The organism is Thioalkalivibrio sulfidiphilus HL-EbGr7, from assembly GCF_000021985.1.
In the GTDB taxonomy this organism is placed as follows: Bacteria; Pseudomonadota; Gammaproteobacteria; order Ectothiorhodospirales; family Ectothiorhodospiraceae; genus Thioalkalivibrio_A; species Thioalkalivibrio_A sulfidiphilus.
In genome coordinates this window covers 1,645,383-1,755,919 of the sequence record NC_011901.1, presented here as the reverse complement: position 1 = coordinate 1,755,919, position 110,537 = coordinate 1,645,383, and the positions used below count along the sequence as shown (strand labels likewise).

The following is a 110,537-nucleotide window of genomic DNA, read 5'->3' as shown; positions in this document are numbered from 1 at the left end:
GTACATGGCCAGCGTGACCCACGCCCTGGCCGACATCGGCCGCATGAGCCTGGGCCAGAAGAAGTGGGCCCGCGAGGTGCGCCGCGAGGTGGCCCAGGAGGCCGCCGACAAGGCGGCCGAGGTGGCCAAGCGCGGCGGACTCTCCGCCGAGGTAGTCAACGACCTGCGCCGCGAGCTGCTGGGGATCGCCAAATGAACGTGCCCGCCCGCGTGCCCGCCACCCACGAAGCCGCCGCGCCGCCGCCGGTGCTGCTGGACTATCAGCAGGCGTGGATCGCCGACGACAGCCAGCTCAAGGTCAGCGAGAAAAGCCGGCGTACCGGCCTGACCTGGGCCGAGGCCGCCGACGACGTGCTGATCGCCGCCGCCGCCAAGCGCGCGGGCGGCATGAACGTCTACTACATCGGCTACAACCAGGACATGGCCATCGAGTACGTGGAGGCCTGCGCGATGTGGGCGCGGGCCTTCAACCACGCCGCCAGCGCCGTCGAGGAGGGGATCTGGGACGACGCCAGCGACGACAAGCACATCAAGACGTTCACCATCCGCTTTCCCGACAGTGGCCACCGTATCGTGGCGCTCTCCAGTCGCCCGGCCAACCTGCGCGGCAAGCAGGGGGTGGTGGTGATCGACGAGGCGGCGTTCCACGACAGGCTCGGCGAGCTGCTCAAGGCGGCCCTGGCGCTGTTGATCTGGGGCGGCAAGGTGCGCGTGATCAGCACCCACAACGGCGACAAGAACCCGTTCAACCAGCTGATCGACGACATCCGCAGCGGCCGTCGGCGCGGCAGCGTGCAGCGCATCACCTTCCGTGAGGCGGTGGCCCAGGGGCTCTATCGGCGGGTGTGCCTGCGCCTGGGCGAGACCTGGAGCGCCGAGGCCGAGGCCGAGTGGGTGGCCGGCGTGTACGCCTTCTACGGCGAGGCGGCGCGCGAGGAGCTGGACGTGGTGCCGTCCGAGGGCGAGGGCAACTACCTGCCCAGGGCGCTGATCGAGTCGCGCATGGTGCCGGCCCCGGTGCTGCGCCTGCGCAAGGACGACGAGTTCAAGCACTGGCACAAGGCGGCGCGCGAGGCGGAGATCCGCGACTGGTGCGAGGAGCAGCTAAAGCCGCTGCTGCTGGCCCTGCCCGACGATCTGTGGATCGCCTTCGGCCAGGACTTCGGCCGCACCGCGGATCTCTCGGTGATCATCCCGCTGGTGATCGGCCAGGACCTGGTGCGCCGGGCGCCCTTCGTGGTGGAGCTGGCCAACATGCCGTTCGAGCAGCAGCGCCAGGTGCTGTTCTACCTGTGCGATCGCTTCCCGCGGTTCCAGGCCGGCGCCCTGGATGCCACCGGCAACGGCGCCTACCTGGCCGAGGTGACGGCCCAGGCCTACGGCGCCCACCGGGTAGAGGAGATCAAGCTGTCGCAGGGCTGGTACCGGGAGAACATGCCGGTGCTCAAGGCGGCCTTCGAGGATGGCGACATCGAGCTGCCCCGCGACAGCCACCTGGTGGATGACCTGCGGGCGATCCGCAAGGTGGATGGCGTGGCCATGGTGCCGCGCAATAGCCGCCAGGAGGGGCGTCACGGCGACGCCGCCATTGCCCTGGCGCTGGCCTACTACGCCAGCCGCCGCGACCCGGCGCCGATCGAGTTCCAGGCGGCGCCGGCCCGGCGCGATCGCTGGGACGAGGTGGCCGGCGACGGCTTCGACATGCTGGACGACATCAACGCTGCAGGAGGGGATGGCGCATGGTAGCGCTGGTGGATCAACACGGCCGGCCAATCCGCCGGCAGGAGCTGGCCGGCGAGGTGCAGACCGCCACGGTGGCGTATCTGCGCCGCGAGTTCGCCGACCACCCGAGCCGCGGGCTGACCCCGGCCAAGCTGGCGCGCATCCTGGAGGATGCCGAGCAGGGCGACCTGGTGGCTCAGGCGCGCCTGGGCGAGGACATGGAGGAGAAGGACGCCCATCTCTACGCCGAACTGTCCAAGCGCCGCCGGGCGCTGCTGGGGCTGGACTGGGACCTGCGCCCGCCGGAGGGCGCCACCGAGCGCGAGCGCCGCGAGACCTCGCGCATCGAGGCGCTGATTCGCGAGCTGGACTGGGAGGCGATCGTCTACGACGCGGCGGCGGCGATCCTGTACGGCTACAGCTGCCAGGAGATCGACTGGGAGCGCAGCGCCGGCGAGTGGCGGCCGCGGGCGATCGACTACCGTCAGCCCGACTGGTTCATGGTGCAGCCCGAGGCGCGCGACACCCTGCGCCTGCGCAGCGCCGGCGGCCAGGGCGAGGCGCTGCGGCCGTGGGGCTGGGTAGTGCACGTGCACAAGGCCAAGAGCGGCTACCTGGCGCGCGGCGCGCTGACCCGGGTGCTGGCCTGGCCCTTCCTGTTCCGCAACTTCAGCGCGCGGGACATGGCCGAGTTCCTGGAGATCTACGGGCTGCCGCTGCGCCTGGGGCGCTACCCCAACGGCGCCAATGAGCAGGAGAAGGCCACGCTGATGAAGGCGGTGGTGAACATCGGCCATGCCGCCGCGGGGATCGTGCCCGATGGCATGCAGGTGGAGTTCAAGGAGGCCGCCAAGGGGCAGAGCGACCCCTTCATGGCGATGATCGGCTGGGCCGAGCGCTCGGTGAGCAAGGCGATCCTGGGCGCCACCCTGACCAGCCAGACCGGCGAGAGCGGCGGCGGCTCCTACGCCCTGGGCGAGGTGCACAACGAGGTGCGCCACGACATCCTGCGCAGCGACGCGCGCCAGATCGCCCGCACCCTGACCCAGGCGCTGGTGGTGCCCCTAGTGCGTCTCAACACTCGCCTGACGCGCATGCCGCAGTGGGTGTTCGACACCGAGCAGCCGGAGGACCTGAAGGCCTACGCCGACGCCCTGCCGAAACTGGCCAAGGTGATGCGCATCCCGGCGCGCTGGGCCTACGACAAGCTGCGCATTCCCCAGCCGGAGGGCGACGAGCCGGTGCTGGAGGTGGCCGCCCCGGCGCTGCCCGGGCGCGCGGCGCTGCGCGATCGGCGCGCCGCCCCGCCGGCGCGGGCGGCGGCGCGCACCGCTGGCGACGACACCCTGGTGAGCGAGTGGGCCGATCGGCTGGAGCGCGACCACGCGGCGGCCTTCGACAACCTGCTGGCCCCGCTGCGCGGCCTGCTGGGCGAGGTCGACTCCCTGGCCGAGCTGCGCGAGCGCCTGGCCGACGTGTACGACGACATGCCCGAGGAGCAGCTGGCGCAGCTGCTGCATCGCGCCCTGGCCGCCGCCGAGCTGGCCGGGCGCGACGAGGTGGCCGAGCAGGACGGGGGCGAGGCATGAGTCAGGCGGAATACGGCGGCATGGCGTTCGACGAGGCGATTCGGTTCCTGCGCGGCAAGCTCTCGGTGCCCAGCGAGCGCTGGGCCGACGTGTGGAAGGCGCAGCACAACGTGGCCTTCATGGTGGCCGGTGCCGCCAAGGGCGACCTGCTGGCCGACCTGCGCGAGGCGGTGGACGAGGCGCTGGCCGAGGGCCGCACCCTGGCCTGGTTCCGCGAGCAGTTCGACGAGATCGTGGCGACCCGGGGCTGGGAGTACAACGGGCCGCGCAACTGGCGCACCCGGGTGATCTACGAGACCAACCTGCGCACCAGTTGGGCGGCCGGGCGGCACGCCCAGCTGACCGATCCCGGCGTGCGCCGGCGGCGCCCCTACTGGCAGTACCGCCACGGCGGCAGCGCCGACCCGCGCCCGGAGCACCTGGTGTGGGACGGCATGGTGCTGCCGGCGGACGATCCGTGGTGGGACGCCCACTATCCCCCCAACGGCTGGGGTTGCTCGTGCAGCGTGGTGGCACTCTCCGAGGATGACCTGGAGGCGCTGGACCTGGACGTGGACGACGCCCCGCCGAGCGGCAGCTACGAATGGATGGACCCGGTGACCGGCGAGCTGCACCAGGTGCCGCAGGGCGTCGATCCGGGCTGGGACTACGCGCCAGGCGCGAGCGTGGACGCGCGGACCCGCGAGGCGGTGCTGCGCAAGGCCGAGAAGCTGCCCGACGACCTGGGCGAGCGGGTCCGCGAAAGCGTGGCCCGTGCCGCCGAGCGCGACCCCGGGCCGAGCCCCGGCGAGGAGGAGTGATGGCCGGCGTGGAGGTGAGGGTCGATGATGCCGCGGTGCGCGCCGCCCTGGAGCGCCTGGCGCGGTTCGCCGGCGCCCCCCGCGAGGCGCTGGCGGACATCGGCGAGTACATGCAGCGGGTGGTGGACGATCGCTTCGCCGCCGGGCGCAACCCCGAGGGGCGGGCCTGGGAGCGCAATAGCGCGGCGACCCTGCTGCGCAAGCGCAACCCGCGCATCCTGCACGAGTCGCCGCTACTGCGCGGCTCGATCCACTACCGGGCGACGGATGACGCGCTGGCACAAGGCACGCGCCTGGAGTACGCTGCGGTTCAGCAGTTCGGCGCCCGCCAGGGCGCCTTCGGCCGCACCCGGCGCAACGTCCCGATCCCCTGGGGCGACATCCCGGCCCGCCCCTTCCTGGGCTTCAATGCCGCCGACCGCGCCGAGGTGATGCGGCTGCTCGAGGCGCACATCCGCGAGCGCTTCGAGGATGCCGAGGGCTGAGCGCCCAGAACGGCCCTGTGAGCGCCGCAAGGCCCGACCCCCGGCCCTGGCACTCGGAGAAAAACTTGATCGCCTGGGGGCGTTATTGAAGGGGGTTTGAAGGCACCTTGCCCGACGCCCCCGCCCTCTCGCCCGCCAAATCCCGCCGCAACCTTTAACCCGCGCTAAATCCCCGCCCTGGCGTCGGGGCGCCATGCTGCGCCCATGACGACGACAACCCGCTTTCATATCGCCGCCTGCGCGGCCCGCCTGCGCAGCCCGAGCCGCGAGATCCAGCTGATGCCCGCCGGGAGCTTCCGTGCCCGTGACGGCCGCCCCGAGGGGCTGCCCCACTGGACGCTGAACGCGGCGGCCGCGGCGCAGGTGATCGCCCGGGCCGCCGCGCGCCAGACGCCCTTCGTGATCGACTACGAGCACCAGACGCTGGGGGCCGACACCAGCGGCCAGCCGGCCCCGGCGGCGGCGTGGTTCAGCGCCCTGGAGTGGCGCGACGGCGACGGCCTGTACGCCATCGACGTGGAGTGGACGCCGCGCGCGGCCGGCTACATCGAGGCCGACGAGTACCGCTACCTGTCCCCCGTTTTCACCTACGACCGCGAGACCGGCGAGGTACGCGAGCTGCTGATGGCGGCGGTGACCAACAACCCCGCCATCGACGGTATCGCCGACCTGGCGGCGGCACGCTTCTCTCTGAGCGGCGCCGATGACGACACCCACGAGGAGGATGCACCCGTGAACGAGGCACTACGCAAGCTGCTGGGCCTGGAGGAAGGCGCCAGCGAGGAGCAGATCGAGCAGGCGGTGGCGGCGCTGACCGCGCGACTGGCCAGGCTCGACGAGCAGGAGACGGAGCTGGCCGCGCTGCGCAGCCAGTCGGGCAAGCCCGACCCGGCCAAGTACGTGCCGGTAGAGGCGGTGAGCCAGCTGCGCGACCAGGTGGCGGCGCTGTCGAGCAAGATCCAGGAGGGCGAGGGCCGCGAGCTGGACCGGCTGATCGACCAGGCCGACGCCGACGGCGTGCTGAGCACCCCGGCGCTGAAGGACTGGGCCCGGGAGCTGGGCAAGAAGGATATTGCCGCGCTGCGCAGCTACCTGGAGACGGCGGCGCCGATCGCCGCGCTGTCGGGCCAGCAGAGCGGCGGCAAGGCGCCCGAGGGCGGCGGCGACGGCAAGCGGCTGTCGGACGAGGAGCTGGCGGTATGCCGGCAGCTGGGTATCCCGCATGACGAGTACGTGAGCCTGAAGGAGGCCAACTGATGATCATCACCCCTTCCACGCTGCGCGCCCTGATGACCGGCTTTCGCCGGGAGTACCAGCAGGGCCTGAACATGGCCGAGCCGGCCTGGGATCGCGTGGCCACGCGCATCCCCAGCTCGAGCCGCAGCAACACCTACGGCTGGCTAGGCCAGTTCCCGCAGTTCCGCGAGTGGGTCGGTTCGCGGGTGATAAAGGACATGGCGGCCCACGGCTACCAGATCGAGAACAAGCTGTGGGAGTCCACGGTGGGCGTGGCCCGGGTGGACATCGAGGACGACAACCTGGGGATCTACTCGCCGCTGTTCCAGGAGATGGGGCGCGCCGCCGCGATCCAGCCCGACGAACTGGTGTTCGGCTTGCTCAAGGATGCCCACAACCAGCCCTGCTACGACGGCCAGAACTTCTTCGACGACGAGCACCCGGTGTTCGCCGAGGTGGACGGCACCGGCGACCCGACGCTGGTGAGCAACCAGGACATTCCCGCCGAGAACCCGGGCCCGGCCTGGTACCTGCTGGACATCAGCCGGGCGATCAAGCCGCTGATCTTCCAGGAGCGGGTGCCGCATGACCTGCAGGCGATGCTCGACGAGAAGGACGAGCAGGTGTTCATGCAGGACGAGTACCGCTACGGCGTGCGGGCGCGCAGCAACGTGGGCTTCGGCTTCTGGCAGATGGCCTACAAGAGCCAGCAGCCGCTGAGCCAGGAGAACTACGCCAAGGCGCGCACCGCGATGATGGAGATGAAGGCCGACGGCGGCCGCCCGCTGGCGATCCGCCCGACCCTGCTGGTGGTGCCGCCGACCCTGGAGCAGCAGGGGCTGGAAGTGCTGAAGGCCGAGCGCCTGGCCAACGGCTCCACCAACATCTACCGCGACAGCGCGGAGCTGCTGGCCACCCCCTGGGTCGCCTGAGGAGGTAGCGCATGACCACGAAGACCAGGGCCACCAAAGGCGCCGCCAAGGCGCCCGAGGCCGACGCCAAGGATACCCAGCCTGGCCAGGGCGCCACGGAGACCGACGTGAAGGAGCCGGCCACGGACGCGGCCGCCAAGGATGGCGCCACCGCCAAGCCCGAGGAGGGCAAGCCCGATCCGTCGGCGCCGGCCAAGGCGGCTTCAGCCGGCGGTGAAACGCCGGCCAAGGGGCAGGTAACGGTGGTGGTCTCGACGCGGTTGGAGCGGCGCATTCGCGGCGGCGTGGTGGTGACCCGCCGCGCCACTGAGCAGGTGGTGAGCGAGACGGTGCTGGCCCAGCTGGAGCGTGACCCGCTGATCGAGGTGAAGCGGTCATGAGCTACGCCGAGGTGTCGCACCTGGTGGAGCGCTTCGGCGAGGTGGAGATCCGCCAGCTCACCGATCGCGCCCACCAGGGCGAGATCGACGCGGCCATCGCCGAGCGCGCCCTGGTGGATGCCACGGCGGAGATCGACGGCTACCTGGCGGCACGCTACGTGTTGCCGCTGGCCCACGTGCCGACCGTGCTGGTGCGGCTGTGCGCCGACATGGCGCGCTACTACCTGTACGACGATCACGCCCCCGAGCAGGTGGTGATGCGCTTCAAGGCGGCGCTGGACACCCTGCTGCGCATCAGCCGCGGCGACATCGACCTGGGCGTTAGCGCCGAGGGCGAGGCGCCGGCCAGCGCCGACGGCGCCGAGATGGTGTCGGGTGGCCGGGTGTGGGATCGCAACGACAGCAAGGGGTTCCTGTGATGGATCTGGCGGCGGTGCAGGACGCGATTCTGGTCCAGGCCGGCGAGGCGCTGCCGGGCCTGGCCCAGGTGGAGCCCTACGCCGGCCAGTTCGGGCCGGAGGGGCCGACCCAGGGGCGGGTGGTGGCGCCGGCCTTCTTCGTGGCGGCGCTGGAGGCGCCGCTGGCCGACGAGCAGCCCGGCGAGGGGCGCATTGCCCTGGATGTGCGCTGGGCGGCGTACTGCCTGGCGCGCAACGCGCGGGGGGCCGCCAAGCGGGGCCGTGATGCGATGAGCCTGGCGGTGAGCTGGGCGCAGCAGGTGCAGCACGCGCAGTGGGGCCTGGCCCCGGACGTGATGCATGCCCGCCTGGCGGGGCTGGAGAACCTCTACAGCGCCGCCCTGGACGCCAAGGGCTTCGCCCTGTGGGCGGTGGTGTGGCGCCAGGTGGTGCTGGTGGGCGAGACGGCCTGGGACGGCAGCGGCGAGACGCCCAGCGAGGTGTGGGCGGGCTGGCAGCCGGAGCAGTTCCCCGACGACTACGAGCGGATCGACGGCGAGGAGGTGTCGTGATGGAGAGCCTGGAGAGGCGCGTGGAGAAGCTGGAGCAGTTCCCCGACGACTACGAGCGGATCGACGGCGAGGAGGTGTCGTGATGGAGAGCCTGGAGAGGCGCGTGGAGAAGCTGGAGCGGCGGGTGTTCCGCCTGCTGCAGCCGGGCCGCATCGAGCAGGCCGAGTACACCACTACTCCGCCCCGGGTGCGGGTGCGGCTGGCCGATCGGCTGTCGGACTGGGTGCCCTTCGTGGCGGGCCGGGCCGGCAACGACAAGAGCTGGTGGCCGCCGGAGGTGGGTGAGGAGGTGATGGTGCTCTCGCCCAACGGCGAGGCGCTGGCGGCGGTGGCGCTGGCGGCGCTGTACCACGACCAGCGCCCGGCGCCGGGCGACCGCCCGGACCTGGCGCGCTTCACCTTCGCCGACGGCGCGGTGTTCGAGTACGACCGCGCGGCCAGCGTGCTGTCGGTGAGCCTGCCCGGCGAGGCCCGTCTGCAGGTGGTGGGCGACGTGACCGCCCAGGTGGGCGGCAACCTGGCGGCCACGGTGGACGGCACCGCCGAGGTGGACGCGGCGAGCATCCACCTCAACCAGGGCAACGCCGTGGTGACCACCGGGCACATCTGTCATTTCACCGGCAATCCGCACGGTGACGGCAGCTCCACCGTGACGGCGGGAGAGTGACATGGCGCTTTCCAAGGGCGATCTGAAGGGGCGGATCATCAGCGAGATGGTGGCCCAGGGTGCCACCGCGACGGGCGAGCACAGCTGGGTGGAGCGCCTGGCCGAGGCGATCGCCAATGCGGTGGTGGATGAGGTGACCAGCAATGCCGAGGTGGTGGTGTCCGGCGGCTCCAGTGCCGGCACCTACCCGGTGCAATGAGCGGTTCCTGCGAGGTGAGAGATGAGTAAGCAACAGACCTACACCGTGAAGACCGCCCTGCCCCATCGGGGCCGGGTGTATCAGCCGGGGGAGCCGATCACGCTGCACCCGCGGCAAGCCAAGTACCTGCTGGGCACGCACCTGGAGCGACCCGGCGTCACCACGCCCCCGGCCAAGCCGCGCAAGGCCAAGGCCGAGGGGCAGGACAAGGGAGGGGTGAGCGATGCCTGATTTTCTGCATGGGGTGGAGATCGTCGTGATCGACGACGGCATTCGCCCGATCCGCACGGCGTCCAGCTCGGTGATCGGCGTGGTGGGTACCGCGCCGGAGGCCGACAGCGAGGCGTTTCCGCTGAACGAGCCGGTGCTGGTGCTGGGCTCGCGCAGCCAGGCGGCGGCGCTGGGCATTGAGGGCACCCTGCCCGACGCCCTGGCCGACATCCTGAGCGTGACCGGTGCCATGGTGGTGGTGGTGCGTGTCGACGAGGGCGAGGACGACGCCGCGACCATGAGCAACGTGATCGGCGGCGTGGACAGCGCCACCGGCAAGTACCTGGGCGTGGAAGCGCTGCTGGCGGCGGGCTCGACGGTGGGCGCCAAGCCGCGCCTGCTGATCGCGCCGGGCTTTACCCACCAGCGCATGGAAGACCCGGAGACCCCTGGGGAGTTTCTGGCCAACCCAGTGGCGGCGGCGCTGGCCAGCGTGGCCGACAAGCTGCGCGCGATCGTGATCGTGGACGGCCCCAATACCAACGACAACGACGCCCTGGCGGCGCGCGACGACTTCGGCACCAAGCGCGTGTACTTCCACGAGCCGTGGTACCAGGTGTGGGACACCGAGGCCGACGGCCCGGTGACGCGCCCGGGCTCGGCGCGGGTGGCGGGGGTGATCGCCTGGAACGACAACAGCCGCGGCTGGCACACCTCGCCGTCCAACCAGATCGTGCCGGGGATCATGGGGCTGTCGCGGGAGATCGACTTCACCCTGGGCGACCCGACCTGCCGGGCCAACTTCCTCAACAGCCACGACATCGCGGTGACCATCCAGGAGAGCGGCTACCGCCTGTGGGGCAACCGCACCACCTCGGAGGACGCCAGGTGGGCCTTCCTGGCGCACGTGCGCATCGCCGACATCATCAACGACTCGCTGCTGGCGGCGCACCTGTGGGCGGTGGATCGCAACATCACCCGGACCTACATCGAGGACGTGACCGGCGGGGTGCAGGCGTTCATCGACCGGTTGACCGCCGAGGGGCGGATTGCCGGCGGCAGCGTGTGGGCCGACCCGGAGCTGAACACGCCGACCGACATGATGGACGGCCGGGTGGTGTTCGACTTCGACTTCTCGCCCTACGGGGTGGCCGAGCGGGTGACCTTCCGTAGCCGGATGGTCAACGACTACCTGGAGGAGATCCTCTGATGCTCAAAGACGTGATGCGGGACGTGGTGGCCTTCGTGGATGGCCGCCACTATGCCGGCCAGTGCAACCAAGTGACGCTGCCGCAGCTGACCATCACCACCGAGGCGATGCGCGCGGGCGGCATGGATGCGCCGATCGAGATGGACATGGGCATGGAGGCGCTGCGCGCCAGCCTGCAGTTCGCCACGGTGCCGGCGGAAGTGCTGAAGCTGTTCGGCAAGGGCGATGTGGCGCTGACCCTGCGCGGGGCGCTGATCAGTCACGACGGCGAGACCAAGGGCGCCACCGCCGAGCTGTACGGGCGCTTCGTGGTGCAGAACCCGGGCGACTGGGTGGGCGGTACGGCGGCCAACCTGACGGTGGAGTTCGCCGCCCACCGCTACCGCTTGGCGATCGGCGGCGAGGAGATCCACAACATCGACGTGGAGCGCATGGTGCGCATCGTCAATGGCGAGGATCAACTGGCCGGCCTGCGCGACCACCTGGGCATTTAAGCGCCCGTTAACCGACCGACGAGAGGGGTTTGAACGATGGATATCAAGGATGGCGTGGCGGTGATCGGCAAGCGCGACGACGTGGACGTGGATGTGCTGCGCGAGGCGCTGGTGGACGTGGTGGAGTTGGAGCTGATCTCGCCGCGGGAGTTCGGCGGCGAGCGCCGCGAGTCGCTGACCTTCCGCGAGCCTTCCGGCTACCACGTGGAGCTGGTGAGCAAGGCGGCCAGCGCCAAGGCCCAGGTGGAGGCGAGCTTCCGCATCCTGGGCGAGTGCGTGGGCCTGGGCCCCGAGGAGGTGAAGGGGTTGGGCTCGCGGGACCTGGCCCGCATGGGGCAGGTGCTGGGCTATTTTTTGCCCGATGTCCGCGGTGGGGGGATCTGAAGGCGGCGATGGCCGACGTGGCCTTCGTCTTCCACTGGTCGCCCGATTGGCTGATGGGCCGGGCGGCCAGCGAGATCCTGGAGTGGCGCGATAAGGCCCTGGCGCGCTGGAACCACGCCTATGGAGCGAAAGAGTGAGTTCATCCGGCTCGAACATGGCCCTTTCCGTCCTGCTGCGCATGCAGGACCAGATGACGGCACCGGTGAAGCGCGCCCAGGAGAGCCTGGGCGCGTTCAAGCGTAATGCCGAATCGATCGGCCGCCAGGTGGGCTTCGAGCGGGTGACGGAGAATTTCAGCCGGGCCGGCGAGGCGGGCCGCGAGCTGTACGACACCGCGGGGCGCGTGGGTCGCCGCCTGGCGGCGGTCAGCGCCGCCGGCGCGGCGGCGCTGACCGGCATCACGGTGGCGGTGGCCAACAGCGCCGACGAGCTGGCCAAGTTCGCCGACCAGATGGACATCCCGGTGGAGAGCCTGCAGGAGTGGCAGTACGCCGCCGAGCGCATGGGGGTGAGTCAGTCGACCTTCAACAGCTCGCTTGCGGCCTTCTCGCGGCGCCTGGCCGATGCCCGTGACGGCACCGGGGCGCTGCATTCGCGACTGAAGGAGACCAACCCCGAGCTGCTCGAGCAGCTGACCCATGCGCGCGACACCAATGAGGCGCTGAGCCTCTACATGCGCGCCATGGAGGGCGCGGCAGACCAGACCGAGCGTAACGGCATGGCGGCGGCGGCGTTCAGCCGGGCCGGCATGGACATGTCGCGGATGGTGCGCGACGGCGCCGACGAGATCGACCGGCTGCGCGAGCGGGCGCGGGATCTGGGCTTCATCCTTTCCGACGAGACGGCGCGCCAGGGCGAGCAGTTCGCCGACCAGATGCTGGACATGCGCAAGTCGATGCTGGGGCTGCGCAATATCATCGGCGGTGCGCTGATGCCGGCGTTCGGCGACCTGATGGACCAGATCACCGCCGGGGTGCTGTACGTGCAGCCGCTGGTGCGCGAGTGGGCCGAGGGCTTCGCTGCCGACCTGCCGGGGCGGATTGCCTGGCTGCGCGGCGAGTTCGACGCGCTGATGGTGACGATCAACCCGGCGCTGGAGCTGGGCGCGGCGCTGGTGGAGCGCTTCGGGGCGCTGCACGTGGCGGCCGGGGCGCTGGCACTGATGATCGGCGCGCCCTTGATCGTGCCGCTGGTGAAGTTCACCGCGGCGATGGTGTCGCTGGGCTGGGCGCTGGGCCGGGTGGGCTTCGCCCTGGTGGGGCTGGCGGTGAAGGCCCTGCCGGCGGTGCTGGCCGGGCTGAAGACGCTGGCGCTGGCGGCCATGGCGCACCCGGTGCTGGCGACGGTGGCGCTGCTGGCCGGCGGTGCGGCGCTGCTGATCGCCAACTGGGACCGGGTGGGCCCGTTCTTCCGCGACACCTGGGCGACGGTGAGCGACGCCACGCGGCGCGGCTGGGAGGCGGTGACCGAGTGGCTGGGCTTCGATCCGCTGGCGATGCTCGAGCCGCTGTGGCGGCCGATCGGCGACTGGCTGGGCCGCCAGCTGGACGCCTGGAAGCGGCTGCTTTCCGGCGAGTGGGGCGCGGTGAAGGAGATCTTCCGCTGGAGCCCGCTGGGGCTGCTGGTGAGCGGCTTCGGCCGGGCGCGGGAGTGGCTGGCCGGGCTGACCTGGCGCGATGCCGCCGAGGGCGGCTGGAGCGCGCTGAAGGCGCTGTACCGCTGGTCTCCCCTGGGCGTGATGCAGCGAGGCTTTGGCCGGGCGCTGGAGTACCTGGGTGGCGTGGACTGGCAGGCGGCGGCCGAGGCTGGCTGGAGCGCGCTGAAGGCGCTGTACCGCTGGTCTCCCCTGGGCGTGATGCAGCGCGGCTTTGGCCAGGCGCTGGACTACCTGGGCGGGGTGGACTGGCAGGCGGCGGCCGAGGGTGGCTGGAGCGCGCTGAAGGCGCTGTACCGCTGGTCTCCCCTGGGCGTGATGCAGCGGGGCTTTGGCGAGGCGCTGGCCTGGCTGCGCGGCGTGGACTGGCAGGCGGCGGCCGAGGCTGGCTGGAGCGCGCTGAAGGCGCTGTACCGCTGGTCTCCCCTGGGCGTGATGCAGCGAGGCTTTGGCCGGGCGCTGGAGTACCTGGGCGGGGTGGACTGGCCGGCGGCGGCCGAGGCTGGCTGGAGCGCGCTGAAGGCGCTGTACCGCTGGAGCCCGCTGGGGCTGTTGCAGCGGGGCTTTGGCGGGGCGCTGGCCTGGCTGCGCGACCACTGGGACGCGTTGACCGCCGAGGCGGGCTGGGCCTGGGACGTGCTCAAGGGGATTCTGGCCTGGTCGCCGCTGGCGACGATCGAGGCGGCCTGGGGCGGCGTGGCCGATTGGTTCGGCGGCATGTGGGACGGCATCACCGAGCGCGCCGAGCGGGCGATCGGCTGGATCGCCGACCGCCTGGAGTGGGTGGGCAACGCCTTTTCGCGGGCGGCCGGGGCGCTGGGCATCAGCCGTAACGACGAGCCGGTGGTGGCGGTGGCCGGCCCGGGGGCGCCGACGCGGATGCCGCGCCGCGACGCCGAGCCGGGCGGCGACACGCCCCCCGCCGAGCCCCACCCCCTGGCGCGCTCGCGCGAGCTGCTGGGTAGCGAGCCTGCCCCGGCGGCGCAGGATGAGGCGCCGGCCTGGGTGCGGGAGTGGCAGCGCCAGCGCGACGCCGAGGCCGCGCAAGCCCCCGAGGCCGCCGAACCGCTGACCATGGCGCGGCGCGGAGCGCCGGAGCACGAACGCCGCCAGGGCGGCGGCACCACGGTGCAGCGGGTGGACTTCCGCCCGCAGATCACGATCGAGGCCGGGGCCAACGCCAACGCCGAGGACCTGGCCAACCTGTTGGACGAGCGGCTGTCCCGCTATCGCGACGAGACGATGTGGGAGCAGGCGCACGGCGTGGAGGCCGACTGATGGTGGACATTATTTCCGGCCTGCGCTCGGTGAGCCGGGTGCGCCAGGGACTATCGGCGGTGCGCGGCCAGGCCGAGAGTCGTGAGCGGGTGATGATGCTGCTGGGCCCGTTCATGTTCAGCGTGGGCACGGCGGCGCCGGACAGCGTGCGGCATAACGCCCGCTACGGCTGGCCGAGTCAGGCGCGGGTGGGGGTGCGCCCGCTGCTGCAGTGGACCGGCCCCGAGGAGGAATCGGTGAGCCTGGACGGCACCCTGTACCCGCACTACAAGGGGGGGCTTGGCCAGATCGCCGCGCTGCGCGAGCTGGCCGGCCTGGGGCGGCCCTGGCTGCTGGTGGATGGGCTGGGCGTAGTGTACGGCGAGTTCGCCATCACCCGCGTGGAGGAGGCGCGGCGGGTCTACGACCGGGTGGGCGCGCCCAAGCGCATCGACTTCCACCTGCAGCTCGAGCACGCCGGGGAGGAGGCATGATGGCCACCTACCGGGCGAAGGAGGGCGAGATGGTCGACGAGATCTGCCAGCTCTACTACGGGCGCACCCAGGGCGTGGTGGAGCGGGTGTATGCGGCAAACCGGGGGCTGGCGGCGCTGGGCCCCCGCCTGCCGGCGGGGACGCTGGTGGAGCTGCCTGAGGTGGAGGGTGAGGTGGTGGAGTCTCGGAGGGTAAAGGTGCCGTGGAGTCAGGAGCAATGAATAGTGACCGTTTCGCCGGTGCTTGTACGGGTTACGTCAACCCGAGCGACGCGCTCAGGGTTCCAGGCGGTGGCGGTCCGGCGGCAAGCCTGTTCGCCAATGGTCTGGGCTCGCATGCCGTGATCATAGGCCGACGTCTCGGGCTCTCGATCGCCATCAAAGTGAAGCGTTGCCTGCCATTTCGCGCTAGTCCCTGCCGGGGTGCAGTCATTGGTCCAGGCAACGCACTTTTGGTCGCTAGCAATGGCTGCGCTGGTGAGCGCCATTGCGGCGATCAGCGCAAGGGCTGCTTTTTTCATGATGAGGTCCCCCTGTGTCAATGATCGCGCCGTTCTATCGCGTTAGCTCGAACAATCAGGATATCACTCCGCTGATTAAAGACCACCTTATGGAGCTGCGTCTGGAAGATCGGTCGGGCGACTACTCCGACGCCCTGGAGCTGGAGCTGGCCGATGACGGCCGGCTTTCCTTCCCCTCTGAGGGTTCAGAGATGAGTGTGATTCTGGGCTATGTCGGCGGCTTTGAGCGAGTCTCTACCAATTTCGCCATCGACCAGATCGCCCATGAAGGCCCGCCGGGGGTGCTGAAGCTCTCGGCGACCAGCGCCAACTTCACCAGCCAGGCGCGGGCGCCGCGGGAGCGCAGCTTCGACGCGGTGCTCGCGGACGGTACGCCGCGCACCTTCAAGCGGCTGATGGACGAGATCGCCAGCGAGCACGGCTTCACGACCTTCTTCCGCCCTGCCGCCCTGGGCGAGATCGAGCTGCCGCACACCGACCAGGCGGGGGTGAGCGACCTGGGTCTGGCGGCGGAGATGGCCGACCTCTACGGGGCGATGTTCAAGCCGGTGGACGGCCACTGGGTGTTTCTGAGCTACGCGGCGCTGGCCGAGCAGGAGCCGGCCACGACGATCACGCCGGCGCAGGTGAGCCGCTGGCGGGCGCACTTCCTGGCGCGCCGGCGCTACCAGAGCGTGGTGGCCTTCTGGCATGACTTCGAGCATGCCGAGCGCACCAAGGCGGTGGCCGGCGAGGGGCTGCCGCAGAAGGTGCTGAACCGCACCTTCGTGAATGCCGACACGGCCCAGGCGGCGGCGGACAGCGCGCTGGCCAAGGGGCAGCGCCAGGCGCGGCGCCTTTCGCTGGAGCTGCCGGGGCGGCCGGAGCTGGCCAGCCAGCAGTTGATCCGCCTGGCGGGCTTTCGCGAGCGGGTGGACGACGTGTGGCTGGTGCGCCGGGTGACCCATGTGCTGAACAAGCGCGGCTATCGCTGCCGTGTCGAGTGCGAGGGGGTGTAGATGGCGGGCATGAGCGCGGAGACGGGCAAGGCGCTGGAGGGGCTGGCGCACCTGCGTCAGAGCGTGCGCGACATCCTGTCGACGCCGATCGGTAGCCGGGTGATGAACCGCGAGTACGGCTCGCAGCTGTTCGAGCTGGTGGACGATCCGGTGGATCAGCGCTTCCAGGTGGAGGTGTATGCGGCGGTGGCTGAGGCGCTGCGCCGCTGGGAGCCGCGCCTGCGCCTGGAGCGGGTGCGCCTGGTGGAGGTGCGCGACGAGGGGCCGGTGTTCACGATCGAGGGGGTGTACCTGCCTGAGGGGCGCCCGGTGGTGCTGGAGGACGTATGAGCGTGATCGATCTTAGCAAGTTGCCGCCGCCGCGGGTGCTCGAGGAGCTGAGCTTCGAGGAGATCCTGGCGGAGATGCTCGAGGACCTGGAAAGCCGCCTGGGCGTGACGGTGTTGGTGAGCGACCCGGCCTACAAGGTGCTGGAGGTGGCGGCGTACCGCGAGATGGTGCGGCGCCAGGAGCAGAACGAGCGTATCCGCATGCTGCTGGCGGCCTATGCGCAGGGCGAGGAGCTGGACCATATCGGGGTGACCTACTACGCCACGCCGCGACTGCTGCTGGATGAGGGCGACGAGGAGGTGGACCCGCCGGTGCCGCCGACCTGGGAGAGCGACGAGGACTATCTGCGCCGCTTCCTGCTGGCCCCGGACGGCTGGAGCACGGCGGGGCCGCGAGACGGCTACGTGTATCACGCGCTGTCGGCGGACCCGGATGTGAAGGATGCCACGGCGATCACGCCGGCGCCGACCGAGGTGATGCTGACGGTGCTTTCGCGCCAGGCCGATGGCGAGGCGAGTGCGGCGCTGCTGGAGACGGTGCTGGCGGCGGCGAGCGCGGAGACGGTGCGCCCGCAGACCGACCTGGTGCATGCGCAGAGTGCGAAGATCCTGCCCTACGAGATCGTGGCCACCCTGGAGGTGGACCCGGGCCCGGACCCCGAGGTGGTGCGCGAGGAGGCCGAGGAGCGCATCGAGGCGTTCACCGAGGCGCATCATCGGCTGGGCTTGGGGGTGGTGCGGGATGCGGCGCTGGCGACGCTGTACGTGGAGGGGGTGCGCCGGGTGAATCTGGAACTGGCCGATGACGTGGTGTGCGACGACACCCAGGCGGCCTTCTGCACGCGGATCGAGGTGACGCTGGCATGAGCGATCCCAAGAGCCTGCTGCCGCCCAACCGGTCGCGCGTGGAGCGCGAGCTGGAGGCGGTGACGGTGCGTTCAACGCAGGTTGAGGCGCCTTTCAATGACCTTTGGGACCCTTGGGCGTGCCCGGCTTCGGTGTTGCCGTGGCTGGCGTGGGCGCTGGGCGTGCAGGAGTGGTCGGCGAGCTGGCCGGAGAGCCGCCGGCGCGGGGTGGTGGCGGCGGCCATGGGTATTCGTCGCCGGGCGGGTACGGCGGCGGCGGTGCGCGAGGCGGTTGAGTCGCTGGAGATCGAGGGAATCGAGTACGCCGAGTGGCATGAGTACGACGGCGAGCCGGGCACCTATCGGATCACGGCCACGCTCGAGGAGCGCGGCATGGATCAGGCGCAGTACGCCGAGCTGGTGCGCGTGATCGAGCGTGCGGGCAGGCTCTCGGCGTGGCTGGACCCGGTGGGGTTCACGCTGGTGGGGCGCGGGCGGTTTCGGGCGGCGTGCGCGACGACGCATGGCCAGGTGACGACGGTGCGGCCGCGGCTGGTGACGCAGGTGGTGCAGGCTCACCCGGGGGTGAGCGGTACCGGCATGCAGACGCGGCTGGCGGTGGATGTGCGCCCGGCGCTGGTGGTCGAGGTGGCGCAGCAGCATGTGGGTCGCTCGGGCTGGGGGCTGCACGCCGCCGCTTGGACGACGGTTTTTCCTGGATAGGAGGGTGTGATGGCTGGCGATTTCTATACGGTCCTGACGGCGATCGGGATGCAAAAGCAGGCGGCCTATCAGGCCGGTGGGCCGCGCGTGGAGCTGGCGACGGTGCATGCCGGCACCGGGGGCGGCGACAGTTACTACGAGCAGTACGACCGCGAGGCGCTGGAGGGCCTCGAGGCGCTGGTGGATGAGGTGTGGTCGGCGCCGATCAATCATCTGGCGGTGGATGACGCGAACCCTAACTGGGTGGTGATCGAGGGGGTGATTCCGACCGATGCGGGTGGCTGGATGATCCGCGAGGTGGGCGTGAAGGATGCCGAGGGCGACCTGATCGCCGTGGGGCGCTTCCCGCCGACCTACAAGCCTAGCCTGGACGATGGGGCGGCGCAGGATCTGCTGATCCGCTCCATCACCGAGTGGGGTAACGCCGAGGCGGTAACCCTTGAGGTAGACCCGGCGGTGGCACTGGCCTCGCGCGGCTACGCCGAGACGGTGGCCGCCGAGGCGCTGGAGGCCGCGCAGGACTATACCGACGAGCGCATCGATCCAGTGGACCGGCAAACCGGCACGCCCTATCGGGTCGTGGTGGTGGACGGCGTGCTGTGTATCGAAGACATGACCGAGGAGTGATGACATGAGAGGGATTCCGCGCAACCAGCTCAAGACGCGGGCTGATTTCATGCTGCTGCAGGAGGCGGCGCTGGCCGGCGAGCTGCGCCCCTACGAAGTGGCCGACCTGCGCCGGCATTGGCAGGCGCTATTGGACGGCCGTTTCGCCTACGAGGTGGATCGCGTGCTAGATGAAGGCGAGGCGCCGGATGGCGAGGAGCCCGAGTATCGCGTGATGACCGACGAGGACGAGGCCAGCGGTGAGGCGACCCGGACCCAATACCGGCTGGTCGAGACCGAATGCTCCCGGCTGGTCCGCCTGGGGTTCGAGGTCGAGGATGTTGAGGCGGCACTGGCGCAACTGGAGGGCAAGTAATCATGGCGGACAGCATTCTGGCGGTACCGGGCCAGGCGGCCGGCGAATTCAAGCTGATGGGCAAGATCCGGACGGCTGACGAGGTGCGCCTGGCCGTGCCCGAGGGCATCCTGAACATCGGCGGCAACGGCAAGGGGTTTATCCTGCAGCCGCGCATCGACTGGGACCCGACCGCCCCGGCCAACCAGGACGGCAGCCTGGACAACCTGGCGCTGGGCGATGACGTCTATCTGTATGCCGTGCAACAGGCCAATGGCCGCGCGCACCTGGTGGCGAGCAAGAACATCACGGTACCGGATGGGTACGGGCCGGACGAGTCGCGACGCATTGGTGGCTTCCACTACGGGCGCTGGCGGCCGCTGTCCGAGCGCTACAATGCTGCCTACGATCCCTCGGTGATCGTCATGCCGACCAGCGTCTGGGACCTGAAGCATCGGCCGAAGTGTGACCCATCGGGAATGGTGGAGTTCATGCCGGGCTGGTGGGTAGATATCTACCTGGCGTCCGAAGATGGCGCCCCCTGGCCCGAGACCGTGCCGCTGTCGCGCTACAACGCCACGCCACTGACCGGTACCGAGGGCTATTCGCGCTATCTCGACTATCCAACCCTGCTCGCCAATGCCGGCAAGCGAGTGCCGACGCTGGACCAGTTCTATGTCTACGCCGACGGCGCTCCGCAGGGCAACGACGGCAACAACGACACAGCGTGGAGCGCCACCACCAACAGCGGCCGCACAGCCACCGGTACCGTCGCCAAGGCAGTGAGCTGTGCCGGTGTCGTCGATGCCGCTGGCAACGTCTGGGAGATGCTGCAGGACCACTACGACGTGGGCTCCACGTCCAGTGCCGATTACAACTATGGCCGCACCATCGTCGAGAACGGCAAGGATGCTGGGCACAACCGTGGCGAGATCTACCATCGCCACTGGCGTATGTGGCTCGCCGGCGGTCAATGGGGCAACGGCGTCCGGTGTGGGTCGCGTTGTGCGCACGCGATCCACAGTCCCTGGTATGTGAATTGCAATACGGGGCTGCGCGGTGTCTGTGACTCCCTATGACCATGAGCCCTGAAGGTGCCCCGCGGCAGCGGGGCCTTGTCCTACTCAATAAGGCCGAGAAACTGATCATTGACCTGGCGCCGACCATCGACAAGGTGCCCAAGCATCAGCGGTACCGCTATGCGGCGCGGCTCGAAGATGCGCTGTGGGACCTGGTGGCCCGGATCATTGAGGCGGTTGCCAGCGGCCAGAAAAGCAAGATCTACCGCATCGAGGAGCAGCTGCGATTCATTCACTCCCTGTTGCGGCATGGGGCCGAGCGCAAGCTGGTCCGGCCCGCCAGGGTCGGCGAGGCGGCGCAGCAGCTCCGGGAGATTGGCGCCATGATCGGCGCCTGGCGTAAACGGCTGCAGTAGCGGCTTTGAAGGGTGGTGTGGGCTTCGCCACTGGCGTATGTGGATCGCCGGCGGTCAATGGGACAACGGCGTCCGGTGTGGGTCGCGTTGTGCGAACGCGAACAACAATCCCTGGAATGTGAATAGCAATACGGGGCTGCGCGGTGTCTGTGACCACCAGTTAACAGAGAGGGCGGCGATGACCTCGCCGTCACCTGGATTCCCTGATAGGGGGTCAGCCATACCATCCTGGTCCCGCCATGCGGGCCGAATACGACAGACCGGGCGGCGTGAGTAGCGAAAGCGAAAGCCCCGCCCGGTCGCATTTCAAACACCCGAATGGAGGCAGTGTGGGGAAGCGGCATAAGCGCCTGATCGAGGCGATAGTGGACTGGGATAACTTGCAGGAAGCGCACCGCCTGGCGAGGCGCGGCAAGCGGGATCGGCATGAGGTGGCCACCTTCGAGGCCAATCTGTGGGAGGAGTTGGGTGCGTTGCAAATGGAGATGCTGTGGGGCAGCTACCAGCCCGGCCGGTACCGCAGCTTTCTGGTCTATGAGCCGAAACGGAGGGAGATCCTGGCGGCACCCTATCGCGACCGAGTTGCCCAGCACGCCATATGCACCCTGTGCGGCCCGATCTGGGACGCCGCCATGATCGACGACTCCTACGCCTGCCGGCCGGGCAAGGGGACGCATGTCGGCGCCACGCGCGTGGAGCAGTGGCTGCGTGGCATGACCGCTGCTGGCGGCGCCGTGTGGGTGGTCAAGATGGACGTCAGCAAGTATTTCGCCAGCATCCGCCACGACCTGGCCAAGGCGGTGGTGCGCGACAAGATCAGCTGCCCGGCAACGCTGCAGTTGATCGACGCCATCATCGACAGCACCGCCGATCCGGCCGATCCTGACCCGGTGGGCATTCCGGTCGGCAACCTGCTGAGCCAGTGGATCGCCAACCTTGTCGGCAACCGCATCGACCAGTGGGCCAAGCGGGAGTTGCGGCTGAAGCGCTACGCCAGGTACATGGACGATATGGTGGTGCTCGTGCGCACCAAGCAGGAGGCGCTGACGATCCGCGACCAGTTCGACGACAAGCTCGCCTCGATGGGCATGAGGTTCAGCAAGGCCTCGGTGCTGCCGGCGTCGCGTGGCGTCAACTTCCTCGGCTACCGCATCTGGGCTCACAAGCGGCTGCTGAGGCGCGATTCGGTGCGTCGCATCAAGCGCAACCTCAAGGCGATGCGCTGGCAGTACGCGAGGGGTGGCATAGGGCTGGAGGAGGTGCGTCAGAGGGTCGCTTCGTGGGTGGCTCATGCTGACCATGCCGATACCGAAACCCTCAAGCGCCGGGTGCTGTCGCAGGCGGTCTTTAAGCGGCGTTCGCGGAGCGATTAAATGCCCGTTACGCTGTGTCTCGCACTATGTGGGCCAGCGTCGCAAAGTGCGCGACGCGCTACACCGAAGGTGACCATCATGCCCAGGGGGCGCAGGCAGTCCAGGGAGCCCATGAAGGTCTCCTTGCCCACGGAGTCGTAGACCGCGTCCACGCCCTTGCCGCCGGTGATCTCCCGCACCCGGGCAACGAAGTCCTCGCGGGTGTAGACGATGGGGTGGTCGCAGCCGTGGGCACGGGCGATCTCCGCCTTGGCATCGGTGCCCACGGTGCCGATCACCGTGGCCCCCAGGCGCCGGGCCCACTGGCAGGCGATCAGGCCGACGCCACCGGCGGCCGCGTGGATCAGCACCGTGTCACCGGGTTCCACCCGGTGGATGCGCCGCAGCAGGTAGTGGGCCGTCATGCCGCGCAGCATCATCGCGGCGGCGGTGCGCTCCTCGATGTTGTCCGGCAGCTTCACCAGGCGCGCGGCCGGCATGATGCGGGCCTCGGCATAGGCCCCGGGCGGCGGCGTGGCATAGGCCACCCGGTCGCCTTCCTTGAGGGTCGTCACCCCTTCCCCCACGTCCTCCACCACGCCCGCGGCCTCCATGCCCAGGCCGCCCGGCAGGGACGGCAGCGGGTAGAGTCCGGTGCGGAAGTAGACGTCGATGAAGTTCAGGCCCACGGCGGTCTGGCGCAGGCGCACCTCGCCGGGTCCGGGTTCACCCACCTCGATGGATTCCCAGCGCATGACCTCGGGGCCGCCGGTCTCGTGGATTCGGATTGCATGGGTCATGGGGTGCTCCTTGGACAGGGAGGAAAACGACATAAGGTACAAGATACAAAGGATTGAAGCCCATTTCCCGTCCTGGCGCGGGGTTTCATCCTCACTCCTGACCCCTCACGCCTCACAACAAGGGCGGTTCATCCATCGCGGCGATCTGCTCGCGCAGTTCCAGGATGCGGTCTTCCCAGTAGCGGGGGCTGTCGAAGAAGGGAAATGCAGGGGGAAAGGCCGGGTCGTCCCAGCGCTGGGCGATCCAGGCAGAGTAATGAATCAGGCGCAGGGTGCGCAGGGCCTCGATCAGGTGCAGCTCCCGGGGGTCGAAGTCCCGGAAGGTCTCGTAGCCCTCCCGGATGCGTTCCCACTGTGCGGCCATGCTCCCGGCATCACCGGAGAGCAGCATCCACAGATCCTGGATCGCGGGGCCCATGCGGCTGTCGTCAAAATCCACGAAATGGGGGCCGCCGTCGGTCCACAGCACGTTGCCGGCGTGGCAGTCGCCGTGCAGGCGCAGCAGGGCCACATGGCCTGCCCGCTGGTAACAGCGCTCGACCCCGGCCAGGGCCTGATCCACCACCTGCCGGTACACCGTCTCCAGTTCGGGGGGAATGATGTGGTTGTCCAGGAGGAAGGCCCGGGCGCTACGCCCGAAGCTCTCCAGGTTCAGGTGCGGGCGGTGGCGGAAGCTCTCCGTGGCGCCTACCCCGTGGATCCGGCCGATGAGGCGTCCCATGAGGCTCAGGGTGTCGGGATCGTCCAGTTCCGGTGCGTGCCCGCCCTGGCGGGGAAAGACCGCGAAGCGCTGCCCGTCCAGGCACGCCAGGGTGCCGTGGCCGGGGATCTCCATGGGCGGTACGGCGGGGACCTCGCGCTCGGCCAGCTGGGCCACGAAGCGGTGTTCCTCGAGGATGGCGGCGTCTGACCAGCGTCCGGGCCGGTAGAACTTCACCACGCAGAAACCGCCCTCCTCCAGCCCCAGCTGGTAGACCCGGTTCTCGTAGCTGTTCAGGGCCAGCAGGCGCCCGTCGCAGCGCACACCCACGCCTTCAAGCAGGGTGAGGATGCGGTCGGGGGTGAGGTCGTGGAACGGGGCGTGCGCGCCACCGGGTGTTTCACCGGGGGCGCGGTGAGGTGCCGGATCGCGATTCAGGAGAACTGCACCTTGAGCAGGGCCAGACGCTTGCGCTGCATCTTGAGGAGGTATTCGAACTCACGGATGCGGGTGCCCATGGCGGCGTGTTCCCAGTGGGCGGCGATCTTGTCGCGGGTCTGCTCGTAGAGATGCGCCTTGTGGGCCTTCCACTGCTCCAGCACCGACAGGAAGTGCTGGTATTCCTGCTCCAGCACGCCGCGCCACTTCTCCAGGCTGCCGTCATCTTTGGCGAGCTGCTCCCGGGCCCTGCGGAATTCCGTGGCCAGTACCGCCTGGTAGATCTTGAAGTTGCTGGCGCGCTTGAGGTTGCTGGCGAGGCCCAACCAGCTCAGGGTGGCGATCAGCCACTTGGTGGGGTCGAACTGCCACCAGCGAATGCCGTTGCGGTAGTCGTACTGAAACAGGTGGTGGTAGTTGTGGTAGCCCTCGCCGAAGGTGAGCAGGGCCAGAAAGCCGTTGTCCCGGGCGCTGTTCTCCTCGGTGTAGGGGCGCTTGCCCCACACATGGGCCAGGGAGTTGATGAAGAAGGTGAAGTGATGGGCCAGCACCAGGCGCAGGAAGCCGGCCAGCAGCAGCATCTCCAGGACGTTGCCGAACACCAGGCCCAGCAGCACCGGCGGGATGAGGTTCATGCCCAGCGCGATGGGCAGGTAGTACCTGTGCTGCCACATGACGATGGGGTCGCGCAGCAGGTCCGGGGCATTGCTGAAGTCCGCCTGGCCGCTGGGGTGGTCGCGCAGCATCCAGCCGATGTGGGAGAACCAGAAGCCGCGGCCAGCGGAGTACGGGTCGCGCTCGTTGTCGTCCACGTGGCGGTGGTGGGTGCGGTGGCCGGAGGCCCAGATCAGGATGCTGTTCTGCAGGGTCATGGCGCCCCACAGGGCCAGGGCGACCCGGATCACCGGGTGGGCCTCGTAGCTGCGGTGGGCCCAGAGGCGGTGGTAGCCGGCGGTGATGGACATGCTGCCCAGCACCATGAAGGCACCGAAGGCGATCCAGGCGCTCAGGCTGTAGCCATGGGCGATCCCGTACCAGGGCACGGCGATCAGGGCCACCAGGGCGGTGAGGCTGAACATCAGGGTGGTGGTCCACAACAGGCGCGGACGGGTGTTTCGGGATTCAGGGGAACTCATGCTGCGGGGACTCGGTGACTCAGGGATTGGAATACTGCCAGTCTATCAGGGATTGGCCCGGTCTGCCGACCGCCGGGCCGATGAACGACGCCAGCAGGTCGATTGTGCAGTGCGGGAGGCCCTGTCGCCATGCTTGGGCCGGCTTGAGCGTGGGTCGGGCTTCAGCCCGACAGCGCAGGTTCCCCCTGGCACCGCTGTCGGGCTGAAGCCCGACCTACGGCCCGACCACGGCCCGACCAACAGCCCGACCTACGGCCAGGTGTCCTGCCCTCCGTGCTCAGACCCTGACCGCCTCATCGGCTGCCGTCTGCACCGCCCGATCCCTGGACAGGTAGACATACATGGCGGGCACCACGAACAGGGTGAACAGGGTGCCGATGGTCATGCCGGAGGCGATCACCAGGCCCATGGCGAAGCGTGCCCCGGCGCCGGGGCCGGCGGCGATCAGCAGCGGGATCATGGCCAGCACCGTGGCGGCGGTGGTCATCAGGATGGGCCGCAGGCGGATGGCGGCCGCCTCCTCCACCGCCTCACGCTTGGACAGCCCCTCTTCCCGGAGCTTGTTGGCGAATTCCACGATCAGGATGCCGTGTTTGGCGATCAGGCCGATCAGGGTCACCAGGCCCACCTGGGTGTAGATGTTCAGGGTGGCGAAGCCCAGGCTCACGAAGATGAGCGCCCCGGCGATGGACATGGGCACGGTCATCATCATGATCAGCGAATCCCGGAAGGACTCGAACTGTGCGGCCAGCACCAGGTAGATCACCACCAGGGCGAAGAAGAAGGTCAGGATCAGCTGGGCGCCTTCGCTCTTGAACTGCCGGGACTGGCCGGCGTAGTCCACGCTGTAGCCCGGCGGCAGCACCTCGGCGGCGATGCCGTCCAGCAGGTCCAGGGCCTCGCCCAGGGTCACGCCGGGGCGCGGCACACCTGAGAGGGTCACGCTGTTCAACTGCTGGAAGCGCTTGAGCTGCTGGGGCTGGACCGTGTCCTCGAGGGTGATCAGGGTGGCCAGGGGGACCAGTTCGCCCTCCCGGTTGCGGGTGTAGAGGTCCTCGATCTGTTCCGGGTTGAGGCGCTGCACCCGTTCCAGCTGGGGGATCACCCGGTAGGAACGGTTGTCCAGGGAGAAGCGTCCCGCCGGCCCGCCGGAAAACAGCGCGGAGAGATCCGCAGACAGGCTCTGCATGTCCACGCCCATGAGCGCCGCCCTGTCCCGATCGATGTGGATCTCGGTGCGCGGCTTGTCGATCTTGAGATCGCCGTCGATGAAGATGAAGCGCCCGCTCTGCATGGCGCGGCCGACCACCTCCTGGGCCACCGCCTGCAGGTTCTCGGCGGGCTCGGTGGAGCGGATCACGAATTCAACCGGCGGGCCGCCGCCACCGCCCGGCAGGGACGGCGGCACCAGGGCGAAGATGTTGAGCCCCGGGATCTGCTCGATGCGTGGCTGCAGGTCCTGCTCCAGCACCTGCTGGGTGGAGCGCTCCCGCTGGTCCCAGGGGGCGAGCACGAAACCGGCGATGGCCGTGTTGGTGGCGCCCACGCCGGCGCCGCCGAAGCCGTTGACGATGAAGATGTTGCGCATCTCCGGGATCTCGTCCAGGTAGCGGTTCATCACCGCGGTGTTGCGCTCCAGGTGATCCAGGGTGGTGGGCGCGTCGGCCTCGGCGATGGAGAACACGAAGCCCTGGTCCTCGGCGGGCTCCAGTTCGCTGGGGCTGGTGATGAACAGGAAGTAGCAGGAGACCAGCACGATCAGGCCGAAGCTGAGCACCACGTGCTTGTCGTCGAGCGCCCCGTGCAGACGGCGCTGGTAGCGTCGGCGCAGGCCGTCGAAGCGCGCATCCAGCCAGGCCTCCAGGCGGCCCTTGCTGCCTTCGCCATGGGCTTTAAGCAGACGCGAGCTCAACATGGGCGAGAGGGTCAGGGCCACGATGCCCGAGATGATCACCGAGGCGGCCAGGGTGAAGGCGAACTCGATGAACAGGGTGCCGGTGATGCCGCCTACGAAACCGATGGGCAGGAACACCGCCACCAGGGTGGTGGACATGGCCACGATGGGCCAGGCCAGCTCCCGGGCGCCGCGCATGGCCGCCTCCAGGGGTGCCATGCCCTCCTCGATGTGGCGGTGGATGTTCTCCACCATGATGATGGCATCGTCCACCACGATGCCGATGGCCAGCACCATGGCCAGCAGGGTCAGCAGGTTGATGGAGAAGCCCATCAGCAGCATCAGGAACAGGGTGCCCACCAGGGACAGGGGCACCGCCAGGGCCGGGATGATGACGCTGCGCACCGAGCCCAGGAACAGGTAGATCACGCCCACCACGATCACCAGGGCCAGGAAGATGGTCAGCAGCACCTCGTCGATGGCGCTCTGGATGTAGAGGGTGGAGTCGTAGACGATGTCGCCGGACAGGCCCTGGGGGAACTGTGGCTCGATCTGCTCGGCCCACACCCGGCGCACCTCGGCGATCACGTCCAGGGCGTTGGCGTCGGGGGCCACCTCGATGCCGATGAAGGTGGCGGACTGGCCGTTGAAGCTCACCGAGACGTCGTAGTTCTCCGAGCCCAGCTCCACCTCGGCGATGTCCACGATGCGCACGATGGCACCCTCTTCGGCGCGCACCACCAGTTGCTCGAATTCCTCGGCGCTGGAGAGGTCGGTTGAGGCCTTCAGGTCGATGCTCACCATCTCGCCCTTGGTGCGCCCAACGGCGGAGAGCACGTTGTTGGCGCGCAGGGCCGCGGCCACGTCGGCGCCGGTGACGTTGAGTGCCGCCATGCGTTCCGGGTCCAGCCAGATGCGCATGGCGAAGGTGCGGTCGCCGAGGATCTGGGCGCGCTGCACCCCGGGGATGGTGGAGAGCTGGGGCTGCACCACACGCACCAGGTAATCGGTGATCTGGTTGTTGCTGAGCAGCTCCGAGTAGAAGCTCATGTACATGGCGGCGATGGTCTGTCCCACGGACAGCTCGATCACCGGTTCCTCCGCCTCCAGGGGCAGGTCGGAGCGCACCTTGTTCACCTGGGCAGCGATCTGGGTCAGGGCCTCGTTGGGGTCGTAGTCCAGGCGCAGGTTGGCCTGCACCAGGCTCACGCCGGCGACACTGGTGGAGACGATGTAGTCGATGCCCTCGGCGGCGGCGATCTCCCGCTCGATGGGCGTGGTGATGAAGCCCTGGATCAGGTCCGCGTCGGCGCCGATGTAGGCGGTGGTGACGGTGACCACCGCGTTCTTGATCTCCGGAAACTGGCGCACGTTGAGATCAAAGCCCGCGCGGATACCCAGCAGCAGGATGAACAGGCTGACCACGGTGGCCAGCACGGGCTTCTTGATGAAGACGTCGGTGAAGCGCATGGAATGGGCCCCCGGTCAGGCGTTGTCGGGCCGTGGCGCCAGGGATTCCCGGGGCTGGACCTGTTCGTCGTCGCTGATCTCGACCCGGCTTCCGTTGCGCAGCTTGAGCAGCCCGCTGGTGGCCACCCGGTCCCCGGGGGACAGGCCCTCCGTGACCACCACCAGGTCGCCGCGCCGCTCGGCGGTCTGGATGAAGCGCCGGTTGACGATGAGCTGGCCCTCCTCGTCCTCGCTGATCACGTACACGGAATTGCCGTAGGGGCTGAAACTGATGGCGCTCTGGGGCACCACCACGCGCTGCTCGGGCTCGCCGGTCTCCAGGCGCACACGCCCGAACATGCCGGCGCGCAGGCTGCCGTCCTTGTTGTCGAGGGTGGCCTGCACGCGCAGGGTGCGGGTGCTGGCGCTCACCGCCGGCTCGATGGCATTGACGCGGCCCTGAACCTCGCGCCCCAGGGCGTCCACGCGCACGTTGACGGTCTGCTCGCGGCGGATCTCGCCGATGCGCCGCTCGGGCAGGCTGAAGTCCAGGTAGATGGGGTCCACGGACTGCAGCGAGACCACCGGGTCGCCGGCAGAGAGGAACTGGCCCACGTTCACCTGGCGGATGCCCAGATCGCCGCTGAAGGGGGCGCGCACAGACTTCTGGCGGATGCGCGCCCGCTGTTCGTTGACCGCGGCGATGGCCTGCTCCGCCTCGCTCTCGCGACGGGTCAGTTCCGCCTCGGAGATGTTGTTCTGGGCGGCCAGGCGGCGGGCACGCTGCAGCTCCAGGTCCGCCAGCCGCTGGGCCGCCTCCAGGCTGCGCAGGCGCGCCTGGTCGCTCTCGTCGTCCAGCACCAGCAGCACCTGCCCCGCCTCCACCCGGGCGCCGTTCTGGAAGCGGATCTCGCGCACGATGCCGCCCACCTCGCTGGTGAGCATGGCCCCCTGCACCGCCGTGAAGCTGCCGACCGCCTCCAGTTCCCGGGTCCAGGGGATCTCCCGGGCCTCGCCCGCGGTGATGGTGGCCGTGGGCATGGGCATGTTGTCGAAGAAGTCGGCGATCATGGCATTGACGAAGGCCTTGAAGCCGAAGATGCCGCCGAACAGGATGCCGACGCCCAACAGCATGATGATCATGCGCTTGTTCATGGAGAGGTCCTTGTGATGCAGGCTCAGAGGTCGGTGAAGACCTCGGTTCGAATGCGGCTGACCAGCCGTTCCAGGGACGCCTGGTCGGCGGGGTCCCAGAGGGGCTGCCAGCCCATGCCGTTGAGATGATTCACCACCTGGCGAAAACGCAGGCGTTCCGGGTCTTCGATACGCAGGGCCTCGAACAGCCCCTGCACCTGGGACAGCGCCTGCATGCCCTCGCACACGCTCCAGGGGCCACAGGCCAGTTCCATGGGCGAGAGCCCGCGGGCCTCCAGTTCACCGGCTTCGAGAGCCTCCCGGACGATGCCGGTGACGATCTCGCCCACGGGCCCGGTGCAGGCCAGCGCCTGTTCACGGCGCTGGGGGGAGGCGCTCTCCCAGACGGCCCGGGTGTGCACGTACTGCAGCAGCTTGACGTGCTCGGGATTGCGTTGGGCGAAATCGAAGTCCCCCACGGCGATGGCGAACATCCGATCCCGGGTGCTCCCGGCCGACCAGCGCTGGACCTGACGGAACAGCTCCACATGGGCCTCGTTGCCCCGGTTGGCCAGGGCCAGCAGGAGGTCCTCCTTGGAGTTGAAGTGCTGGTAGAGGGTGCCGGTGGCGTAGTCGCACAGGCGAGCGATGCGCGCCATCTGCAGGTTCAGGAAACCCTCTTCCCGGATGCAGGCCTCGGCGGCGGCGAGGAAGCGCTCCTCCCGCTCGGCGAATTCCCGTTGTTTGCGTTCTCGGGTACCCATAGCGACGGCCGGATCTGATGAGGCGTCGGATTATGAATCCGGTTCAGAAAACGTACAAGCCTTGAAACCAAAGGGTTTTAGGGTGTGTGGGTGAAGTCAGTGAGGGGGGGTGATGGTGAACCACGTGAACCATGTGGGTCGGGCTTCAGCCCGACAGCCGGGGCCTGCTCAGGCATCGCTGTGTCGGGCTGAAGCCCGACCTACAGAAGATTATTTTATTAATTATCGTGGAGTTGAGATAAATACCTTAGAGATTGGATTAATTACTCTCTCCACCCTCTCCGGCCTCAAACGCACCGATGGGCAGCGGCATGTGCAGGGCCGCGCAGATGGCGCGCAGCAGTTCCGCCTCGGCGGTGACGGTCTGACCGCGGTGGGTGATGGTGGCCACCAGCCCGCGCAGCAGTTGCTCCTTGGCCTGGGGCTGCAGCTCGTCGAGGCGTTCCAGGGCGGCGTCCAGGCGATCCGGCCAGGTCTCGGTGGATGGCATCCGGGGGACGGAAGCGAAGTCGAGCACGGCCAGTCCGGCATTGAGCGCGGCCAGGGCCTGGTCCGGGTTGTCCGGATGGCCATGGCCGGCCACGATGCCCAGCAGGTCCATGGCCTGGGCGCGCAGGGCTGACAGGTCCCGCCGGCCGCCGGGCCGGGCACGGCTGGGATGGGCGGCATCGTCCAGGTGCCGGGTGAGCAGACGGGCCAGGGCATATTCGAACACGTCCACACGGCCGTCCGCGTGGATCATGCGCTCCACCAGGCCACGCAGGTCTTCCCGCTCCGACTCGGGCCGGCGGCGTATCGCCGGGAAGGCGATCTCCAGCAGCGGGATGCGCAGCTCCGGGGCGACCCGGGGTTCCATGTGCAGCAGCTTGCGCACCTGGGCCTCGCTTTCCGCGCCCAGGGTCTCGGCCACCATGAGCAGCTGGTGTTCACGGATGGCCTCGTCGGGGTCCAGCAGCAGGTAGCAGATCAGCTCCGGGGCCCATTCCGGCGAGTGGGCGGCCCGTTCCAGGGGACGGGGAATGGCGGCCACCAGCAGCGCGGCGGCCAGCACCTGGCCCATGCCCGGTTGGCCCATCTGCTCGATCAGGCTGTCCGCATCCAGGGGCAATCCGCCGGGGCCTGCTGCCCTGCCCTGTCCGGCCGCCTCGCGGGCCGCCTCCTCCTCGGCAGCCGCCCGGCGTGCCTGGGCATGGCGCTGCATCTGCGCGCGGATGGTTTTGAGTTCCTCGGGATCGAAGCCCGGCTCGATGGCACGGATGCGTTCCACCAGGGGCGGATGGGTGGCAAACATCTGCCCCATGGCGCCGTTGGCGAACAGCATGTGGGCCACTTCCTCGCTGTTGGCATTGATGACTGAACCGGCCCCGGCAGCACCGATCTTTTTCAGGGCACCCGCGATCCCCTCGGACTGGCGGGTGAACTGCACCGCCGAGGCGTCCGCCAGGTATTCCCGCTGCCGGGACACCATGGCCTTGATCCAGCGGGCGAAGAACAGGCCCACGTAACCCACCAGCATCACGGCAAGCCCCAGGATCACGATGGCGGCCACGCCGCTGTTGTCCTTGGAGCGGCGGGTGGAGACGTAGCGGACCGAGGCCATGAGCTGCCGGCCGATCATGGCCATGACCAGGATGCCGAACAGGATGCCCATGAGACGGATGTTCAGGCGCATGTCGCCATTGAGGATATGGCTGAACTCGTGGGCGATGACCCCTTGCAGCTCGTCGCGATCCAGGTGTTCCAGGGTGCCCCGGGTGACTGCCACGGCGGCGTCGGCGGTGGAATAGCCCGCGGCGAAGGCATTGATGCCGGACTCGTGTTCCAGCACGTAGATCTCCGGCACCGGCACGCCGGAGGCGATGGCCATCTCCTCCACCACGTTGCGCAGGCGCCGGCGCAGGGGGTCATTGGTGTCCGGTTCCACCAGGGTCCCGCCCAGCTCCCGGGCCACCACCCCGCCACCGGCGCGCAGGTTCACCATGCGGAACAGGCTGCCCAGGGCGATGAGGCCGCCGCTCAGGGCCGTGCTCCAGACGATCACGCCCAGGTGACGCTGCAGAAAACCGGCGCTCAACATGGACTCGTCCGGGCGCTGGAAGCGGCCGAACAGCAGCAGGGCCACCAGGTTCACCAGCAGGACGATGCCGAGCACCGCCAGGGCAAACAGGAGGACCAGCCGCCGGCTCTGGCGCCGGGCCCGGTCCTGGTGCTGGAAGAAGTTCATGAGGGCTTACTTGAAGGCGACGCGCACCGCCTCGCGCTTCTCCGGGGCGTCCACTTCCAGCAGCGCGGCCTCGCGGAAACCGAAGTTGTTGGCGATCAGGTTGTTGGGGAACACCTCGCGGGTGACGTTGTAGTCCATCACCGCGTCGTTGAAGGCCTGGCGGGCGAAGGCCACCCGGTTCTCGGTGCTGGTGAGCTCCTCGGAGAGCTGCATCATGTTCTGGTTGGCCTTCAGATCCGGGTAGTTCTCGGACAGGGCGAACAGGCGGCCCAGCACGCCGGACAACCCCTGCTCGGCACCGGAGAGTTTCTGCATGGCGGCGACGTTGCCTGGATCGGACGCCACCTCCTCGAGGATGCTCGCGGCCTGGTTGCGGGCCTTGATCACCGCTTCCAGGGTGTCCTTCTCATGGGCCATGTAGCGCTGGGCCACCTCCACCAGGTTGGGGATCAGGTCGTGGCGCCGGGTGAGCTGCACGTCGATCTGGGCGAAGGCGTTCTTGTAGCGGTTGCGGGCCGTGACCAGGCGGTTGTAGACGGTCACGACGAACAGCAACAACGCGATGAACAGAACCAGGAAGACCCATTTCATTTCCATGCCACAGTATCCTGTTGTCTGGGTTGATCGGAATGCACCGAAGTGTACCGGAAGAGGTGACCGCTGCACGACACCGCCTGCATTGAATCGCGGGTCACACGGCCCGATACTGACGGCATCCAGCCACTGACGAGCACTGCCCCATGGAGTTTTTCGCCATCGCCCGGGTCCACGCCACGCCCGATACCCTGCGCGCCATCCCGCTTGAGCAACTGCCGGTGCTCTGCCCCTCCATCGAACGCCTGCTTGAGGTCAACGACGCGGACCGGGGGCGGGTGTGGACCGTGTGGGGAGAATTCGACGTCTGCCGCCAGGCGATACACGGCGGTGTACGCTTCACCCTGCCCCAGTGCGCCAATGCCCTGTCCTGGACCCTGACCACCGGCAACCCGCCAGCCCCGGAGCACGTGGTGATCCATGCCACCATCAACCGCACGGAGCAGGATCCGGACTTCGTCGAGACCCTGGAGGATTTCGTGGCCCAGTGGCGTGAAGGGCTTGAGAAGCAGTGGCAAGTCTCAAGTGGCTAGTGGCAAGGAAGGACGCAGAGCGCATTTCCTTGCCACTTGTTCACGAAATTTCGATGACATAAGGAAAACTCATGGAATTCATTCAGGACTATGGCCTGTTTCTCGCCAAGACCCTCACCCTGCTGTTCGCGGCCCTGGTGCTGTTCGGCACGCTCGTGGCCCTGGCGACCCGGGGGCGGGAGCGCACCCGGGAGCAGCTCACGGTCAAGCGCCTCAATGACCGCTACCGGGACATGGAACGCACCCTCAAGCACGCCATGTCCGGAGGACGCGCGGCCAAGAAACTGGTGCGCCAGTTCAAGAAGGAGTCGAAGGCGGAGGAAAAGGCCCGGGACGAGAACCGGCCCCGGGTGTTCGTACTGCGCTTTCACGGTGACATCCGCGCCACCCACGTGGACAACCTGCGCCAGGAGGTCTCGGCGGTGCTCACCCAGGCACGCCCCGGCCAGGATCGGGTGGTGGCCTGCATCGAGAGCGGCGGCGGCCTGGTGGCGCCCTACGGACTGGGTGCGGCACAACTGGCGCGGCTGCGGGAGGCAGGTGTGGATCTGACTGTGGCCGTGGACCGGGTGGCCGCGAGCGGCGGCTACCTCATGGCGGCGGTGGCCAACCGCATTGTCGCCGCCCCGTTCGCCATCGTCGGCTCCATCGGCGTGGTGGCACAGATCCCCAACGTCAACCGTCTGCTCAAGCGTCACGACGTGGACATCGAGATGCACACCGCCGGGCAGTTCAAGCGCACCCTGACCGTGCTGGGCGAGAACACCCCCGAGGGTCGTGAGAAGTTCAAGCAGGAACTGGAAGAGATCCACGCGTTGTTCAAGGGGTATCTGAAGCGTTACCGCCCTACCCTGGATCTGGACAAGCTCGCCACCGGCGAACACTGGTACGGCGAACAGGCTTTGCCGCTCGGCCTGGTGGACGAACTGGCCACCAGCGACGACCTGCTCATGGGGCTGTCAAAGGAGGCGGATCTCTACGAGGTCCATTACCAGAAGCGCGAACCACTGGCACGGCGCATCACCCTGGCGGTGGAAGGGGCCATTGAGCGGGCGCTGCACAGGGATTCCGTCTAGATTCATAGGGCGGCCCATGGCCGCCTGCTCATCTTCGTCGCGTCGGATCATGGCGGGCACGGCCCGCCCTATCACTGCACTTCTCTCTCTTTCTGGTGGCGACGCCGGCGGCAGGCGTCGGAGCAGTACTTCACCGCTTCCCAGCACCGGGCCCAGCGCCGTCGCCAGCTGAATGGCCTGCCGCATATGGCACAGAAGCGTTCCGGCAGATGCGGTTTGCGGTGTCCCGGCATGGATTCAAAGATCCGGTTCGGTCTGTCCTGACATGGGGCCGGCTACCCAGGTCTGGTAGGACGCGCGGGGCATCGGTCTCAGGGCCTGTGGGTCATGAGCATGTAGTTCACCCCCAGGTAGCGAGTAAGCGACATGCCCCGGGTGAAGGGGGTTACCCGCACGCCGATGCGCTCGATGACCTCAAGGCCATCCGCGGCCAGCAGGGATTCCAGTTCCCCCGGCTTCGGGAATCGCCGCCACTGGTGGGTGCCCCGGGGCAGCCAGCGCAGGAGGTATTCGGCACCCAGGATGGCCACCAGGAATGAGACCGGATTGCGGTTGATGGTGGCGATGAAGCCGTAACCGCCGGGGCGTACCAGGCGGTTGCAGGCAGCCATGAAACCCGGCAGGTCGGCCACGTGCTCCACCACCTCCATGTTCAGCACCAGGTCGTACTGCTCGCCCCGCTCGGCCAGTTCCTCGGCGGAGACTGTCTCGTAGCGCAGGGGCAGGTCCTGGCCCTGGGCGTGCAGGGAAGCAACGGCGATGTTGCGGGGCGTGACATCGATGCCGTGGACATCGGCGCCCAGACGGGCCATGGATTCGCTGAGGATGCCGCCGCCACAGCCGATGTCCAGCACCTTGAGGCCTTCCAGGGGGCGCGCTGACGCCGGGTCCCGGTCCAGGCGTTCGCACAGCCGGTCCCGGATGTAGGCCACCCGGAGCCGGTTGAGGGTGTGCAGGGGCCAGAACGGGCCCGTGGTGTCCCACCACTTTTCCGCCAGGGCGGTGTAGCGGGCGACTTCTTCCGGGTCGACGGAACCGGGCTGGGCTTGGGTCTGGTGGCTGGCCATGGGGGAGTGCCTGTTCTGGGTGGCAGATCATTTGTCCCCGGAGAGCCGGTTCGAGTTCAGGGCACGGAAACAGCCACAGGCAAAATTTCAGGACTGGGCTAAATTTGTTTGATGGAACATAAAAGCAAACGATGGGCCAAGGTGTGCAGGAGGCAGCCAGCCGAGGCCCTCAACGGAGGAGAGACACCATGAAATACCGCCTGATGGCAGCCATCGCAGGTCTGCTCATCGCCTTCCCGCTGGGACTCTCGCAGATCCCTACCGCCGAGGCCCAACAGGTCAAGCAGATCCGCTGGGCCACCTCGGCCGTGGGTTCCGCCGGGCACCGGGCCAAGGTGGCGCTGATGGCCATGCTGAACCGGGAGATGCCCGATTACTCCATCACCGTGCTGCCCACCCCCGGGGCACTCGCCACGGTGCGCGGTTATGCCACCAACCAGTTCGACGGCTACTACGGTGCCGATATCGCCTTCCGCGAGCTGGCCACCGATTCGGGTCGTTTCCGCGGCTTTTCGGCGCAGATGCAGCGCGAGCCGGTGCAGTCCTTCTGGGCCTACACCATGGAGGTGGGCCTGGGGGTGCGTGCCGCGGACCGCGAGCGCTATTCCGGCTGGGGTGACCTGCGTGGCCGTCCGGTGTTCAGCGGCCCCGCCCCCTGGGATGTGCGCGCCCAGCTGGAGCGGGCCATGGAGACCCTGGAGGTCGGTCATCGCTACGTGGAGCTGGACCTGGGGCTTGCGGCCTCCTCCCTGGCGGAGCGCAATATCGACGCCTTCATCATCTACAGCACCGGTGAGTCCAACCCCGCCCCCTGGGTGAACGAGGCCATGACGGCCACCGATGTGGCCGCACTCAATCCCTCCGAGGCTGAGATCGCGAAGCTGCGCGCCGCAGGACTGGACGTGGTGGAAGTGGACGGCAGCGTGTTCCGCAACGCCCGCGTGGACAAGGTGGTGCTGGTGCCCTTCTTCTACGGCTTCCACGTGGGTCTGGAAGTCCCCGAGGAGGACGTCTACCGCAAGCTCATGACCATCGAGGCCAACGCGGCAGAACTGGCCCAGTCCGATTCCGCCTTCCGCCAGATCGCCGCCGACATGGTGGGCATCCAGCGCCGCGGCGTGGCCGCCTCGGTGGATTCCGTGAAGGTGCATCCGGGCCTGGCCCGTTATCTGCGGGAAAAAGGCGCCTGGGACGACGCCTGGAACGATCGCATCGCCTCACGCTAAGGGCCGGTCAGCGGAACCGGCCCCATGAGCGAGACCTCCGTCGCCGTCACAAGGCTGTCGGACTGGTATGCGGATCTGCCACCCCTGCAACGCGGGTTGCGGCTGGCGGCGGAGGTCCTGTTCTATCTCGTCGGGGCGTATTTCTTCTTCCACCTGTCCCGGTACTTCGTCACCGGGGCGGGTGGCCCTACCCTGCTGGCGGTGGTGGGCGTGCCGCTCACCATCTGCATCGTCTACCTCAACGACCTGCGCCGGGGGGATCTCTACCCGCGGCTGGGCCATGTGGCGCCGTTTCTCATCGCGCTGGTCTATTGCGCGATCTGTCTCTATGCCATCCACTACCTGGTGCGCGAGTTCGACGAGATCCGCATCTACCGCCTGGGGCTGTGGAACACCCACGACCTGGCGGTGGGCGTGGCCGTGGCCGCCCTGGTGATGGAGTACACCCGCAGGCGCTACTTCGCGCTGTTCGTGTTGAACATCCTCCTGATCCTCTACACGGTCTACGGCTACCTGGTGCCGGGCCTCTTTAACCACCCGGGCATGACCTGGAACCGGGTGGCCAGCGCGGTGAGCGTGGAGATGTCCACCGGGGTGTTCGAGCGTCTGCCCCAGCTGGGGCTCACCCTGATCGGTTCCTTTATCCTGGTGCTGGCGGCGCTGCGCGCCTTCGGCTGCATCGACTCCATCCTGTTGGGCTCAACCCGCATTGCCGTGCGCTCCCCTCGCCTGCTGCCCCAGGCGGCGGTGATCGGCTCCTTCGGTGTGGCTGCGGTCTCCGGCTCCGGGGCCGCTAACGCGGCCACCACGGGCACTGCCACCATCCCGGTGCTCATCAAGGCCGGCTTTCCCCGGGTCACGGCGGCGGCGGTGGAGACCGCCTCCTCCCTGGGTGGGCAGCTCATGCCGCCGCTCATGGGCATCGCCGCCTTCCTCATGGCCGATTACCTGGGCACCAGCTACTTCGAGGTGGTGGCCCGGGGTTTTGCACCGGCCATCATCTTCTACATTGGGGTCGCCTTCGCGGTGTGGATGCTGGCGGGACGCTATTACAAGCGTGCCGTATCGCCCAGGGCCGAGCCCATGAATTTCATGGACTGGGCCAACATCGCCGCCTACTTCATCGCCGTCGCAGGCCTGATCTATTTCATGGGTGTCGAGCGCCGGCCCGCCATGGCCGCGGCCCAGACGGTGTTCAGCTACCTGTTCATCTTCCTGGCGCTCGCGTTTATCGTGCGCAGCATCAAGGGCCGGAAGTATTCCTTCACCTGGTTCACGCGCCCCCTGCTGCGCATGATCGAATCCTATGCCAGCATCACGGCGGAGCTGACCATCCTGCTGGCCACCCTGGGCATCCTCACCGCCACCTTCACCATCACCGGTGTCCCCACCAAGGTGGGCATCCTGCTCATGGAAGGCGCCGGCATCAATCTGGCGCTGATGGTGCTGGTGGGCTTCGGCTTCGGCTACATCATCGGCATGGGCCTGCCCGTGGCGCCCACCTACATCATCATCGCCATCGTGGTCTCGCCGTTCATGATCCGCGCCGGCGTCGACCCCTGGGTGGTGCACTTCTTCGCCTTCATGGTGGCGGTGTTCGGTGAACTGTCACCGCCCACCTCGGTGACCGCAGCCGTCACCTCGCGCATCGCGGAAGCGCCCTTCGTGCGCACCATGATGGTGGCCATGGTGATCTGCATGCCGCTGATGCTCATGATGGGTGCCGTGTTCACCCGGCCGGAACTGGTGGTGACGCCGGGTCTCGCCCAGCTGCCGGCCTTTGTCCTGGTGCTGATCGGAACGCTGGCCATCAGCTTTGCCCTGCAGGGCAGCTTCGGTTATGCGCGCGGCCCGGACATCCTGCTTCGTCTCGTGCTCGCGGGCATCGCCGGCGGCGCCGTGTTCCATCCCGACAACACCACCGCCGCGGCCTTCGCCGCACCCGCCCTGGCCATGAGCCTGTTCGGCGTCTGGCGCTACCGCCGGTACGCGGTCTGACATGAGCCTGGAACAGGCATTGCTGCTGCTCGCGGCAGGGGCCCTGTCGGGTTTCCTCAACGTGATGAGCGCAGGCGGCTCCATGCTCACCCTGCCGGTGCTCATGTTCATGGGCCTGGACAGCACCACCGCCAACGGCACCAACCGGGTGGGCATCGTGCTGCAGAACATCACCGCCACCTGGAAGTACCGCAGCGCCGGGCACCGTCACCTGCGCCTGGGTCTGAAGCTCTCGGTGCCGGCCGTGCTGGGGGCCATCGTCGGGGCCTGGGTGGCCACCCTGGTGGGCGAGGACCTGTTCCGCTGGATCCTGATCCTTGTGATGGTGGGCTCCTCGGTGCTCATGCTGCTGCCCATGCCGGTGCACCGGGAGACCCTGTACCTGGACGAGAGCCATCTGCGCTGGCCGGTGATCCTGGTCATGGCGGTGATCGGCTTCTACGGCGGCTTCATCCAGGTGGCCGTGGGCATCCTGTTCATCGTCCTGCTCTACCGCATCCTGCGCATCGACCTGGTGCAGGTGAACATCCTCAAGGTGCTGGTGGTGCTGATCTACATGCTCCCTGCCCTGGGCATCTTCGTCGCCACCGGCAACGTGCACTGGGGCTTCGGCCTGGTGCTGGCCGTGGGCAGCATGGCCGGGGCCTGGCTGGCGGCCCACATGACCCTGGGGCCTCGCGGGGCTGTGTGGATCAAGCGCATCACCCTGGCGATCATCGCGGCGATCATCGTCAAGTTGTTGATGGACATGTGAGGCTGGTTTGACCCTGACGATGGTCAATGTATGACCGATTTTTGACGGGCAAGCGTCCCCCGCGGCTTGCGTGCGGGGTGTGGCTCGTGGACAATCCTTTATATGACCCAAGGATCCCGACCTATTCCCCACCGGACCCGCTGGCCTCAGGGAGCTGAGCGCCTGCTGGGTTTCAGTTAGTTCCCCGGCGGTCCCATGTCCGGCAGTACCCCCTACATCCAGGTCCTCGATATCGAGCAGACCCTGACCGAACTCAATGAGATGGTCAGCCGCCTGCGCCAGGAGCGCGACGACCTGGAGATCGCCCTGACCACCGCCGTGGAGCATGGCGACGCCATCGAGGAACAGCTGGAGACGGCCAACCGCCAGTTGCAGAACGAGGTGCGCGAACGCCGGACCATTGAGAGGCAGCTGCGCGACCTGGTGGCGACCATTACCCAGAAGAGCCGGGATCTGGAGGTGGTGCTGCAGACCATCACCGAGCATGCCGATCAGATCGACCTGCACTGGCTGCAGCGCTACATCGAATCCGAGACCTCCGCCCGCCAGGACCCGCTCACCGGCCTGGCCAACCGCCGCATGCTGGACGAGGCCATGGAACGCGAGTGGTCGCGGGCACGACGCCAGGGTCAGCCCCTGGCGATGCTCATGTGTGACGTTGACCACTTCAAACCCTACAACGACCGCTATGGCCACCAGGCCGGGGATGAGTGTCTCTGCCGGCTGGCCGAGCTGTTTCAGGACCTGCTTCACCGTGAAGGCGATCTCGTGGCGCGTTATGGTGGTGAGGAATTCGTGGTGTTGCTCCCGAACACGGATGAAATCGGTGCCCTGCGGGTGGCCCAGGGTATTCAGGATGCGTTGCGGAATCTTGACCTTGGCCATGAGGACACCCCCCAGGGCCGCCTGACCCTCAGCATCGGCCTCGCCGCGCTGGTCCCCGACCACGACGACCGCAGCACCCTGCTGGCGGAAGTGGACCGCCGTCTCTACCTGGCCAAGCAGCAGGGGCGCGACCGGATCGTCCATGCTGCCGATCACAACAACAACTCACGGGAGGACATCAATGACTCAGGATCACGGGCAGATCAGGGAAATCCGGCACGACCGTAACACGGAATCCCTCGACCTGTCGTTCTGGCCCGGTTCCCTTCCGCTCAAGCAGCGCTGGCGCAACAACGGCCTGTCCGCCGATTTTCTGGGCGATTACGTCACCACCTTCTTTCCCCTGGACGAGACGGACCCGTCCACCCGGGCCCGCCAGAGCGAGATCCGCGGGGCGGTCAGCTTCATCGCCAATGAGCTTCTGGAAAATGCCATGAAGTTCCACGATGAATCGCTCCCGGAACCCATCACCATGCGGTTGTGTCTGTTCCCGGAGGAGATCGTGTTCCAGCAGGGTAATGCCACGGGCAGCGAGGCTGCGGACAGCTTTCGTGCCTTCGTGGAGCGCTTGCGCGACTCGGATCCCAACGAACTCTACATCCAGCAGTTGGAGGAAGGCGCAGTCTCGGAGGGCAGCGCGGGACTCGGCTACCTGACCATGATCAACGACTACGGGGCTGAGCTTGCCTGGAGATTCGAGCCCCTGGTATCCCATGGCTTTCGCGTCACCACCCAGGTGACCATAAAAATCTGATGGAGCAAGACCTGATGCATTGTTTTTCCGGTGAGGGTTACAAGATCGAGCTGGACGATACCAGCAACACCGTGCGCATGAGCGGCGCCCTGCGCCTGGGCGGTCTGTCGGAGTACGCCCCCATCTCCGAGTTGCTGGAGAATGCCCTGGATGGCCGCGAGGCACTGATCATCGATCTGAGCGCTCTGGAGTTCCTCAACAGTTCCGGGATTGCCACCCTGTCAAAATTTGTCATCACTGCCCGTAATCGCAACGATTGCCGTCTGGCCATTCAGGGTTCCAATGCCATCGCCTGGCAGGGCAAGTCGCTCAACAACCTGAAGCGACTGATGCCCGCCCTTGAGCTGAATTTCGATTGACGCCGCGCATATCATCGATCCCATGGATACCCGCGTGAGGCAGACGGACGGCGCGAGCACTGATGCCACGCGAGGCATCCCCTTCACAGCCAGTCTGACCTTCCGCCAGGCTGCGGTGACCTTGCTCATCGTGGCGGTGCTGGGTCTGCTGGCCGGCATGGTGGAACTGGGCGCCGACTGGAAGTCCATGCGCGCCGAGATCCAGGAACACACCCATCGCAGTCTGGAACTGGTCAGCGGCTCCGCCGCCGAGGCCGCTTTCCAGTTCAACGATGAACTGGCGGGTCAGGTGGTGGACGGTCTGTTTGCCCACCGGGAAATGGAACAGGTGGTACTGCGGGATAATTTCGGAGGCGTCATCGCAGAGCGTCAGCGTCACGACCTGGCTGAACCGGGTGCGCTGGTGCAGCGCCTGTTCGGTGACATCACGCGTTACTCCGTTAATCTGAGTCACAGCGTTGGCGGGGCGTCGGCCTCCAGCGTGGGCGCCCTGGAAGTGACGCTCGCCCCCGGCGAGATCGGCGCCCGCTTCGTGGAGCGGGGTCTGGTGATCTTTGTGGTGGGTCTGGCCAAGGCGGTGATCATCTCCGCCCTGGTGGTACTGATCTTCTTTTTCATGATCACCCGCCCCCTGATCGGTCTGCATACCGCCATCACGCGCATAGATCCTACCCGTCCCGGACATTGGCCCCGGCCGAGCTTCCCGCGCCACGAGAAGGACGAACTGGGCCAGATCGTGACCGGCCTGGACAATCTCATGCAGGCCTTTCAGCAGGGTCTGGAACAGCGTGACCGGGCCCGGGACGAGAACATGCGCCTGGGTGCCGAGTTGGACGTCTCCCGTCGCATCCAGCAGATCCTGCTGCCCTCACGGGCGGAGCTGGATGCCATCGAGGGCCTGGACATCGCCACCCACATGGAGGCGGCTCAGGAGGTGGGCGGCGATTACTACGACATCCTCAGTCACGAGGACGGCGTGCGCATCGGTATCGGTGACGTGACCGGTCACGGACTCGAGAGTGGCGTGGTGATGCTCATGACCCAGAGCGCCGTGCGCACCCTGCTCACCAGCCGTGAGAAGGACATGGTGCGCGTCATGGACGTACTCAACACCACCATCTACAACAACGTGCAGCGCATGGGCTGCGGCAAGAACCTGACCCTTGCCCTGCTGGATTACACCATGGCAACTGCTGCCGAACTACCTGCGGTGGCGGGCCACCTGCGTATCAGCGGCCAGCATGAAACGGTCATTATCGCCCGCCATGACGGACACATGGAGGTGGTGGACACCGACGAACTCGGCTTCCCCATCGGCCTGGTGGAGGAGATGGCCCATTTCGTGGGTGAGATCAATCTGGATCTGCACCAGGGGGATGTGGTGGTGCTCTACACCGATGGCATCACCGAGGCGGCCGACGAGCAGCATCGCCTCTATGGACAGGATCGACTGATGGAGATGATCGCCAGCCATCGTGCCGAGTCAGCGGAATTCATCAAGGACGCCATCATCAACGACGTGAAACGTCACATCGGAAACCAGACGCTCTACGATGACCTCACCCTGGTCATCCTGAAGCAGAAATAATCCTCCACGTCTGAGCACAAGGGGAATCCGTTCATGCCCTCCCGCAAGCGAATCGTTACGCGTCTGATCAACACATGGGTCGCTTTCTGTCTGCTGTTCTCCTCGGGCCTCGCCGGGGCCCAGTCCCAGACCCCTCCCCGCAGCCTGGACGAGTTGGTATGGATTACCGAGGAGTATGCCCCCTATAACTATGCACAGGATGGCCAGGTCACCGGTGTGGCGGTGGATATCCTGGTCAAGATATGGGAACGCCTGGGCGTCAACAGGACAGTCGCGGACATCCAGCTCCTGCCTTGGGCCCGGGGCTATCGCATGGCTCTGGATCAGCCGGGCACCTGCCTGTTCTCCACCACGGTCACCGATGCACGCCGGGAGCTGTTCACTTTTGTAGAGCCGATCATGGATGCCAGCATCAGCATCATTGCCCCGAGGGATCGCGGACTGGAGGTCGCTGACGTGGCCGCCCTGGCCCCCTACCGCATCGGCGTGGTGCGAGAGGACATCGGCGATCAGTTGCTCCAGGAGGAAGGCTTCAGCGGCACCTATGTGCGCACCGATTCCGCGCGTATCCTGATTCGCATGTTGCGGGGCGAACGCTTCGATGCCGCCGCCTACAATGAGCGGGTGGCCAACTGGGTGATGGTCCAGGAGGGTATCGACCCCGCACTCTATGAACCGGCGCTGGTGCTGCGTGAGGGGTATATGGGCTATGCGTGCCACAAGGACACCGACCCGGCGCTCATCGCCCAACTCCAGGACGCACTGGATGCCCTGATCGCCGACGGTACAGTGGCGGAGATTACCAACCGATATCTGCAGTGAGGTGTGTAATAAGTCCCAACGAGGAGGAGTGAGCCCCATGAGCGATACCGTCAAATACGTCCTCGACGAGAAGGACATTCCCAGGCACTGGTACAACATCATGGCGGACCTGCCTTCCCCGCCGCCGCCCGTGCTGCATCCCGCCACACACCAGCCGGTGGGTCCCGACGACCTGGCGCCGCTCTTCCCCATGGCCGTGATCCAGCAGGAGGTCAGCCAGGAGCGGGAGATCGAGATCCCGGAGCCGGTACGCGAGGTCTATCGTCAGTGGCGGCCCTCGCCCCTGTTCCGCGCCCGTCGTCTGGAGAAGATGCTCGATACCCCGGCGCGCATCTATTACAAGTACGAAGGCGTCAGTCCTGCCGGTTCCCACAAGCCCAACACCGCCATCGCCCAGGCCTTCTACAACAAGCAGGAAGGCGTCAAACGCATCACCACCGAGACCGGTGCCGGTCAGTGGGGCTCGTCCCTGGCACTGGCGGGTTCCCTGTTCGGCCTGGAGATCGAGGTCTTCATGGTCAAGGTGAGCTTCCAGCAAAAGCCCTACCGGCGTTCCTTCATGGAGACCTTCGGCGCCAAGTGCATCGCCAGTCCCTCGGACATGACCGAGGCGGGCCGGGCCGTGCTCAGGGAACACCCGGACAGCACCGGCAGCCTGGGTATCGCCATCAGCGAGGCGGTGGAGCGCGCGGTGCAGCGGGACGACACCAAGTACGCCCTGGGCAGCGTGCTCAACCACGTGCTGCTGCACCAGACGGTGATCGGTCTGGAGGCCATGAAGCAGTTCGACCTGGCCGGTGACTACCCGGACATCGTCATCGCCCCCACCGGCGGCGGCAGCAACTTCGGTGGCATCACCTTCCCCTTCCTGGGCGAGCAGCTGCGCGGCGGCCGCAAGATCGACCTGGTGGCGGTGGAGCCCTCCGCCTGCCCGACCCTGACCCGGGGCAAGTACGCCTACGACTTCGGCGACACCGCGCATCTCACCCCGCTGGTGAAGATGCACACCCTGGGCTCCACCTATGTGCCGCCCGGTTTCCACGCCGGTGGCCTGCGCTATCACGGCATGGCGCCCCTGGTGTCACACATCACAGATCTCGGACTGGTACGGCCCCGCGCCTATCAGCAGACCGAGTGCTTCGAGGCGGGCATCCTGTTCGCCAAGGCGGAAGGCATCATCCCGGCGCCCGAGGCCAACCACGGCGTGAAGGCGGCCATCGACGAGGCCCTGCGCTGCAAGGAGGAAGGAGTGAGCCGCGCGATCCTGTTCAACCTGTGCGGCCATGGTCACTTCGACATGCAGGCCTATCGCGATTACCTGGACGGCAAGCTGGTGGATCAGGAATACGACGAGTCCGAGATCGCCATGGCACTGGCTGGGCTGCCTTCGGTGGCGTAAGGCAGGATTGATTCTCTCGCAAAGGCGCAGGGGCGCAGGGATAAGCGTTACGAAGTTTTCCTCTGCGTCTCCGCGCCTCCGCGAGAGAACAGGTTGTCAGTTACAGCAGTCCATTGATCAGATTTTCCCCAGCACCCGCTCTGCCCGCTCGTAGCCCAGTTCGATCATCTCTTTCGCCCGGTGGAAATCGAACACACCGCAGGCGTTGACCGGGATCTCGATCAGGTGCTCGGGGTTGTAGGCGGCAAGGCGGAAACGGGCGATGCTGTTCTCCATGATCTCGATGGAATCGGACAGCACGTCGAACATGCCCACGCTGGGCTCCTTCTCCTTCACGCCAAGCCGGGACTGGATGCCCTCGATGAAGTCGGCGATGGCCTTCTGGACAGCGGTCTTCGGTGCGTCCGAGGCCTGGATCTCGGCGCCGTCTCCAAACAGCCCTTCCTCTTCCCGGCCGCTCAGGCTCACGGCGATGTTGATGTCGGTGATCGTGCTCAGGGTGGGCGCCACGGGTACCGGGTTGACCACGCCGCCGTCCACCAGGACGCGTCCGTCCAGGTGCACCGGGGTGAATACAGTTGGGATGGCGATCGAGGCGCGGATGGCGTCGTAGAGGGAGCCGGTGTTGAGCCACACCTCTCGGCGGTTGCCCAGGTCCGTGGCCACGGCGGTGAACTCGATGGACAGGTCCTCGATGTCCACTTCGCCCAGCATGTCGCGCAGCTTGTTCATGATGCGGTCGCCGCTGAACAGCCCAGACCAGCTGTAGGCAAAGTCCAGCAGCATGAACACGTCACGCTTGCTGAGCGCGGTGACCCATTCCTCGTAGATGTCCAGTTTGCCGGCTGCGTAGATGCCGCCGATCAGGGCGCCCATGGAGGAGCCTGCAATGGCCTTGATGTTGTAGCCCTCATTCTCCTCCAGCCAGCGGATCACGCCGATGTGGGCCAGGCCGCGGGCGCCGCCGCTGCCCAGGGAGAGGGAGATGTCCTTGGTGTGCTTGTCGTTCATGGAGACCAGAATCCCGGTGCCGGAAGTCGTGTGTGGTTGCCCAAGCATACCGCCCGGGTGCCGGTGCGGCACAGTGCCGGGCGTCACGGCGTGGGCATGCAGGGGATCAGTGGCTGCGATGGGAATCATGGTGTCCAGCGGTGTGCGCCGGGACGCAGGCCGGGAAGCTGGCGGGCGGCATCCAGCATGATGCGCGCCGTGAAGGCGACCGGGTCCAGACGTGCCTCGAACAGCAGGGTGTCGTGAATGGCGCGGGCCGTTGTGGCGCGTCGCTCCAGGACGAGGCCGTGGCCCTCCTCCTCCAGGGTGGCGATGTCATCCACCTGGAAGACCAGGGTCTCCTCGGCCAGGAACAAGGGGTCGGAGAGGACCGTCTCGCGCACTGCGTCGAAGTCCGCGTGCCTGTCCACCTGCAGGTAGAGATAGCGCTGCGGGCGGCCGGTGTCGTCATGGCGTTCGGTGCACAGGGCCCCGACCACGCCGGGGATGTCCGCGGCCGCCGCCGTATGGTGCAGCTGGATGCCCGGGCGATGGGTGATGCGGGTCTCCCCTTTCGGGATCATGAGCGTGAACAGTCGTTCGATCCAGGGCACGGCCCCGGCGCTCCAGCCGGCCCCGACCACAACCGCCACCCGGTGCTGCTGGGCCTGGCGATCGAGTTCGGTCAGGAACGCATCCCGGGTACTGCCTTCCAGGGTGGAGCATTCCACGAGAGGCACCCGGTGCTGGATCAGCTCCCGGGCCACACCCTCGACCCGGTCATTGGGCACGCAGACCAGGGCTGCATCCACCCGTGTGAGTCCGCTGACGTGGTCCACGCAAGGGGTCTCGGCGGGCAGACCCTCCAGCGGGAGTCCTGTCCCGCCCTCGGGCCGCACCACCCCTGCCAGTTCCAGGTCAGAGGCCTCCTGCACGGCCCGGGCACAGGCCTTGCCCAGGGTGCCGTAACCGACGATGGCATGGCGCAGGCGCTTCATCGGTTTTCAGGGCCTGACAGAGAGGCGGTCGTTCCGGATGCATTCATGGTGACAATGATCCTTGTGGCTCTATACACACTTGTAGGTGGGGCGGAGAGCATGGTCAATCCGATAGGCTGTCAAACTGCGCTGAATCCCGTCAGCGGGTGAGTGTGATATGCTGCGACGCACCATCATTGCCCTCTAGGTCATCTAGATGCCCTATCAGCGCTACCTGCAGGATGTCGAGCGCAGGCTCGTCCAGCCGGATCCCGCCCAGGATCTGGCCATGCAGGGTTTGCAGCGCGTGCGGGACCAGATCATGGCACCGGCTCCCCGGGCCGGACTGATGGATCGTCTGCTGGGCCGGCGCAGTGCCAGGGTGCCGGTCCGGGGGTTCTATCTCTGGGGTGGCGTGGGTCGCGGCAAGACCTACCTGGTGGATACCTTCTTCGACGCCCTGCCCTTCGAGAACAAGCTGCGCCTGCATTTTCACCGCTTCATGCAGCGGGTGCACGGTGAGCTGAAGACCCTCAAGCAGACAGCCGACCCCATCGACATCGTGGCCAAACGCCTGGCCCAGGCCCGGGTGATGTGCCTGGACGAGTTCTACGTCTCGGACATCACCGACGCCATGCTGCTGCACCGCCTGCTGGCGGGCATGTTCGCCGAGGGCATGACCCTGGTGACCACCTCCAATACCCCGCCCGACGATCTCTACAAGAACGGTCTGCACCGGCACCTGTTCCTGCCCGCCATCGAGCTGATCAAGCAGCACCTGGAGGTGTTTCACCTGGACAGCCCCGTGGACTACCGTCTGCGCTCCCTGGAGCAGGCGGAGATCTACCATGCGCCCCTGGACGAGGCCGCCGTCACACGCCTCACCGAGGCCTTCCGAGCCCTGGCCCCGGAGCCGGGCAGCATCGGCGGCAGCTTGGAGGTGGCGGGCCGGCAGATCCCGGTGCAGCGCCTGGCCGATGGCGTGGTGTGGTTCCGCTTCCCGGACATCTGCGACGGACCGCGCAGCCAGCTGGACTACGTGGAGATCGCGCGCATGTTCCATACCGTGCTGGTCTCGGACATCCCGGTCATGGACGAGTCCATGGAAAACCAGGCCCGGCGCTTCATGGCCTTGGTGGACGAGTTCTATGACCGCAAGGTCAAGCTGATCGTGTCTGCAGAGGCATCGGCGGACCAGCTCTACCAGGGCAAGTGGCTGCCCTTCGAATTCCAGCGGACCTTGAGCCGTTTACGGGAAATGCAATCACACGCCTACCTGGAACAGCCCCACCTGCCCTAACAGGCTGTTGGATTCACCAGCCCCCTGTGCCGGCAGGTCCCTTGAAGGGTCCAACCACATTGGCCGTGATCCAGCCACCGTAATAGTCACCCGCCTGGGCGCTCACCCGTTCCTCATGCGCGTAGCAGGTAGACCGCCCGCCCTATTCATTCGCAGATGCTGCGTGACCGGTTCGAGTGCCGGGGGGGCGGGGATAGTCCCAGACCCATTCCTGGTCGGGTGCAAGCCCTGGCCGTGATGCGCTCACTGATCCGAGGAGCCGCCATGCTGTGTACCACCGCGTTTGGCGGATAACACCAGTGCGAGCGCGAGCCCTGCCGCAATCCCGATCAGCAGTGCAAGACCGATGAGAACCGCATTCGGCATGGTCAAGGTGAAGAACAGGAAGCGAGTGGTCACGGCTTGCGTGTTCTGAACAATCAGGATCAGCACCAGGAGTACGGCCAGCAGCGCAACTGCAATTCGAGGTCTTCTCCACCAAGGTATGTTCATGGATGGCTCCCGGCCTGGCCCAAGACAGATCCTCAAGGTAGTCCTCCCGAAATGAGGCGGCAAGGCCTTGGCGGGTGAATTGCCCGCGCACTGAAGCCGGTGATAGTCTGCTGCTCCCAAGCACACGACGCAGATACCTACCCATGGCCAAGAACAAACGCAAGGCTCACCGCAAGCCCGCCACGGGCTCCACGACGCCGGCCCCAAGGGCATCGCTTTCTGCCGATCGTGTCGTCGCCATCCTGGCGGGTATCGGCCTGCTCATCACCGCTTACCTCACCTGGGTGGCCTGGTTCGGGGCAGGCCCGGCCTTGTGCGCCGAAGGTTCGGGCTGTGACCTGATCCAGCAGAGCCGCTGGTCCCGGGTGCTGGGCCTGCCGGTGGCCCTGTGGGGCTTTGGCGTCTACGCGCTGTTGCTGTTCATGGCCACGCGCATGCCGCCACGGCTCAAGCGCTGGCAGCGGATCTGGTTTGTGTCTCTGGTCGGTGTCGCCATCAGCCTGTATCTGACGGTGGTCGGCTTCGTGTCCCTGGGGGCTTTGTGCCCCTGGTGTCTCGCCTCCCTGGCCACCCTCAGTGCCATCTTTCTCTGGACAGCCATCAAGCGCCCCGACTCGGCGCCCGGCCCGGCATGGGGTACCTGGCTGCTCAACAGCGTGGTGGTCACTGCGGTGATCCTCGGCACCCTGCATGTCTACTACAGCGACCTGCTCAGCCCCCGGGAAGACCCGCGCCTCGAGGCCCTGGCCCAGCATCTGACGGACAGCGGCGCTTTGTACTACGGCGCCTACTGGTGTCCGGCCTGCCAGCAGCAAAGCCGCCTGTTCCGCGGTGCCTCCGATCGGCTGCCCTACGTGGAATGCGCGCCGGGCGGGCGTAACACCTCGATGACGCTGCAATGCGTGAATGCAGGGGTCAGCGGTTTTCCCACCTGGGTCATCAATGGACGCCGCTATCAGGAAGTGCTGCAACCGGAGGAACTGGCCAGGCGTTCCGGTTTTGAATGGTGAGGGCTCCGGCCCGGCTCACCGCCGGGCAGCAGCTCAGCCACTCAGCGGGCAGGATTGAACAGGCCCAGATCCCCCGTCGACTCGAAGGACACCGGTAGCGCATGCCCCGTCAGGGCAATGCGCCCGAAGATCCGGTACTCCATCTGCTCAAGGCCGCCCTCCCCCATGTCACGCAACTGGCGCGTCAGTGACCAGAGGCTGGAGGACACCGTCACCTCCGCCAGGCCCTCCCCAAAGCCCGGGATCTGCAGGGTCTGGCTGGACACGCCGTCGGCGAAACGTTCGCCATTCACCTGCACCTGGAAATCCAGTCCGCGGATGTTCAGCGGGAAGTCATTGGGGTTCTGGATCCGCAGCCTGAGCAGGTAGCGCTGCTCAAAGAGTTCCGCCTGCTGCAGTTGCATACCGACCAGGTGAACGCGCGGTGGTTCGGTGCGTACACCCATGTAGGCGCAGCCACCCAGACCCAGGAGCACGAGACCCAGCAGCAAACCCGTTGTGAGGAGCAATCTTGGCATCACTGGTTCCTGATCCTTACTCCCAGACAGCGAGGTTCGGATGACCCGCGACCTGCTGGGCAGATTTTAACGACGAACAAACAGGTATTCCTGCATACCGTCACCGAGCAGGATGGCACGCGCGGCATGGAAGTCCGGCATGAACCGCTGTAGCTCTCCGCTGGGATAACCGCTGAGTTGGACAGTGCCATGACCCTGTCCGGCCAGTATTTGCAGTCCTGCATCCGCAGACGGTACCAGGACCCTGGGCGTTTGTGGCAGGGTCTTCATGCTGTAGGCCACGAAACCATGCACCTGGGCACCGGCAGGCAACAATTGCGCAAGTCGGGACATGAGTGCGGTGATGACCCTGGGTTGCAGGTAGTTCAACACCTCCCAGACCATGACAAGATCACAAGCGCTGACCATCTCCGGTGTCAGCAGTGACTCCATGTGCGCCTGTAAGGTCTCCTCGTCTTCCCTGGGATCGAGCTTCAACAGATCGTCGGTGAGCGAGGCAATAGCGAGCCGCACGGGCAGACCCGTGAAGTACTCAATGGTCTGCCCGTGTGCATCGCCGAGGTCCAGGAGTACGCGCCGCTCACCTTTCATCAGGGGTTGCAGGGCCTGATGAAGCAGTTTGCATGGATAGGCATCCTGATCGAGACCCGGGCTGCTTATGGCATCTCCGGCGGTGTTTGCGCGGCCTGGGCTCACCCGGGACATGCTACGCGAGTCATCGATTGACAGGCCTCAACCGACGCTGCCGCTCACCTTGCCAGTGGTTGCAGACTTGCCTGATTCAGCGGCCGTATCGCCCGTACCTGATGATGAGGCACCCGCGGTTGTTGCTGTCTCGTTGCGGGCCTTGTCAGGGGCCTGGGCAGGGGAACGTTCAGGGGTCTGGCTGGAAGCGGATTTTGACTTCTGCGCCCCCATGATGGCCTCAACCGCCTGGGCATCCATCTCGATGCTCCCCTTGAAGCGCGCGCCCTCTTCGAGGCTGACCCGTGGCGAAGTGATGTTCCCCGTGATGTTCGCGGACTTCTTGATCACCACGCGTTCTGCACCGAACAGGTCACCTTCAACGGTACCGTCCACGACCACGGTATGGGCGTAAATATTGGCACTGATCTGGCCATGACTACCCACGGTCAGGCAGTGGCCCTGCAGCTTCACCGTACCGCTGACGCGACCTTCGATGATCAGGTCCTCTTCACCGCGCAGGGTGCCTTCGATGTGGATCGAAGGGCCGATGATGGCCGCGTCCCGGTGACGCGCCATGCCCACCGCAGGGGCTTGTGCAACCCCGCCCTTGAAGCCGTCAGGATCACGCAGTAAATCCTTCTCCTCGCCCTTGGATTCCTGGTTGCCGCCAAACCCGCGCTTACCGATATCAAACATGGCCATATCGCTATCCTCCTGGAACAAGAACGGCCGAATCCGGAATGGCCGACCGATGCCACATCCTACTCCCCGTGTCTGGTGCCGAATGCAAATACGGTCACGCAATACACCACGGGACAAGCAATAAGTGATGGAGCCCACAAAAATTTGCGGGCACGGGTTTTCATCACCAGCCTGGCAGGGAGGCGAGGAAGGCATGGCGAAGTTAGGTAAACCATCTGAACCATGGGTTTAGCAGGGTTCAGATGGTTGATTCACAGACCTGTTTTTCTGATGAAGCTGACTACGGCACTAGCTTTGCTGTGACTCGACCGCCTTATCCAGTACCGCCTTCGGGGTCAGCATCAGATAGAGCGCCGGCACCACCACCATGTTCAGTGCGGTGGCGCTGAGCAGCCCGCCCAGGATTACCCAGGCCATGGGTGCCTGGATCTCGGTGCCCGGCTCGCCCAGACCCATGGCCAGGGGGATGAGTGCCAGGGCCGCGGTGAGCGCGGTCATGAGGATAGGTACCAGGCGCTCCTGGGAGCCCCGCTCGATCACTTCCCGCAGCGGCAGACCCTCGGCGGCCAGGTCGCCATAGCGGCTCATGAGCAGCAGGCCGTTGCGTACCGCGATGCCGAACAGGGTGATGAAGCCCACCAGGGCCGCGACGGTCATGACACCGCCCATCAGCCAGACCGCCACCACACCCCCGATCAGGGCGAGCGGCACGTTGGCCATGACCACCAGTCCCAGACGCAGGGAGTGCAGCGACACGGCCAGCAGGCCGAGCATGGCCAGCAGCACCGCGGTGCCTACCATGAGCAGCGTGCGGGTGGCCTGGGCCTCAGCCTCGAACTGCCCGCCGAACTCCAGGCGATAGCCGGACGGCAGTTCGAGACGCCCGGCCAGTGTCTCACGCACCTGGTCCACGGCACCGCGCAGGTCGCGCCCGGCCACGTTGGCGCTCACCACCAGGCGGCGTTCGCCGTTCTCCCTCAGGACCATGCCGGCACCCCGTTCCACGGCCGGGACCACCAGTTCCGCGAGGGTGACGTGGTGCCCCGTGGGGGTGAGCACCGGGATGCGCCCCAGGGTCTCGAAATCACGGCGTGTCTCCTCCGGCAAGCGGACCACCAGGTCGAAGCGCCGGTTGCCCTCGAACACCTGTGAGACCACGCTGCCCCGCCAGGCACCCTCCACCAGTTCGGCCACCTCCCCTGCCCCGAGTCCATAGCGCCCGATCACCTCGCGATCCACGCGCAGGCGCAGTTGCGGCACCTCGGCCTGGGCCTCGGCGGACACGTCCACCAGTCCCGGGATGTCCTCCAGCGCTGTCTCGATCTCGCTGCCCAGACGGCGCAGTTCCGCCAGGGACGGCCCGAACAGCTTGACGGCGATGTTGGCGCGCACGCCGGAGAGCATGTGATCGATGCGATGGGAGATGGGCTGGCCGATGTTGAAATTGGCCCCCGGAAACCCGGCCAGCAGGTTGCGCAGTGCCTCCAGGAACGCGGCCTTGCCCTCGGGCAGGTGACCGAGGCGCAGGTCCAGTTCGCTCATGTGTGGCGGCTGGCTGTGTTCGGCCTGTTCCGCACGGCCCGTGAGCCGTGCCACGGAGAGCACCTCGGGGCGCTCCAGCACCGCCTGTTCCACCGCACGGGCCAGGCGCGCCGATTCCGCCAGCGCCGTACCCGGGGGTGTGACCATCTCGATGGTGAGACTGCCCTCGTTGAACTCGGGCAGGAAGGATCGGCCCAGCTGGGTGACACTCACCACGGTCAGCACCGCCAGCAGCAGCGAGGCACCCAGGACCCAGGGGGCATGTCGCATCGTGAATGCCAGGATCGGACGGTAGGCACTGCGCAGGGCGCGGACCGGCAGCGGTTCGGTTGGCGTGCGCAGATCCCGGGCACCGGCGAGCAGATAGCTGGCCAGGACCGGTGTCAGGGTCAGGGCCACCAGCAGGGAGGCGGCGATGGCCACCAGGTAGGCGATACCCAGGGGTTGCAGCAGGCGGCCTTCCACGCCACCCAGGAAGAACAGCGGCAGGAACACCAGCATGATGATGACCGTGGAGAAGACCACTGGCCGGCGCACTTCCACGCAGGCGTGATAGATGACGCGCCCGGCGGGCTCGGAATGTTCACGCCCACTGTTTTCCTTGAGACGCCGGTAGATGCTCTCCACGAAGATGATGGCATCGTCCACCAGGGCGCCGATGGCGATGGTCATGCCGCCCAGGGTCATGGTGTTGATGCTGATACCCAGGGCCGTAAGCGCCAGCAGGGCCGCCACCAGGGACAGGGGGATGGCCAGCAGGGAGATCAGGGTAGTACGGAAATTGAGCAGGAACAGGTACAGGACCACCACCACGAACAGGGCGCCGTCACGCAGCGCCTTGCCCACGTTGTCTACCGCCAGCTCGATGAAGTCCGCCTGGCGGAACAGGTCGGGGAATAGCTCCAGACCCTCTGGGAGCTGGTTGGCGAGGGCGTCGAGACGTTCGCCGATGTCCCGGGTCAACGACAGGGTGTCGGCACCCGGTTGTTTGGACACGGCAAGCACCACCCCCGGCTCGCCATTGACCCCGCCGTCGCCCACCGGGATGGACGCTCCCATGCTGACCTGGGCCACGTGGCGTATGCGCACGATGGCGTCACCGCGCACGGCCACAACGGCCTCACGTATGTCGCTCAGGTCCGTGGTGCGACCGAGAAAACGGATCAGGTAATCCTGCCCGCCTCGTTCCACCAGGCCACCGCTGGCATTGCGGTTGGCGTCGGCCACGGCCCGGTTGATCATGGCCAGGTCCACGCCGTTGGCGCGCATGCGCTCCGGGTCCACCAGCACCTGGTACTGACGCACCTGTCCGCCCAGGCTCACCACCTGGGCGACGCCGGGCACGGCCAGCAACTGCGGCGCGATCAGCCAGTCGGCCGCCTCGCGGGCCTGCATCAGGTCGGCGGGGGCGCGGGCACGCAGTCCCAGGTACAGGATCTCGCCCATGATGGAACTGACCGGCCCCATCTGCGGGGCCTCCACCCCGTCGGGCAGTCCGGTGACCTGGCCCAGGCGCTCGGCGACCACCTGCCGCGCCTGATAGATGTCGCGCCCCCAGTCGAACTCCACCCAGACGATGGAGAATCCCGGTACCGACTGGGAGCGCACCCGCCGGACCCCATCGGCCCCGTTGACCGCTGTTTCGATGGCAAAGGTGACCTGGCTTTCCACTTCCTCGGCGGCCAGGCCGTGGGCCTCGGTGAGCACCGTGACGGTGGGTGCGGTGAGGTCGGGGAACACGTCCACCGGCGCCTCGCGGGCCATCCAGACGCCTGCGCCCAGGGCCGCTATCGCGAGCAGGACCACCAGCATGCGGTTGGCCAGAGACCAGTCAATCAATCTGTCGAACATGTTGATGTCTCCTGTCAGTGGGCGTGGCCGTGACCGATTTCACCGGTCTCGCGTCCCGCCAGGAGCACCGCGTAGGCACCCTCGACGATCACCCGCTCGCCAGCCTCCAGACCGTCCAGGACGGCGACGCGCCCGGTGGCGCGCGTACCCAGTCGCACGAGACGACGCTCGAAGGATTCGCCACCGTGCTGCACGATCACCACGGCCATGCCGTCATCATCCAGGACCGCCGACTCCGGCACGGTGAGCCGTGTCTGCGGGGCACCGGTTGCCAGGCTTGCGATCAAGGGGAGGCCCACGCTCAGGTGTGAACCCGGGTCTGTGGTGTTGTCGACCTCATACACCAGAGGCAGTGCGCCCTGGTCCAGCTCCAGGCCCCGGTACACGAGAATGCTCTCCACAGGCGTTGTCCAGGCACGATCACCGGGGCGGCGGATACGCAGATCATGAGGTGTCTCCAGCAATGCCAGATCCTGGGCGGGGACGTGAACACGCACCCAGACACGGCGATCGTCCAGTACGCGGGCGATACGCGCACCGGCCTCTACCACCTGACCAGGGGCCCCATGGCTTGCCACCACCACGCCGTCCATCGGCGTACGCAAGGACAGGCTCGTACCGCGTGCGGGGGTGGTGCCGCGAGACCCCCTGAAACGCGTGACGGCGGCTTCGTGTGCGCCCAGCGCGGTGTCATGTTCGGCCTGTGCCTCGCGTAGACGGCGTTCGGATACCACGCCGTCCGTCACCAGAACCCGCACACGCTCAAGTTCACTTCTGGCCAGCGCAAGGCGCGCCTCAGCAGCCCTTAGGTCCGCTTCGAGCTGCGCGATGTCCTCGAGCCCGGCCAGTGGAGTGATCGCCGCCAGCGCCTGGCCGGCAGTGACCTTCATGCCCGGTTGCACCCAGGCACTGCCATCGGCCGCGCGCAGGGTGCCGCGCATGGGGGCGACCACCTCCGCCTGACGACCGGGCACCGCTTCGACCACGGCAGGCATGCTCAGGCGTGGTGCGATCTCCTGGGTGATGACAAATTCTCCGGAAAAGGCCATGCGCCACTGCTGCTCCTTGAGGAAGGTGATGTAGCTCTCCTCATCGTGGGCGTGCCCGTGGTCGCCTTGAGCGCCGGAATCTTCATGCGGGTGATCGTGTCCATGGGCGTCGTCGGCCCCATGGTCATGTCCATGGGCTGCCGCTGATTCCTGGGGGTGCTCATGTCCGTGATCGCCGTGAGGCTCGGCAGTTGGGTGCTCATGGCCATGCTCATCACCATGGTCGTGGCCGTGTCCCGGATCCGATGGCACGCGACCGCTTTCATCGGCCACCCGGATGCCCTCCACCCACAGGCGCCGAACCCCCGCCTGGGGATGTTCCAGATGCAGGGTGAGCGTGTAGATACCCGGGCGTTCTGGCACCAGTTCAGGGAGGTAGATGCCGGTACGGGCCGGGGCGTCCACCGTCAGGTACTGCTCGAAACCGTCGGCGCGTTCCAGGATCAGGGTCAGTTCACCCTCGCGCACAGGGTGGTTGCCGTCCAGCAGGGTCAGGTGGGTGATCAGCCGGGCGGGCTCACTCACCCGCAGCGGCGGGTATTCCACGAAGGCCTCAACGCCGTCCTGCCAGAGGGTGAATTCCAGGTCCTCCGCGGCCGGCAGGAGGCCGGAAAAGACGAGCAGGCACAGGCCAAGGGCCCAGTGATTGAGAGAGGTCATGGCGTCACTCCGAATCGATGGAAACGAGTAAAAGGCCGGCGCTGGCGCGCAGTGCGGCCAGTTCCTGCCAGGCATCGGCCAGCAGTTGCAGGTATCGGTTTTCGGCTTGACGCACCGTCTGCACGGTCTCGATCAGGGCGAGCAGATCAAGCTCGCCACTCAGGTAACCCTGGCTGCTCAGGTCAAGGATTTCCCGCGCGGGCTCCAGTACGGCGCTGCGTTGGTGCCGGGCCTGCGCCACAAGATGAGTCAGACGCTGATGCTGTGCCCGGACACGGCTGAGCAACTGCCGGTGCTCGCCTCTCAAGCGGGCCTGGGTCTCGGTTGTGGTGGCGGCCAGTTCCTCCAGGCGTCCCTGTCTGCGGTCCCAAAAGGGAATCTCCAGGGAAAGACCGACGCCGGTCACCGATTCGCGACGACCGTCCACCAGATCCCTTTCCGCAAAGACGCGCACACCCAGTTGCGGCAAACGCTCGGCGCGTGCCACACGCCGGTCTGCAAGAGTAGCCGTCAGGTTTGCCTGTTGAATTTGCAGACTCGGGTGGGATTCCAGGTAACCCGTCCAGTGTGACAGAGGCTGCAAGCCCGGTACTTCGGTGAGAGGGGGCAGATCGCCGACCTGCTCCGGCCTCATATCCAGCAAGGCGGCAAAGGCACTGCGGGCCTCCTGCCACTCGCCTTGCGTCGCCTCGATGACCTGACGCGCCTCCGATGCAAGGACCTGAAGACGCAGGGTCTCGCGCCGTGAGATATCCCCCTGTGCCGCACGGCGTTCACTCGCGGAGGCAAAATCATCAGCCTCGCGGGAGGCCTGCCGAGCCTGTGCCAGCAACGTCTGGGCCAGTTGCAGGCGGTGGTAGGCACCAGCGACGCGATATTCCAGATCCAGGTGTTCGGCGCGCAGAGCCTCGGTTTCAACCAGGGTCCTGGCCTCACCTGCTGCCTGTCTGGCCGAACTCAGACCCAGGGACAGGGGTTGGGTGATGGCCAGCTCCGAGAACTCATGGGCGTCCCCGCCCCGCTCCCGGGCGATGCCGTTGTCGGCCTTCAGTTCCAGGGTGGGATTGGGCCAGGCACCGGCCTGTCGGGCGGCGGCACGCCGGGCCTCGACGCGGGCCTCTGCGGCATCCAGTTCAGGTGATACCGAGATGGCGCGCTCGACGCTGCGCTCCAGTGTCCACTGGGCGTTGGCCACTAACGCAAATGAAAACAACAGCAGACCGAACAGGACTGTCCGGGGCCTGACAAGGCTGGGATACATGGTGATTCTCCCTGGCCGCTGAAAGGCGGCCAAATCCATCGTGCAGGTCTGCAGGCCCGCCGGTGACTACCGGGACAGGGCCTGCGGGTTACGAGGATTCAGAGAGTCTCGGGTGGGGCGCGCAGTGGCGGCGTGAAGTGCGGCGGAGAAAGGGTGTGTACGGGCTCGTCCTGCTGTACAGGTACCCGGCCCAAGGCCGCCGGCACCAGTATGAGGAGGAGAGCGAAAAGGGCCGGAAGCACGACCGCATGGGGCACGGAAGCCTGTTTGGCGGGTACACCGTTCTTGCTCAGATCCACCTGGGTGTGGGAAGCACCATCATGATGATCCGCATGGTGATGATCCAAGTGATCCTGTGCCAGACTCACGTGCAGATGCATCTCGGCATCCGCCGCCGCATGCATGTGGGGATTCGCCCACTGTGCCCAGCTGAATGCCACCACAAGGATGGCGATCAGAGGAAGTGTAAAGGGGCGAAAACGGGCGCACAGGTGGTACATGACGCCGGATTAGGCCTGACGTGATTTGTGCTTGTCAAGCCGAATGCCGGCGATATGTACACGGGCAACAAATCCACATCACTGCCGATCGGATATGCAAGGAAGTGCTTGGGTTGGTGATGTAGTCATTGTTTCCGACCGGCTCCCGGGCACAAAAAACCCGCACAAGGCGGGTTTTCCTTGGCAGGCGCTTTCACCGCATGCCGGGTACAGATGGCGTCCCCACGGGGATTCGAACCCCGGTCGCCGCCGTGAAAGGGCGGTGTCCTAGGCCTCTAGACGATGGGGACGTGAAACACGTCAATCGTCATCTCCTCGGACCCGTCAGCAGGACCGTGACCAGTCCGGTGAAGGTGAGCAGAAATCCGATCGGGATCACCGAGAGGAAGAACTTGGCCCATTCTTCCGCCTCTCTGAACATGGCGCCGAATCCGACTGCCAGGGCGATCACGGTTAAAATAATCCCGACGATGATCGAGTAGCGGCCCAGTTGATACATGCTGTGTCGCTCCTCGGTCAGGCGCCGGGATGTAAATCTGGTGGAGCCAGGCGGGATCGAACCGCCGACCTCTTGCATGCCATGCAAGCGCTCTCCCAGCTGAGCTATGGCCCCGTCAAGGAAGTCGCGCAATTTACGCGACTGTTTCTACCTTGTCAAGCACCCCCGGAACGGGCCTCGATGTAGTCGATGGCGCGCTCGATCCGGCCCAGGGTCCGCTCCCTGCCGAGCAGGGCCAGGGTCTGGTCGATGGGTGGCGAGACGCCGCCACCGGAGACCGCCACCCGCAGGGGCTGGGCCACCTTGCCGAGCTTGAGTTCAAGGCGCTCGGCCACGCCTTCCACGGCGGCGTGGATGGCCTCGGGCTGCCAGTCGGACACGGCGTCCAGGGCGGCGCGCAGGGCCTGCAGGACGGGCTTGGCCTCGGCATCCAGGTTCTTTTTCGCGGCCTTTTCGTCGTAATCCTCGAAGTCCCGGTAGAAGTAGACGCTGTTGGCGGCCATCTCCACCAGGGTCTTGGCCCGCTCGCACTGGGCCACGACCACGTCGCGCAGCGGCGGCGGCAGCGAGGGATCGATGCCGTGGTTGCCCATGTGCCAGGACAGGTGCCGGGCCACGTGGTCCGGGTCGGAGGTCTTGATGTAGTGCTGGTTCAGCCACAGCAGCTTGTCCGGGTTGATGGCGGACGCGGAGTGGTTGACGTTGGCGATGTCGAACAGCTCGATGAGTTCATCCAGGCTGAACACTTCCTGGTCGCCGTGGGACCAGCCCAGGCGCACCAGGTAGTTGAGCAGGGCTTGGGGGAGGAAGCCGTCGTCCCGGTACTGCATGACGCTCACCGCACCGTGGCGCTTGGACAGCTTGGCGCCGTCGGGGCCGAGGATCATGGGCAGGTGGGCATACCGGGGCGGCTCCACGCCCAGGGCCTTGAAGATGTTGATCTGCCTCGGCGTGTTGTTGAGGTGGTCGTCACCGCGGATCACGTGGCTGATCTGCATGTCCCAGTCGTCCACCACCACGGTGAAGTTATAGGTGGGGCTGCCGTCGGAGCGGGCGATGATCAGGTCATCGAGCTCACTGTTCTGGAACACCACCCGGCCGCGCACCATGTCGTCCACCACCGTCGCACCCTCGGTGGGGTTGCGAAAGCGCACCACCGGCTCGACGCCCTCGCGGGGCTCTGTGCGGTGGCGGCAGCGGCCGTCATAACGGGGCTTTTCCTTGTTGGCCATCTGCTGCTCGCGCATGGCGTCCAGTTCTTCCTTGGTGCAGTAGCAGTGGTAGGCCTTGTCCGCGTCCAGCAACTGCTGAATCACTTCCTTGTAACGGTCGAAGCGCTGGGTCTGGTAGAAGGGGCCCTCGTCGTACTCCAGGCCCAGCCAGCTCATACCCTCCAGGATCGCATTCACGGACTCGGCATTGGAACGGGCAAGATCTGTGTCCTCCACGCGCAGGATAAAATCACCGCCGTGCTTGCGGGCGTAGAGCCAGGAGAACAGCGCGGTACGGGCGCCACCGATGTGAAGGTAGCCGGTTGGACTGGGCGCGAAGCGGGTACGAACTTTCATGGAGGATGCTCGATTGATGTCTGGATGGGAAAGGCGCATAGGGTACCAAACGGCCCGCCCCCGTTCATCAGCGCGCCGACTTGCGGTGCGCGACTGATATGATGCTTCCCCTGTGAACCCGACCCAACATGCCAGCCTGGATACCCGCCAACACCCTGCCCCGCCGCTGCGGCGTCTGGCCCGGGTGCTGGTATTGCTGTGCCTGGCCGCCCTGCCCCTGCAGGCCCTTGGGGAGATCCGGGTGAGCGACGATACCGGCCGCGAACTGGTGCTGGCACAGCCGGCGCAGCGGGTGGTGAGCCTCTCCCCGCACCTCACCGAGATCCTGTTCCACATCGGTGCCGGTGACCGGCTGGTGGGCACGGTGAGCTTCAGCGACCACCCCGAGGCGGCAGCGGAACTGCCCGTGGTGGGTAGCGCGGGCCAGCTGGACCTGGAACGTATCCTGTCCCTGCGCCCGGACCTGGTGCTGGCCTGGCAGAGCGGCAACCCGCCCCGCCAGGTGGCGCGCCTGGAGGCGCTGGGCATCCCCGTCTACCGCAATGAACCGCGCCGGCTCGAGGATCTGGCCCGGACCCTGGAGCGCCTGTCCCTGGTCACGGACAGGCAGGCGGCGGGCCGCGACCAGGCCATAGCCCTGCGCGCCGGTGTCGAGGCGCTGCAAACCCGCTACGCCGAACGCCCTCCGGTGCGCCTCTTCTACCAGATCTGGGACCAGCCGCTCATGACCATCAACGACGCCCATCTCATCGGCGAGGTGATCGATTTGTGCGGCGGGGTAAACGTCTTTGGCAGCGAGACGGCGCTGGCGCCCCGGGTGAGCCGGGAGGCGGTGCTGGCGGCGAACCCGGAGGTGATCGTCGCGGGTGGCTCCGGCGAGGACAACCACGGCTGGCTGGAGGACTGGCGCCGCTGGCAAGGCCTGACCGCCGTGCAGCGGGAGAACCTGTTCTTCATCCCACCTTCCCTGATCCAGCGTCACACCCCGCGCATTCTGGAAGGGGCTGAGCTGCTCTGCCAGCATCTGGACGAGGCGCGTGCCCGCCGATCCGAGGTAAGCCCTTGAGCCGCCTGCCGCTCAGCCTCGCCCTGCTCGCGGCAGCCGGTCTCCTGGCCATGGGCGTGTCCCTGGCCCTGGGCAGCGTGCCCCTGTCCGCGGCCGAACTCTGGGCCGTGTTCACGGGGGACGGCGAGCCATTGCACCGCACCCTGGTGATGGAGTTGCGCCTGCCACGCACCCTGGCGGCCTTCGCCACCGGTGCCCTGCTGGCGGTGGCCGGCGCCCTGATGCAGGTGCTGCTCCGAAATCCCCTGGCCGATCCCTACGTGCTGGGCATCTCCGGCGGTGCCGCCGTGGGGGCCTTGCTGTCCATGCTGGCCGGGCTCGCCACCGCCCTGGTCTCCGGGGCCGCGTTTGCCGGCGCCCTGCTCTCCACCCTGCTGGTGTTCGGGCTGGCCCATGGCACGGGCAGCTGGTCTCCGGTGCGCCTGCTGCTCACCGGCGTGGTGGTGGCTGCCGGCTGGGGGGCGCTGATCAGTTTCATCCTGGCGGTGAGCCCCGGTGCGGAACTGCCCGGCATGCTCTACTGGCTGATGGGCGATCTGTCCCATGCCCGCAACCCCGTCATGGGCTGGGGGGTCTTGGTTCTGGTGCTGCTCATCGCCTGGCCCCTGGGCAGGCATCTCAACGTGCTGGCCCGAGGCAGCCTGCAGGCGGCCGCTCTGGGCGTCTCGGTGCGTCCCCTGGAATGGACCGTCTACCTGCTGGCTGCCCTGCTCACCGCCACCGCCGTGACCCTGGCCGGCACCGTGGGCTTCGTGGGCCTGATCGTCCCCCACATGCTGCGCCTGGTCCTGGGCAACGACCAGCGCATCATCCTGCCCGCCGCGGCCCTGGCCGGCGGCATCCTGCTGACCCTGGCGGACACCCTGGCACGCACGGTGATCGCGCCCCAGCAGTTGCCCGTGGGCGTGATCACCGCAATGCTTGGCGTGCCGGTGTTCCTGTACCTGTTGCACAGGAGCCGCTGATGGATAAGCCGCTCATGCAGCTGGAACAGCTGGTGATCCACATCCCGGACCGCGCCCCGGGCTCCCCCCTGTCATTCACCGTGGAGCCGGGCCAGTGCTGGGGCATCCTCGGACCCAACGGCGCCGGCAAGACCACCCTGCTGCACACCCTGGCGGGTCTGCGCCCGCCGCGCTCAGGCAACGTGCATCTGGAGGGCCGCTCCATGGCGGCACTGTCCCGGCGGGAGATCGCCCGCCGGCTCGCCCTGGTGTTCCAGCATCACCACGACGGTTTCCCCGCCACGGTGCTGGAGACCGCCCTGATCGGCCGGCATCCCTTCCTGCGTCCCTGGCAACTGGAGACCGCCGGGGATCTGGGTCGAGCCCGCGCCGCCCTGGCTCGGGTGGACCTGGCGGACCTGGAACATCGGGAGGTCTCCACCCTCTCCGGCGGCGAGCGCCAGCGTCTGGCCTTCGCCACCGCCCTGACCCAGGACCCGCGCCTCTACCTGCTGGACGAGCCGGTGAGTCACCTGGACCTGCATCACCAGGTGGCGCTGCTGAACATCGTGGGGGGGAAGGTGGCGGCCGGCCATGCCGCCGCACTGAGCCTGCACGACGTCAACCTGGCGGCGCGCCATTGCGATCACATCCTGCTGCTCTACCCGGACGGCAGCGCCTGCTGGGGACCGACCGAAGACATGCTGCTGCTGCCGGTGCTGGAACGGCTATATGGCCAGAGTTTGGTGCAGGGCGAAGTGGATGGCGTGCCGGTGTTTCTGCCCAAGGGATAAAAAACTGCGGGTCCGCGAATGAACGCGAATCAACGCAAATGGAAAGACAAAAGGGCTGACCGCAAAGTGCGCGAAGATCGCAATCACAACGTTGGACAAATACGCCTCATCTTTCCTTCGCACTTCAAGATCTTTATTCGCGTTGATTCGCGTTCATTCGCGGACCGAATCAGAAAACTCGCAGCCGCTAGCGCTCAAACACCCAGCGCAGCACCGCATCCTGAAGTTCAATGCCCGTGCTCCACTGCACGCCCGGGCCGTTGGCCATCACCACCACCATCACGTCCTCGCCGGTGGCGGTCTTCACGTAGCCGGCGATGCTGGACACCCCTTCCAGGAAACCGGTTTTGAGGTGCATGCGCCCTGCGGCAGGATCGTCCTCGAAGCGGCTGCGCAGGGTGCCGTCCAGACCGGCCAGGGCCAGAGAGGAGATGAATTCCGGCATGAAGGGGGCTCTGCCGCCCGGCACGCAGGATGCCTGCCAGTTGCCGGGCGGTGACGCGGTTGTGACGCGACAGGCCGGCGGCGTTGTCCAGGACCAGGCCCTTGCTGTCGATGCCCCGGGCGGCCAGGTAGTCCAGGATGGCGTTCAGGCCCTTCTCCGGGGTGGCCGGCATGCCGAAGGTCTCGGCGCCCAGGGTCAGCTCGAAGTGCCGGGTCATGACGTTGTTGCTGTGCTTGTTGGCCAGCCGGATGAGTTCGCCCAGGGGCCGGGATTCATGCACCAGGGTGGGTTCGCGTTCGACATCGCTCCAGGTATCCACCCGCCAGCCGCCCTCGAACTCCCCGCCCCACTGGGCCCAGAGACTCCTGAACAACCCGTGTACGTAGGCCTCGGGCGTGAGTGCCGTGCGGGCGAATCGGTGGGGTCCGCAACTGCCCGGGAAGCGTCCGTCCAGGCCGATGCCGGTCCGCTCCTCCAGCACCCGGTAGCTGATCCCCAGGCGATACCCGCCGCAGGGTCCGGCACGCTGGCGCAGGCGGTTGTCGATGTGCAGTCCCGCGATGGGCGGGTCCACCACGGCGCTCACCGCGTCGCCGTCCGGATCCGGCATCACCTCCACGTGCAGGGCGTTGAAGTTCACCAGCAGCGGGTGCGGCCCCTGGTTGTAGACCCGGTGGGGCTGTCCGTCGAAGGCGGCCGGCTCCTCATCGGGCAAGCGGAAGTAGGACAGGTCGAAGACCAGGTCCCCCTCGATGCGCCGGATGCCCTGGCGGCGCAGCGCCCCGAGCAGCTTCCAGAATTCCTCGGTGACCAGGAAGGGGTCGCCGCCGCCGATGAGCCACAGGTCCCCCTTGAGCACCCCCTGCTCCACCGGTCCCCCCAGGTGCACCCGGGTCTTCCAGGTGTAGGCCGGACCGAGCACCTCCAGGGCCGCCAGGCTGGTGGCCAGCTTGATCACCGAGGCGGGGTTGAGGGCGGTGTCCGGGTTGTGGGCCAGCCAGGGCTTATCGGCATTCACGGGCTGTACCCAGATGGCGACTCTGGCCGGGTCCATGCCATGGGCCTGGATGACGCGGTTGACCTGTGCCGGCAGCAGGTTCTGGGCGCTGGCAGTGTTCAGACCGGCGAGCAGTAGCAGGATGAGGGGCAGGATCTGGCGGAGCATGGTCTTATTTAGCCACAGAGGGCCCAGAGGTCACAGAGTTAAAAACACCGGTGGATCCGTAGGTCGGGCTTCAGCCCGACAGCGGCGCTGGCCAATCCAGCCCCCGGCGTCGGGCTAAAGCCCGACCTACGACCATGACATTTCCAATCGTCTTTATCACTGTGACCTCTGTGCCCGCTGTGGCAAAAAAAACGCCCTTGACCATCACAACCCCGACCGCCCCAGCTTACGCATCTTCGCAAGCCACTTCTCCCGATGCGCGGCGCTGCCCTCCACCATGCCGATCAGGCTCTCCCGGATGGGCCTGATGCCGCAAAACTTCAGGATGTTGCGCTCCAGGCTCTTGAGGCTGTGGGCACGAAAGAACCAGCGGTAGATGAACGCGGGCATGCCCATGGTTACCACGATGCGGGCGCTCTTGCCCTTGAGTTGCTTGGCGTAGAGGCCGGACTTGTCCTGATGGCCGACTGCAAAGCCGGGACGCAGGGTCTGTTCCAGGAAGCCCTTGAGGAGCGCCGGCATGGAACCGAGCCACAGGGGATAGATGAGCACCAGGTGATCCGCCCGGGTGATGGCCGCCTGGGCCTTCTGGATGTCCGGCGTCAGCTCGCCCCGATTCCACTCGGCCTGGGTGCGCAGGATCGGAAAATCCAGCTCCGCCACGGTCAGGATCTCCACCGGGTGACCACCCTCGAGTGCGCCTTCCCGGTAGGCCTGCGCCAGTGCATGACCATAATGATTCCCTGCGGCATCGGGATGGCCCTGGATGATCAGGATGTGGCTGGTCATGTCTGTCCTCCCAGTGAATCGAGTTGGCGGGTCATACCATTGGACGCCCATGGCTTGGGAAATCAAAGCCCCGCCCCCGATATTCCGGTACGCCGGGAATAAGGGGTGGACTCAGCCCATCATCTATACCGTCTTCCCGCCGAGGGTGGCTTGACAGCATCGTTATATAAAGAAAAATATAACGCTTCTTGATGCGTTGACTGACAGTGCAGATTTTCAGGAGAAGCTGGCATGAAGGCCCATGTGGATGGACGTTTCTGGTTCAACGTCAGCGAAAAAGGCTTCCTGGGTGCCGGGCGGATCGAACTGCTGGAGCGCATCGGCCAGACCGGCTCCATCTCCGCCGCCGCCCGTTCCATGGGCATGAGCTACAAGGCCGCCTGGGACGCGGTGGAGGCCATGAACAACCTGGCCGACCGCCCCCTGGTCACCCGCAAGGCCGGCGGAAGGCGTGGTGGCGGCACCGATATCACCGAATTCGGCCAGCGGGTCATCGACCACTACCGGGCCGCCGACGAGGCCTATCGGCGTTTCATGGCACAACTGGAAGACCGTCTCTCCGACCTGGGGGACGTGGTCGGATTCATGAGGAAGATGTCCATGCGCACCACCGCAGCCAACCATTTCCACGGGCGTATCACGGCGATTCGTGCCGGCGCCGTCAACGACCAGGTGTGCGTGGACATCGGTGGCGGTCAGGAGGTGGTAGCCATCGTCCCCCACGAGGCGGTCAGCGACCTGGGGCTTGTACGGGGCGGCGAGGTCCAGGTGCTGTTCGACGCCTCCAGTGTGATCCTGGCCGAGGACAATCCGGCGCTGAAATGCACGGCCCGCAACCGCCTGTGCGGCACCGTGATCGAGACCCATGACGGCGCGGTCAACGCTGAGGTGAAGCTGCGCATCGGCGAGGGCCGCGTGCTCACCGCCATGGTCACCAGCGAATCCCTGGCTGTGCCCTGGCTGGCCACCGGCAGCCGTGTCTGCGCGCTGATCAAGGCACCGCACATCATGCTCGCCGTGGGTGAGTGAACTGAACGTCCGTGCTGACCAGGAAACTGAATGCCATGAAACGTCTGATCTTCATACTGTGCCTGGCGCTGCTGCACCTCCCCGCGGCGGCCACCGAATTGCGTGTTGCCGTGGCTGCCAACTTCACGGCCACCCTGGAGCGCCTGGCGCAGGCCTACGCTCAGCAGTCTGATGTGCGCCTGGCCATCATCAGTGGCTCGTCCGGAAAGCACTACGCCCAGATCGTGCAGGGTGCGCCCTTCGATCTGTTCTTCTCCGCCGATGACCAGCGCACCGCAGACCTGGTCGGCAGCGGTCACGCAGTGGCAGACAGCCGACATGCCTATGCGGACGGGATCCTGGTGCTCTGGAGTCCTGACCCGGACCTGATCCCGGCGGACGGAGTGGCCTTTCTGAAGGGAGACGGATACAGGCGCCTCGCCATGGCCAATCCCCGGGTCGCGCCCTATGGCGCGGCGGCAGAATCCGTGCTCACCCATTACCAGGTCAGTCCAGGCCGGGGTCGCCTGGTCACGGGACAGAGCATCGGCCAGACCTTCAATTTCATCACCACGGGCAATGCGCAAGTGGGCTTCGTGGCCCTCTCCCAGGTGATCACCCATGAGCGAAGCCATCCACCGGGCTCGCGCTGGCTCCCGGATGCATCCATCTACGCGCCGATCATTCAGGAAGTGGTGCGGTTGTCTAGCGCACAGGATCCCCATGCGGCGCAGACCTTCTTGGACTGGGTCAGGCTGGACCCTGCGGCACGAGCAATCATCGAGGCGGATGGGTATCGTATGCCCACGCATTAAGCACCGGTTCCTCGCCGCCGATCATCCACGCTCACAAGCACAACCATAAAACAGCATGCTGGATACACTGATCAGTCCCCAGGACACCGCAGCCCTGTGGCTGACCCTCAAACTCGCGGCCATCACCACCCTGGTGCTTCTGGTCCTGGGCACGCCCCTGGCCTGGTGGCTGGCCCGCACCCGCTGGCGCGGCAAACTGGTGATCGAGACCGTGGTTGCCCTGCCCCTGGTGCTGCCGCCCACGGTGCTGGGCTTCTACCTGCTCCTGCTGCTGGGTGCCCAGGGCCCCATCCAGGCCATGGGCGGACCCGCCTTCGCCTTCACCTTCACCGGCCTGGTGATCGGCTCGGTGTTCTACTCCCTGCCTTTCGTGGTGCAGCCGTTGCAGAACGCCTTCGTGGCCGTGGGCGATGCGACGCTGGAGGCCGCCGCCGCCCTGCGCGCCGGGCCCTGGGACCGATTCTTCACCGTGGTCATTCCCCTGTCGCTGCGCGGCTTTCTCACCGCCACCACCCTGGGTTTCGCCCACACCGTGGGGGAGTTCGGCGTGGTGCTCATGATCGGCGGCAACATCCCCGGCGAGACCCAGGTGGTCTCCATTGCCATCTACGATCACGTGGAGGCGGTGGACTACGCCTCCGCCCACGTGCTCTCGGCCCTGCTGCTGGGCCTGTCCTTCCTGATGCTGTTCGCGCTCTACGCCATCAACGGGCGCTTCAGGCTGACCAGCGCATGAGGCGTCCATGAGCATCGACCTGCACTTCGACCTCAAGCGACCGGACTTCCACCTGGACGTGGAAAGCCGCATCCCCGTGCGTGGCGTCACTGCCCTGTTCGGCCGCTCCGGTTGCGGCAAGACCACCCTGCTGCGCTGTATCGCCGGACTCGAGCCCTCGGCCCGCGGACGCCTGGTGGTGGATGGCGAGACCTGGCAGGACGCTCGGCATTTTCTGCCCGCCCACAATCGCCCGGTGGGCTACGTGTTCCAGGAGGGACGCCTGTTCCCGCACCTGTCCGTGCAGGGCAATCTGGAATACGGTTACCGGCGCATATCCGCCGGGCAGCGGGTGGTGCAGCCCGATGAGGTGATCGATCTGCTGGGCCTGGAAGCGCTCCTGGCGCGTCGCCCCGGTGAACTGTCCGGCGGTCAGCGCCAGCGGGTGGCCATGGGCCGTGCCCTGCTCACCAGCCCCCGGGTGTTGCTCATGGACGAACCCCTGGCGGCCCTGGATGCCATCAGCAAGACGGAGATCCTGCCCTACCTGGAGCGGCTGCACGACGAACTCTCCATCCCCGTGCTTTATGTGAGCCATTCCATCGACGAGGTGATGCGGCTCGCGGACCACATGCTGCTGCTGGAGGGGGGACGCCTGCGCGCGGAAGGGCCGATCCGGGAGATGACCACCCGGGGCGACCTGCCGCTGGCCCGTGCCGAGGAGGCGGTGGCCCTGCTGGAGGCCGAGGTGCTGGATCACGACGATGAGGATCACGTCTCCATCCTGGGCATCAACGGCGCGCGCCTGACCCTGCTCAGGGAGGACCTGCCGGTGGGCAGGCAGGTGCGCCTGAGTATCCACGCCCGTGACGTGAGCATCGCCCTGACCCCGCCCGCAGGCATCAGCGTGCTCAACTGCCTGCCCGCCACGGTTCGGGAGATCCATGAAGAGACCCGCCCCGGCGAGGTCCTGCTGGGCCTGGACGTCTGTGGTCAGCCCTTGCTGGCGCGCATCTCGAGGCGTTCCCTGCGCAGTCTGGGTCTGATGCCGGGGATGCAGGTGCATGCATTGATCAAGGCCGTGGCACTTGTGGAATAGAGCACTAGAGACAAGAGGAAAGATACAAGAGACAAGCAAGAACCAAGGCCTTTTTCCACTTGTCTCTTGCATCTTGTATCTTGTCTCTGCGCTTCCTCCGTGACACCGTCACTGAAACAAGCACCGGGGCCTCCTAAGCTGCGATAATCCCCAGGCGTCCACGTCCCAAGGAAGCGATTTCCTCATGTCCCTCTCCCCCCTTGTCCGCCGCATCCTGCCCCTGCTCATCCTGGCGGCAGGCGTGATCGGCTTTCTGATCCTGCGTGCCACGGCGCCCGAGAGCCCGCCCATGGCGGTGGGCGAGCGGGTCTGGCGGGTCAACACCGAGACGGTCACGCCCGCCACCCTGGCGCCCAGCCTGAGCCTCTACGGCCACGTGACCACGCCCCGCACCGCTAACCTGCGCGCCGCGGTGGAGGCGGACGTGCTGGAGACGCCCGGCGAGGAAGGTCGCAGGGTCGAGGCCGGCCAGGTGCTGGTGCGCCTGGACGATCGGGAGATCGGCCTGCTGGTGACCCAGCGGGAGGCGGACGTGGCGGACATCCGCGCCCAGATCAGTGCCGAGCGCCTGCGCAACGCCCGGGACCGGGAGGCGCTCAAGCACGACGAGGCCCTGCTGGAGATCGCCTGGCGCAACGTGGAACGGGCCCAGGACCTGTTCGCCCGCAAGCTGGGCAGCCAGAGCGCCCTGGACGAGGCGCGGCGTGCCCACGAGCAGCAGGCGCTCGCGGTCAACGCCAGGCGCCTGGCGCTGGAGGATTTCCAGGCCCGGCTGGCCCAGCTGGAGGCCCGTGCCCGGCGCGCCGAGGCGCTGCTGGAGGATGCGCGCCTGGACCTGGAACGCACCCGCGTGCGCGCACCCTTCGCCGGCCGCGTGTCCCGACTGGCCGTCGCCCCCGGTGACCGGGTGCGCATCGGCGATCCGCTGGCGACCCTGTTCGATGCCGATGCCCTGGAGGTTCGCGCCCGCATCCCCGCCCTGTATCTGCCGGTGGTGCGCCGCGGCCTGGATGCCGGTGAGCCCCTGTCGGCCCGGGGCGAGATCGACGGCGAACACGTGGTGCTGGAACTGAGCCGCCTGGCCGGCGAGGCGCCTGCCACCGGTGCCGGCGTGGAAGGCCTGTTCCGCATCACGGAGGGCGGCGAACACGCACCGCTGGGGCGTTTCCTGACCGTGCATCTGCGTCTGCCGGAAGCGGCAGATGTGGTCGCCCTGCCCTTCGAGGCCCTGTACGGCATCGACCGGGTCTACCGGATCGAGGAAGGCCGCATGCGCGCCATCACCGTCGAGCGGCGCGGCGAGTGGCTCGATGACAACGGTCGAGAACGGGTGCTGGTGTACAGCCCGGAGATCCGTGACGGCGACCGGCTGGTGACCACCCGTCTGCCCAATGCATTGGACGGCCTGCGGGTCGAGACGGACTGGGACTGAGGATGCCTGGCACCCCATGCAGGAGGCCCGACCTCGGACCGAAAGCCGGCGTTGATCCTGGCCGCGCGTTCGCGGCAGGGTCACCGCTCCTACCGTGTGCCCCGAACCCCGTCGACGGCAAGAAGGTACTGAGCAATGCCAGCTAGAAATCGCGGCCTGATCCGCCTGTTCCTGTGTCACCGGGTGGCCGCCAACCTGCTGGTGGCCCTGATGGTGCTCTCGGGCAGCTGGGCGCTGATCAAGCTCAACACCCAGTTCTTCCCCAACTTCGCCCTGGATTTCGTCACCGTGCGGGTGGTCTGGACCGGCGCCAGCGCCGAGGACGTGGAGACCGGCATCATCACGCCCCTGGAGCAGGAGCTGCGCACCGTGGACGGGCTGCGCAACATGACCTCCACCGCCGCCCTGGGCGTGGGCTCCATCACCCTGGAATTCCAGTCGGGCACGGACATGTCCCTGGCCTCGGACCAGGTGAAGGACATCGTCTCCCAGCAGCGCAACCTGCCCGAGGCCGCCGAGGAACCGGTGGTCACCCGGGTGATCCGCTACGAGCCCGTGGCGCGCATGCTCATCACCGGACCCGCGGACATGCGCGAACTGCGCCCCCTGGTGCGGGACTTCGAGCAGCAGCTATTGGACCGGGGCATCGCGCGCATCGACTTCAAGGGCTTGCCCGAGGAGGAGATGGCCATCCAGGTGCCCATGGCCCGCAGCCTGGAACTGGGCATGAGCCTGGACCAGATCGGCGATAGGGTGGCGGGCATCTCCCGGGACCTGCCCGCCGGCATGGTGGGCCGGGACGACACCGCCCGGCAGATCCGGAGCCTGGAGCAGCGCCGGGACGAGCTGGCCTTCGCCCGGCTTCCGCTGCGCTCCGACGCCGAGGGCGGGCTGATCCGCCTGGGCGACGTGGCGCACATCGAGCGCCGTCCCCGGGACAACCAGGTGTCCGTGCACTATCGGGGCGAACCGGCGGTGGAGATGCAGCTGCAGCGCACCGAGACCGCCGATGCCCTGAAATCCTCCGCGATCCTCATGGACTGGATCGCAGAGGTCACCCCCACCCTCCCGCCGGGTGTTGAGCTGCATCTCTACGACCAGTTCTGGGAGCTGATCTACGAGCGCATCATGCTGCTGCTGAAGAACGGCATCGGCGGTCTGGTGCTGGTGCTCGCCATCCTGTTCCTGTTCCTCAACGGGCGGCTCGCCCTACGCGTGGCGATCGGTATCCCGGTGGCCTTCACCACCGCCTTCCTGGTGCTGTGGCTGCTGGGCGGCAGCATCAACATGATCTCCCTGTTCGGTTTCATCATGTCGCTGGGCATCATCGTGGACAACGCCATCGTGGTGAGCGAGCACGCCTACACCCAGTACCAGCGTGGCATGACGCCCACCCAGGCGGCGGAACGGGGCGCCAAGCGCATGCTGGCACCGGTGATCTCCGCCTCGCTCACCACCGTGGCCGCCTTCCTGCCGCTCATGCTCATCGGCGGCATCATCGGCAACATCCTGTTCGACATCCCCCTGGTGGTGGTGTGCGTCATCCTGGCAACCCTGGTGATCAGCTTCCTGATCCTGCCGGCGCACCTGAAGAACAGCATGGAGAAGATCAGGCCACCCCGGGAGGGTTCCTTCCGGGCCCGCTTCGACGCGCGCTTCGAGCATTTCCGCGAACACAGCTTCCGCCGCATGGTCCAGTGGGCCACGGCCCACTCGGGCATCACCCTCTCGGGCGCGGTGGCGGTGTTGATCCTGGCCTTCGGCCTGATGGCCGGCGGGCGCATCGGCTTCACCTTCTTCCCCAACCCGGAGGGCACGGTGGTCAACGCCGCCGCCAACTTCGTGGCGGGCACGCCGCCACAGCGGGTCGAGGCCTTCATCGAGCACGTGGAGGAGGCGCTGTTCGAGGCCGAAGAGGCCCTGGGTGGCGGACTGATCCGCAACGTGGTGGTGCGCCTGGGTAGCGGCGTGGAACAGGGCGGCGCCGCCCAGGCCCCCAGCGGCGACCAGTTCGGCTCCATCCTGGTGGAGCTGGTCTCTCCTGACCGGCGGGAGGTGCGCAACACGGAACTGATCCGCGCCTGGCAGGAACGGGTTCGGTTGCCCGCCGGCATCGAACTGTTCAGCATCACTGAGCGTCAGGCCGGCCCGCCGGGACGGGACGTGGACGTGCGCCTCACCGGCGCCGATCCGGACCGGCTCAAACAGGCGGCCCTGGAACTCACCGAGGCCATGAACGACTACCCGGGCGTGTTCGCGGTGGAGGACGACATGCCCTTCGGCCGGGAACAGCTCATCTACCGGTTGCGCCCCGAGGGCCTGGCCCTGGGGCTCACCACGGAATCCCTCGGTCGGCAACTGCGCGCCGCCTTCGACGGGCGCCTGGCCCAGATCTACCAGGAGGGCCTGGAGGAGATCGAGGTGCGCGTGGTGCTGCCCGACGCGGAGCGCCATCGCACGGCCATGCTGGAGCGTTTCGCCGTGGTCCTGCCCGGCGGCGGCATCGCGCCGCTCGACACCGTGGCGGAGCTGTTGCCCCGGCAGGGCTTCGAGACCCTGCGCCACGCGGATGGCCGCCTGGCGGTGTCGGTCTCCTCGGAGGTGGATCGCACCCAGAACAATGCGGCACGCATCCGCGAGCAGCTGGCCGCCGATGTGCTGCCGGATCTTGCCCAGCGCCATGGCGTCACCTATTCCTTCGAGGGCCGCGCCGCCGACCAGGCCGAGACCCTGGGCGACATGCGCATGGGCCTGATCTTCGCGCTCGCCATGATCTACCTGGTGCTGGCCTGGGTGTTCGGCTCCTACGGCTGGCCCCTGGTGGTCATGGCCATCATCCCCTTCGGCCTGCTGGGGGCCCTGGTGGGCCACTGGCTCATGGGCCTGGAGCTGACCATCCTGTCCCTGTTCGGTCTGTTCGGACTCACCGGCATCGTGGTCAACAACTCCATCATCCTGGTGAGCTTCTACCAGTCCCTGCGCGAGGAAGGCATGGATCGGGAGCTGGCCATCGTGGAGGCCTCCTGCCAGCGCCTGCGCGCCGTGGTGCTCACCTCCTTCACCACCATCGCCGGTCTCATCCCGCTGCTGTTCGAGCGTTCCGTGCAGGCCCAGTTCCTGATCCCCATGGCGGTGTCCATCGTGTTCGGCCTGGGCGTGGCCACGGTGCTGGTGCTGGTGGTCATCCCCGCCCTGCTGGCGGTCCATGAACGCCTGGCGGATCGGCTCTCGGGCCGTTCCTCAAACGAGGTGTCCGCGGCTGGATGATATGCTGTGGTGCTGAATCCACGCCCTTGCACGATCCCAGATGACCGCAGCAACCGTCCGTCTCATCCCCGGTGACCACACGTTCAGCGTCGAGGGCGAGGAGACCATCCTCGAGGCCGCCCTGCGCGCCGGCCTGTCGGTCAATTACGGCTGCAGCAATGGCAACTGCGGGGATTGCCGCGCCCGGGTGCTGGAGGGCGAGGTGCGCAAGATCCGGCCCCACGACTACGTGTTCAGCGAAGCGGAGAAGCAGCAGGCCTACACCCTGATGTGTTCCGTCACCCCGGTCACCGACCTGCTGCTGGAGGCCGGGCTGGCCGAGGGCCCCGAGCAGATTCCCTTGCAGCGCGTCAGCGCCACGGTGCGCGGCATCGAACACCCGGACCCCCATGTGCTGATCCTGCGCCTGCAGACACCCCGGACCCAGCGGCTGCGCTTTCTCGCCGGTCAGTCCGTTCGCCTGGATCTCGGCGGGGGGTTATCCGGCACCCTGCCCCTGGCCAACTGCCCCTGTGATGATCGCAACCTGGTGTTTCACCTGGACGCCTCGCGAGAGGATCCCTTCACCAGGCATTGTCTGGATCAGCTGGGCAAGGGAACGAGCGTGGACATCGAGGGCCCCGAGGGTGACTTCGTGCTCAGCGAGGAGCATCCCGGCCCGCTGGTCTTCCTGGCCATGGATACGGGCTTCGGCCCGGTGCACAGCCTGGTGGAGCATGTGCTGGCCCAGGAGACCGGCGAGGCCCTGGACCTGGTGTGGGTGGCCAGCGGGGAACGGACCCATTACGAGGACAACCTGTGCCGGTCCTGGAACGATGCCCTGGACGGGTTTCGTTACCAGGCCTTGCGTGTCGGGACTGATGCTCAGGTGGAAGCTGTCATCCGGTCTGCCTTGCCGGAGATCACGGATGCGCCCCAACGGGATGCGTTCGTGGCAGGTTCCGAGACTTTCGTCCGGGCGGGGCTGTCGGCCCTGGCACAGATCGGGGTGCAGGCATCGCGCTGCCGCAGCCTGGTGCTGTGAGGGAGCGCATGGAAGCTGTTGAAGATCTGTCGATTGGAGAGTGGATGCAGGAGCGGCAATCCGGTCGCAAACCGCCACATCCACCCTGGCATCGGCGTTCGGCCCGTGGTCGGGCCTCCTACAGAGTGAAGGTGTAGGAGCGGCGACCTCGCCGCGAACGGGGTGTCCGGATCAGAACCGCTGTTCCAGGATCAGCGCCTGCCCCTCGTTGCGCATCTCGACGCGGCTCAGGAAGGTCATGCCCAGCAGGGCAATGTGGGGGGAGTTGCCGGGCAGGACCATGGCCCGGACATTGCGCTGCTCGATCTCGCCCACGCGCACCCGGTCCAGGGTGACCTCATAGGCGAACGTGGTCCCCGAGGCCGTGCGCGCCTGGGTGAGCTGGCCCCGGGTGTAGTCGATGCCCAGACGCTGCGCCTCGTTGGAACTCATGGCGATGCTGGTGGCACCGGTGTCCACCAGGAAGGTGATGGTGCGGCCGTTGATGCTGCCTGTGGTGGTATAGGAACCACGGGAGTCGGCATAGATCTGTGCCCGGGCCGACTCACGGGCCTGGAAGTTCCCGCCGGCCCGTCCGCCCAGGGCCACCTGACGCCGCTGTCCGTTGATGTCCAGCACCACGTGCCCGGCCCGGCTGTCCGTGGACAGCAGGTGAACGCCCTCTTCGCTGCGTTCACCCACGCGCATCACCTGGCGCTTGCCATCCACTTCGAGCATGGCGCGGTCGGGAAAGATACCCAGCACCACCACGTCCCGCGCCTGGGCGGGCAGAGAGAGCATCAGCAGGCAGAGCAGAATCCAGGGGGTGCGTGCCACGGGTGATCACAAGGGAAGAGAGACAAGATACAAGATACAAGATACAAGGGAGAAATAGTAGAAAGTCAGGAAGTAGGAAGCTTCGCACTCCTTGCTCGATTCGTACCTCCAAATTCCAAATTCTCACTTCCCACTTCAATTGCCGCCCCACCACCAGGCGATCAGCTGCAGCACGATCAGGGCGTAGACACCCGCCACGATGTCGTCCATGACGATCCCGGCGCCGGTGTGCATCTGCCGGTCGAACCAGCGGGCGGGCCAGGGCTTGACGATGTCGAACAGGCGAAACAGGGCGAAACCGATCAGTATCCAGACCCAGCCCGCAGGCGCGGCGATCATGGTCACCAGGAAGCCGGCGAACTCGTCCCAGACGATGCCGGGGTGGTCATGCACCCCAAGCTTGCGCGCGCTCTGGCCGCACAGCCAGAAGCCCGCCAGGGTCACCAGCAGCGTGGCCAGCAGGTAGGCCCACAGGGGCAGCGGCTGCAGCAGCAGGAACAGGGGGATGGCGGCCACCGTGCCGGCGGTGCCCGGTGCCCAGGGTGAGAGCCCGGAGCCGAAACCGAAGGCGAGGAAATGCACCGGGTCGCTGAAGACCGTGCGCGCGGGCGGTGGCGGAATGCGGGGCATGGTTTCGGTCCGTTCTCAGGTGAAATGCTGGTAACCCGGTGTCAAAAGGCTGAATGGCCTGCCATCGTCATCCAGGAGGCGCAGCCCGGGTTCGGCGTCGATGGTCCCGATGCGGTTGAAGGGCGTGGGCACGCAGGTCCTGAGCAGCCCGGCCACCCCTTCCGGCAGGGTGAACAGCAATTCGTAGTCATCACCCCCGGCCAGTGCCAGGCCCCAGTCCGGGGCATCGCCACAGAGTGCACGAAAGGCCTCGGACAGGGGCATCTCGGACAACTGCAGTGTCGCGCCCACCCCGGAGGCCTCGAGCACGTGGCCCAGATCCGCCAGCAGGCCGTCGGAGAGGTCGATGGCGCAGCGGGCCTGACCGCGCAGGGCGAGTCCCGCCTCGATGCGCGGACTCGGATGGGTGAGTCGTTCCACGAGCCAGTCCGTGTTCCCGTCTCCCTGGCCCCGATGCGCCCACTGTCTGAGTCCCAGGGCCGCGTCGCCCAGGGTGCCGGTCACATAGATGCCCTCCCCCGCCCGCGCGCCGGCCCGGCGCAGGGCCTGGCCACGGGGCACGAGACCCATCACCTGGACCGTGACGCTCAGGGGGCCCTGGGTGGTGTCCCCGCCCACCAGGTCCACGTCATAGCGGCGGGCCAGACCCAGGAAGCCTTCGCTGAACTCGGCCAGCCAGGCCTCGTCGGCCTCGGGCAGGGTCAGGGCCAGGGTGGCCCAGGCGGGTGTCGCACCCATGGCCGCGATATCACTGAGATTCACCGCGAGTGCCTTGTGTCCCACCGCTTGCGCCGGGGTATCCGCGGGAAAATGCACCCCGGACACCAGGGTGTCCACGCACACGACCAGTTCCTGATCCGGCGGAACCCGCAGCAGGGCCGCGTCATCCCCCACGCCCAGGATCACGTCCTGGCGTGTCCCGGGTCGGGTGAAGTACTTGCGGATGAGATCGAATTCCGGCACGTGCGGGTCTGTCCGTCCTGAAACCGAATGAAAAGCGAACCGCTATGGACGCGAGTATGCGCGAAGGTCGCATAGGGTTTTATAACGATATCCTTTGCGTTCTTGGCGCATCCTTCGCGCCCTTTGCGTTCCGGCTTTTGACTTTCAGTTAGCCGAGGCTTCCATGGCCCGCAGCTGACGCCCCAGCTTGTCCAGCACGCCGTTGACGAACTTGTGGGCGTCGGTGGCGCCGAATTTCTTGGTCAGTTCCACCGCCTCGTTGATGACCACCCGGTAGGGAATATCGATGCGCTGCTTCAGTTCGAAGGTGGCCAGGCGCAGGATGGCACGTTCCACCGGGTCCAGCTCGGCGACGCTGCGGTCCATCTGGGGTGCGAGCAGTTCGTCCAGTTCGTCCACCTGTTCGGTGACGCCCAGCAGCAGTTCCCGGAAGTAATCCGCATCGGCCTTCTCCAGCTCCGGGTCTTCCCGGTACTGCAACAGGATGTCCTTGGGGTGGTAGCCGGTGAGCTGCCACTGGTAGAGGGCCTGCATGGCCACGCGCCGGGACTGGCGGCGGGCGTGGCTCAGGCGTCGATTGTCGGGTCCGGTCAAGGCTCAGCCCTTCAACTGCTTCATCAGGCTGACCATCTCCAGGGCGCCCATGGCGGCGTCCACGCCCTTGTTGCCCGCCTTGGTGCCGGCGCGCTCCACGGCCTGTTCGATGCTGTCGGTGGTGAGCACGCCGAAAGACACCGGCAGACCGCTGTCCATGGAGACCATGGCCAGGCCCTTGGCGCTCTCGCCGGCCACGTAGTCGAAGTGCGGGGTGGCGCCGCGGATCACGCAGCCCAGGGCGATGATGGCGTCGTGCTTGCCGGACTTCGCCATGGCCTGGGCGGCCAGGGGCAGTTCATAGGCGCCGGGTACGCGCACGATGGTCATGTCCTTGTCCTTCACCCCGTGACGGCGCAGGGTGTCGACCGCCCCTTCCAGCAGGCGCTCCACGATGAAGCTGTTGAAGCGGGCCAGCACGATGCCGTAACGGCCGCCGGCGGCCTGGGTGAAGTCGCCTTCAATGGTCTTGATCGAATTCATGACGGTATCCGGTTGGTTGATTGGTTGGGTCTGGAATTAAACGCGGAGAGCGCAAAGACGCAGAGAGCGCAAAGTGTAATCATTTCAAATCAAAAACTTTGCGTCCTCTGCGTCTTTGCGCTCTTTGCGTCACACCACGAAGCCAGTTCTCCCAGTGTACCCGCTTTGGGGTCAGTCGCTCACGTACTCGACCACTTCCAGGCCGAAGCCACCCAGGCCGTGGAAGCGCTTGGGCGCCGACAGCAGGCGCATCTTCTGCACACCCAGTTCCGCGAGGATCTGGGCGCCGATGCCGTGGGTGCGCAGTTCCACGGGCTCGGCCTCGCCGTGCTCCACCGGGCGGCGTTCCTTGAGTGCCATCTGGCGGATGCGGCGCACCAGGTCCCGGGAGGATTCGGGCTTGCGGATGATCACCGCTACGCCCTTGCCGGCGGCACTGATGCGTGACAGGACGTCACGCAGGGGCCAGCCACAGTCGGGGCCGTTGTAGGCGAGCGTGTCGCACAGGGTGTGTTCCACGTGCACGCGTACCAGGGTGGGCTCGTCGCCGCGGATCTCGCCCATCACCAGGGCGAAGTGCAGTTCCTTGCCGATCACGTCCTCGAAGGCATGCAGGCGGAACTCACCGAACTCCGTGGGGAAGGCGGTCTCGGCCACCTGCTCGACGCTCTTCTCGTTCTCGATGCGGTAGCGGATCAGGTTCTCGATGGTGCCGATCTTGAGATTGTGCTCGGCGGCGAACTTCTCCAGATCCGGGCGCCGCGCCATGGTGCCGTCCTCGTTGAGGATCTCCACGATCACCGCCGCCGGCTCGAAGCCGGCCAGACGGGCGAAGTCGCAGCCCGCCTCGGTGTGGCCGGCGCGCACCAGCACGCCGCCCGGCTGGGCCATCAGCGGGAACACGTGTCCGGGTTGCACCACGTCGGTGGGCTGGGCATTGGGCGCCACGGCGGTGCGGATGGTGTGGGCCCGGTCGTAGGCGGAGATGCCCGTGGTCACCCCTTCTGCCGCCTCGATGGAGACGGTGAAGTTGGTGCCGTGCTGGTCGTTGGTGTCGGTGACCATCAGAGGCAGCTTGAGCTGCCTGCAGCGCTCCCGGGTGAGGGTCAGGCAGATCAACCCTCGGCCATACCGGGCCATGAAGTTGACGTCCTCCGGGCGCACCATGGAGGCCACCATGAGCAGGTCGCCCTCGTTCTCACGGTCCTCGTCGTCCAGGATGACCACCATGCGCCCCTGGCGCAGGTCGTCGATGATCTCTTCTGTGGTGTTGAATGCCATGGTCATCCGAGTGGGATAAATGATTAAAGTAAATTAGACAGGATTAACAGGATTATTATGATTTTAAAAGAATTTCATCCGGTTAATCATGTAAATCCTGTCCGATCATTTCTTTCCAAGAAATCCGTGTTCCGCCAGGAAGGCCTCGGTCAGTCCGCTGCCGGACTCGGCGGCCTTCTCGCCCAGCAGCAGGCGTTCCAGGTAGCGGGCGATCAGGTCCACCTCCAGGTTCACCCGGGTGCCGGCCCGGTAGAAGCGGATGGTGGTCTCCTGCTGGGTGTGGGGCACGATGTTCACGGAGAACACCGCACCATCCACCCGGTTGACGGTGAGGCTCACGCCATCCATGCAGATGGAGCCCTTGGGCGCGATGTAGCGTGCGAGGCCTGCCGGGGCGCGGATCTCGTAGCGCACGGAGCGGCCGTCGTCCTTCAGGGACAGCACCTCGCCCAGTCCGTCCACGTGACCGCTCACCAGGTGCCCGCCCAGGCGCGTGGTGGGCGTCAGGGCCTTCTCCAGGTTCACGGCACTGCCCTTGCCCAGTGCGCCCAGGCTGGTGAGCGACAGGGTCTCCCCGGAGACATCGGCCACGAATCCATCCCCAGGCAGTTCGACGGCGGTCAGGCACACGCCGTTCACGGCGATGCTGTCGCCCAGTTGCACATCGGAGAGGTCCAGCTTGCCGGTGCGAATGCGCAGCCGGCAGTCGCCGCCCCTGGGCTCGATGCCCGCCACCTCGCCGACCGCCTGGATGATGCCTGTGAACATGCTCGTGATCTCTGTGTTCAAAACGAAAACAATGGACAGGATGAACAGGATTATTTGGACCCCAAAAAGATCAGGATCGGACAGGATTAACATGATTTACTTGATGAAAAGAACCAAAAATCCTGTAAATCATGTTAATCCTGTCGAGTCCTTTTCAGTCCTTTTATTCCTGTGCATCCTGTCCATTTAAGAATCATGCCGTCGGACGCGCCACGATGCGCCAGTCTCCGCCCACGGCGCGGATGTCCTCGATCCTGAGTGGGACCCGCTCGTCCATGTGTTCGAGTCCGAGGTTCAGCAGGCCCCGGGCATCGTTGCCCATCAGGTGCGGGGCCATGTAGATCACCAGTTCGTCCACCAGGCCCGCCTGCATCAGGGAACCGCACAGGATCGGGCCTGCTTCGACGTGAAGCTCATTGATCCCGCGCCGGGCCAACAGTTCCAGGACCGCGTGCAGATCCAGTCCGCGGGGGGCGGAGGCCACGGCCTCCACCTCGGCGCCGCACGCCTGAAGTTGTGTGTAGCGGGCAGTGTCCTGCTCGGCTGTCAGCACCAGCGCCGGACCGCCTGTGGTGAACAGTTTCGCCTCGGGCGTGCAGGCAAGCCGTGTGTCCAGCACCACCCGCAGGGGCTGACGTACAGGCCCCTCGATGCCCAGTTCCTGCGCAGAGAGCCGCACATCCAGACCCGGATTGTCGGCGAGCACGGTGCCCGAGCCCGTGAGGATCGCGCCGGCGCGGGCCCGCAGGCGCTGCACGTCCCGGCGCGCGGCCTCGCCGGTGATCCAGCGGCTCTCCCCGCTCGCCATGGCGGTTCGCCCGTCCAGGCTCATGGCGAGCTTCACCCGGACATAAGGCCGGCCCTGCTCCATGCGGCTGATGAACCCCGGGTTCAACGCCCGTGCCTCGGCCTCCAGTACGCCGCTGGCGGTCGTTATGCCGGCGGCGGTCAGTCGTGCCAGACCCTGCCCTGCAACCCGGGGATTGGGGTCCACCATGGCGGCCACCACCCGGGCCACGCCCGCATGGATCAGCGCGTCGGCGCAGGGCGGTGTGCGGCCGAAGTGGGCACAGGGCTCCAGGGTCACGTAGACCGTGGCGCCCCGGGCGGCCTCGCCGGCCTGGCGCAGGGCCAGGATCTCCGCATGGGGCTCGCCGGCGCGCACATGAAAGCCCTCGCCCAGCACCTGCCCGTCGCGGACCATGACACAGCCCACCCGCGGATTGGGATCCGTGGTGTACAGACCCCGCCGCGCCAGCTGCAGCGCCCGGGCCATGTGGCGAGTGTCAGTTTCCGTGGTCATTCAGGCTTAAAATATTTGACAGGATTTACATGATTAACAAGATTAAAAAGTATTTATAACATCATGTTAATCATGTAAATCCTGTCAAAATTATTTTCAGTCTTTGCCCTCCCCCTCCTCGTCACCGAGCAGCGGGATCTGGTGCTTGCGCATCTCAGGGGTCAGGTCCTTCTCCAGGCGCTCGATCACCTCCCGGAAGGCCTGCACGTCGGCGAAGCTCAGGTACACCGAGGCGAAGCGGATGTAGGCCACCTGGTCCAGGTTGCGCAGTTCTTCCATGACCCACTCGCCGATGCGCCGGGAATCCACCTCCCGCTCGCCCTGGCCCAGCAGCTTGCGCTTGATGCGCGCCACCGCCTCTTCCACCTTGTCCGTGGACACGGCGCGCTTCTCCAGCGCATGGGTCATGCCGGACTTGAGCTTGTCCTCGTTGAACGGCTCCCGGGAGCCGTCGCGCTTGACCACCCGGGGCATGTTCAGCTCCGCGTTCTCGTAGGTGGTGAAGCGCTCGGAACAGGAGAGGCACTCGCGACGACGGCGCACCTGGTCGCCTTCACCTGCAAGCCGTGAATCGATCACCCGGGTATCGGGGGCTCCGCAGAAGGGGCAGCGCATGAGCGCAGTCTCAAGTGGCTAGTGGCAAGTGGCAAGGAAAGGTCTTCCTTGCCACTTGCCACTTGAGACTTGCCACTGTTTCCCAGTCACGGGTCAGTGCCCGTAGACGGGGAAACGCGCGCAGACATCCAGGACCTTCGCCTTGACCTGCTCGATGACCGCGCCGTTCTCGTGATCATCAAGCACGTCGCAGATCCAGCCGGCCAGGTCCTTGCATTCCTGCTCGCCGAAGCCGCGGGTGGTGATGGCGGGGGTGCCGATGCGGATGCCGCTGGTGACGAACGGGGACTGGGGGTCGTTGGGCACGGCGTTCTTGTTCACCGTGATGTTGGCATTGCCCAGGGCTGCGTCGGCGGCCTTGCCGGTCAGGCCCTTGTCGATCAGGTCCACCAGGAACAGGTGGTTGTCGGTGCCGCCGGAGACGATCTTGTAGCCGCGCTCCATCAGGGTGGCGGCCATGGTGCGGGCGTTGGCCACCACCTGCTTCTGGTAGTCCTTGAAGCCGGGCTCAAGCGCTTCCTTGAAGGCCACGGCCTTGGCGGCGATCACGTGCATCAGGGGGCCGCCCTGGGTGCCGGGGAACACCAGGGAGTTGAGCTTCTTCTCGATGTCGGGGTTGCTCTTGGCCAGGATGATGCCGCCGCGGGGGCCGCGCAGGGTCTTGTGGGTGGTCGAGGTGGTCACATCCGCGATCTGCACCGGGCTCGGGTAGATGCCCGCCGCCACCAGGCCCGCCACGTGGGCCATGTCCACCAGCAGGTAGGCGCCCACCTTGTCGGCGATGTCGCGGAACTTCTGCCAGTCGATCTCACGGGAGTAGGCGGAGAAACCGCCCACGATCATCTTGGGCTTGTGTTCCAGGGCCAGGCGCTCCACCTCGTCGAAGTCGATGTAGCCCTGGTCGTCGATGCCGTACTGGACGGCGTGATAGATCTTGCCGGAGAAGTTGACCTTGGCGCCGTGGGTCAGGTGACCGCCATGGGCAAGACTCATGCCCAGCACGGTGTCGCCGGGGTTGAGCAGGGCCATGTACACGGCGGCATTGGCCTGGGAGCCGGAATGGGGCTGCACGTTGGCGTAGTCGGCACCGAACAACTGCTTCACCCGGTCGATGGCCAGCTGCTCGGCGATGTCCACGTACTCGCAGCCGCCGTAGTAGCGCTTGCCGGGGTAGCCCTCGGCGTACTTGTTGGTGAGCACCGAGCCCTGGGCCTCCATGACCCGGGGGCTGGCATAGTTTTCCGAGGCGATCAGCTCGATGTGCTCTTCCTGGCGACGGGCCTCGGATTCGATGGCCTGCCAGAGTTCGTCGTCATAACCTGCGATACCCATCTGGATGGAAAACATGCTTACACTCCCGGGAAAACGTCTGGTATGGTGACCAGCGGTAGAGGCGCCAGAAAAAGAGCCGAATTATACCGTATTTTGAGCCAACACACAGGATAAGACCCCGTATTTTGTGTTGAAGGCGCAGGACCACGACTCCTAGCCCGTATAGCTCACCACGGTTCGTAGCGAGGGCGTCGAGATGCCGCTGTGACGGGGCGCGCGGAGCGGAAGACGGCGCAGGCGTAGCCGACACTACGTCAAGCCGGCTGGAGTGAGCACGCCCCGTCACAGCGAGCAGATCGACGGCCGCAGTAGGAGTGTGGTGAGCTATGCGGGCTAACCCTGCGCCCCGAACCCTCAAGGAGATCATCCCCATGAACCTGTCACGCATGCGTCGTTCCCTGCTCACGCTCCTGTCCGCAGGCCTTGCCCTGGGCCTCGCCGGCCCCATGCACGCCCAGGAGCGTTTCGTCACCATCGGCACCGGCGGTGTCACCGGGGTCTACTACCCCACCGGCCAGAACATCTGCCGGCTCATGAACCGTGACCAGGCCAGCCACGGCATCCGCTGCAACGCAGAATCCACCGGCGGCTCGGTGTTCAACCTGAACGCCATCCGGCAGAAGGAAATGAACCTGGGCGTGGCGCAGTCCGACTGGCAGTACCACGCCTACCATGGCAGCGACCGCTTCAGTGACGTGGGCCCCCACGAGTCCCTGCGCGCCGTGTTCTCCCTTCACCCGGAGCCCTTCACCGTGCTGGTGCGTCCCGACAGCGGCATCACTCGCTTCGAGGACATCAAGGGCAAGCGCGTCAACGTGGGCAACCCCGGCTCCGGCCAGCGGGGCACCGTGGAGCGCCTGATGGAGGTCTACGGCTGGCGCATGTCCGACTTCGCCCTGGCCTCGGAACTGCCCTCCCGGGAACAGGGCCAGGCCCTGTGCGACAACCGCATCGACGTGGTGCTGTTCACCGTGGGCCACCCCTCCGCGGCCATCCAGGAGCCCATCGCCACCTGCGGCGCGCGCATCGTGCCGGTGGAGGGCGAGATCATCGACACCCTGGTGAGCGAGACCCCCTACTATTTCCACGCCACCATCCCCGCAGGCATGTACCCGGGACAGGATGCGAACGTGCGCACCTTCGGCGTGGGCGCCACCCTGGTCTCTTCCACGGACACCTCCGAGGAGGCGGTCTATCACCTGGTCAAGGCGGTGTTCGAGAACTTCGACACCTTCAAGGGCATGCACCCGGCCTTCGGCGTGCTGGAGAAGGAGACCATGGTCAGCCAGGGTCTCTCCGCGCCCATGCACGAGGGTGCCCGTCGCTACTTCCGTGAAGCGGGCCTGCTCAGCGACTGAACACGCCCGGGACCAGCCCTGCATGGCGCACGCCCCTGACAAGGCACCGGTCGTTTCGGCCGGGGCCGCCCCTGCCCCCGGGGCGGCGCAGATGGCCGCCACCATGGAGATGGGGGCCCGGGACCCGGGTCGCCTGACCCGCGGCCTGATCTACGCCACCGCGCTGGCCTGGTCCCTGTTCCAGGTCTGGATCGCCTCTCCCTTCGGGTACTGGATCGGCGCCTTCGTCATTCCCGAGACCCAGGCCCGGGCCATTCACCTGGCCTTCGGCGTGTTCCTCGCCTATCTGGCCTTTCCCGCCTTCTCGCCCCTGGCCAGGGGTCACCGCCCCCTGGCCAGGGTCTTCTACATCGTATTCGGCCTGGGGCTCCTGTCCCTGGCCGCCTACAACCATCTCTCGGAACTGCCCCGCGCGGGGGTGTTCGCCCTGATCGGCGGGGTGGTGCTCGCCATGGCCTGGCCCAGCCTGCGGCCCTGCCCCGTGACCCGGGTACCGGCCCTGGACTGGATCTTCGCGGCCCTGGCGGCGTTCTGCGCCGCCTACCTGTACCTGTTCCACCAGGAACTGGCCCAGCGGCCCGGACGCGCCACGCCCACTGACCTGGTGGTGGCCGGTGTGGGCATGGCCCTGCTGCTGGAGGCCACCCGCCGGGTGCTGGGACCGGCCCTGATGATCATCGCCGGGGTGTTCCTGTTCTACACCTTCGCTGGCCCCTGGATGCCGGAGCTGCTGGCCCACCGGGGTGCCTCTTTCGGCCGGGCCATGTCCCAACAGTGGCTCTCCAACGAGGGGGTGTTCGGCATCGCCCTGGGGGTCTCCACCAGCTTCGTGTTCCTGTTCGTGCTGTTCGGTGCCCTGCTGGAACGGGCCGGGGCCGGCGGCTATTTCATCCGCGTGGCCTTTGCCCTGCTCGGACACCTGCGCGGCGGTCCCGCCAAGGCGGCGGTGGTGGCCTCGGGGCTCACCGGCGTGGTGTCCGGTTCCTCCATCGCCAACGTGGTGACCACCGGCACCTTCACCGTGCCGCTCATGAAACGGGTGGGTCTCTCCGGACAGAAGGCGGGCGCCGTGGAAGTGGCCAGTTCCGTGAACGGCCAGCTCATGCCGCCGGTGATGGGCGCCGCCGCCTTTCTCATGGTGGAGTACGTGGGCATCCCCTACGTGGAGGTGATCCGGCACGCCTTCCTGCCGGCGGTGATCGCCTACATCGCCCTGCTCTACATCGTGCACCTGGAGGCGATGAAGCTGGGACTGGAGGGCCTGCCCCGCTCCCGGATCGTCCCGGTCTGGCACCGGCTGCTGGGCTTCGCCCTCACGGTCTCCGGGCTGCTGATCCTGGCGGGCGGGGTCTATTACGGCCTGGGCTGGATCAAGGGGGTCGCCGGAGATGCATCGCCCTGGATCATCGGGGTGCTGGTGCTCGCGGCCTACGGACTGCTGCTCTGGTTTTCCAGCCGGGTGCCCGAATCCCACATGGTGGACGAGGAGCACCTGGTCCTGCCCGAACCCCGGCCCACCATCCAGAGCGGCCTGCACTTCCTGCTGCCGGTGGTGGTGCTGGTCTGGTGCCTGGTGGTGGAACGCCTCTCCCCCGGCCTGTCCGCCTTCTGGGCGGTGATGTTCATGGTATTCATCCTGCTCACCCAGCGTCCGCTCCTGTGCCTGTGCCGCGGACAGACCGGCCAGGGTCGGGCCGTGCTGCGCGGGGTGAAGGAACTGGGCGACGGCATGGTGCAGGGGGCGCGCAACATGGTGGGCATCGCCGTGGCCACCGCCGCCGCCGGCATCATCGTGGGCACCGTGGGCATGACCGGCATCGGCCTGGTGATGACCGACCTGGTGGAACTGCTCTCCGGCGGCAACCTGCTGCTCATGCTGCTGCTCACCGCGCTGATCTGCCTGGTCCTGGGCCTGGGCCTGCCCACCACGGCCAACTACATCATCGTCGCCACCCTGATGGCGCCGGTGATCGTGGATCTGGCCGCCCAGAACAACCTGCTGATCCCGCTCATCGCCGCGCACCTGTTCGTGTTCTATTTCGGCATCATGGCGGACGTCACCCCGCCGGTGGGCCTGGCCTCCTTCGCCGCCGCCGCCGTGGCAAGGGCCGACCCCATCCGCACCGGGGTGCAGGCCTTCTGGTACAGCCTGCGCACCGTGGCCCTGCCGTTCTTCTTCGTGTTCAACACCCAGCTGCTGCTGATCGGCATCACCAGCGCCTGGCAGCTGTTACTGACCTTCTTCGGGGCGCTGACTGGCATGCTGGTGTTCGCCGCCGCCACCCAGGGATGGTTCCTGACCCGCAGTCGCTGGCACGAGTCCGCCCTGCTGCTGGGCGTCGCCTTCACCCTGTTCGTGCCCGGTTTCTGGATGGATCGCATCCACCCGCCCCTTCAGACCGTGGAGCCCGCCCGCCTGCAACAGGTGGCCGAGGCCACGCCCGCCGGGGGCCACCTGCGCTTCACCCTCGAGGGCATGGACCTGGAGGGTCGGGAGATCGCCAGGGCCGTGATGCTGCCGCTCGGGGATGCCGGCGCCGGTGCGGAGCGCCTGACCCGGGCAGGTCTCGGCACCCTGGCCCTGGGCGACCAGGTGAGCGTGAGCTTCGTAAGTTTCGGCAGCCCCGCCGAACGCCTCGGTATCGAGAGCGGCTGGCGCATCACCGGCGTGCTGGTACCGGCGGACCGGCCGGCGCCGGAGTGGTTCTATCTGCCGGCGCTGGGTGTGCTGGGTGTGATATGGCTGCTGCAGCGGCGGCGCCTCGGGTTGGCACGTGAGGGGAAAGGCGTGAGGCGTCAGGGGTGAAGAATTCTCTCTCTCAGGATGCAGTACAATCCCCAGACACCTCACCCTCTCACTCCTACCCCCTCACGACAATGCCGCCACGCATCCTGCCGCTTCTCCTCCTGCTGATCCTTCCCCTGGCTGCACAGGCCCAGACCCGGACATCCGGCCCGGAACTGGAGGTCTATCTCAGCCGTGAGGTAAGCGACTGGCGCCTGGAGGGGGGCAGCACCGTGGAGAGCCGCATGAACCGCCTGGGCCTGAGCATCCACGATCGCGTGGGTGAGCGCGTCTGGGTCGGAATTCACGGCGGGTACCTGGAACTGACCCAGAGCGGCAACCCCGTCACCCAGGGCATGGACCTGAGCGGTTGGTACCTGGGCGCCTCGGGACGCTGGCGGTTCCTGGAACTGGGCCCCCTGGGGCTGAGCCTGCTGGGGCAGTACACCTACAACGAGGCGGACGACACCCTGGGGGACCAGAACACCCGCTACAGCTGGCATGCCTACGGGGCAGGCCTGGAATCGGCCCTGCGTTTCGACGCCATCCAGCTGCGTCTGGGGGCGGACTACACCCGGGTGGACGGCGACGAGAAATCCAGCGGCCCGGTGCAGCGCACCCTGAGCCTGTCGGAGGATGAGACGATCACTGCCCGGGCCGCCCTGGACCTGCTGGTGGATGCCACGGGCCGCATCAGTTTCCAGGTGGAGTCCGGTGGGCGGCGCAGTGCCGGGATCTGGTTCGCCCGCCAGTTCTGATCAGCCCGGACATGGCATCCAGGATCGCGAATGATCGAGGCCTCTGGGACTGTCTCGCTTGCTCATAGGGCGGCCCGTGGCCGCCTGGTGGCTGGATACCCGCGGCAAACGGCGGGCATGGCCCGCCCTATGCTTCTCCTGTAAGACGAGGGTGCGAGACTGGCCGGAGTCCGCAGTAGGTACAAGGGTCAGCTCAGCCTTCCCCGGAAAGCCGCCACAGCTCCATCAGGTAGGCCACGTCATGGTCGGCCCGGTGGGCATGCCCGGGCACGTTGCGCCAGGCCCGGGATTGCAGCGCCTGGATGCGCGCCTGGGCCTCCTCGCCCTTCAGGGACAGGCGCTGCTGCAGCAGGGGCGTGATGTCGGCCAGGCGGAAACTGGGCATGCGGTTGCCTGCCTCGAACAGGCGCAGCAGCCAGAACCGGTCCATGCTGAGTGCATCGGTCAGCACCGTCAGCCCGCCCAGGACCGCGTTCATGCGCCGGCAGATCTCCTCGGCCTCGACCCCCTCGCTGATCACCCGTTCACGCTCCAGTCCGTGGGCCTCTTCCGAGTGCTCGTCCCAGTCGGTCCAGTCCGCTTCGGGGCGGATCAGGTGGCATTCGATATGGCCGCGGGCGTCGGACCAGGCAACCTGGATGGGGTAGCTGTCCCCGGACAGGCTGGAGGCCTCGAAGTCCAGGAAACAGGGCATTCCCAGTTGGCAGGCAGGTTGGCTCATGAAGGCATAGGGTCCGGTGGTGCGGCCAGCTTGACCGCTCGTCAGGTTGAAAGCCACAGTCTAACCGGGATGCTCACCGCTTTGGTGCAGCACATCGTATGATCAGCCCCATGACAGAGCAGATCATGCGCCGCCTTGAACGCAACCCCCTGGGGCGGGATTTTGCCGTCGGGGATATCCACGGCATGTTCAGCCAGCTTGAACAGGCCCTGGATAGCCTCTGCTTCGATCCGGACCACGACCGTCTCATCTCGGTGGGCGACCTCATCGATCGGGGCCCGGAGTCGCACCGGGTCCTGGAGTTCCTCAACAAGTCCTGGTTTTACGCGGTGCAGGGCAATCATGAGCGCCTGCTGCTGGATTCCGAATCGGACGCGGACATGGCCTGTTCCTGGATCGCCCTCAACGGCGGTGAATGGTGGCGCGAGATCCCTAAGTCCGAACAGCCCGAGTACCGCAAGCGCATCCGCGCCCTGCCCTACATCCTGGAAGTGGACACCGACCAGGGACGGGTCGGCATCGTCCACGCGGATGTCCCCCTGGAACTGAGCTGGCAGGATTTCGTCGTCCGCCTGGAAACCGACCAGCGCCTGCGGGACTACGCGGTCTGGTCCCGCAGGCGCATCACCCAGTCCGAGTCCGGCGGCGAGATCCCGCCGATCGCGGGCATCGACCTGGTGGTGATGGGACACACCCCTCTGCAACAGGCGGTGCATGCCGGCAATATCTATTATCTGGACACCGGGGCCGCCTACGCCGAGGTGCTCAACGATGCCAAGCTGAGCATCCTGCAGATCCATCCCGAACGCATGCTCATCGAGTTTCCCACCGCGGACTCCGCACAGCCGGCAGCCTGAGCCGCGCATGCCCCGACGGCAGCGAGGGGCATGCCAGATCGCCCATACCGAGAGAGGCACGTTCGCAGCCTTGCCACTGGGCAGGCCTGCGCGCATCTGAACCGTAAGGGGGGGATGCCATGACGGACTCTGTAGACTTGTGACTCACACGGCCCACTCTCTATACTTGCGGACCCCACGAATTTGATCAGGTATTTTTCCAATCCAAATCCAGGTGAAATCATGACCTTCAAGTCCTTCCATCCTCCCGTGCGCACCCTCATGGGCCCCGGCCCCTCCGATGTGAATCCCCGGGTGCTGGCCGCCATGAGCCGCCCCACCATCGGTCACCTGGACCCGGTATTCGTGGACATGATGGACGAGATGAAGGGCCTGCTGCAGTACGCCTTCCAGACCCGCAACGCGCTCACCCTGCCCGTCTCCGCCCCCGGTTCCGCCGGCATGGAGACCTGCTTCGTGAACCTGGTGCAACCCGGTGACACCGTTGTGGTGTGCGCCAATGGGGTGTTCGGCGGACGCATGAAGGAGAACGTGGAGCGTTGCGGCGCCACACCGGTGATGGTGGAGGACGAATGGGGCAAGCCTGTCGATCCGCAGAAGCTCGAGGATGCCCTGAAGGCCCACCCGCAGGCCAGCACCGTGGCCTTCGTGCACGCCGAGACCTCCACCGGCGCCTGCTCCGACGTGAAGACCCTCACCGACATCGCCCACCGTCACGGTTGCCTGGTGATCGTGGACAGCGTCACGGGCCTGGGCGGCGTGGAACTGCGCGTCGACGACTGGGGCGTGGACGCCATCTACTCCGGCAGCCAGAAGTGCCTCTCCTGCACCCCCGGCCTGTCCCCGGTGAGCTTCAACGAGGCCGCTGTGGAACGCATCAAGTCCCGCAAGCACAAGGTTCAGAGCTGGTTCCTGGACCTGAGCCTGGTGATGGGCTACTGGGGCGGCGGCACCAAGCGCGCCTACCACCACACCGCGCCCATCAACGCCCTTTACGCCCTGCACGAATCCCTTGTCGTCCTGCAGGAGGAAGGCCTGGAGAACGCCTGGGCACGGCATCGCGCCCAGCACGAGGCGCTCAAGGCCGGCCTGGACACCATGGGCCTAAGCATGATCGTGGCCCCCGAGCATCGCCTGCCCCAGCTCAACGCCGTGAAGGTGCCCGCGGGCGTGGACGAGGCCGCCGTACGCAAGCTGCTGCTGGATGAGTTCAACCTGGAGATCGGCGCCGGCCTCGGCCCCCTGGCGGGCAAGGTCTGGCGCATCGGCCTGATGGGCTACGGCGCGAACCGCAAGAACGTGCTGTTCTGCCTGGGCGCCCTGGAGACCGCCCTGGTGGCCCAGGGTGCGGACATCGTCCCCGGTCGGGCCGTCGCCGCCGCACGGGCGGTCTACGGGGCCTGAATCATTCCCTGACGCCCCGGGTCTCCCGGGATCACGGGTGACCCATCCCTCGTCATAGGGCGGGCCGTGCCCGCCGTTGACCATCAAGGCTGACACAGCCGGTCAACGTGGTGGGCCGAATGGCGGCCATGGGCCGCCCTATTACACGGGGTGGCAGAGACACTGTGATGAGCCGCGAGTCACTGGAACGGCATCAGCTCTGGCTCTATCTCGCCGTCATCAGCCTGGGACTCGCCCTGGGCCTCCAGTTTCCTGCCCTCGCGGGTCTGCCGGACTGGGTGCTCTGGCCGGTGCTGGGTCTCCTGCTGTTTGCCACCTTCACCCAGGTGCCCATGAAACACCTGGGACGGGCCTTCGTGGATGCGCGCTTCACCCGCACGCTCCTGATCGCCAATTTTGTGCTCGTGCCGGCCCTGGTCTGGCTGCTGGTGCAGTTCCTGCCCGATGATCCGGTGATCCGCCTCGCGGTGGCCGCAGTGCTGCTGGTGCCCTGTACCGACTGGTTCATCAGCTTCACCCACCTGGGCCGCGGTGACACCGCCCGGGCCATCGCCGCCTCGCCCCTGCTGCTGTTCGCACAGATCCTGCTCCTGCCCTTCTACCTGGTGGTGCTGTTCGATGGGGCGATCTTTGCCAACGAACTGGATGCGGGGCGTCTGGTGGGGGTGTTCGTGGGGCTGATCGTCGTGCCCCTTGTCCTCGCCACCGTGCTGGAACACTGGGCCGCGGGTCGTGCCGAGCGAGGCGCGATCATCGCGCGCCTGGGCTGGCTGCCCGTGCCGCTGCTGGCACTGATGGTGTTCCTGATCGCGGCGAGCCAGGTACAGGTGGTGGTGCAGTGGTTCCCCGCCATGGGGACCGTCACCGCCGTGTTCGTCGCTTACCTGGTGATCACGGCCCTGGCGGGAAGATGGCTGGCAAGGGGAGCCGGACTGGGGATTCACGCCTCGCGCACCCTGGTGTTCAGCCTGGGGACACGCAACTCCTTCGTGGTCCTGCCCCTGGCCCTTGCCCTGCCGGCGGGCTGGGAGGCTGCCGTGGTGGTGATCGTGCTGCAGAGCCTGGTGGAACTGCTGGGCATGGCCCTCTACCTGCGATGGGTGCCCGCCCGCCTGCTTCCCGATAAACCGTAGGTCGGCCTTCAGGCCGACTGGCGATGTCTGATCAACAGCGCAGTCAGCCTGAAGGCCGACCTACGGCAGTGGTGGTCTGCCAGGGCCGCTGGCGCTTCCGGTCAGGCCTTGCGCCTCCCGGCACAAAGCTCGTCGATGTAGGCGCCAAAGTCATCCTGCAGTTCCGGATGCTTCAGGGCATATTCCACCGTGGCCTGCAGGTAGCCCAGCTTGCTGCCGCAGTCATAGCGCTTGCCCTTGAAGCGATGGGCGAGTACCTGCTCTTCCTTGAGCAGGCTGGCGATGGCGTCGGTGAGCTGGATCTCGCCACCGGCGCCACGGCCCGTGTTTTCCAGCAACTCGAAGATGCGCGGCGTGAGGATGTATCGACCCACCACAGCCATATTGGAGGGTGCGTCCTTGGGGGCCGGCTTCTCGACGATGCCCTTCACCCGCCACAGGTCATCTTCCAGGGGCTCGGGCGTGACCACACCGTACTTGTTGGTGTCCTCGTGGGGGACTTCCTCCACGCCCAGGACGCTGCAGCCGTGGCGATTGTAGATCTCCACCATCTGGGTCAGGGCGCCGCCGTGTCCCTGGCCATCCACCAGGTCGTCGGCCAGGATCACCGCGAAGGGTTCATCGCCCACCACCGGCCGGGCGCAGCCGACCGCATGCCCCAGGCCCAGGGCCTCGGCCTGGCGGATGTACACACAGGACACGTGAGGCGGCAGGATGTTGCGCACGATGGCCAGCATCTTCTCCTTGCCACGCTCCTCCAGTTCCGTCTCCAGCTCGTAGGCCTTATCGAAGTGATCGGGGATGGAGCGTTTGTTGCGTCCGGTCACGAATACCAGCACATCGATGCCCGCAGCCACCGCCTCCTCCGCCGCGTACTGGATCAGCGGCTTGTCGACGATGGGCAGCATTTCCTTGGGATTGGCCTTGGTCGCGGGCAGAAATCGGGTGCCCATGCCGGCGACAGGGAACACGGCCTTGCGAATCTTCTTGTGCATAGGGTCCATGCATGCGTGAGCTGTGGGTGTGGACGAACACGATAGCATAACGGCCCCGCCGGCTGGAGGGCCGGCGGGGCCGCTGTGATGGATCCTCACCGGCAGGGCCGGTACCGGATCATTCGAACGCGATGCGCTCCCGGTTCTCCTGAACAGTCCGTTCGCCAATACCGCTGACCTGAGTCAGCTCGTGCAGGGAGCGGAACGGGCCGTGCTGCTCCCGGTGGGCAATGATTGCCTCCGCGCGGGACGGACCGATGCCAGTCAATTGGGTGAGGGTCTGGGCGTCGGCGGTATTGACGTTGATGCGCGCGTCGGGCGCATCCGCGAACACCGGCAGGGAGAAGAACAGCAGGATTGCAAACGCAATGACAGACAGATGTTTCATGACCTATGCCTCCTTTCGGTTTCCATGGCGATCCTTGGTCATCCCGAACCTTCCAGATTGCATGGTCGGGACGAGACTGAGTCTATCAGGCATTACACGGAATGCAAATGCGCCCCGCGGATCTCCGCGTTCATGGCCTCCAGCACCTCCATGGGCGAATCGGCACGGGTGATGGGACGGCCCACCACCAGGTAGCTCGATCCGGCGCGGATGGCCTCGGCCGGTGTCATGACCCGGCGCTGGTCATCCTGTTCCGCGCTGCGCGGACGGATGCCCGGGGTCACCAGCAGGAAATCCTCGCCGTGTCGCTGGCGCAGCATCGGCGCCTCACTGGCAGAGCAGACCACCCCGTCCAGGCCGCTGGCCGCGGCGAGCCCGGCCAGGGCCTCGGCAAGCCGGCCCACGTCCTTGCCAAGCCCCAGCTCATCCAGATCCCGTTCGTCCATGGAGGTCAGCACGGTCACGGCGATGAGCCTGGGGCGGTGGGACTGGCCGTCCAGGGCCTCCCGGGCTGCCTGAAGCATGCGGCCGCCGCCGGAGGCGTGCACGTTCATCATCCACACGCCGAGCTGGGCTGCTGCCCGGCAGGCGGAGGCGACGGTGTTGGGAATGTCGTGAAACTTGAGATCCAGGAACACGTCGAAGCCCGCTGCCACCAGCTTCTCCACCAGCGCCGGACCGGCACTGACGAACAGTTCGAAGCCTACCTTGAGACGACAGGCAGCGGGATCCAGCCGGGCGGTGAATTCCAGGGCCTGGCCGGCATCCGGAAAATCCAGGGCGATAATGATACGGGGGTCGTTGTATATGGCAGGCATGATTGATCGGCTCTTGGTCAGGGGCTCAGGACCGTCTGGGGTCGCTCTGCGTGCAGTTCCCGGGGCTTGATGCTGCTCCACTGGTGGCAGCCGGGACAGCACCAGAAATGGCTGCGCGAACTGAATCCGCAATGGTTGCAACGATACAAGGGGCGCAGTTGCAGGTAATGTTCCAGGGCGTGCGCGGCGCGATTGAGTACCTCGCCCGCTGCCGTATCCTCTGCCCTGCCGGACTGGATCTTGAGATAGGCCTGAAGTGCCGGCAGGGTCAGTTTGCCCCGGGACAGCTCATGGTCTATGAGCTGATCCACCTCCGCTTCCCGCCCTTCCGCATGCAGTGCGTCGATATGCGCCAACAAGGTGGTCTGGCAGGCGTCCGGCTCACGCAGGCGCGCCAGGAAGCGCTCGTAGCCAGTATTGTCGTTGAGTCTGGCATAGGCGGCGCGTACGCGATCAAGCACCAGGATGGCGAAGTCAGGATGCTGCTCCAGGACACGGCTGAAATGCTTGAGCGCCTGCCGATCGTCCTGTTCAGCCACCGCCAGATCGCCCAGCAGGATACTGGCACGCGCACAATTGCGATCGCTGGACAGGGCCTTGCGGGCATGGCTCGCCGCCCTGGCGGGATCGCCGTTGCGAAACGCCTGTTCACCCAGCTCGCAGTGATAGTGGGCAATGTGTTCATACTGGGGCTCGGCACTGAAGCGGCGCAGGTGCTCGGCGGCCCAGATGGCACGCTCCCATTCCTTCTCCTGCTCGTAGAGCGCCCTGAGACGGCCATAGGCCTCGGCCTCCAGGTAGCCGGTGTTGATCAGTTCCCGAAACAGTCCCTCGGCGCGGTCCAGCACGCCCGCCTTCATGTAGTCTCGACCCAGTTCCAGCAGGGCATTGGCCCGCTGGCGGGGCTCCAGGTTGGGGCGTGCAATGAGGTTCTGGTGGATGCGGATGGCGCGATCCACTTCACCCCGGCGACGAAACAGGCTGCCCAGGATGAGATGGGTCTCCACCGTGTCGGAGTCCACGTCCACCATGTCGATGAACACCGCCAGGGCGCGGTCGGACTGCTCGTTCAGCAGATAGTTGAGGCCCTTGATGTAATCCTCGGACAGGGCGCCAGTGAGGGTCCGTTTGGATTTGCGCCCGGTGCGGCGCGCGGCCAGCCAGCCCGAGGCGGCTGCGACTGGAAGTAGCAGCCAGAGCAACTCGGTCATGGTCAGTAGGCGTCCTTGATGGGGATCTTGCGCAACTGGTTGAGCTCCTCCTCCGCCAGCCGGATGCGCTTGCGCAATTTCCGGTTGTCGTTGAGGTGGCGCAGGATGAATCCGGTACAGGCAAATGCGCCCAGGATCGCGCCGATGAGAATGCTCAGGAATATCAGGATGGACAGGGGCAGCTGCACCTCGCCCAGATAGAGATTCACCGCCACGGAACCCGCGTTGAGCAGGGAGAATGTCGCGCCGATCAGGACGGCCAGAGCCAGGGCCAGCAGCAGGATCAGCTTGCGCACTCTGGAGACTCCATGGGTTGGTGTTTCAGGAAGACTGTGCGGATTTACTGTTCGTGGACGGCATTGACACGTTCACGCAGTTCCTTGCCCGGTTTGAAATGGGGTACGTACTTGCCCGGCAGGGATACGGTCTCGCCGGTCTTGGGGTTACGGCCCACGCGCGGCGGCCGGAAATGCAGGGAAAAGCTGCCGAAACCGCGGATCTCGATGCGGTCACCGGTGGCCAGGGCCTGGCTGAGATGTTCCAGCATGGTCTTCACCGAGAGTTCCACGTCCTTGTAGGCCAGATGGCTCTGCTTGCGAGCAAGGATCTCGATGAGTTCGGACTTGGTCATCACAGGGTCTCCGCCACTGGGTTACGTGATAGAACACGCTCGGGACTGTGGAGCATGGACGCCGGCATCGGATATCCGGCCAGTCCATCACACAAAAGGCCGGCCGGGCTGAGGCCCGACCGGCTTTGTTACGAATTGCCTTACTTGTCCTTGGAGCCCATCTGCTCCTTGAGGAGATCCCCAAGGGAGGTGGTGGCGGAGCCGGAGCTGCTGCTGTAGTCCTGCAGCGCCTCGGCTTCCTCGGCGTAATCCTTCGCCTTGATGGACAGGGTCACGGTGCGGTTCTTGCGATCCACGCCCATGAACTTGGCTTCCACCGTATCGCCCACGTTGAGCACAGAACGCACGTCTTCCACGCGGTCGCGGGACAGTTCGGAGGCGCGCAGCACGCCATCCACGCTGTCGGCCAACTCCACGATGGCGGCCTTGGCGTCCACTTCCTTGACCACGCCCTTGACGATGCTGCCCTTGGCGTGTTCGGCCACGAAGTTGGAGAAGGGGTCCTTGTCCAGCTGCTTCACGCCCAGGGAGATGCGCTCGCGCTCCGGATCCACGGCCAGCACCACGGCCTCGATCTCGTCGCCCTTCTTGTAGTTGCGCACGGCCTCTTCGCCTTCCATGTTCCAGGACAGGTCGGAGAGGTGCACCAGGCCGTCGATGCCACCGTCCAGGCCCACGAAGATGCCGAAGTCGGTGATGGACTTGATCACGCCGGAGACCTTCTCACCCTTGTTGTGGGTGGCGGCGAACTCGTCCCAGGGATTGGCCTTGCACTGCTTGATGCCCAGGGAGATGCGGCGACGCTCCTCGTCGATGTCGAGGATCATCACTTCGACCTCGTCACCCACGGCGACCATCTTGTTGGGGGCGATGTTCTTGTTGGTCCAGTCCATCTCGGACACGTGCACCAGGCCTTCCACGCCGTCTTCGATTTCCACGAAGCAGCCGTAGTCGGTGATGTTGGTGACCTTGCCGAACAGGCGGGAGCCGATGGGGTAACGACGGGTGATGTTCTCCCACGGGTCGTCGCCCAGCTGCTTCAGGCCCAGGGATACGCGGTTACGCTCGCGGTCGAACTTGAGCACCTTGACCTCGATCTCCTGACCGATCTCCACCACCTCGGAGGGATGCTTGACGCGCTTCCAGGCCATGTCGGTGATGTGCAGCAGGCCGTCGATGCCGCCCAGGTCCAGGAACGCACCGTAGTCGGTGAGGTTCTTGACGATGCCCTTGAGCACCATGCCTTCCTGCAGGTTCTTGAGCAGTTCGTCGCGCTCGGCGCTGTATTCCTTCTCCACCACGGCGCGGCGGGAGACAACGACGTTGTTGCGGCGCTGGTCGAGCTTGATGAGCTTGAACTCCAGCTCCTTGCCTTCCAGGTAGGCGGTGTCGCGCACCGGGCGCACATCGACGAGGGAACCGGGAAGGAAGGCGCGGATGTCGCCGAGTTCCACGGTGAAGCCGCCCTTGACCTTGCCGGAGATCATGCCGGTGATGGTCTGGTCGCTTTCCATGGCGGTTTCCAGGCGTTCCCAGGCCTTCGCGCGCTTGGCCTTCTCGCGGGACAGACGGGTTTCACCGAAGCCGTCTTCGGGGCTCTCGAGAGCCACCTCGACCACGTCGCCCACCTTGACTTCCATTTCCCCTCTTTCGTTGAGGAACTGGTCGGCGGGGACCACGCCTTCAGACTTCAGACCTGCGTTGATCACCACCACGTCGGGCGTCACGTGAATGACGGTGCCGTTGATGATGCTGCCTGGCTTCATCTGCGTGAAGGCCATGCTCTCTTCGAACAGTTGCGCGAAACTTTCACTCATGAGTTGATTGAACCTGCAATGCGGATCCTGTGCATTCCCTGCCCGGACCGGTTGATGGTGTTGTGACCGAGGGACGATCCTGTCCTGGTCGTTGAACATTAATGTTTAGGTCAAATTTCTTTCTTCGGCCAGTCGCAGCACCTGTTCGAGCACGGATTCGATGTCGAGATGGGTGGAATCCAGGACCACCGCGTCATCGGCCGGCTTCAATGGCGCCACGCTCCGCTCGGCATCCCGGCGGTCGCGTTCGGCCAGCTCTTCCGAAAGGGCGTGAAGGTTAGCACTAAGTCCTTGTTCTTTCAACTGCTTATAACGGCGCCTGGCGCGCTCCTCGCAGCTGGCGGTGAGAAACACCTTCAGGGGGGCATCGCTGAACACCACGGTGCCCATGTCCCGGCCGTCGGCCACCAGCCCCGGGGCCTGCCGGAAGGCCCGCTGGCGGTCCAGCAGGGCGTCGCGCACCGGCTGCAGGGCGGCCACCCGGGAGGCGGCGTTGCCGGCCTGCTCGGTGCGTAGTTCCCCGCCCACCGGGGCGCCATCCAGGACGATCACCGGGGCCCCCTGCCCGTCCACCTCGAAGCGCACATCCAGGTTCCGTGCCAGTTCCGCCACGGCCGCCACGTCGTCCAGGGCCATGCCCCGGCGCAGGGCGGCCAGGGCCACCAGGCGGTACAGGGCGCCGCTGTCCAGCCAGTGCCAGCCCAGGCGTTCCGCCACCAGGCGGCTCAGGGTGCCCTTGCCGGAACCGCTGGGTCCGTCGATGGTGATGACCGGCGCCGTCACGACTGGGGCCCCTGGGTGATCGCGAGCCCTGCCCCTGCGGCGAGTTCCACGAAGCCCGGGAAGGAGGTGTTCACGTTGGCGCAGTTGCGGATGTGCATGGCCCCCTCGGCGCGCAGGGCCCCCATGGCGAAGCTCATGGCGATGCGGTGATCCCCGTGGCTGTCCACGGTGGCGCCGCGCAGCTGGCCGCCGCGGATGCGGATGCCGTCCGGGGTGGGCTCGGCCTCGATGCCGCAGGCCAGCAGGCCGTCGGCCATCACCTGGATGCGGTCGCTCTCCTTGACCCGCAGTTCCTCGGCCCCGGTGAGCAGGGTCTCCCCCTCGGCACAGGCGGCGGCTATGAACAGCGCCGGGAATTCGTCGATGGCCAGGGGCACCAGTTCCTCGGGGATGCGCACGCCCCGAAGCGGCGCGCTCACCACTCTCAGATCCGCCACCGGTTCACCGCCCGCCTCCCGGGGGTTCTCCACGTGGATCTCGGCGCCCATGAGCCGCAGGATGTCGATCACGCCCACCCGGGTGGGGTTCATGCCCACGTGTTCCAGGGTGATCTCGGAGCCCTTGGCGATGCTGGCGCCCACCAGGAAGAAGGCCGCCGAGGAGATGTCCGCGGGCACGTCGATGCGGGTGGCCTTGAGCCGCCCGCCGCCCTGGACGCAGGCCCGGTTGCCCTCGCGGCTCACCGGATAGCCGAAGCCGGTGAGCATGCGCTCGGTGTGGTCCCGGGTGGGGGCCGGCTCGGTGACGCAGGTGCTGCCCTCGGCGTAGAGGCCAGCGAGCAGCAGGCAGGACTTCACCTGGGCGCTGGCCATGGGCATTTGATAGTCGATGCCCCTGAGTGTCTGGCCGCCGTGCACATGCAGGGGTGGCGTGCCGGTCGCGCTGGTGTCGATCCGGGCGCCCATGGCAGCCAGCGGCTCGGTGACCCGCTTCATGGGCCGCTTGGTCAGGGAGGCATCGCCCACCAGGGTGGTATCGAAGGCCTGCCCCGCCAACAGGCCGGACATGAGACGCATGGAGGTGCCGGAATTGCCCAGATCCAGGGGCCCGGCGGGTGCCTTGAGGCCGTGCAGGCCGACGCCCTGAATGGTCACCCTGCCCTCCCTGGGCCCGTCGATCTGCACGCCCATGGCCCGGAAGGCGGCGAGGGTGGCCATGCAGTCCTCACCATTGAGGAAGCCGGTGACCTCCGTGGTGCCCTCGGCCAGGGAGCCCAGCATGATGGAACGATGGGAAATGGACTTGTCCCCGGGCACCCGGATGCGCCCGGTCAGCGTGCCACCGGATTGGACCTCGAATGCGAGTTCTTGTGCTTGTGACATTGAGTCTTGTTTCCTCAAATCTATTAACGCAGAGAACGCCAAGAAAATACCTTGGGAAAATTCGCCTGATGGAAATGCTGGAATACTTTAGATACTGCTCCCAATGTTTCCGACCATAGCAATCTTCTTTGCGATCTCCGCGCCTTTGCGCTCTCTGCGTTGAATCCCAGTATCAAATATCAATGACAAAACCGGTCCCGGGCCGCCTTGGCCCGCTGGAAGATCTCCAGCAGCCGGTCGCCGTCGCCCTGCTGCACGGCCTCGGTGATGCCGTCCAGGTCCTCCCGGTAGTGAGACATGACCTTGAGGATGGCCTGGCTGTTGGCAAGGCAGATGTCCCGCCACATGACCGGGTCGCTGGAGGCGATGCGGGTGAAATCCCGGAAACCGCCCGCGGCGTAACGGAAGATCTCGTCGCGCTCGCCCATGCGCGCCAGGCTGTCCACCAGGCCAAAGGCCAGCAGGTGGGGTAGATGGCTGGTGGCGGCCAGGACCTCATCATGGTGTTCAACGCCCATCTCCTCCACTACCGCGCCGGCCACCTCCCACATGGCGCGCACTTGCCGCACGGCATCGGGACGGGTGTGCGCCAGCGGCGTCAGGATCACCCGGCGACCTTGATAGAGTTCCGGGAAGGCGGCTTCCACGCCGCTCTTCTCCGTGCCGGCAATGGGATGTCCGGGCACGAAGCTGGCCGGCGCCTCGCCGAAGGCGGCGCTCACCGCGGCCACCACGCTCGCCTTGGCGCTGCCCACGTCGGTGAGCACCGCATCCGGGGCCAGGGCATCGCCAATGGCGCGGCACACCGCTTCCATGGCACCCAGGGGCACGGCCAGCAGCACCATGTCCGCGTCACGCACCGCTTCGGCCGGTTCCAGGCTGTAGGCGTCGATCACGCCCAACTCCACGGCCCGCTTGAGGTGCGCCTCGGAACGGGAACAGGCCACCACCTGTTTGCAGTAGCCGGCCCGGCGCAGGGCCAGGGCCAGGGAACCGCCGATCAGGCCGGCGCCGATGATGGCGAGCTTGCGGATCAAGCGCGCAGCACCTTGTCCAGGGCAGCAATGAAACGGGTGTTCTCGTGCGCGCGGCCGATGGTCACCCGCAAGTGATTGGGCAGGCCGTAGCCGGCGATGGGACGCACGATCACGCCCTCGCGCAGCAGGGCCTGGTACACGGGGCCCGCCTCCCGGCCCATGTCAATGGACAGGAAGTTGCCCACCGAGGGGATGAAACCCAGGCCCCGTTCCCGGCAGGCGTCCATCACCTGGACCAGGCCTTCCCGGTTGACGCGCACGCTCTCGCTCACGTGGTCGGTGTCGTCCAGTGCCGCCACGGCGGCGGCCTGGGCCAGCAGGTTGGTGTTGAAGGGCTGGCGCACCCGGTTGAGGATGTCCGCCACCGCCTCGCCGGAGACGCCGTAACCGATGCGCAGGCCCGCGAGTCCGTGGATCTTGGAGAAGGTGCGGGTCAGCAGCAGGTTGGGAAAGGCATCCAGCCAGCGGCTGCTGTCCGGGTAGCCATCCGCCTCCACGTACTCGAAATAGGCCTCGTCCATGACCACCAGGACGTCCTCGGGCACCCGCTTGAGGAAGCCGTGTACCGCGTCCTCGTCCAGCCAGGTGCCCGTGGGGTTGTTGGGGTTGGCCACGAACACCACCCGGGTATCGGCATTGATGAGGGACGCCATGGCGTCCAGGTCATGGCCGTAGGGCATGGCATGGTCGGGGCCGTTGGCCGGGGCCACCCGGGCCTCGGCGCCCACCGCCTGCACCACGATGGGATAGACGGCGAAGGCATGGGCGCTGAACACCGCATTGCGCGCCGGCGCCAGGTAGGCACGGGCCACCAGCTCCAGGATCTCGTTGGAACCGTTGCCCAGCGTGATGCGCGAGGGAGCGACATCGAACTGCTCGGCCAGCCGCCGCTTCAGGGCAAAGCCGTTGCCGTCGGGATACAGGGCGATGCCGCCCAGTTGGGCGCGCACGGCCTCGAGCGCCTTCGGGCTCGGACCCAGGGGATTCTCGTTGGAGGCGAGCTTGATGCTTTCGCGGATACCCAGTTCCCGCTCCAGTTCCTCGATGGGCTTGCCGGGCTGATAGGGGGTCAGGTTCTGCACCCCGGCCAGCGCCAGGGCCCGATAATCGCAACTCATGTTTGAATTCCGGTGGTTATGTAGGGGGCGGAAGACCGGTTCAATGAAAGACACAAAATCTCGACAGGATTAACAGGATTCACAAGGTCAAACAGGGTTTCGTCTTATTTCTTTTAATCTTGAAAATCTTGTTAATCCTGTCAGAAAAGTCTTTTCAGGTCTTTGCGTTGGACATTTTCTCAATCAAAGCACCGCTCTGGGATAGGACCCCAGCACCTTGACCAGATCCGCTTCCTGTTCCAGGGCCGCGATGGCCTGGCGCACCTTGTCGTCTTCCTCGTGACCTTCCACGTCGATGAAGAACACGTAATCCCAGTTCACGCAGTGGGAGGGACGGGATTCGATGCGCGTCAGGCTCACGTCCGCGCGGGCGAAGGGCTCCAGCAGGCGGTACAGGGAACCGGGGCGGTTTCGGGTGGACAGCAGCAGGGAAGTCTTGTCCCGGCCTGACGGCCCGCTGGCCCGCTGACCAATCACCAGGAAACGGGTGGTGTTGTCCGGGGCATCCTCGATGTTGGCGTTGAGGACATTGAGCACGTAACGTTCGGCGGCCGCCTGGCTGGCGATGGCACCGGCGCCCTCCTCCTCGGCGGCACGCCGCGCGGCCACGGCGTTGCTGCTCACCGGGATGCGCTCGGCCTGGGGCAGGTTGGCGTCCAGCCACTCCCGGCACTGGGCGAGAGACTGCTGGTGGGAATAGATGCGCTTGACCTGTTCCCGGGCGAGGCCGGGTTTCGCCATCAGGTGATGATGGATGCGCAGGGCCACCTCGCCGCAGATCTTGAGCGGCGACTGCATGAAGCGGTCCAGGGTGTGGGTGACCACGCCCTCGGTGGAATTTTCCACCGGCACCACGCCGTAATGGGCGGCGCCGGACTCCACCTCCCGGAACACCTCGTCGATGGCACCCAGGGGCACGGTGTGCACCGAGTGGCCGAAGTGCTTGAGGGCCGCCGCCTGGGTGAAAGTGCCCTCGGGACCCAGGAAGGCGACGTTGAGGGGTTCTTCCAGGGCGAGGCAGGCGGACATGATCTCCCGGAACAGGCGCGCCATCTCCTCGGCATCCAGAGGGCCTGGATTGCGCTGCTGGATCTTGCGCAGGATCTGCGCCTCGCGCTCGGGACGATAGAACTCGGCGTTGGGATCCGCGTCGCGCTTGACCTTGGCCACCGCCTGGGCACAGCGGGCCCGCTCGCTGATCAGCCTGAGCAGTTCATCGTCCAGGGCATCGATGCGCGCCCGGATCTGTTCCAGTGATTCCTGTTCGCTCATGAGTCTCTACAACACCCGTACCCGCAGGACGCCATCGATGGCGGAGATCTCCCGGGCGGCATCTTCGGTGATCTCGCCTTCCACGTCCATGATCGTGTAGGCGATGGCGCCCCGGGATTCGTTGACCATGTGCACGATGTTCAGGCTGGCCTTGCCCAGGATGTGGGAGATCTGACCCACCATGTCGGGCAGGTTGCGGTTGATCACCGCGAGCCGGGAGTCGCCGGCCCTTGGCAGGAACACCTCGGGCAGGTTGACGGAGTTACGCACGTTGCCGTTCTCCAGATACTCCCGCAGCTGCTCGGCGACGATCACGGCGCAGTTCTCTTCCGCCTCGTGGGTGGAGGCACCCAGGTGGGGCAGCGCGATGACCTTGGGATTCGCCAGCAAGGCAGGCGTCGGGAAATCGCACACGTAGGCGTGCAGCTGACCCGCGTCCAGGGCACGGCACACCGCTTCCTCGTCCACGATGCCGGCGCGGGCGAAGTTGAGCAGCACCGCGCCCGACTTCATGCGGCCCAGGCGGTCGGCGTTGATCATGTTGCGGGTGGCGTCGTTGAGCGGCACGTGGAAGGTGACGAAATCGGAGCGGGACAGCAGGTCATCCACGCTGGCGGCATGTTGCACGTCGGACGACAACTGCCAGGCGCTGCGCACGGTGATCTTGGGATCGTAGCCGATCACATGCATGCCCAGGGCGCGGGCGGCGTTGGCGATGCGCACGCCGATGGCGCCCAGGCCGATGACGCCCAGGGTCCGGCCGGGCAGTTCGAAGCCCACGAATTTCTTCTTGCCCGCCTCCACCCGGTGTTCCAGGTCCGGGGCCGCGGTATCCAGGTTGCGGGTATAGTCCCAGGCGGTGCAGAGATTGCGCGCGGCCATGAACATGCCTGCCAGCACCAGTTCCTTCACCGCGTTGGCGTTGGCGCCGGGCGCGTTGAACACCGCCACGCCCCGCTCGCTCATGGCCTCCACGGGGATGTTGTTCACCCCGGCACCGGCCCGGCCGATGGCCTTCAGATCAGCGGGCAGGTCCATGTCGTGCATGTTGAAGGAACGCACCAGCACCGCGTCCGGGTGAGACATCTCGGAGGCGATCTCGTAATGGTCCCGGGGAAAGCAATCCAGGCCCTTCACGGAGATGTTGTTGAGCGTCAGTATCTTGTACATGGGTCGTTGCCTGAATGATTTTTTATTTTTGCCACAGAGGTCACAGAGGTCACAGAGTTAAAAAAACAAGGAAATCCAGATTGTTTTGTTTCTGTCTCTGTGACCTCTGCGTCCTCTGTGGCTGAATTGTTTCAGCCCTTGCGCTGTTCGAAGTCGGCCATGAAATCCACCAGCGCGCTTACGCCCGCCTCGGGCATGGCGTTGTAGATGCTGGCGCGCATGCCGCCCACCGAGCGGTGGCCCTTGAGGGTCGTCAGGCCCAGCGCGGCGGCCTCCTTGAGGAACTCGCCGTCCAGGTCGGGATTGGCCAGGGTGAAGGGCACGTTCATCCAGGAGCGGCAGGCCGGGTCCACGGGATTGGCGTAGAAGTCCGAGCCGTCGATGGCGTCGTAGAGCTTGCGGGCCTTGCGTTCGTTGATCTGTGCCATGGCCTTGAGGCCACCCAGGCCCAGCAGCCACTGGAACACCAGGCCGGCCAGGTACCAGCCGTAGGTGGGCGGGGTGTTGTACATGGAATCGTTGTCGGCGTGCACCTTGTAATCGAACATGGTGGGCGTGCCGGCGAGGGTCTCGCCGATCAGGTCCTCACGCACGATGACGATGGTCAGGCCCGCCGGTCCGATGTTCTTCTGGGCGCCGGCGTAGATCAGGCCGAAGCGGGAGACATCCACGGGGCGGGACAGGATGGTGGAGGACATGTCCGCCACCAGGGGCACATCCCCGGTCTCCGGGATCCACGGAAACTCCACGCCACCGATGGTCTCGTTGGGGGTGTAGTGCAGATAGGCCGCGTCCTCACTGCGCTGCCAGGTCTCGAAGGCGGGCACGGAATTGAAACCGTCCGCTGCGCTGCTGGCCGCCACGTTCACGTCCGCGTACTTGCGGGCCTCCTCGATGGCCTTCTTGGACCAGGCGCCGGTATTGACGTAATCGACGCGCTTTTTGCCGCGCAGCAGGTTCATGGGCACCATGGCGAACTGCGCCGATGCGCCACCCTGCAGGAACAGGACCTTGTAGTTGTCCGGGATCTCCATGAGGGTGCGCAGGTCACGTTCGGCGGCCTCGGCGATGGACATGAAGGCCTTGCCCCGGTGGCTCATCTCCATCACCGACATGCCGGTACCGTTCCAGTCCAGCATCTCCTCCCGGGCCTTTTCGAGCACCGGCTCGGGCAGCATGGCGGGACCTGCACTGAAATTGAACACGCGCGTCATGGGGACCTCGGGTTGTGGTTCGCTGTGGTTGTCTGGAAATCTGTCAGGTCTTGGCGTCGCCGGGCGTCGGTTGGGGTGAGCGCAGCGAACCCCAAGCCACGGGTATCAGGCCTCTTCTGTGCCGGCGTCCTCACCGCCTTCCTCGTCCTCACCGCCTTCCTCATCGCCCTCGCCGTTGAGTCCGGCCACCCGGGCCAGTTCCACCAGGTGCTCCTGGTCGGTGAGACGGATCAGGCGCACGCCCTGGGTGTTGCGGCCCAGCACGGAGATGTCGGCCACCGGGGTGCGCACCAGGGTGCCACCGTCGGTGATGAGCATCACCTCGTCCTCATCGGCCACCAGGGTCGCACCCACCACGGCGCCGTTGCGGCCGCCGGTCTGGATGGCGATCACGCCCTGACCGCCACGGCCGTGGACCGGGAAATCGTCGGGCGGGGTGCGCTTGCCGTAGCCGTTCTCCGTGGCAATGAGCACAGTGCCCTCGTCCACGATGATGAGCGAGATCACCCGCTGATCCTCGGCGAGTCTCACGCCGCGCACGCCGCAGGCGGTGCGACCCATGGGTCGCACCTGCTCCTCGCTGAAGCGGATGGCCTTGCCGGCGGAGGTGAGCAGCATCACATCGCGGCTGCCATCGGTGATCGCCACGTCCACCAGCTGGTCACCATCGCGCAGGTCCACGGCGATGATGCCGTTGCTGCGCGGGCGGGAAAAGTCCACCAGGGGGGTCTTCTTCACCGTGCCGCTGCTGGTGGACATGAACACGTACAGGTCTTCCAGGTATTCGCGCACCGGCAGGATGGCATTGATGCGTTCGCCCTCCTCCAGCGGCAGCAGGTTGACGATGGGCTTGCCCCGTGCCGCGCGGCTGCCCTGGGGCAGTTCGTAGACCTTGAGCCAGTAGGCCTTGCCCCGGCTGGAGAAGCACAGGATGGTGTCGTGGGTGCTGCAGACCACCAGGCGATCGACGAAATCCTCGTCCTTGAAGCTGGTGGCGGACTTGCCGCGCCCGCCCCGCTTCTGGGCGCGATAGGCGCTCACCGGCTGGTACTTGGCGTAACCCGCGTGAGACAGGGTCACCACCACGTCTTCCTCGGTGATCAGGTCTTCCAGCGTCAGGTCCAGGCGGCTTTCGATGATCTCGGTGCGTCGCTCGTCGCCGAACTGCTCGCGCATCTCCAGCAGCTCGTCGCGGATCACCCGCATCAGGCGGTCTGGACTGCCCAGGATGTCCAGCAGGTCGTCGATCTTCTCCAGCAGTTCCTTGTACTCGCTGACCACCTTCTCCTGTTCCAGCCCGGTGAGGCGGTGCAGACGCAGGTCCAGGATGGCCTGGGCCTGGGCGTCGGAGAGGTAGTAGCCGTCGGCGTGGATGCCGAATGCGGCATCCAGATCCTCGGGACGGGAGGTGGCGGCGCCGGCCCGGGCCAGCATCTCGTCCACCACCCCGGACTTCCAGGCACGGCCCATCAGGCCGGCCTTGGCCTCGGCGGGACTGGCGGAGGCCTTGATCAGGGCGATGACCTCGTCGATGTTGGCCAGCGCGACGGCCAGGCCTTCCAGGACGTGGGCGCGCTCGCGGGCCTTGCGCAGGTCGTAGATGGTGCGCCGGGTGACCACCTCGCGGCGGTGGCGCAGGAAGGCCTCCAGCACCTGCTTGAGGTCCAGCAGGCGCGGCTGGCCATCCACCAGGGCCACCATGTTGATGCCGAACACGTTCTGCATCTGGGTGTGCTGGTAGAGGTTGTTGAGGATGACCTCGGGCACCTCGCCCCGCTTGAGCTCGATCACCATGCGCATGCCGTCCTTGTCGGACTCGTCGCGCAGCTCGCTGATGCCCTCGAGCTTCTTCTCCTTGACCAGCTCGGCGATCTTTTCCAGCAGCCGGGCCTTGTTGACCTGGTAGGGCAGCTCGGTGACCACCAGGCTCTGGCGGCCGCTGCCCTCGTCGGTCTCCACGTGGGAACGGGCGCGCAGGTAGATGCGTCCACGGCCGGTGTGATAGGCCTCGTGAATGCCGGTCGCGCCGTTGATCACGGCCGCGGTGGGGAAGTCCGGGCCCGGCAGGTGTTCCATGAGCTGCGGGATGCCGATGGACGGGTCGTCGATCAGGGCCACGCAGGCGTCCACCACCTCGCGCATGTTGTGGGGCGGGATGTTGGTGGCCATGCCCACGGCGATGCCGGCGGAGCCGTTGATCAGCAGGTTGGGCAGGCGGGTGGGGAACACCGAGGGCTCGCGCTCGGAGCCGTCATAGTTGTCGACGAAGTCCACCGTCTCCTTGTCGATGTCGGCCAGCAGCTGGTGGGCCAGCTTGGCCATGCGCACCTCGGTGTATCGCATGGCCGCCGGGGCGTCGCCGTCCACGGAACCGAAGTTGCCCTGGCCGTCCACCAGCATGTAGCGCATGGAAAAGGGCTGGGCCATGCGCACGATGGTGTCGTACACGGCGGTGTCGCCGTGGGGGTGGTACTTACCGATCACGTCACCCACCACGCGGGCGGATTTCTTGTAGGGCTTGTTCCAGTCGTTGCCCAGCTCCTGCATGGCATACAGGACCCGGCGGTGTACCGGTTTGAGACCGTCCCGGACGTCCGGGAGCGCCCGCCCGATGATCACGCTCATGGCGTAATCCAGGTAGGACTGGCGCATTTCGTCTTCCAGATTGACGTGCAGGACTTCTTTCGCGAACTCTGCCATGCCGGGGGAAACCCTCTTCTGTGGCGGGACTGACAAAGGCGAAATGGTACCACGACCCCGGGGTCAGGGTCGATTGAGAAAACGGCTCAGAGCGCCTCTCAGGGGCTCTCATGAAGTTAGAAGTGGGAATTGCGAAGTGCGAAATCGCGAAACGGACGGTCTGATGCGGTCTTGGAGCCGCTTCCTACTTCCCACTTCTTACTTAAAACTCACACTTCCAAATTCCGACTTCTTACTTCATGAGGGCGGTCATTTTCGCCCGATCAGGCCGCTCCACCACGCCCTTCTCCGTGACAATGGCGTCGATCAGTTCCGCCGGGGTCACGTCGAAGGCCGGGTTCCAGGCCCCTGCCCCTTCGGCGGCCACCGGCTGGCCGGCCAGGCCCAGGACCTCGGAGACCGGGCGTTCCTCGATGGGGATGCCGGCGCCGTCAGGGGTGTCCATGTCGATGGTGGAGGTGGGCGCCACCACCATGAAGCGCACCCCGTGGTGGCGGGCCAGCACCGCCAGGGCATAGGTGCCGATCTTGTTGGCGGTGTCGCCGTTGGCGGCGATGCGGTCCGCACCCACCACCACCCAGCCCACCCGGCCGGAGCGCATCAGGCTCGCCGCCGCCCCCTCGCAGATCAGATCTACGGGGATGCCGTCCT

The 110,537-nt window shown here is 66.6% G+C and carries 110 protein-coding genes, 2 tRNA genes and 1 pseudogene (2 of these 113 cut by a window edge); 59 read left to right on the top strand and 54 right to left on the bottom strand.

Annotated elements, in window-relative coordinates; all coding sequences use genetic code 11:
* The 20 genes from TGR7_RS08245 to TGR7_RS08150 all read left to right on the top strand — a co-directional run.
* A protein-coding gene (locus TGR7_RS08245) for a DUF3486 family protein (RefSeq protein WP_012638209.1) crosses the window boundary here: on the top strand, nucleotides 1-196 show its 3' portion. The gene continues 356 nt to the left of window position 1, outside the view; the window shows 196 of its 552 coding nt (coding positions 357-552); the start codon falls outside the window, past its left edge; its stop codon occupies nucleotides 194-196.
* On the top strand, nucleotides 193-1,746 hold the full coding sequence (locus TGR7_RS08240) for a hypothetical protein (protein WP_012638208.1): 1,554 nt from the start codon (nucleotides 193-195) through the stop codon (nucleotides 1,744-1,746). Before TGR7_RS08245 ends, TGR7_RS08240 begins: the two co-directional genes overlap by 4 nt.
* Nucleotides 1,740-3,311, top strand: a complete 1,572-nt coding sequence (locus TGR7_RS08235) for a DUF935 domain-containing protein (protein WP_012638207.1) — start codon at nucleotides 1,740-1,742, stop codon at nucleotides 3,309-3,311. The genes TGR7_RS08240 and TGR7_RS08235 overlap by 7 nt, the downstream gene beginning before the upstream one ends.
* Nucleotides 3,308-4,111 carry a phage head morphogenesis protein gene (locus TGR7_RS08230; RefSeq protein ID WP_012638206.1) on the top strand — a complete coding sequence of 268 codons (804 nt, stop codon included), beginning with the start codon at nucleotides 3,308-3,310 and terminating at the stop codon, nucleotides 4,109-4,111. The genes TGR7_RS08235 and TGR7_RS08230 overlap by 4 nt, the downstream gene beginning before the upstream one ends.
* Nucleotides 4,111-4,596 carry a phage virion morphogenesis protein gene (locus TGR7_RS08225; RefSeq protein ID WP_012638205.1) on the top strand — a complete coding sequence of 162 codons (486 nt, stop codon included), beginning with the start codon at nucleotides 4,111-4,113 and terminating at the stop codon, nucleotides 4,594-4,596. The genes TGR7_RS08230 and TGR7_RS08225 overlap by 1 nt, the downstream gene beginning before the upstream one ends.
* A 204-nt stretch (nucleotides 4,597-4,800) precedes the next feature.
* The gene (locus TGR7_RS08220; protein ID WP_012638204.1) at nucleotides 4,801-5,853 is read left to right on the top strand and encodes a phage protease; all 1,053 of its coding nucleotides are present in this window, start codon (nucleotides 4,801-4,803) and stop codon (nucleotides 5,851-5,853) included.
* On the top strand, nucleotides 5,853-6,764 hold the full coding sequence (locus TGR7_RS08215) for a Mu-like prophage major head subunit gpT family protein (RefSeq protein ID WP_012638203.1): 912 nt from the start codon (nucleotides 5,853-5,855) through the stop codon (nucleotides 6,762-6,764). The genes TGR7_RS08220 and TGR7_RS08215 overlap by 1 nt, the downstream gene beginning before the upstream one ends.
* Before the next feature lie 11 nt (nucleotides 6,765-6,775).
* The gene (locus tag TGR7_RS08210) at nucleotides 6,776-7,144 is read left to right on the top strand and encodes a hypothetical protein (RefSeq protein ID WP_012638202.1); all 369 of its coding nucleotides are present in this window, start codon (nucleotides 6,776-6,778) and stop codon (nucleotides 7,142-7,144) included.
* Nucleotides 7,141-7,563, top strand: a complete 423-nt coding sequence (locus tag TGR7_RS08205) for a gp436 family protein (RefSeq protein ID WP_012638201.1) — start codon at nucleotides 7,141-7,143, stop codon at nucleotides 7,561-7,563. The genes TGR7_RS08210 and TGR7_RS08205 overlap by 4 nt, the downstream gene beginning before the upstream one ends.
* Nucleotides 7,563-8,114 carry a phage protein Gp37 gene (locus TGR7_RS17615; RefSeq protein WP_012638200.1) on the top strand — a complete coding sequence of 184 codons (552 nt, stop codon included), beginning with the start codon at nucleotides 7,563-7,565 and terminating at the stop codon, nucleotides 8,112-8,114. The genes TGR7_RS08205 and TGR7_RS17615 overlap by 1 nt, the downstream gene beginning before the upstream one ends.
* Nucleotides 8,115-8,196: 82 nt before the next feature.
* Entirely contained in the window at nucleotides 8,197-8,781 is a 585-nt protein-coding gene (locus TGR7_RS08195; protein WP_012638199.1) for a phage baseplate assembly protein V, read from the top strand.
* A 1-nt stretch (nucleotide 8,782) separates the two neighbouring features.
* A complete protein-coding gene (locus TGR7_RS08190) occupies nucleotides 8,783-8,980 on the top strand; it encodes a hypothetical protein (protein WP_012638198.1) in 198 nt (65 codons plus the stop codon).
* Nucleotides 8,981-9,001: 21 nt separating this feature from the next.
* Complete coding sequence (locus TGR7_RS08185; protein ID WP_012638197.1) at nucleotides 9,002-9,211, top strand: DUF7210 family protein; 210 nt, start codon at nucleotides 9,002-9,004, stop codon at nucleotides 9,209-9,211.
* On the top strand, nucleotides 9,204-10,400 hold the full coding sequence (locus TGR7_RS08180) for a phage tail sheath subtilisin-like domain-containing protein (protein WP_012638196.1): 1,197 nt from the start codon (nucleotides 9,204-9,206) through the stop codon (nucleotides 10,398-10,400). The genes TGR7_RS08185 and TGR7_RS08180 overlap by 8 nt, the downstream gene beginning before the upstream one ends.
* Nucleotides 10,400-10,894 (top strand): phage major tail tube protein, encoded by a 495-nt coding sequence (locus tag TGR7_RS08175; protein WP_012638195.1) that lies wholly within the window; start codon nucleotides 10,400-10,402, stop codon nucleotides 10,892-10,894. Before TGR7_RS08180 ends, TGR7_RS08175 begins: the two co-directional genes overlap by 1 nt.
* A gap of 36 nt (nucleotides 10,895-10,930) precedes the next feature.
* Nucleotides 10,931-11,278 (top strand): phage tail assembly protein, encoded by a 348-nt coding sequence (locus TGR7_RS08170; RefSeq protein WP_012638194.1) that lies wholly within the window; start codon nucleotides 10,931-10,933, stop codon nucleotides 11,276-11,278.
* A gap of 8 nt (nucleotides 11,279-11,286) precedes the next feature.
* Nucleotides 11,287-11,415 carry a GpE family phage tail protein gene (locus TGR7_RS08165; RefSeq protein WP_012638193.1) on the top strand — a complete coding sequence of 43 codons (129 nt, stop codon included), beginning with the start codon at nucleotides 11,287-11,289 and terminating at the stop codon, nucleotides 11,413-11,415.
* Between the two features lie 17 nt (nucleotides 11,416-11,432).
* Nucleotides 11,433-14,210, top strand: coding sequence for a phage tail tape measure protein (locus TGR7_RS08160; protein WP_012638192.1), 2,778 nt, complete (start codon nucleotides 11,433-11,435; stop codon nucleotides 14,208-14,210).
* Nucleotides 14,210-14,683 carry a phage tail protein gene (locus tag TGR7_RS08155; RefSeq protein WP_049764637.1) on the top strand — a complete coding sequence of 158 codons (474 nt, stop codon included), beginning with the start codon at nucleotides 14,210-14,212 and terminating at the stop codon, nucleotides 14,681-14,683. Before TGR7_RS08160 ends, TGR7_RS08155 begins: the two co-directional genes overlap by 1 nt.
* Nucleotides 14,680-14,904 (top strand): tail protein X, encoded by a 225-nt coding sequence (locus TGR7_RS08150; RefSeq protein WP_425358065.1) that lies wholly within the window; start codon nucleotides 14,680-14,682, stop codon nucleotides 14,902-14,904. The genes TGR7_RS08155 and TGR7_RS08150 overlap by 4 nt, the downstream gene beginning before the upstream one ends.
* On the opposite strand, the gene TGR7_RS08145 is transcribed toward TGR7_RS08150, so the two are convergent.
* Nucleotides 14,892-15,203: a hypothetical protein gene (locus TGR7_RS08145; protein ID WP_148211478.1), complete on the bottom strand. Its 312-nt coding sequence runs from the start codon at nucleotides 15,201-15,203 to the stop codon at nucleotides 14,892-14,894. The two genes, TGR7_RS08150 and TGR7_RS08145, sit on opposite strands and share 13 nt — an antisense overlap.
* 89 nt (nucleotides 15,204-15,292) lie before the next feature.
* Between TGR7_RS08145 and TGR7_RS08140 the strand changes: the two genes are divergently transcribed.
* The 9 genes from TGR7_RS08140 to TGR7_RS08100 all read left to right on the top strand — a co-directional run bounded on the left by TGR7_RS08140 (nucleotide 15,293) and on the right by TGR7_RS08100 (nucleotide 21,867).
* The gene (locus tag TGR7_RS08140; RefSeq protein WP_041441296.1) at nucleotides 15,293-16,201 is read left to right on the top strand and encodes a phage late control D family protein; all 909 of its coding nucleotides are present in this window, start codon (nucleotides 15,293-15,295) and stop codon (nucleotides 16,199-16,201) included.
* A 9-nt stretch (nucleotides 16,202-16,210) separates the two neighbouring features.
* Nucleotides 16,211-16,531 carry a GPW/gp25 family protein gene (locus TGR7_RS08135; RefSeq protein ID WP_245522963.1) on the top strand — a complete coding sequence of 107 codons (321 nt, stop codon included), beginning with the start codon at nucleotides 16,211-16,213 and terminating at the stop codon, nucleotides 16,529-16,531.
* A complete protein-coding gene (locus TGR7_RS08130) occupies nucleotides 16,528-17,397 on the top strand; it encodes a baseplate assembly protein (protein ID WP_012638187.1) in 870 nt (289 codons plus the stop codon). Before TGR7_RS08135 ends, TGR7_RS08130 begins: the two co-directional genes overlap by 4 nt.
* Nucleotides 17,394-18,098 carry a phage tail protein I gene (locus tag TGR7_RS16765; protein ID WP_012638186.1) on the top strand — a complete coding sequence of 235 codons (705 nt, stop codon included), beginning with the start codon at nucleotides 17,394-17,396 and terminating at the stop codon, nucleotides 18,096-18,098. Before TGR7_RS08130 ends, TGR7_RS16765 begins: the two co-directional genes overlap by 4 nt.
* A 9-nt stretch (nucleotides 18,099-18,107) precedes the next feature.
* Nucleotides 18,108-18,725 carry a phage tail protein gene (locus tag TGR7_RS08120; protein WP_012638185.1) on the top strand — a complete coding sequence of 206 codons (618 nt, stop codon included), beginning with the start codon at nucleotides 18,108-18,110 and terminating at the stop codon, nucleotides 18,723-18,725.
* Nucleotides 18,726-18,729: 4 nt separating this feature from the next.
* The gene (locus TGR7_RS08115; protein ID WP_012638184.1) at nucleotides 18,730-19,080 is read left to right on the top strand and encodes a hypothetical protein; all 351 of its coding nucleotides are present in this window, start codon (nucleotides 18,730-18,732) and stop codon (nucleotides 19,078-19,080) included.
* Nucleotides 19,081-19,082: 2 nt separating this feature from the next.
* Nucleotides 19,083-20,138: a phage major tropism determinant gene (locus TGR7_RS08110; RefSeq protein WP_012638183.1), complete on the top strand. Its 1,056-nt coding sequence runs from the start codon at nucleotides 19,083-19,085 to the stop codon at nucleotides 20,136-20,138.
* A 2-nt stretch (nucleotides 20,139-20,140) separates the two neighbouring features.
* Entirely contained in the window at nucleotides 20,141-20,494 is a 354-nt protein-coding gene (gene avd, locus TGR7_RS08105; protein WP_245522962.1) for a diversity-generating retroelement protein Avd, read from the top strand.
* A 239-nt stretch (nucleotides 20,495-20,733) separates the two neighbouring features.
* Nucleotides 20,734-21,867 (top strand): RNA-directed DNA polymerase, encoded by a 1,134-nt coding sequence (locus TGR7_RS08100; RefSeq protein ID WP_012638181.1) that lies wholly within the window; start codon nucleotides 20,734-20,736, stop codon nucleotides 21,865-21,867.
* On the opposite strand, the gene TGR7_RS08095 is transcribed toward TGR7_RS08100, so the two are convergent.
* The 8 genes from TGR7_RS08095 to TGR7_RS08060 all read right to left on the bottom strand — a co-directional run bounded on the left by TGR7_RS08095 (nucleotide 21,864) and on the right by TGR7_RS08060 (nucleotide 32,982).
* Nucleotides 21,864-22,646 carry a quinone oxidoreductase family protein gene (locus TGR7_RS08095; RefSeq protein WP_012638180.1) on the bottom strand — a complete coding sequence of 261 codons (783 nt, stop codon included), beginning with the start codon at nucleotides 22,644-22,646 and terminating at the stop codon, nucleotides 21,864-21,866. The two genes, TGR7_RS08100 and TGR7_RS08095, sit on opposite strands and share 4 nt — an antisense overlap.
* 112 nt (nucleotides 22,647-22,758) lie before the next feature.
* Nucleotides 22,759-23,784, bottom strand: a complete 1,026-nt coding sequence (locus tag TGR7_RS08090) for a serine/threonine protein kinase (protein ID WP_081434263.1) — start codon at nucleotides 23,782-23,784, stop codon at nucleotides 22,759-22,761.
* On the bottom strand, nucleotides 23,781-24,920 hold the full coding sequence (locus TGR7_RS08085; protein WP_012638178.1) for an acyl-CoA desaturase: 1,140 nt from the start codon (nucleotides 24,918-24,920) through the stop codon (nucleotides 23,781-23,783). Before TGR7_RS08085 ends, TGR7_RS08090 begins: the two co-directional genes overlap by 4 nt.
* 277 nt (nucleotides 24,921-25,197) lie before the next feature.
* Nucleotides 25,198-28,284 carry an efflux RND transporter permease subunit gene (locus TGR7_RS08080; RefSeq protein ID WP_012638177.1) on the bottom strand — a complete coding sequence of 1,029 codons (3,087 nt, stop codon included), beginning with the start codon at nucleotides 28,282-28,284 and terminating at the stop codon, nucleotides 25,198-25,200.
* A gap of 15 nt (nucleotides 28,285-28,299) precedes the next feature.
* Nucleotides 28,300-29,418, bottom strand: a complete 1,119-nt coding sequence (locus TGR7_RS08075; protein WP_012638176.1) for an efflux RND transporter periplasmic adaptor subunit — start codon at nucleotides 29,416-29,418, stop codon at nucleotides 28,300-28,302.
* Nucleotides 29,419-29,441: 23 nt separating this feature from the next.
* Nucleotides 29,442-30,161 (bottom strand): TetR/AcrR family transcriptional regulator, encoded by a 720-nt coding sequence (locus TGR7_RS08070; RefSeq protein ID WP_012638175.1) that lies wholly within the window; start codon nucleotides 30,159-30,161, stop codon nucleotides 29,442-29,444.
* Between the two features lie 259 nt (nucleotides 30,162-30,420).
* On the bottom strand, nucleotides 30,421-32,385 hold the full coding sequence (locus tag TGR7_RS08065) for a M48 family metallopeptidase (RefSeq protein ID WP_012638174.1): 1,965 nt from the start codon (nucleotides 32,383-32,385) through the stop codon (nucleotides 30,421-30,423).
* Between the two features lie 6 nt (nucleotides 32,386-32,391).
* Nucleotides 32,392-32,982, bottom strand: a complete 591-nt coding sequence (locus tag TGR7_RS08060; RefSeq protein WP_012638173.1) for a LemA family protein — start codon at nucleotides 32,980-32,982, stop codon at nucleotides 32,392-32,394.
* A gap of 143 nt (nucleotides 32,983-33,125) precedes the next feature.
* On the opposite strand from TGR7_RS08060, the gene TGR7_RS08055 reads away from it, so the two are divergent.
* Both TGR7_RS08055 and sohB read left to right on the top strand, forming a co-directional pair.
* On the top strand, nucleotides 33,126-33,512 hold the full coding sequence (locus TGR7_RS08055) for a hypothetical protein (protein WP_012638172.1): 387 nt from the start codon (nucleotides 33,126-33,128) through the stop codon (nucleotides 33,510-33,512).
* A 71-nt stretch (nucleotides 33,513-33,583) separates the two neighbouring features.
* Nucleotides 33,584-34,588, top strand: coding sequence for a protease SohB (gene sohB / locus TGR7_RS08050; protein WP_012638171.1), 1,005 nt, complete (start codon nucleotides 33,584-33,586; stop codon nucleotides 34,586-34,588).
* 71 nt (nucleotides 34,589-34,659) lie between these two features.
* Here the strand turns inward: sohB and TGR7_RS17090 are convergent, their stop codons facing one another.
* A complete protein-coding gene (locus TGR7_RS17090; RefSeq protein ID WP_012638170.1) occupies nucleotides 34,660-34,821 on the bottom strand; it encodes a DUF2256 domain-containing protein in 162 nt (53 codons plus the stop codon).
* A 78-nt stretch (nucleotides 34,822-34,899) separates the two neighbouring features.
* Complete coding sequence (ubiG, locus tag TGR7_RS08045; RefSeq protein ID WP_012638169.1) at nucleotides 34,900-35,655, bottom strand: bifunctional 2-polyprenyl-6-hydroxyphenol methylase/3-demethylubiquinol 3-O-methyltransferase UbiG; 756 nt, start codon at nucleotides 35,653-35,655, stop codon at nucleotides 34,900-34,902.
* 188 nt (nucleotides 35,656-35,843) lie between these two features.
* On the opposite strand from ubiG, the gene TGR7_RS08040 reads away from it, so the two are divergent.
* The 9 genes from TGR7_RS08040 to TGR7_RS08000 all read left to right on the top strand — a co-directional run bounded on the left by TGR7_RS08040 (nucleotide 35,844) and on the right by TGR7_RS08000 (nucleotide 45,440).
* Nucleotides 35,844-36,881: a TAXI family TRAP transporter solute-binding subunit gene (locus TGR7_RS08040; RefSeq protein WP_012638168.1), complete on the top strand. Its 1,038-nt coding sequence runs from the start codon at nucleotides 35,844-35,846 to the stop codon at nucleotides 36,879-36,881.
* A 24-nt stretch (nucleotides 36,882-36,905) separates the two neighbouring features.
* A complete protein-coding gene (locus TGR7_RS08035) occupies nucleotides 36,906-38,879 on the top strand; it encodes a TRAP transporter permease (protein ID WP_012638167.1) in 1,974 nt (657 codons plus the stop codon).
* A gap of 1 nt (nucleotide 38,880) precedes the next feature.
* Complete coding sequence (locus tag TGR7_RS08030) at nucleotides 38,881-39,633, top strand: sulfite exporter TauE/SafE family protein (protein WP_012638166.1); 753 nt, start codon at nucleotides 38,881-38,883, stop codon at nucleotides 39,631-39,633.
* 195 nt (nucleotides 39,634-39,828) lie between these two features.
* Nucleotides 39,829-40,746 carry a GGDEF domain-containing protein gene (locus tag TGR7_RS08025; protein WP_012638165.1) on the top strand — a complete coding sequence of 306 codons (918 nt, stop codon included), beginning with the start codon at nucleotides 39,829-39,831 and terminating at the stop codon, nucleotides 40,744-40,746.
* A complete protein-coding gene (locus TGR7_RS08020; protein WP_012638164.1) occupies nucleotides 40,700-41,272 on the top strand; it encodes a slr1658 family protein in 573 nt (190 codons plus the stop codon). The genes TGR7_RS08025 and TGR7_RS08020 overlap by 47 nt, the downstream gene beginning before the upstream one ends.
* 14 nt (nucleotides 41,273-41,286) lie before the next feature.
* Nucleotides 41,287-41,631 (top strand): slr1659 superfamily regulator, encoded by a 345-nt coding sequence (locus TGR7_RS08015; RefSeq protein ID WP_012638163.1) that lies wholly within the window; start codon nucleotides 41,287-41,289, stop codon nucleotides 41,629-41,631.
* Between the two features lie 34 nt (nucleotides 41,632-41,665).
* Nucleotides 41,666-43,219, top strand: a complete 1,554-nt coding sequence (locus TGR7_RS08010; protein ID WP_245523042.1) for a PP2C family protein-serine/threonine phosphatase — start codon at nucleotides 41,666-41,668, stop codon at nucleotides 43,217-43,219.
* 33 nt (nucleotides 43,220-43,252) lie between these two features.
* A complete protein-coding gene (locus TGR7_RS08005; RefSeq protein WP_012638161.1) occupies nucleotides 43,253-44,041 on the top strand; it encodes a substrate-binding periplasmic protein in 789 nt (262 codons plus the stop codon).
* Nucleotides 44,042-44,078: 37 nt separating this feature from the next.
* Nucleotides 44,079-45,440 carry a TrpB-like pyridoxal phosphate-dependent enzyme gene (locus TGR7_RS08000; protein ID WP_012638160.1) on the top strand — a complete coding sequence of 454 codons (1,362 nt, stop codon included), beginning with the start codon at nucleotides 44,079-44,081 and terminating at the stop codon, nucleotides 45,438-45,440.
* A 117-nt stretch (nucleotides 45,441-45,557) separates the two neighbouring features.
* Here TGR7_RS08000 and TGR7_RS07995 read toward each other — a convergent pair whose 3' ends face one another.
* Nucleotides 45,558-46,451 (bottom strand): patatin-like phospholipase family protein, encoded by an 894-nt coding sequence (locus TGR7_RS07995; RefSeq protein WP_041441284.1) that lies wholly within the window; start codon nucleotides 46,449-46,451, stop codon nucleotides 45,558-45,560.
* Nucleotides 46,452-46,576: 125 nt separating this feature from the next.
* On the bottom strand, nucleotides 46,577-47,428 hold the full coding sequence (locus TGR7_RS07990; RefSeq protein ID WP_012638158.1) for a Gfo/Idh/MocA family oxidoreductase: 852 nt from the start codon (nucleotides 47,426-47,428) through the stop codon (nucleotides 46,577-46,579).
* Between the two features lie 196 nt (nucleotides 47,429-47,624).
* On the opposite strand from TGR7_RS07990, the gene zapE reads away from it, so the two are divergent.
* Nucleotides 47,625-48,707: a cell division protein ZapE gene (gene zapE, locus TGR7_RS07985; protein WP_012638157.1), complete on the top strand. Its 1,083-nt coding sequence runs from the start codon at nucleotides 47,625-47,627 to the stop codon at nucleotides 48,705-48,707.
* A gap of 243 nt (nucleotides 48,708-48,950) precedes the next feature.
* Here zapE and TGR7_RS17610 read toward each other — a convergent pair whose 3' ends face one another.
* The gene (locus TGR7_RS17610; protein ID WP_012638156.1) at nucleotides 48,951-49,199 is read right to left on the bottom strand and encodes a lipopolysaccharide assembly protein LapA domain-containing protein; all 249 of its coding nucleotides are present in this window, start codon (nucleotides 49,197-49,199) and stop codon (nucleotides 48,951-48,953) included.
* 143 nt (nucleotides 49,200-49,342) lie between these two features.
* Here TGR7_RS17610 and TGR7_RS07975 point away from each other — a divergent pair, with 143 nt between their 5' ends.
* On the top strand, nucleotides 49,343-50,209 hold the full coding sequence (locus tag TGR7_RS07975) for a vitamin K epoxide reductase family protein (protein ID WP_012638155.1): 867 nt from the start codon (nucleotides 49,343-49,345) through the stop codon (nucleotides 50,207-50,209).
* A 41-nt stretch (nucleotides 50,210-50,250) separates the two neighbouring features.
* On the opposite strand, the gene TGR7_RS07970 is transcribed toward TGR7_RS07975, so the two are convergent.
* The 6 genes from TGR7_RS07970 to TGR7_RS07945 form a co-directional block, all read right to left on the bottom strand.
* Complete coding sequence (locus tag TGR7_RS07970; RefSeq protein WP_012638154.1) at nucleotides 50,251-50,727, bottom strand: LEA/WHy family protein; 477 nt, start codon at nucleotides 50,725-50,727, stop codon at nucleotides 50,251-50,253.
* 66 nt (nucleotides 50,728-50,793) lie between these two features.
* Entirely contained in the window at nucleotides 50,794-51,432 is a 639-nt protein-coding gene (locus TGR7_RS07965) for a hypothetical protein (RefSeq protein ID WP_041441276.1), read from the bottom strand.
* A gap of 27 nt (nucleotides 51,433-51,459) precedes the next feature.
* Nucleotides 51,460-52,116 (bottom strand): bactofilin family protein, encoded by a 657-nt coding sequence (locus TGR7_RS07960; protein WP_012638152.1) that lies wholly within the window; start codon nucleotides 52,114-52,116, stop codon nucleotides 51,460-51,462.
* Between the two features lie 288 nt (nucleotides 52,117-52,404).
* On the bottom strand, nucleotides 52,405-55,509 hold the full coding sequence (locus TGR7_RS07955; RefSeq protein WP_012638151.1) for an efflux RND transporter permease subunit: 3,105 nt from the start codon (nucleotides 55,507-55,509) through the stop codon (nucleotides 52,405-52,407).
* Between the two features lie 14 nt (nucleotides 55,510-55,523).
* Nucleotides 55,524-57,218 (bottom strand): efflux RND transporter periplasmic adaptor subunit, encoded by a 1,695-nt coding sequence (locus TGR7_RS07950; protein ID WP_012638150.1) that lies wholly within the window; start codon nucleotides 57,216-57,218, stop codon nucleotides 55,524-55,526.
* 4 nt (nucleotides 57,219-57,222) lie between these two features.
* Nucleotides 57,223-58,479: a TolC family protein gene (locus tag TGR7_RS07945; RefSeq protein WP_012638149.1), complete on the bottom strand. Its 1,257-nt coding sequence runs from the start codon at nucleotides 58,477-58,479 to the stop codon at nucleotides 57,223-57,225.
* A 155-nt stretch (nucleotides 58,480-58,634) separates the two neighbouring features.
* Between TGR7_RS07945 and TGR7_RS07940 the strand changes: the two genes are divergently transcribed.
* Complete coding sequence (locus TGR7_RS07940) at nucleotides 58,635-59,003, top strand: hypothetical protein (protein WP_012638148.1); 369 nt, start codon at nucleotides 58,635-58,637, stop codon at nucleotides 59,001-59,003.
* 190 nt (nucleotides 59,004-59,193) lie between these two features.
* On the opposite strand, the gene TGR7_RS07935 is transcribed toward TGR7_RS07940, so the two are convergent.
* The 4 genes from TGR7_RS07935 to gltX form a co-directional block, all read right to left on the bottom strand.
* A tRNA-Glu gene (locus TGR7_RS07935) sits at nucleotides 59,194-59,269 on the bottom strand.
* 17 nt (nucleotides 59,270-59,286) lie between these two features.
* Nucleotides 59,287-59,478, bottom strand: coding sequence for a hypothetical protein (locus TGR7_RS07930; RefSeq protein WP_012638147.1), 192 nt, complete (start codon nucleotides 59,476-59,478; stop codon nucleotides 59,287-59,289).
* A 38-nt stretch (nucleotides 59,479-59,516) separates the two neighbouring features.
* A tRNA-Ala gene (locus TGR7_RS07925) sits at nucleotides 59,517-59,592 on the bottom strand.
* Between the two features lie 41 nt (nucleotides 59,593-59,633).
* On the bottom strand, nucleotides 59,634-61,046 hold the full coding sequence (gene gltX, locus TGR7_RS07920) for a glutamate--tRNA ligase (RefSeq protein ID WP_012638146.1): 1,413 nt from the start codon (nucleotides 61,044-61,046) through the stop codon (nucleotides 59,634-59,636).
* 112 nt (nucleotides 61,047-61,158) lie between these two features.
* Between gltX and TGR7_RS07915 the strand changes: the two genes are divergently transcribed.
* The 3 genes from TGR7_RS07915 to TGR7_RS07905 are packed head-to-tail and all read left to right on the top strand — an operon-like array spanning nucleotide 61,159 to nucleotide 63,850.
* Nucleotides 61,159-62,112, top strand: coding sequence for a cobalamin-binding protein (locus tag TGR7_RS07915; protein WP_012638145.1), 954 nt, complete (start codon nucleotides 61,159-61,161; stop codon nucleotides 62,110-62,112).
* A gap of 50 nt (nucleotides 62,113-62,162) precedes the next feature.
* On the top strand, nucleotides 62,163-63,077 hold the full coding sequence (locus tag TGR7_RS07910) for a FecCD family ABC transporter permease (protein WP_420084781.1): 915 nt from the start codon (nucleotides 62,163-62,165) through the stop codon (nucleotides 63,075-63,077).
* Nucleotides 63,077-63,850, top strand: a complete 774-nt coding sequence (locus TGR7_RS07905; RefSeq protein ID WP_012638143.1) for an ABC transporter ATP-binding protein — start codon at nucleotides 63,077-63,079, stop codon at nucleotides 63,848-63,850. The genes TGR7_RS07910 and TGR7_RS07905 overlap by 1 nt, the downstream gene beginning before the upstream one ends.
* 187 nt (nucleotides 63,851-64,037) lie before the next feature.
* Here the strand turns inward: TGR7_RS07905 and TGR7_RS17895 are convergent, their stop codons facing one another.
* The 3 genes and pseudogenes from TGR7_RS17895 to TGR7_RS07895 all read right to left on the bottom strand — a co-directional run bounded on the left by TGR7_RS17895 (nucleotide 64,038) and on the right by TGR7_RS07895 (nucleotide 66,249).
* Nucleotides 64,038-64,295 (bottom strand): D-alanyl-D-alanine carboxypeptidase, encoded by a 258-nt coding sequence (locus TGR7_RS17895; protein WP_281054575.1) that lies wholly within the window; start codon nucleotides 64,293-64,295, stop codon nucleotides 64,038-64,040.
* 64 nt (nucleotides 64,296-64,359) lie between these two features.
* Nucleotides 64,360-65,349, bottom strand: a pseudogene (dacB, locus tag TGR7_RS07900) (D-alanyl-D-alanine carboxypeptidase/D-alanyl-D-alanine endopeptidase); the annotation flags it as partial.
* A 315-nt stretch (nucleotides 65,350-65,664) separates the two neighbouring features.
* A complete protein-coding gene (locus tag TGR7_RS07895; protein WP_012638141.1) occupies nucleotides 65,665-66,249 on the bottom strand; it encodes an NAD(P)H-dependent oxidoreductase in 585 nt (194 codons plus the stop codon).
* Nucleotides 66,250-66,480: 231 nt separating this feature from the next.
* On the opposite strand from TGR7_RS07895, the gene TGR7_RS07890 reads away from it, so the two are divergent.
* From TGR7_RS07890 to TGR7_RS07860, 7 genes are all read left to right on the top strand, one after another.
* Nucleotides 66,481-67,278: a TOBE domain-containing protein gene (locus tag TGR7_RS07890; RefSeq protein ID WP_012638140.1), complete on the top strand. Its 798-nt coding sequence runs from the start codon at nucleotides 66,481-66,483 to the stop codon at nucleotides 67,276-67,278.
* Nucleotides 67,279-67,313: 35 nt separating this feature from the next.
* Nucleotides 67,314-68,072: a molybdate ABC transporter substrate-binding protein gene (gene modA, locus TGR7_RS07885; protein ID WP_012638139.1), complete on the top strand. Its 759-nt coding sequence runs from the start codon at nucleotides 67,314-67,316 to the stop codon at nucleotides 68,070-68,072.
* 55 nt (nucleotides 68,073-68,127) lie between these two features.
* Nucleotides 68,128-68,808 (top strand): molybdate ABC transporter permease subunit, encoded by a 681-nt coding sequence (gene modB / locus TGR7_RS07880; RefSeq protein WP_012638138.1) that lies wholly within the window; start codon nucleotides 68,128-68,130, stop codon nucleotides 68,806-68,808.
* 7 nt (nucleotides 68,809-68,815) lie between these two features.
* Complete coding sequence (modC, locus tag TGR7_RS07875) at nucleotides 68,816-69,886, top strand: molybdenum ABC transporter ATP-binding protein (protein ID WP_012638137.1); 1,071 nt, start codon at nucleotides 68,816-68,818, stop codon at nucleotides 69,884-69,886.
* 184 nt (nucleotides 69,887-70,070) lie between these two features.
* Complete coding sequence (locus TGR7_RS07870) at nucleotides 70,071-71,318, top strand: efflux RND transporter periplasmic adaptor subunit (RefSeq protein ID WP_012638136.1); 1,248 nt, start codon at nucleotides 70,071-70,073, stop codon at nucleotides 71,316-71,318.
* Nucleotides 71,319-71,453: 135 nt separating this feature from the next.
* A complete protein-coding gene (locus tag TGR7_RS07865) occupies nucleotides 71,454-74,585 on the top strand; it encodes an efflux RND transporter permease subunit (protein WP_012638135.1) in 3,132 nt (1,043 codons plus the stop codon).
* A gap of 40 nt (nucleotides 74,586-74,625) precedes the next feature.
* The gene (locus tag TGR7_RS07860) at nucleotides 74,626-75,609 is read left to right on the top strand and encodes a 2Fe-2S iron-sulfur cluster-binding protein (RefSeq protein WP_012638134.1); all 984 of its coding nucleotides are present in this window, start codon (nucleotides 74,626-74,628) and stop codon (nucleotides 75,607-75,609) included.
* Between the two features lie 171 nt (nucleotides 75,610-75,780).
* Here TGR7_RS07860 and TGR7_RS07855 read toward each other — a convergent pair whose 3' ends face one another.
* From TGR7_RS07855 to glyA, 10 genes are all read right to left on the bottom strand, one after another.
* Nucleotides 75,781-76,425: a retropepsin-like aspartic protease family protein gene (locus tag TGR7_RS07855; RefSeq protein WP_041441268.1), complete on the bottom strand. Its 645-nt coding sequence runs from the start codon at nucleotides 76,423-76,425 to the stop codon at nucleotides 75,781-75,783.
* Nucleotides 76,426-76,560: 135 nt separating this feature from the next.
* On the bottom strand, nucleotides 76,561-77,055 hold the full coding sequence (locus TGR7_RS07850; RefSeq protein WP_012638132.1) for a phosphatidylglycerophosphatase A family protein: 495 nt from the start codon (nucleotides 77,053-77,055) through the stop codon (nucleotides 76,561-76,563).
* A 15-nt stretch (nucleotides 77,056-77,070) separates the two neighbouring features.
* Nucleotides 77,071-78,018: a thiamine-phosphate kinase gene (thiL, locus tag TGR7_RS07845; protein WP_012638131.1), complete on the bottom strand. Its 948-nt coding sequence runs from the start codon at nucleotides 78,016-78,018 to the stop codon at nucleotides 77,071-77,073.
* Nucleotides 78,019-78,162: 144 nt separating this feature from the next.
* Complete coding sequence (gene nusB, locus TGR7_RS07840; protein WP_012638130.1) at nucleotides 78,163-78,612, bottom strand: transcription antitermination factor NusB; 450 nt, start codon at nucleotides 78,610-78,612, stop codon at nucleotides 78,163-78,165.
* A 3-nt stretch (nucleotides 78,613-78,615) separates the two neighbouring features.
* Nucleotides 78,616-79,095, bottom strand: a complete 480-nt coding sequence (gene ribH / locus TGR7_RS07835) for a 6,7-dimethyl-8-ribityllumazine synthase (RefSeq protein ID WP_012638129.1) — start codon at nucleotides 79,093-79,095, stop codon at nucleotides 78,616-78,618.
* A 171-nt stretch (nucleotides 79,096-79,266) separates the two neighbouring features.
* Nucleotides 79,267-80,376, bottom strand: coding sequence for a bifunctional 3,4-dihydroxy-2-butanone-4-phosphate synthase/GTP cyclohydrolase II (gene ribBA / locus TGR7_RS07830; protein WP_012638128.1), 1,110 nt, complete (start codon nucleotides 80,374-80,376; stop codon nucleotides 79,267-79,269).
* 105 nt (nucleotides 80,377-80,481) lie between these two features.
* Nucleotides 80,482-81,144, bottom strand: a complete 663-nt coding sequence (locus tag TGR7_RS07825) for a riboflavin synthase (RefSeq protein ID WP_012638127.1) — start codon at nucleotides 81,142-81,144, stop codon at nucleotides 80,482-80,484.
* Nucleotides 81,145-81,337: 193 nt separating this feature from the next.
* Nucleotides 81,338-82,447, bottom strand: a complete 1,110-nt coding sequence (gene ribD / locus TGR7_RS07820) for a bifunctional diaminohydroxyphosphoribosylaminopyrimidine deaminase/5-amino-6-(5-phosphoribosylamino)uracil reductase RibD (protein ID WP_012638126.1) — start codon at nucleotides 82,445-82,447, stop codon at nucleotides 81,338-81,340.
* A 96-nt stretch (nucleotides 82,448-82,543) separates the two neighbouring features.
* Nucleotides 82,544-83,062 (bottom strand): transcriptional regulator NrdR, encoded by a 519-nt coding sequence (nrdR, locus tag TGR7_RS07815; RefSeq protein WP_012638125.1) that lies wholly within the window; start codon nucleotides 83,060-83,062, stop codon nucleotides 82,544-82,546.
* A 93-nt stretch (nucleotides 83,063-83,155) separates the two neighbouring features.
* Nucleotides 83,156-84,409, bottom strand: a complete 1,254-nt coding sequence (gene glyA, locus TGR7_RS07810; RefSeq protein WP_012638124.1) for a serine hydroxymethyltransferase — start codon at nucleotides 84,407-84,409, stop codon at nucleotides 83,156-83,158.
* Between the two features lie 356 nt (nucleotides 84,410-84,765).
* Here glyA and TGR7_RS07805 point away from each other — a divergent pair, with 356 nt between their 5' ends.
* The 3 genes from TGR7_RS07805 to TGR7_RS07795 all read left to right on the top strand — a co-directional run bounded on the left by TGR7_RS07805 (nucleotide 84,766) and on the right by TGR7_RS07795 (nucleotide 89,295).
* Nucleotides 84,766-85,752 (top strand): TAXI family TRAP transporter solute-binding subunit, encoded by a 987-nt coding sequence (locus TGR7_RS07805; RefSeq protein WP_012638123.1) that lies wholly within the window; start codon nucleotides 84,766-84,768, stop codon nucleotides 85,750-85,752.
* 91 nt (nucleotides 85,753-85,843) lie between these two features.
* Nucleotides 85,844-88,558, top strand: a complete 2,715-nt coding sequence (locus TGR7_RS07800) for a TRAP transporter permease (RefSeq protein ID WP_049764725.1) — start codon at nucleotides 85,844-85,846, stop codon at nucleotides 88,556-88,558.
* A 71-nt stretch (nucleotides 88,559-88,629) separates the two neighbouring features.
* Nucleotides 88,630-89,295 carry an outer membrane beta-barrel protein gene (locus TGR7_RS07795; protein WP_012638121.1) on the top strand — a complete coding sequence of 222 codons (666 nt, stop codon included), beginning with the start codon at nucleotides 88,630-88,632 and terminating at the stop codon, nucleotides 89,293-89,295.
* Nucleotides 89,296-89,488: 193 nt separating this feature from the next.
* On the opposite strand, the gene TGR7_RS07790 is transcribed toward TGR7_RS07795, so the two are convergent.
* Nucleotides 89,489-90,016 carry a hypothetical protein gene (locus TGR7_RS07790; RefSeq protein WP_245523041.1) on the bottom strand — a complete coding sequence of 176 codons (528 nt, stop codon included), beginning with the start codon at nucleotides 90,014-90,016 and terminating at the stop codon, nucleotides 89,489-89,491.
* Between the two features lie 110 nt (nucleotides 90,017-90,126).
* Between TGR7_RS07790 and TGR7_RS07785 the strand changes: the two genes are divergently transcribed.
* The 3 genes from TGR7_RS07785 to TGR7_RS07775 all read left to right on the top strand — a co-directional run bounded on the left by TGR7_RS07785 (nucleotide 90,127) and on the right by TGR7_RS07775 (nucleotide 93,410).
* Nucleotides 90,127-90,873: a metallophosphoesterase gene (locus TGR7_RS07785; protein WP_041442748.1), complete on the top strand. Its 747-nt coding sequence runs from the start codon at nucleotides 90,127-90,129 to the stop codon at nucleotides 90,871-90,873.
* 222 nt (nucleotides 90,874-91,095) lie between these two features.
* A complete protein-coding gene (locus TGR7_RS07780) occupies nucleotides 91,096-92,277 on the top strand; it encodes a pyridoxal-phosphate-dependent aminotransferase family protein (protein ID WP_012638118.1) in 1,182 nt (393 codons plus the stop codon).
* Between the two features lie 167 nt (nucleotides 92,278-92,444).
* Nucleotides 92,445-93,410, top strand: a complete 966-nt coding sequence (locus tag TGR7_RS07775) for an arsenic resistance protein (protein WP_012638117.1) — start codon at nucleotides 92,445-92,447, stop codon at nucleotides 93,408-93,410.
* A 101-nt stretch (nucleotides 93,411-93,511) separates the two neighbouring features.
* Here the strand turns inward: TGR7_RS07775 and galU are convergent, their stop codons facing one another.
* From galU to mtnA, 16 genes are all read right to left on the bottom strand, one after another.
* A complete protein-coding gene (gene galU / locus TGR7_RS07770; RefSeq protein WP_041441258.1) occupies nucleotides 93,512-94,414 on the bottom strand; it encodes a UTP--glucose-1-phosphate uridylyltransferase GalU in 903 nt (300 codons plus the stop codon).
* Between the two features lie 109 nt (nucleotides 94,415-94,523).
* Nucleotides 94,524-94,793 carry a ComEA family DNA-binding protein gene (locus TGR7_RS07765; RefSeq protein WP_012638115.1) on the bottom strand — a complete coding sequence of 90 codons (270 nt, stop codon included), beginning with the start codon at nucleotides 94,791-94,793 and terminating at the stop codon, nucleotides 94,524-94,526.
* Nucleotides 94,794-94,885: 92 nt separating this feature from the next.
* Nucleotides 94,886-95,611, bottom strand: a complete 726-nt coding sequence (gene pyrF / locus TGR7_RS07760; protein ID WP_012638114.1) for an orotidine-5'-phosphate decarboxylase — start codon at nucleotides 95,609-95,611, stop codon at nucleotides 94,886-94,888.
* 17 nt (nucleotides 95,612-95,628) lie between these two features.
* Complete coding sequence (lapB, locus tag TGR7_RS07755) at nucleotides 95,629-96,822, bottom strand: lipopolysaccharide assembly protein LapB (protein ID WP_012638113.1); 1,194 nt, start codon at nucleotides 96,820-96,822, stop codon at nucleotides 95,629-95,631.
* 2 nt (nucleotides 96,823-96,824) lie between these two features.
* On the bottom strand, nucleotides 96,825-97,118 hold the full coding sequence (locus TGR7_RS07750; protein WP_012638112.1) for a LapA family protein: 294 nt from the start codon (nucleotides 97,116-97,118) through the stop codon (nucleotides 96,825-96,827).
* A gap of 44 nt (nucleotides 97,119-97,162) precedes the next feature.
* A complete protein-coding gene (locus TGR7_RS07745; protein ID WP_012638111.1) occupies nucleotides 97,163-97,453 on the bottom strand; it encodes an integration host factor subunit beta in 291 nt (96 codons plus the stop codon).
* Nucleotides 97,454-97,593: 140 nt separating this feature from the next.
* Complete coding sequence (gene rpsA, locus TGR7_RS07740) at nucleotides 97,594-99,270, bottom strand: 30S ribosomal protein S1 (RefSeq protein ID WP_012638110.1); 1,677 nt, start codon at nucleotides 99,268-99,270, stop codon at nucleotides 97,594-97,596.
* 105 nt (nucleotides 99,271-99,375) lie between these two features.
* Entirely contained in the window at nucleotides 99,376-100,053 is a 678-nt protein-coding gene (gene cmk / locus TGR7_RS07735) for a (d)CMP kinase (protein WP_012638109.1), read from the bottom strand.
* On the bottom strand, nucleotides 100,050-101,375 hold the full coding sequence (aroA, locus tag TGR7_RS07730; protein ID WP_012638108.1) for a 3-phosphoshikimate 1-carboxyvinyltransferase: 1,326 nt from the start codon (nucleotides 101,373-101,375) through the stop codon (nucleotides 100,050-100,052). The genes cmk and aroA overlap by 4 nt, the downstream gene beginning before the upstream one ends.
* Before the next feature lie 179 nt (nucleotides 101,376-101,554).
* Entirely contained in the window at nucleotides 101,555-102,412 is an 858-nt protein-coding gene (locus TGR7_RS07725; RefSeq protein ID WP_012638107.1) for a prephenate dehydrogenase, read from the bottom strand.
* Entirely contained in the window at nucleotides 102,409-103,530 is a 1,122-nt protein-coding gene (gene hisC, locus TGR7_RS07720) for a histidinol-phosphate transaminase (RefSeq protein ID WP_012638106.1), read from the bottom strand. Before hisC ends, TGR7_RS07725 begins: the two co-directional genes overlap by 4 nt.
* A gap of 183 nt (nucleotides 103,531-103,713) precedes the next feature.
* Entirely contained in the window at nucleotides 103,714-104,802 is a 1,089-nt protein-coding gene (pheA, locus tag TGR7_RS07715) for a prephenate dehydratase (RefSeq protein ID WP_012638105.1), read from the bottom strand.
* A 6-nt stretch (nucleotides 104,803-104,808) separates the two neighbouring features.
* A complete protein-coding gene (locus tag TGR7_RS07710; protein ID WP_012638104.1) occupies nucleotides 104,809-105,972 on the bottom strand; it encodes a phosphoglycerate dehydrogenase in 1,164 nt (387 codons plus the stop codon).
* Nucleotides 105,973-106,103: 131 nt separating this feature from the next.
* On the bottom strand, nucleotides 106,104-107,186 hold the full coding sequence (gene serC / locus TGR7_RS07705; protein ID WP_012638103.1) for a 3-phosphoserine/phosphohydroxythreonine transaminase: 1,083 nt from the start codon (nucleotides 107,184-107,186) through the stop codon (nucleotides 106,104-106,106).
* Between the two features lie 105 nt (nucleotides 107,187-107,291).
* A complete protein-coding gene (gene gyrA / locus TGR7_RS07700) occupies nucleotides 107,292-109,886 on the bottom strand; it encodes a DNA gyrase subunit A (protein WP_012638102.1) in 2,595 nt (864 codons plus the stop codon).
* Between the two features lie 232 nt (nucleotides 109,887-110,118).
* On the bottom strand, nucleotides 110,119-110,537 hold the 3' portion of the coding sequence (gene mtnA, locus TGR7_RS07695) for an S-methyl-5-thioribose-1-phosphate isomerase (RefSeq protein WP_012638101.1). The gene runs 628 nt beyond the window's last position; the window shows 419 of its 1,047 coding nt (coding positions 629-1,047); the start codon falls outside the window, past its right edge; it ends in the stop codon at nucleotides 110,119-110,121.

Excerpts from the sequence above, each read along its gene's own strand:
- TGR7_RS08240 (WP_012638208.1), top strand. The coding sequence starts at position 193 with ATGAACGTGCCCGCCCGCGTGCCCGCCACCCACGAAGCCGCCGCGCCG.
- TGR7_RS08235 (WP_012638207.1), top strand. The coding sequence starts at position 1,740 with ATGGTAGCGCTGGTGGATCAACACGGCCGGCCAATCCGCCGGCAGGAG.
- TGR7_RS08230 (WP_012638206.1), top strand. The coding sequence starts at position 3,308 with ATGAGTCAGGCGGAATACGGCGGCATGGCGTTCGACGAGGCGATTCGG.
- TGR7_RS08225 (WP_012638205.1), top strand. The coding sequence starts at position 4,111 with ATGGCCGGCGTGGAGGTGAGGGTCGATGATGCCGCGGTGCGCGCCGCC.
- TGR7_RS08220 (WP_012638204.1), top strand. The coding sequence starts at position 4,801 with ATGACGACGACAACCCGCTTTCATATCGCCGCCTGCGCGGCCCGCCTG.
- TGR7_RS08215 (WP_012638203.1), top strand. The coding sequence starts at position 5,853 with ATGATCATCACCCCTTCCACGCTGCGCGCCCTGATGACCGGCTTTCGC.
- TGR7_RS08210 (WP_012638202.1), top strand. The coding sequence starts at position 6,776 with ATGACCACGAAGACCAGGGCCACCAAAGGCGCCGCCAAGGCGCCCGAG.
- TGR7_RS08205 (WP_012638201.1), top strand. The coding sequence starts at position 7,141 with ATGAGCTACGCCGAGGTGTCGCACCTGGTGGAGCGCTTCGGCGAGGTG.
- TGR7_RS17615 (WP_012638200.1), top strand. The coding sequence starts at position 7,563 with ATGGATCTGGCGGCGGTGCAGGACGCGATTCTGGTCCAGGCCGGCGAG.
- TGR7_RS08195 (WP_012638199.1), top strand. The coding sequence starts at position 8,197 with ATGGAGAGCCTGGAGAGGCGCGTGGAGAAGCTGGAGCGGCGGGTGTTC.
- TGR7_RS08190 (WP_012638198.1), top strand. The coding sequence starts at position 8,783 with ATGGCGCTTTCCAAGGGCGATCTGAAGGGGCGGATCATCAGCGAGATG.
- TGR7_RS08185 (WP_012638197.1), top strand. The coding sequence starts at position 9,002 with ATGAGTAAGCAACAGACCTACACCGTGAAGACCGCCCTGCCCCATCGG.
- TGR7_RS08180 (WP_012638196.1), top strand. The coding sequence starts at position 9,204 with ATGCCTGATTTTCTGCATGGGGTGGAGATCGTCGTGATCGACGACGGC.
- TGR7_RS08175 (WP_012638195.1), top strand. The coding sequence starts at position 10,400 with ATGCTCAAAGACGTGATGCGGGACGTGGTGGCCTTCGTGGATGGCCGC.
- TGR7_RS08170 (WP_012638194.1), top strand. The coding sequence starts at position 10,931 with ATGGATATCAAGGATGGCGTGGCGGTGATCGGCAAGCGCGACGACGTG.
- TGR7_RS08165 (WP_012638193.1), top strand. The coding sequence starts at position 11,287 with ATGGCCGACGTGGCCTTCGTCTTCCACTGGTCGCCCGATTGGCTGATG.
- TGR7_RS08160 (WP_012638192.1), top strand. The coding sequence starts at position 11,433 with ATGGCCCTTTCCGTCCTGCTGCGCATGCAGGACCAGATGACGGCACCG.
- TGR7_RS08155 (WP_049764637.1), top strand. The coding sequence starts at position 14,210 with ATGGTGGACATTATTTCCGGCCTGCGCTCGGTGAGCCGGGTGCGCCAG.
- TGR7_RS08150 (WP_425358065.1), top strand. The coding sequence starts at position 14,680 with ATGATGGCCACCTACCGGGCGAAGGAGGGCGAGATGGTCGACGAGATC.
- TGR7_RS08145 (WP_148211478.1), bottom strand. The coding sequence starts at position 15,203 with ATGAAAAAAGCAGCCCTTGCGCTGATCGCCGCAATGGCGCTCACCAGC.
- TGR7_RS08140 (WP_041441296.1), top strand. The coding sequence starts at position 15,293 with ATGGAGCTGCGTCTGGAAGATCGGTCGGGCGACTACTCCGACGCCCTG.
- TGR7_RS08135 (WP_245522963.1), top strand. The coding sequence starts at position 16,211 with ATGAGCGCGGAGACGGGCAAGGCGCTGGAGGGGCTGGCGCACCTGCGT.
- TGR7_RS08130 (WP_012638187.1), top strand. The coding sequence starts at position 16,528 with ATGAGCGTGATCGATCTTAGCAAGTTGCCGCCGCCGCGGGTGCTCGAG.
- TGR7_RS16765 (WP_012638186.1), top strand. The coding sequence starts at position 17,394 with ATGAGCGATCCCAAGAGCCTGCTGCCGCCCAACCGGTCGCGCGTGGAG.
- TGR7_RS08120 (WP_012638185.1), top strand. The coding sequence starts at position 18,108 with ATGGCTGGCGATTTCTATACGGTCCTGACGGCGATCGGGATGCAAAAG.
- TGR7_RS08115 (WP_012638184.1), top strand. The coding sequence starts at position 18,730 with ATGAGAGGGATTCCGCGCAACCAGCTCAAGACGCGGGCTGATTTCATG.
- TGR7_RS08110 (WP_012638183.1), top strand. The coding sequence starts at position 19,083 with ATGGCGGACAGCATTCTGGCGGTACCGGGCCAGGCGGCCGGCGAATTC.
- avd (WP_245522962.1), top strand. The coding sequence starts at position 20,141 with ATGAGCCCTGAAGGTGCCCCGCGGCAGCGGGGCCTTGTCCTACTCAAT.
- TGR7_RS08100 (WP_012638181.1), top strand. The coding sequence starts at position 20,734 with ATGCGGGCCGAATACGACAGACCGGGCGGCGTGAGTAGCGAAAGCGAA.
- TGR7_RS08095 (WP_012638180.1), bottom strand. The coding sequence starts at position 22,646 with ATGACCCATGCAATCCGAATCCACGAGACCGGCGGCCCCGAGGTCATG.
- TGR7_RS08085 (WP_012638178.1), bottom strand. The coding sequence starts at position 24,920 with ATGAGTTCCCCTGAATCCCGAAACACCCGTCCGCGCCTGTTGTGGACC.
- TGR7_RS08080 (WP_012638177.1), bottom strand. The coding sequence starts at position 28,284 with ATGCGCTTCACCGACGTCTTCATCAAGAAGCCCGTGCTGGCCACCGTG.
- TGR7_RS08075 (WP_012638176.1), bottom strand. The coding sequence starts at position 29,418 with ATGAACAAGCGCATGATCATCATGCTGTTGGGCGTCGGCATCCTGTTC.
- TGR7_RS08070 (WP_012638175.1), bottom strand. The coding sequence starts at position 30,161 with ATGGGTACCCGAGAACGCAAACAACGGGAATTCGCCGAGCGGGAGGAG.
- TGR7_RS08065 (WP_012638174.1), bottom strand. The coding sequence starts at position 32,385 with ATGAACTTCTTCCAGCACCAGGACCGGGCCCGGCGCCAGAGCCGGCGG.
- TGR7_RS08060 (WP_012638173.1), bottom strand. The coding sequence starts at position 32,982 with ATGGAAATGAAATGGGTCTTCCTGGTTCTGTTCATCGCGTTGTTGCTG.
- TGR7_RS08055 (WP_012638172.1), top strand. The coding sequence starts at position 33,126 with ATGGAGTTTTTCGCCATCGCCCGGGTCCACGCCACGCCCGATACCCTG.
- sohB (WP_012638171.1), top strand. The coding sequence starts at position 33,584 with ATGGAATTCATTCAGGACTATGGCCTGTTTCTCGCCAAGACCCTCACC.
- TGR7_RS17090 (WP_012638170.1), bottom strand. The coding sequence starts at position 34,821 with ATGCCGGGACACCGCAAACCGCATCTGCCGGAACGCTTCTGTGCCATA.
- ubiG (WP_012638169.1), bottom strand. The coding sequence starts at position 35,655 with ATGGCCAGCCACCAGACCCAAGCCCAGCCCGGTTCCGTCGACCCGGAA.
- TGR7_RS08040 (WP_012638168.1), top strand. The coding sequence starts at position 35,844 with ATGAAATACCGCCTGATGGCAGCCATCGCAGGTCTGCTCATCGCCTTC.
- TGR7_RS08035 (WP_012638167.1), top strand. The coding sequence starts at position 36,906 with ATGAGCGAGACCTCCGTCGCCGTCACAAGGCTGTCGGACTGGTATGCG.
- TGR7_RS08030 (WP_012638166.1), top strand. The coding sequence starts at position 38,881 with ATGAGCCTGGAACAGGCATTGCTGCTGCTCGCGGCAGGGGCCCTGTCG.
- TGR7_RS08025 (WP_012638165.1), top strand. The coding sequence starts at position 39,829 with ATGTCCGGCAGTACCCCCTACATCCAGGTCCTCGATATCGAGCAGACC.
- TGR7_RS08020 (WP_012638164.1), top strand. The coding sequence starts at position 40,700 with ATGACTCAGGATCACGGGCAGATCAGGGAAATCCGGCACGACCGTAAC.
- TGR7_RS08015 (WP_012638163.1), top strand. The coding sequence starts at position 41,287 with ATGCATTGTTTTTCCGGTGAGGGTTACAAGATCGAGCTGGACGATACC.
- TGR7_RS08005 (WP_012638161.1), top strand. The coding sequence starts at position 43,253 with ATGCCCTCCCGCAAGCGAATCGTTACGCGTCTGATCAACACATGGGTC.
- TGR7_RS08000 (WP_012638160.1), top strand. The coding sequence starts at position 44,079 with ATGAGCGATACCGTCAAATACGTCCTCGACGAGAAGGACATTCCCAGG.
- TGR7_RS07995 (WP_041441284.1), bottom strand. The coding sequence starts at position 46,451 with ATGAACGACAAGCACACCAAGGACATCTCCCTCTCCCTGGGCAGCGGC.
- TGR7_RS07990 (WP_012638158.1), bottom strand. The coding sequence starts at position 47,428 with ATGAAGCGCCTGCGCCATGCCATCGTCGGTTACGGCACCCTGGGCAAG.
- zapE (WP_012638157.1), top strand. The coding sequence starts at position 47,625 with ATGCCCTATCAGCGCTACCTGCAGGATGTCGAGCGCAGGCTCGTCCAG.
- TGR7_RS17610 (WP_012638156.1), bottom strand. The coding sequence starts at position 49,199 with ATGAACATACCTTGGTGGAGAAGACCTCGAATTGCAGTTGCGCTGCTG.
- TGR7_RS07975 (WP_012638155.1), top strand. The coding sequence starts at position 49,343 with ATGGCCAAGAACAAACGCAAGGCTCACCGCAAGCCCGCCACGGGCTCC.
- TGR7_RS07970 (WP_012638154.1), bottom strand. The coding sequence starts at position 50,727 with ATGCCAAGATTGCTCCTCACAACGGGTTTGCTGCTGGGTCTCGTGCTC.
- TGR7_RS07965 (WP_041441276.1), bottom strand. The coding sequence starts at position 51,432 with ATGTCCCGGGTGAGCCCAGGCCGCGCAAACACCGCCGGAGATGCCATA.
- TGR7_RS07960 (WP_012638152.1), bottom strand. The coding sequence starts at position 52,116 with ATGGCCATGTTTGATATCGGTAAGCGCGGGTTTGGCGGCAACCAGGAA.
- TGR7_RS07955 (WP_012638151.1), bottom strand. The coding sequence starts at position 55,509 with ATGTTCGACAGATTGATTGACTGGTCTCTGGCCAACCGCATGCTGGTG.
- TGR7_RS07950 (WP_012638150.1), bottom strand. The coding sequence starts at position 57,218 with ATGACCTCTCTCAATCACTGGGCCCTTGGCCTGTGCCTGCTCGTCTTT.
- TGR7_RS07945 (WP_012638149.1), bottom strand. The coding sequence starts at position 58,479 with ATGTATCCCAGCCTTGTCAGGCCCCGGACAGTCCTGTTCGGTCTGCTG.
- TGR7_RS07930 (WP_012638147.1), bottom strand. The coding sequence starts at position 59,478 with ATGTATCAACTGGGCCGCTACTCGATCATCGTCGGGATTATTTTAACC.
- gltX (WP_012638146.1), bottom strand. The coding sequence starts at position 61,046 with ATGAAAGTTCGTACCCGCTTCGCGCCCAGTCCAACCGGCTACCTTCAC.
- TGR7_RS07910 (WP_420084781.1), top strand. The coding sequence starts at position 62,163 with ATGGGCGTGTCCCTGGCCCTGGGCAGCGTGCCCCTGTCCGCGGCCGAA.
- TGR7_RS07905 (WP_012638143.1), top strand. The coding sequence starts at position 63,077 with ATGGATAAGCCGCTCATGCAGCTGGAACAGCTGGTGATCCACATCCCG.
- TGR7_RS17895 (WP_281054575.1), bottom strand. The coding sequence starts at position 64,295 with ATGCCGGAATTCATCTCCTCTCTGGCCCTGGCCGGTCTGGACGGCACC.
- TGR7_RS07895 (WP_012638141.1), bottom strand. The coding sequence starts at position 66,249 with ATGACCAGCCACATCCTGATCATCCAGGGCCATCCCGATGCCGCAGGG.
- TGR7_RS07890 (WP_012638140.1), top strand. The coding sequence starts at position 66,481 with ATGAAGGCCCATGTGGATGGACGTTTCTGGTTCAACGTCAGCGAAAAA.
- modA (WP_012638139.1), top strand. The coding sequence starts at position 67,314 with ATGAAACGTCTGATCTTCATACTGTGCCTGGCGCTGCTGCACCTCCCC.
- modB (WP_012638138.1), top strand. The coding sequence starts at position 68,128 with ATGCTGGATACACTGATCAGTCCCCAGGACACCGCAGCCCTGTGGCTG.
- modC (WP_012638137.1), top strand. The coding sequence starts at position 68,816 with ATGAGCATCGACCTGCACTTCGACCTCAAGCGACCGGACTTCCACCTG.
- TGR7_RS07870 (WP_012638136.1), top strand. The coding sequence starts at position 70,071 with ATGTCCCTCTCCCCCCTTGTCCGCCGCATCCTGCCCCTGCTCATCCTG.
- TGR7_RS07865 (WP_012638135.1), top strand. The coding sequence starts at position 71,454 with ATGCCAGCTAGAAATCGCGGCCTGATCCGCCTGTTCCTGTGTCACCGG.
- TGR7_RS07860 (WP_012638134.1), top strand. The coding sequence starts at position 74,626 with ATGACCGCAGCAACCGTCCGTCTCATCCCCGGTGACCACACGTTCAGC.
- TGR7_RS07850 (WP_012638132.1), bottom strand. The coding sequence starts at position 77,055 with ATGCCCCGCATTCCGCCACCGCCCGCGCGCACGGTCTTCAGCGACCCG.
- ribH (WP_012638129.1), bottom strand. The coding sequence starts at position 79,095 with ATGAATTCGATCAAGACCATTGAAGGCGACTTCACCCAGGCCGCCGGC.
- ribBA (WP_012638128.1), bottom strand. The coding sequence starts at position 80,376 with ATGGCATTCAACACCACAGAAGAGATCATCGACGACCTGCGCCAGGGG.
- TGR7_RS07825 (WP_012638127.1), bottom strand. The coding sequence starts at position 81,144 with ATGTTCACAGGCATCATCCAGGCGGTCGGCGAGGTGGCGGGCATCGAG.
- ribD (WP_012638126.1), bottom strand. The coding sequence starts at position 82,447 with ATGACCACGGAAACTGACACTCGCCACATGGCCCGGGCGCTGCAGCTG.
- nrdR (WP_012638125.1), bottom strand. The coding sequence starts at position 83,062 with ATGCGCTGCCCCTTCTGCGGAGCCCCCGATACCCGGGTGATCGATTCA.
- glyA (WP_012638124.1), bottom strand. The coding sequence starts at position 84,409 with ATGTTTTCCATCCAGATGGGTATCGCAGGTTATGACGACGAACTCTGG.
- TGR7_RS07805 (WP_012638123.1), top strand. The coding sequence starts at position 84,766 with ATGAACCTGTCACGCATGCGTCGTTCCCTGCTCACGCTCCTGTCCGCA.
- TGR7_RS07800 (WP_049764725.1), top strand. The coding sequence starts at position 85,844 with ATGGCCGCCACCATGGAGATGGGGGCCCGGGACCCGGGTCGCCTGACC.
- TGR7_RS07795 (WP_012638121.1), top strand. The coding sequence starts at position 88,630 with ATGCCGCCACGCATCCTGCCGCTTCTCCTCCTGCTGATCCTTCCCCTG.
- TGR7_RS07790 (WP_245523041.1), bottom strand. The coding sequence starts at position 90,016 with ATGAGCCAACCTGCCTGCCAACTGGGAATGCCCTGTTTCCTGGACTTC.
- TGR7_RS07785 (WP_041442748.1), top strand. The coding sequence starts at position 90,127 with ATGACAGAGCAGATCATGCGCCGCCTTGAACGCAACCCCCTGGGGCGG.
- TGR7_RS07780 (WP_012638118.1), top strand. The coding sequence starts at position 91,096 with ATGACCTTCAAGTCCTTCCATCCTCCCGTGCGCACCCTCATGGGCCCC.
- TGR7_RS07775 (WP_012638117.1), top strand. The coding sequence starts at position 92,445 with ATGAGCCGCGAGTCACTGGAACGGCATCAGCTCTGGCTCTATCTCGCC.
- galU (WP_041441258.1), bottom strand. The coding sequence starts at position 94,414 with ATGGACCCTATGCACAAGAAGATTCGCAAGGCCGTGTTCCCTGTCGCC.
- TGR7_RS07765 (WP_012638115.1), bottom strand. The coding sequence starts at position 94,793 with ATGAAACATCTGTCTGTCATTGCGTTTGCAATCCTGCTGTTCTTCTCC.
- pyrF (WP_012638114.1), bottom strand. The coding sequence starts at position 95,611 with ATGCCTGCCATATACAACGACCCCCGTATCATTATCGCCCTGGATTTT.
- lapB (WP_012638113.1), bottom strand. The coding sequence starts at position 96,822 with ATGACCGAGTTGCTCTGGCTGCTACTTCCAGTCGCAGCCGCCTCGGGC.
- TGR7_RS07745 (WP_012638111.1), bottom strand. The coding sequence starts at position 97,453 with ATGACCAAGTCCGAACTCATCGAGATCCTTGCTCGCAAGCAGAGCCAT.
- rpsA (WP_012638110.1), bottom strand. The coding sequence starts at position 99,270 with ATGAGTGAAAGTTTCGCGCAACTGTTCGAAGAGAGCATGGCCTTCACG.
- aroA (WP_012638108.1), bottom strand. The coding sequence starts at position 101,375 with ATGTCACAAGCACAAGAACTCGCATTCGAGGTCCAATCCGGTGGCACG.
- hisC (WP_012638106.1), bottom strand. The coding sequence starts at position 103,530 with ATGAGTTGCGATTATCGGGCCCTGGCGCTGGCCGGGGTGCAGAACCTG.
- pheA (WP_012638105.1), bottom strand. The coding sequence starts at position 104,802 with ATGAGCGAACAGGAATCACTGGAACAGATCCGGGCGCGCATCGATGCC.
- TGR7_RS07710 (WP_012638104.1), bottom strand. The coding sequence starts at position 105,972 with ATGTACAAGATACTGACGCTCAACAACATCTCCGTGAAGGGCCTGGAT.
- serC (WP_012638103.1), bottom strand. The coding sequence starts at position 107,186 with ATGACGCGCGTGTTCAATTTCAGTGCAGGTCCCGCCATGCTGCCCGAG.
- gyrA (WP_012638102.1), bottom strand. The coding sequence starts at position 109,886 with ATGGCAGAGTTCGCGAAAGAAGTCCTGCACGTCAATCTGGAAGACGAA.